The organism is Psychrobacter fulvigenes (genome assembly GCF_904846155.1).
Taxonomy (GTDB): domain Bacteria; phylum Pseudomonadota; class Gammaproteobacteria; order Pseudomonadales; family Moraxellaceae; genus Psychrobacter; species Psychrobacter fulvigenes.
Window position 1 is genome coordinate 3,113,493 of sequence record NZ_CAJGZP010000001.1, and the last position, 115,343, is coordinate 3,228,835.

At 42.6% G+C, this 115,343-nt stretch carries 108 protein-coding genes, 1 tRNA gene and 4 pseudogenes (1 of these 113 only partly in view); 47 read left to right on the forward strand and 66 right to left on the reverse strand.

Going from position 1 to position 115,343, the window contains the following annotated elements:
• Nucleotides 1-133 precede the first annotated feature (133 nt).
• The 3 genes from trxA to JMX03_RS13155 all read left to right on the forward strand — a co-directional run bounded on the left by trxA (nt 134) and on the right by JMX03_RS13155 (nt 3,049).
• Nucleotides 134-460, forward strand: coding sequence for a thioredoxin (trxA, locus tag JMX03_RS13145; protein ID WP_201573294.1), 327 nt, complete (start codon nt 134-136; stop codon nt 458-460).
• Nucleotides 461-976: 516 nt separating this feature from the next.
• On the forward strand, nt 977-2,245 hold the full coding sequence (gene rho / locus JMX03_RS13150) for a transcription termination factor Rho (protein WP_201573292.1): 1,269 nt from the start codon (nt 977-979) through the stop codon (nt 2,243-2,245).
• A 552-nt stretch (nt 2,246-2,797) separates the two neighbouring features.
• Complete coding sequence (locus JMX03_RS13155; RefSeq protein ID WP_201573290.1) at nt 2,798-3,049, forward strand: hypothetical protein; 252 nt, start codon at nt 2,798-2,800, stop codon at nt 3,047-3,049.
• Nucleotides 3,050-3,180: 131 nt separating this feature from the next.
• On the opposite strand, the gene ypfJ is transcribed toward JMX03_RS13155, so the two are convergent.
• Complete coding sequence (ypfJ, locus tag JMX03_RS13160; RefSeq protein WP_201597305.1) at nt 3,181-4,068, reverse strand: KPN_02809 family neutral zinc metallopeptidase; 888 nt, start codon at nt 4,066-4,068, stop codon at nt 3,181-3,183.
• A gap of 605 nt (nt 4,069-4,673) precedes the next feature.
• On the opposite strand from ypfJ, the gene JMX03_RS13165 reads away from it, so the two are divergent.
• Entirely contained in the window at nt 4,674-5,033 is a 360-nt protein-coding gene (locus tag JMX03_RS13165) for a hypothetical protein (RefSeq protein WP_201597307.1), read from the forward strand.
• Nucleotides 5,034-5,215: 182 nt separating this feature from the next.
• On the opposite strand, the gene JMX03_RS13170 is transcribed toward JMX03_RS13165, so the two are convergent.
• From JMX03_RS13170 to rpmI, 10 genes are all read right to left on the reverse strand, one after another.
• Complete coding sequence (locus tag JMX03_RS13170) at nt 5,216-5,353, reverse strand: hypothetical protein (RefSeq protein WP_201597309.1); 138 nt, start codon at nt 5,351-5,353, stop codon at nt 5,216-5,218.
• Nucleotides 5,354-5,437: 84 nt separating this feature from the next.
• Nucleotides 5,438-5,653, reverse strand: a complete 216-nt coding sequence (locus tag JMX03_RS13175) for a BLUF domain-containing protein (RefSeq protein ID WP_201597313.1) — start codon at nt 5,651-5,653, stop codon at nt 5,438-5,440.
• Nucleotides 5,654-5,687: 34 nt separating this feature from the next.
• Nucleotides 5,688-6,215 carry a BLUF domain-containing protein gene (locus JMX03_RS13180; RefSeq protein ID WP_201597314.1) on the reverse strand — a complete coding sequence of 176 codons (528 nt, stop codon included), beginning with the start codon at nt 6,213-6,215 and terminating at the stop codon, nt 5,688-5,690.
• A 71-nt stretch (nt 6,216-6,286) separates the two neighbouring features.
• Nucleotides 6,287-6,901, reverse strand: coding sequence for a hypothetical protein (locus JMX03_RS13185; protein ID WP_201573280.1), 615 nt, complete (start codon nt 6,899-6,901; stop codon nt 6,287-6,289).
• Between the two features lie 386 nt (nt 6,902-7,287).
• Nucleotides 7,288-7,596, reverse strand: a complete 309-nt coding sequence (locus tag JMX03_RS13190; protein ID WP_201573278.1) for a hypothetical protein — start codon at nt 7,594-7,596, stop codon at nt 7,288-7,290.
• Between the two features lie 511 nt (nt 7,597-8,107).
• A complete protein-coding gene (locus JMX03_RS13195; protein WP_201573275.1) occupies nt 8,108-8,407 on the reverse strand; it encodes an integration host factor subunit alpha in 300 nt (99 codons plus the stop codon).
• 299 nt (nt 8,408-8,706) lie between these two features.
• Nucleotides 8,707-11,112 carry a phenylalanine--tRNA ligase subunit beta gene (gene pheT, locus JMX03_RS13200; protein WP_201597316.1) on the reverse strand — a complete coding sequence of 802 codons (2,406 nt, stop codon included), beginning with the start codon at nt 11,110-11,112 and terminating at the stop codon, nt 8,707-8,709.
• Nucleotides 11,113-11,216: 104 nt separating this feature from the next.
• Nucleotides 11,217-12,272 carry a phenylalanine--tRNA ligase subunit alpha gene (pheS, locus tag JMX03_RS13205; RefSeq protein ID WP_201573271.1) on the reverse strand — a complete coding sequence of 352 codons (1,056 nt, stop codon included), beginning with the start codon at nt 12,270-12,272 and terminating at the stop codon, nt 11,217-11,219.
• 413 nt (nt 12,273-12,685) lie between these two features.
• Nucleotides 12,686-13,042: a 50S ribosomal protein L20 gene (gene rplT / locus JMX03_RS13210; protein WP_201573269.1), complete on the reverse strand. Its 357-nt coding sequence runs from the start codon at nt 13,040-13,042 to the stop codon at nt 12,686-12,688.
• 139 nt (nt 13,043-13,181) lie between these two features.
• Entirely contained in the window at nt 13,182-13,379 is a 198-nt protein-coding gene (rpmI, locus tag JMX03_RS13215) for a 50S ribosomal protein L35 (RefSeq protein WP_201573267.1), read from the reverse strand.
• 407 nt (nt 13,380-13,786) lie between these two features.
• Here rpmI and JMX03_RS13220 point away from each other — a divergent pair, with 407 nt between their 5' ends.
• From JMX03_RS13220 to JMX03_RS13250, 7 genes are all read left to right on the forward strand, one after another.
• On the forward strand, nt 13,787-14,215 hold the full coding sequence (locus JMX03_RS13220; RefSeq protein ID WP_201573265.1) for an acyl-CoA thioesterase: 429 nt from the start codon (nt 13,787-13,789) through the stop codon (nt 14,213-14,215).
• Nucleotides 14,216-14,389: 174 nt separating this feature from the next.
• Nucleotides 14,390-15,244 (forward strand): bifunctional phosphoribosyl-AMP cyclohydrolase/phosphoribosyl-ATP diphosphatase HisIE, encoded by an 855-nt coding sequence (gene hisIE, locus JMX03_RS13225; RefSeq protein ID WP_201597318.1) that lies wholly within the window; start codon nt 14,390-14,392, stop codon nt 15,242-15,244.
• A 286-nt stretch (nt 15,245-15,530) separates the two neighbouring features.
• Entirely contained in the window at nt 15,531-15,785 is a 255-nt protein-coding gene (gene tatA / locus JMX03_RS13230) for a Sec-independent protein translocase subunit TatA (RefSeq protein WP_201573254.1), read from the forward strand.
• Nucleotides 15,786-15,829: 44 nt separating this feature from the next.
• Nucleotides 15,830-16,594, forward strand: coding sequence for a Sec-independent protein translocase protein TatB (tatB, locus tag JMX03_RS13235; protein ID WP_227695794.1), 765 nt, complete (start codon nt 15,830-15,832; stop codon nt 16,592-16,594).
• Nucleotides 16,591-17,418 carry a twin-arginine translocase subunit TatC gene (gene tatC / locus JMX03_RS13240; protein ID WP_201597320.1) on the forward strand — a complete coding sequence of 276 codons (828 nt, stop codon included), beginning with the start codon at nt 16,591-16,593 and terminating at the stop codon, nt 17,416-17,418. The genes tatB and tatC overlap by 4 nt, the downstream gene beginning before the upstream one ends.
• 185 nt (nt 17,419-17,603) lie before the next feature.
• A complete protein-coding gene (locus tag JMX03_RS13245; RefSeq protein ID WP_201597322.1) occupies nt 17,604-19,100 on the forward strand; it encodes a UvrD-helicase domain-containing protein in 1,497 nt (498 codons plus the stop codon).
• Nucleotides 19,101-19,172: 72 nt separating this feature from the next.
• Nucleotides 19,173-20,210 carry a tRNA dihydrouridine synthase gene (locus JMX03_RS13250; RefSeq protein WP_201597323.1) on the forward strand — a complete coding sequence of 346 codons (1,038 nt, stop codon included), beginning with the start codon at nt 19,173-19,175 and terminating at the stop codon, nt 20,208-20,210.
• 52 nt (nt 20,211-20,262) lie between these two features.
• Here the strand turns inward: JMX03_RS13250 and JMX03_RS13255 are convergent, their stop codons facing one another.
• Both JMX03_RS13255 and JMX03_RS13260 read right to left on the reverse strand, forming a co-directional pair.
• Entirely contained in the window at nt 20,263-20,688 is a 426-nt protein-coding gene (locus tag JMX03_RS13255; RefSeq protein ID WP_201573242.1) for an MAPEG family protein, read from the reverse strand.
• Between the two features lie 14 nt (nt 20,689-20,702).
• On the reverse strand, nt 20,703-21,116 hold the full coding sequence (locus tag JMX03_RS13260) for an OsmC family protein (RefSeq protein ID WP_201573240.1): 414 nt from the start codon (nt 21,114-21,116) through the stop codon (nt 20,703-20,705).
• 441 nt (nt 21,117-21,557) lie between these two features.
• On the opposite strand from JMX03_RS13260, the gene JMX03_RS13265 reads away from it, so the two are divergent.
• Nucleotides 21,558-22,079, forward strand: a complete 522-nt coding sequence (locus JMX03_RS13265; RefSeq protein ID WP_201573238.1) for an RNA pyrophosphohydrolase — start codon at nt 21,558-21,560, stop codon at nt 22,077-22,079.
• Nucleotides 22,080-22,168: 89 nt separating this feature from the next.
• Here the strand turns inward: JMX03_RS13265 and JMX03_RS13270 are convergent, their stop codons facing one another.
• The gene (locus tag JMX03_RS13270) at nt 22,169-22,993 is read right to left on the reverse strand and encodes an NRDE family protein (protein ID WP_201597324.1); all 825 of its coding nucleotides are present in this window, start codon (nt 22,991-22,993) and stop codon (nt 22,169-22,171) included.
• A 15-nt stretch (nt 22,994-23,008) separates the two neighbouring features.
• Nucleotides 23,009-24,673, reverse strand: a complete 1,665-nt coding sequence (locus JMX03_RS13275; protein ID WP_201597326.1) for a DUF4139 domain-containing protein — start codon at nt 24,671-24,673, stop codon at nt 23,009-23,011.
• A gap of 229 nt (nt 24,674-24,902) precedes the next feature.
• Between JMX03_RS13275 and lgt the strand changes: the two genes are divergently transcribed.
• From lgt to JMX03_RS13290, 3 genes are read left to right on the forward strand one after another with little or no spacing between them, the layout of a single operon-like run.
• Nucleotides 24,903-25,787: a prolipoprotein diacylglyceryl transferase gene (gene lgt, locus JMX03_RS13280; RefSeq protein WP_201597328.1), complete on the forward strand. Its 885-nt coding sequence runs from the start codon at nt 24,903-24,905 to the stop codon at nt 25,785-25,787.
• Between the two features lie 39 nt (nt 25,788-25,826).
• Nucleotides 25,827-26,687: a thymidylate synthase gene (locus tag JMX03_RS13285; protein WP_201597329.1), complete on the forward strand. Its 861-nt coding sequence runs from the start codon at nt 25,827-25,829 to the stop codon at nt 26,685-26,687.
• Nucleotides 26,688-26,734: 47 nt separating this feature from the next.
• The gene (locus JMX03_RS13290) at nt 26,735-27,319 is read left to right on the forward strand and encodes a dihydrofolate reductase (protein WP_201597330.1); all 585 of its coding nucleotides are present in this window, start codon (nt 26,735-26,737) and stop codon (nt 27,317-27,319) included.
• Nucleotides 27,320-27,454: 135 nt separating this feature from the next.
• On the opposite strand, the gene uvrC is transcribed toward JMX03_RS13290, so the two are convergent.
• Together uvrC and JMX03_RS13300 are read right to left on the reverse strand one after the other, a co-directional pair.
• Entirely contained in the window at nt 27,455-29,299 is a 1,845-nt protein-coding gene (gene uvrC / locus JMX03_RS13295) for an excinuclease ABC subunit UvrC (RefSeq protein WP_201597331.1), read from the reverse strand.
• 169 nt (nt 29,300-29,468) lie between these two features.
• Entirely contained in the window at nt 29,469-30,995 is a 1,527-nt protein-coding gene (locus tag JMX03_RS13300) for a DUF3360 family protein (protein ID WP_201597333.1), read from the reverse strand.
• 643 nt (nt 30,996-31,638) lie between these two features.
• On the opposite strand from JMX03_RS13300, the gene JMX03_RS13305 reads away from it, so the two are divergent.
• Nucleotides 31,639-32,196 carry a DUF4442 domain-containing protein gene (locus JMX03_RS13305; protein ID WP_201573214.1) on the forward strand — a complete coding sequence of 186 codons (558 nt, stop codon included), beginning with the start codon at nt 31,639-31,641 and terminating at the stop codon, nt 32,194-32,196.
• 198 nt (nt 32,197-32,394) lie between these two features.
• On the opposite strand, the gene rplS is transcribed toward JMX03_RS13305, so the two are convergent.
• The 4 genes from rplS to rpsP all read right to left on the reverse strand — a co-directional run bounded on the left by rplS (nt 32,395) and on the right by rpsP (nt 34,868).
• Nucleotides 32,395-32,817, reverse strand: a complete 423-nt coding sequence (gene rplS / locus JMX03_RS13310; RefSeq protein WP_201573212.1) for a 50S ribosomal protein L19 — start codon at nt 32,815-32,817, stop codon at nt 32,395-32,397.
• A gap of 181 nt (nt 32,818-32,998) precedes the next feature.
• On the reverse strand, nt 32,999-33,790 hold the full coding sequence (trmD, locus tag JMX03_RS13315) for a tRNA (guanosine(37)-N1)-methyltransferase TrmD (protein ID WP_201597334.1): 792 nt from the start codon (nt 33,788-33,790) through the stop codon (nt 32,999-33,001).
• 78 nt (nt 33,791-33,868) lie between these two features.
• Nucleotides 33,869-34,402 carry a ribosome maturation factor RimM gene (gene rimM, locus JMX03_RS13320; RefSeq protein ID WP_201597336.1) on the reverse strand — a complete coding sequence of 178 codons (534 nt, stop codon included), beginning with the start codon at nt 34,400-34,402 and terminating at the stop codon, nt 33,869-33,871.
• A gap of 196 nt (nt 34,403-34,598) precedes the next feature.
• Nucleotides 34,599-34,868 carry a 30S ribosomal protein S16 gene (gene rpsP, locus JMX03_RS13325; protein ID WP_201597345.1) on the reverse strand — a complete coding sequence of 90 codons (270 nt, stop codon included), beginning with the start codon at nt 34,866-34,868 and terminating at the stop codon, nt 34,599-34,601.
• Between the two features lie 345 nt (nt 34,869-35,213).
• On the opposite strand from rpsP, the gene JMX03_RS13330 reads away from it, so the two are divergent.
• Complete coding sequence (locus JMX03_RS13330) at nt 35,214-36,680, forward strand: ATP-binding protein (protein WP_201597347.1); 1,467 nt, start codon at nt 35,214-35,216, stop codon at nt 36,678-36,680.
• Between the two features lie 6 nt (nt 36,681-36,686).
• Here JMX03_RS13330 and JMX03_RS13335 read toward each other — a convergent pair whose 3' ends face one another.
• The 13 genes from JMX03_RS13335 to JMX03_RS13395 form a co-directional block, all read right to left on the reverse strand.
• Nucleotides 36,687-36,866, reverse strand: a complete 180-nt coding sequence (locus JMX03_RS13335) for a hypothetical protein (protein WP_201573176.1) — start codon at nt 36,864-36,866, stop codon at nt 36,687-36,689.
• Between the two features lie 138 nt (nt 36,867-37,004).
• The gene (locus tag JMX03_RS13340; protein ID WP_201597351.1) at nt 37,005-38,690 is read right to left on the reverse strand and encodes an ATP-binding protein; all 1,686 of its coding nucleotides are present in this window, start codon (nt 38,688-38,690) and stop codon (nt 37,005-37,007) included.
• A gap of 302 nt (nt 38,691-38,992) precedes the next feature.
• Nucleotides 38,993-39,703 carry a response regulator gene (locus tag JMX03_RS13345; protein ID WP_201597352.1) on the reverse strand — a complete coding sequence of 237 codons (711 nt, stop codon included), beginning with the start codon at nt 39,701-39,703 and terminating at the stop codon, nt 38,993-38,995.
• 401 nt (nt 39,704-40,104) lie between these two features.
• Nucleotides 40,105-40,521, reverse strand: a complete 417-nt coding sequence (locus tag JMX03_RS13350; RefSeq protein ID WP_201573167.1) for a F0F1 ATP synthase subunit epsilon — start codon at nt 40,519-40,521, stop codon at nt 40,105-40,107.
• 89 nt (nt 40,522-40,610) lie between these two features.
• A complete protein-coding gene (gene atpD, locus JMX03_RS13355; RefSeq protein WP_201597355.1) occupies nt 40,611-42,044 on the reverse strand; it encodes a F0F1 ATP synthase subunit beta in 1,434 nt (477 codons plus the stop codon).
• 38 nt (nt 42,045-42,082) lie between these two features.
• Entirely contained in the window at nt 42,083-42,964 is an 882-nt protein-coding gene (atpG, locus tag JMX03_RS13360) for a F0F1 ATP synthase subunit gamma (RefSeq protein ID WP_201573161.1), read from the reverse strand.
• Between the two features lie 196 nt (nt 42,965-43,160).
• Entirely contained in the window at nt 43,161-44,705 is a 1,545-nt protein-coding gene (atpA, locus tag JMX03_RS13365) for a F0F1 ATP synthase subunit alpha (protein ID WP_201597357.1), read from the reverse strand.
• A 97-nt stretch (nt 44,706-44,802) separates the two neighbouring features.
• Nucleotides 44,803-45,423, reverse strand: a complete 621-nt coding sequence (locus JMX03_RS13370; protein WP_201573155.1) for a F0F1 ATP synthase subunit delta — start codon at nt 45,421-45,423, stop codon at nt 44,803-44,805.
• Nucleotides 45,424-45,436: 13 nt separating this feature from the next.
• The gene (locus tag JMX03_RS13375) at nt 45,437-45,907 is read right to left on the reverse strand and encodes a F0F1 ATP synthase subunit B (protein WP_201573152.1); all 471 of its coding nucleotides are present in this window, start codon (nt 45,905-45,907) and stop codon (nt 45,437-45,439) included.
• Between the two features lie 94 nt (nt 45,908-46,001).
• Nucleotides 46,002-46,250, reverse strand: a complete 249-nt coding sequence (gene atpE / locus JMX03_RS13380) for a F0F1 ATP synthase subunit C (protein WP_201573150.1) — start codon at nt 46,248-46,250, stop codon at nt 46,002-46,004.
• A gap of 40 nt (nt 46,251-46,290) precedes the next feature.
• Nucleotides 46,291-47,166 carry a F0F1 ATP synthase subunit A gene (atpB, locus tag JMX03_RS13385; protein ID WP_201573148.1) on the reverse strand — a complete coding sequence of 292 codons (876 nt, stop codon included), beginning with the start codon at nt 47,164-47,166 and terminating at the stop codon, nt 46,291-46,293.
• Nucleotides 47,167-47,856: 690 nt separating this feature from the next.
• On the reverse strand, nt 47,857-48,255 hold the full coding sequence (locus JMX03_RS13390) for an ATP synthase subunit I (RefSeq protein ID WP_201573146.1): 399 nt from the start codon (nt 48,253-48,255) through the stop codon (nt 47,857-47,859).
• Between the two features lie 269 nt (nt 48,256-48,524).
• A complete protein-coding gene (locus JMX03_RS13395) occupies nt 48,525-49,319 on the reverse strand; it encodes a metal ABC transporter solute-binding protein, Zn/Mn family (protein ID WP_227695796.1) in 795 nt (264 codons plus the stop codon).
• Between the two features lie 277 nt (nt 49,320-49,596).
• Between JMX03_RS13395 and JMX03_RS13400 the strand changes: the two genes are divergently transcribed.
• The 6 genes from JMX03_RS13400 (at nt 49,597) to gluQRS (ending at nt 54,920) form a co-directional block, all read left to right on the forward strand.
• A complete protein-coding gene (locus JMX03_RS13400; RefSeq protein WP_201598152.1) occupies nt 49,597-50,118 on the forward strand; it encodes a Fur family transcriptional regulator in 522 nt (173 codons plus the stop codon).
• 50 nt (nt 50,119-50,168) lie between these two features.
• Entirely contained in the window at nt 50,169-50,954 is a 786-nt protein-coding gene (locus JMX03_RS13405; RefSeq protein ID WP_201597364.1) for a metal ABC transporter ATP-binding protein, read from the forward strand.
• A gap of 43 nt (nt 50,955-50,997) precedes the next feature.
• On the forward strand, nt 50,998-51,801 hold the full coding sequence (locus JMX03_RS13410) for a metal ABC transporter permease (RefSeq protein ID WP_201597365.1): 804 nt from the start codon (nt 50,998-51,000) through the stop codon (nt 51,799-51,801).
• Between the two features lie 260 nt (nt 51,802-52,061).
• Nucleotides 52,062-52,898, forward strand: coding sequence for a metallophosphoesterase (locus tag JMX03_RS13415; RefSeq protein WP_201597366.1), 837 nt, complete (start codon nt 52,062-52,064; stop codon nt 52,896-52,898).
• A gap of 422 nt (nt 52,899-53,320) precedes the next feature.
• Entirely contained in the window at nt 53,321-53,761 is a 441-nt protein-coding gene (dksA, locus tag JMX03_RS13420; protein ID WP_201573105.1) for an RNA polymerase-binding protein DksA, read from the forward strand.
• Between the two features lie 187 nt (nt 53,762-53,948).
• Nucleotides 53,949-54,920 carry a tRNA glutamyl-Q(34) synthetase GluQRS gene (gene gluQRS / locus JMX03_RS13425; protein ID WP_227695798.1) on the forward strand — a complete coding sequence of 324 codons (972 nt, stop codon included), beginning with the start codon at nt 53,949-53,951 and terminating at the stop codon, nt 54,918-54,920.
• A gap of 90 nt (nt 54,921-55,010) precedes the next feature.
• Here gluQRS and ftsW read toward each other — a convergent pair whose 3' ends face one another.
• Both ftsW and murD read right to left on the reverse strand, forming a co-directional pair.
• Nucleotides 55,011-56,207 (reverse strand): putative lipid II flippase FtsW, encoded by a 1,197-nt coding sequence (gene ftsW, locus JMX03_RS13430; RefSeq protein WP_201597367.1) that lies wholly within the window; start codon nt 56,205-56,207, stop codon nt 55,011-55,013.
• Nucleotides 56,208-56,375: 168 nt separating this feature from the next.
• Entirely contained in the window at nt 56,376-57,788 is a 1,413-nt protein-coding gene (gene murD, locus JMX03_RS13435; RefSeq protein ID WP_201597368.1) for a UDP-N-acetylmuramoyl-L-alanine--D-glutamate ligase, read from the reverse strand.
• 681 nt (nt 57,789-58,469) lie between these two features.
• Between murD and JMX03_RS13440 the strand changes: the two are divergent.
• The 4 genes and pseudogenes from JMX03_RS13440 (at nt 58,470) to JMX03_RS13455 (ending at nt 63,123) form a co-directional block, all read left to right on the forward strand.
• Nucleotides 58,470-59,968, forward strand: a pseudogene (locus JMX03_RS13440) (SulP family inorganic anion transporter).
• 56 nt (nt 59,969-60,024) lie between these two features.
• Entirely contained in the window at nt 60,025-60,879 is an 855-nt protein-coding gene (locus tag JMX03_RS13445) for a universal stress protein (protein WP_201597369.1), read from the forward strand.
• Between the two features lie 504 nt (nt 60,880-61,383).
• Nucleotides 61,384-61,722, forward strand: a complete 339-nt coding sequence (locus JMX03_RS13450; RefSeq protein ID WP_201573059.1) for a P-II family nitrogen regulator — start codon at nt 61,384-61,386, stop codon at nt 61,720-61,722.
• A gap of 138 nt (nt 61,723-61,860) precedes the next feature.
• A complete protein-coding gene (locus JMX03_RS13455) occupies nt 61,861-63,123 on the forward strand; it encodes an ammonium transporter (RefSeq protein ID WP_201597371.1) in 1,263 nt (420 codons plus the stop codon).
• 163 nt (nt 63,124-63,286) lie between these two features.
• On the opposite strand, the gene JMX03_RS13460 is transcribed toward JMX03_RS13455, so the two are convergent.
• From JMX03_RS13460 to JMX03_RS13470, 3 genes are all read right to left on the reverse strand, one after another.
• On the reverse strand, nt 63,287-63,670 hold the full coding sequence (locus tag JMX03_RS13460) for a DUF2147 domain-containing protein (RefSeq protein WP_201573053.1): 384 nt from the start codon (nt 63,668-63,670) through the stop codon (nt 63,287-63,289).
• A gap of 206 nt (nt 63,671-63,876) precedes the next feature.
• A complete protein-coding gene (locus JMX03_RS13465) occupies nt 63,877-64,140 on the reverse strand; it encodes a hypothetical protein (protein WP_201573050.1) in 264 nt (87 codons plus the stop codon).
• Nucleotides 64,141-64,165: 25 nt separating this feature from the next.
• Nucleotides 64,166-65,029 carry a DNA/RNA non-specific endonuclease gene (locus JMX03_RS13470; protein ID WP_265090484.1) on the reverse strand — a complete coding sequence of 288 codons (864 nt, stop codon included), beginning with the start codon at nt 65,027-65,029 and terminating at the stop codon, nt 64,166-64,168.
• Between the two features lie 177 nt (nt 65,030-65,206).
• On the opposite strand from JMX03_RS13470, the gene JMX03_RS13475 reads away from it, so the two are divergent.
• Nucleotides 65,207-65,297, forward strand: a tRNA-Ser gene (locus JMX03_RS13475).
• 282 nt (nt 65,298-65,579) lie between these two features.
• Nucleotides 65,580-66,941, forward strand: coding sequence for a tyrosine-type recombinase/integrase (locus tag JMX03_RS13480; RefSeq protein ID WP_201597376.1), 1,362 nt, complete (start codon nt 65,580-65,582; stop codon nt 66,939-66,941).
• Nucleotides 66,942-67,016: 75 nt separating this feature from the next.
• Here the strand turns inward: JMX03_RS13480 and JMX03_RS13485 are convergent.
• The 4 genes and pseudogenes from JMX03_RS13485 to JMX03_RS13500 form a co-directional block, all read right to left on the reverse strand.
• A pseudogene (locus JMX03_RS13485) lies at nt 67,017-67,241 on the reverse strand (transposase); the annotation flags it as partial.
• Between the two features lie 27 nt (nt 67,242-67,268).
• The gene (locus tag JMX03_RS13490) at nt 67,269-67,925 is read right to left on the reverse strand and encodes a hypothetical protein (RefSeq protein ID WP_201597378.1); all 657 of its coding nucleotides are present in this window, start codon (nt 67,923-67,925) and stop codon (nt 67,269-67,271) included.
• Nucleotides 67,926-67,994: 69 nt separating this feature from the next.
• Nucleotides 67,995-68,717, reverse strand: coding sequence for a hypothetical protein (locus JMX03_RS13495; protein WP_201597380.1), 723 nt, complete (start codon nt 68,715-68,717; stop codon nt 67,995-67,997).
• Between the two features lie 122 nt (nt 68,718-68,839).
• Nucleotides 68,840-69,588: pseudogene (locus JMX03_RS13500) on the reverse strand (IS5 family transposase).
• 676 nt (nt 69,589-70,264) lie between these two features.
• Here JMX03_RS13500 and JMX03_RS13505 point away from each other — a divergent pair.
• The 6 genes from JMX03_RS13505 (at nt 70,265) to JMX03_RS13530 (ending at nt 75,318) form a co-directional block, all read left to right on the forward strand.
• Nucleotides 70,265-71,179, forward strand: coding sequence for a YagK/YfjJ domain-containing protein (locus JMX03_RS13505; RefSeq protein WP_201597384.1), 915 nt, complete (start codon nt 70,265-70,267; stop codon nt 71,177-71,179).
• A gap of 128 nt (nt 71,180-71,307) precedes the next feature.
• A complete protein-coding gene (locus tag JMX03_RS13510) occupies nt 71,308-71,613 on the forward strand; it encodes a hypothetical protein (protein WP_201597385.1) in 306 nt (101 codons plus the stop codon).
• Between the two features lie 23 nt (nt 71,614-71,636).
• A complete protein-coding gene (locus JMX03_RS13515) occupies nt 71,637-72,632 on the forward strand; it encodes a DUF932 domain-containing protein (RefSeq protein ID WP_201597386.1) in 996 nt (331 codons plus the stop codon).
• Between the two features lie 117 nt (nt 72,633-72,749).
• Entirely contained in the window at nt 72,750-73,862 is a 1,113-nt protein-coding gene (locus JMX03_RS13520) for a YqaJ viral recombinase family nuclease (RefSeq protein ID WP_201597388.1), read from the forward strand.
• Between the two features lie 115 nt (nt 73,863-73,977).
• Nucleotides 73,978-74,889: a recombination directionality factor gene (locus JMX03_RS13525; RefSeq protein WP_201597390.1), complete on the forward strand. Its 912-nt coding sequence runs from the start codon at nt 73,978-73,980 to the stop codon at nt 74,887-74,889.
• Nucleotides 74,890-75,057: 168 nt separating this feature from the next.
• Complete coding sequence (locus JMX03_RS13530) at nt 75,058-75,318, forward strand: helix-turn-helix transcriptional regulator (protein ID WP_227695806.1); 261 nt, start codon at nt 75,058-75,060, stop codon at nt 75,316-75,318.
• Nucleotides 75,319-75,452: 134 nt separating this feature from the next.
• On the opposite strand, the gene JMX03_RS13535 is transcribed toward JMX03_RS13530, so the two are convergent.
• Together JMX03_RS13535 and JMX03_RS13540 are read right to left on the reverse strand one after the other, a co-directional pair.
• Nucleotides 75,453-77,099, reverse strand: coding sequence for an RNA-binding domain-containing protein (locus JMX03_RS13535; RefSeq protein WP_201597394.1), 1,647 nt, complete (start codon nt 77,097-77,099; stop codon nt 75,453-75,455).
• 187 nt (nt 77,100-77,286) lie between these two features.
• Nucleotides 77,287-78,339, reverse strand: coding sequence for a TRAP transporter substrate-binding protein (locus tag JMX03_RS13540; protein ID WP_201597396.1), 1,053 nt, complete (start codon nt 78,337-78,339; stop codon nt 77,287-77,289).
• Nucleotides 78,340-78,881: 542 nt separating this feature from the next.
• Between JMX03_RS13540 and JMX03_RS13545 the strand changes: the two genes are divergently transcribed.
• Both JMX03_RS13545 and JMX03_RS13550 read left to right on the forward strand, forming a co-directional pair.
• The gene (locus tag JMX03_RS13545; protein WP_201597398.1) at nt 78,882-80,045 is read left to right on the forward strand and encodes an iron-containing alcohol dehydrogenase; all 1,164 of its coding nucleotides are present in this window, start codon (nt 78,882-78,884) and stop codon (nt 80,043-80,045) included.
• Nucleotides 80,046-80,121: 76 nt separating this feature from the next.
• On the forward strand, nt 80,122-81,021 hold the full coding sequence (locus tag JMX03_RS13550) for an SMP-30/gluconolactonase/LRE family protein (protein WP_201597400.1): 900 nt from the start codon (nt 80,122-80,124) through the stop codon (nt 81,019-81,021).
• Between the two features lie 162 nt (nt 81,022-81,183).
• Here the strand turns inward: JMX03_RS13550 and JMX03_RS13555 are convergent, their stop codons facing one another.
• Together JMX03_RS13555 and JMX03_RS13560 are read right to left on the reverse strand one after the other, a co-directional pair.
• Nucleotides 81,184-84,876 (reverse strand): hypothetical protein, encoded by a 3,693-nt coding sequence (locus JMX03_RS13555; RefSeq protein ID WP_201597401.1) that lies wholly within the window; start codon nt 84,874-84,876, stop codon nt 81,184-81,186.
• 447 nt (nt 84,877-85,323) lie between these two features.
• The gene (locus JMX03_RS13560; RefSeq protein ID WP_201597403.1) at nt 85,324-86,076 is read right to left on the reverse strand and encodes a helix-turn-helix domain-containing protein; all 753 of its coding nucleotides are present in this window, start codon (nt 86,074-86,076) and stop codon (nt 85,324-85,326) included.
• Between the two features lie 167 nt (nt 86,077-86,243).
• Between JMX03_RS13560 and JMX03_RS13565 the strand changes: the two genes are divergently transcribed.
• Nucleotides 86,244-87,353 carry a class II histone deacetylase gene (locus tag JMX03_RS13565; RefSeq protein ID WP_201597405.1) on the forward strand — a complete coding sequence of 370 codons (1,110 nt, stop codon included), beginning with the start codon at nt 86,244-86,246 and terminating at the stop codon, nt 87,351-87,353.
• Nucleotides 87,354-87,481: 128 nt separating this feature from the next.
• Here the strand turns inward: JMX03_RS13565 and JMX03_RS13570 are convergent, their stop codons facing one another.
• The 7 genes from JMX03_RS13570 to JMX03_RS13595 all read right to left on the reverse strand — a co-directional run bounded on the left by JMX03_RS13570 (nt 87,482) and on the right by JMX03_RS13595 (nt 97,418).
• Nucleotides 87,482-88,312: a M48 family metallopeptidase gene (locus tag JMX03_RS13570; RefSeq protein WP_201597407.1), complete on the reverse strand. Its 831-nt coding sequence runs from the start codon at nt 88,310-88,312 to the stop codon at nt 87,482-87,484.
• Nucleotides 88,313-88,318: 6 nt separating this feature from the next.
• Nucleotides 88,319-91,645 (reverse strand): type I restriction endonuclease subunit R, encoded by a 3,327-nt coding sequence (locus JMX03_RS13575; protein ID WP_201597409.1) that lies wholly within the window; start codon nt 91,643-91,645, stop codon nt 88,319-88,321.
• A 541-nt stretch (nt 91,646-92,186) separates the two neighbouring features.
• Nucleotides 92,187-93,005 (reverse strand): IS4 family transposase, encoded by an 819-nt coding sequence (locus tag JMX03_RS15050; protein ID WP_227695808.1) that lies wholly within the window; start codon nt 93,003-93,005, stop codon nt 92,187-92,189.
• On the reverse strand, nt 92,987-93,502 hold the full coding sequence (locus JMX03_RS15055; RefSeq protein WP_227695810.1) for a transposase domain-containing protein: 516 nt from the start codon (nt 93,500-93,502) through the stop codon (nt 92,987-92,989). Before JMX03_RS15055 ends, JMX03_RS15050 begins: the two co-directional genes overlap by 19 nt.
• 103 nt (nt 93,503-93,605) lie before the next feature.
• Nucleotides 93,606-94,682 carry a hypothetical protein gene (locus tag JMX03_RS13585; RefSeq protein ID WP_201597411.1) on the reverse strand — a complete coding sequence of 359 codons (1,077 nt, stop codon included), beginning with the start codon at nt 94,680-94,682 and terminating at the stop codon, nt 93,606-93,608.
• Between the two features lie 74 nt (nt 94,683-94,756).
• Nucleotides 94,757-95,911, reverse strand: coding sequence for a restriction endonuclease subunit S (locus JMX03_RS13590; RefSeq protein WP_201597412.1), 1,155 nt, complete (start codon nt 95,909-95,911; stop codon nt 94,757-94,759).
• Complete coding sequence (locus JMX03_RS13595; protein WP_201597413.1) at nt 95,901-97,418, reverse strand: type I restriction-modification system subunit M; 1,518 nt, start codon at nt 97,416-97,418, stop codon at nt 95,901-95,903. Before JMX03_RS13595 ends, JMX03_RS13590 begins: the two co-directional genes overlap by 11 nt.
• Nucleotides 97,419-97,727: 309 nt before the next feature.
• Between JMX03_RS13595 and JMX03_RS13600 the strand changes: the two genes are divergently transcribed.
• On the forward strand, nt 97,728-98,942 hold the full coding sequence (locus tag JMX03_RS13600; protein ID WP_201597414.1) for an IS256 family transposase: 1,215 nt from the start codon (nt 97,728-97,730) through the stop codon (nt 98,940-98,942).
• Between the two features lie 136 nt (nt 98,943-99,078).
• Here the strand turns inward: JMX03_RS13600 and JMX03_RS13605 are convergent, their stop codons facing one another.
• The 10 genes from JMX03_RS13605 to madL all read right to left on the reverse strand — a co-directional run bounded on the left by JMX03_RS13605 (nt 99,079) and on the right by madL (nt 107,325).
• Nucleotides 99,079-99,882, reverse strand: a complete 804-nt coding sequence (locus JMX03_RS13605; RefSeq protein WP_201597418.1) for a sulfite exporter TauE/SafE family protein — start codon at nt 99,880-99,882, stop codon at nt 99,079-99,081.
• Between the two features lie 132 nt (nt 99,883-100,014).
• Nucleotides 100,015-100,920 (reverse strand): malonate decarboxylase subunit epsilon, encoded by a 906-nt coding sequence (gene mdcH / locus JMX03_RS13610; protein WP_201597419.1) that lies wholly within the window; start codon nt 100,918-100,920, stop codon nt 100,015-100,017.
• Nucleotides 100,898-101,785, reverse strand: a complete 888-nt coding sequence (mdcB, locus tag JMX03_RS13615; protein WP_201597420.1) for a triphosphoribosyl-dephospho-CoA synthase MdcB — start codon at nt 101,783-101,785, stop codon at nt 100,898-100,900. Before mdcB ends, mdcH begins: the two co-directional genes overlap by 23 nt.
• Nucleotides 101,751-102,437, reverse strand: coding sequence for a malonate decarboxylase holo-[acyl-carrier-protein] synthase (gene mdcG / locus JMX03_RS13620; protein ID WP_201597421.1), 687 nt, complete (start codon nt 102,435-102,437; stop codon nt 101,751-101,753). The genes mdcB and mdcG overlap by 35 nt, the downstream gene beginning before the upstream one ends.
• A 31-nt stretch (nt 102,438-102,468) precedes the next feature.
• A complete protein-coding gene (mdcE, locus tag JMX03_RS13625; protein WP_201597422.1) occupies nt 102,469-103,185 on the reverse strand; it encodes a biotin-independent malonate decarboxylase subunit gamma in 717 nt (238 codons plus the stop codon).
• Between the two features lie 4 nt (nt 103,186-103,189).
• Nucleotides 103,190-104,077 (reverse strand): biotin-independent malonate decarboxylase subunit beta, encoded by an 888-nt coding sequence (locus JMX03_RS13630; protein WP_201597423.1) that lies wholly within the window; start codon nt 104,075-104,077, stop codon nt 103,190-103,192.
• Complete coding sequence (mdcC, locus tag JMX03_RS13635) at nt 104,070-104,387, reverse strand: malonate decarboxylase acyl carrier protein (RefSeq protein ID WP_201597425.1); 318 nt, start codon at nt 104,385-104,387, stop codon at nt 104,070-104,072. Before mdcC ends, JMX03_RS13630 begins: the two co-directional genes overlap by 8 nt.
• 22 nt (nt 104,388-104,409) lie before the next feature.
• Nucleotides 104,410-106,065 carry a malonate decarboxylase subunit alpha gene (gene mdcA / locus JMX03_RS13640; RefSeq protein WP_201597427.1) on the reverse strand — a complete coding sequence of 552 codons (1,656 nt, stop codon included), beginning with the start codon at nt 106,063-106,065 and terminating at the stop codon, nt 104,410-104,412.
• Between the two features lie 21 nt (nt 106,066-106,086).
• Nucleotides 106,087-106,845, reverse strand: coding sequence for a malonate transporter subunit MadM (gene madM / locus JMX03_RS13645; RefSeq protein WP_201597429.1), 759 nt, complete (start codon nt 106,843-106,845; stop codon nt 106,087-106,089).
• Nucleotides 106,846-106,923: 78 nt separating this feature from the next.
• Complete coding sequence (madL, locus tag JMX03_RS13650) at nt 106,924-107,325, reverse strand: malonate transporter subunit MadL (RefSeq protein ID WP_201597437.1); 402 nt, start codon at nt 107,323-107,325, stop codon at nt 106,924-106,926.
• Between the two features lie 286 nt (nt 107,326-107,611).
• On the opposite strand from madL, the gene JMX03_RS13655 reads away from it, so the two are divergent.
• Complete coding sequence (locus JMX03_RS13655; RefSeq protein WP_201597439.1) at nt 107,612-108,280, forward strand: GntR family transcriptional regulator; 669 nt, start codon at nt 107,612-107,614, stop codon at nt 108,278-108,280.
• Nucleotides 108,281-108,904: 624 nt separating this feature from the next.
• On the opposite strand, the gene JMX03_RS13660 is transcribed toward JMX03_RS13655, so the two are convergent.
• Complete coding sequence (locus JMX03_RS13660; RefSeq protein ID WP_201597441.1) at nt 108,905-109,582, reverse strand: sterol desaturase family protein; 678 nt, start codon at nt 109,580-109,582, stop codon at nt 108,905-108,907.
• A gap of 58 nt (nt 109,583-109,640) precedes the next feature.
• Between JMX03_RS13660 and JMX03_RS13665 the strand changes: the two genes are divergently transcribed.
• The 3 genes from JMX03_RS13665 to JMX03_RS13675 all read left to right on the forward strand — a co-directional run bounded on the left by JMX03_RS13665 (nt 109,641) and on the right by JMX03_RS13675 (nt 111,122).
• Nucleotides 109,641-110,135 carry a winged helix-turn-helix domain-containing protein gene (locus tag JMX03_RS13665; protein ID WP_201597443.1) on the forward strand — a complete coding sequence of 165 codons (495 nt, stop codon included), beginning with the start codon at nt 109,641-109,643 and terminating at the stop codon, nt 110,133-110,135.
• 34 nt (nt 110,136-110,169) lie between these two features.
• Nucleotides 110,170-110,439 carry a transposase gene (locus JMX03_RS13670; RefSeq protein WP_201597445.1) on the forward strand — a complete coding sequence of 90 codons (270 nt, stop codon included), beginning with the start codon at nt 110,170-110,172 and terminating at the stop codon, nt 110,437-110,439.
• A 161-nt stretch (nt 110,440-110,600) separates the two neighbouring features.
• A complete protein-coding gene (locus JMX03_RS13675) occupies nt 110,601-111,122 on the forward strand; it encodes an IS630 family transposase (RefSeq protein ID WP_265090485.1) in 522 nt (173 codons plus the stop codon).
• Here JMX03_RS13675 and JMX03_RS13680 read toward each other — a convergent pair.
• On the reverse strand, nt 111,119-111,295 hold the full coding sequence (locus tag JMX03_RS13680; protein WP_201597448.1) for a hypothetical protein: 177 nt from the start codon (nt 111,293-111,295) through the stop codon (nt 111,119-111,121). The two genes, JMX03_RS13675 and JMX03_RS13680, sit on opposite strands and share 4 nt — an antisense overlap.
• 238 nt (nt 111,296-111,533) lie before the next feature.
• On the opposite strand from JMX03_RS13680, the gene JMX03_RS13685 reads away from it, so the two are divergent.
• From JMX03_RS13685 to cls, 4 genes and pseudogenes are all read left to right on the forward strand, one after another.
• Nucleotides 111,534-112,217, forward strand: coding sequence for a DUF421 domain-containing protein (locus tag JMX03_RS13685; RefSeq protein WP_201597449.1), 684 nt, complete (start codon nt 111,534-111,536; stop codon nt 112,215-112,217).
• A gap of 380 nt (nt 112,218-112,597) precedes the next feature.
• Nucleotides 112,598-113,343 (forward strand): annotated as a pseudogene (locus tag JMX03_RS13690) (IS5 family transposase).
• Nucleotides 113,344-113,539: 196 nt separating this feature from the next.
• Complete coding sequence (locus JMX03_RS13695) at nt 113,540-114,013, forward strand: hypothetical protein (protein ID WP_201597450.1); 474 nt, start codon at nt 113,540-113,542, stop codon at nt 114,011-114,013.
• Between the two features lie 260 nt (nt 114,014-114,273).
• Nucleotides 114,274-115,343 carry the 5' portion of a cardiolipin synthase gene (gene cls, locus JMX03_RS13700; RefSeq protein WP_201597452.1) on the forward strand. 463 nt of this gene lie beyond the right edge of the window, so the window shows 1,070 of its 1,533 coding nt (coding positions 1-1,070); it begins with the start codon at nt 114,274-114,276; the stop codon falls past the right edge of the window.

Genomic DNA, 115,343 nt, shown 5'->3' on the forward strand with positions numbered 1-115,343 from the left:
TATTTTCATTCATACTTAACCTTTCTTTAGCTGCCAATGTGTGCGCAATTAGCAGAATAAGTGTTTGAACTTATTCCATTAATGCGTTTATCATCGACTGGTAGCTGAGATAATACAACAAGAGAGAAAAACTATGTCAGACCTTATTGTTAATACTACCGATGCCAATTTTGACCAAGACGTGTTGCAGTCAGATGTACCTGTCTTGGTAGACTTTTGGGCTGCTTGGTGTGGTCCTTGTAAAGCCATTGCGCCTATTTTAGAAGATTTGGCCACCGACTACCAAGGCAAAGTTAAAATTGTCAAAGTGGACGTAGATAATAACCCACAAGCTGCTAGCCGTTTTGGCATTCGCAACATTCCAACCCTGTTTGTTTTCAAAGGCGGTGAAAAAGTGGATTCAGTCATGGGCTTACAGCCAAAAGCTGAGCTGGCTAAAGTGCTTGATAAGCACCTATAAGTCATTGGCTATGAGTGCTAAATAAAAAGTACTCAAAAACGCTTATGAAAACCAAATTGGCCATTATCTGTACAAGATGATGGCTTTTTTGTGGTTATATCAATAAAAAAATGAATAATACCACTTTTTTCGTAATAATTATTGACAAGTCTGGCGTGAAAACCGTATAGTCTGCTGACAAGAGAAACATAACAGTTTTCCTGAGCGTCTTGTCGCTATTCTCCTAGTGTTTATCAACACAAAACACAATTGTTATTTTTGAAAAAACTACTAAACACTATTACTGATACTGAGTTCTTATCGTAGACTCTTATGTAGCCTTCTTTATCATCTTCACTTTTTGTCATCCTGCCAACATATTGGGCAGCCAATGATAATCTGATGCATAAAAATCTATGCTAGATATAACTCAATTCTGTGCACACATCCTATCGATATACTATCGTTGTTTCATCCATGTCGTGGGTTGTGCTGCTAACGGCATCTCTCGCCTGATAAATTGCTAATGACCTATCTATGAATTTAACTGAATTAAAGAAAAAATCCATCGCCGAGCTATTGGCTATCGCCAAAGAAATGGGTCTTGATAATATGGCGCGTAGCCGTAAACAAGACATCATCTTTGCTATCCTAAAAACCCATGCCCGTAACGGCGAAGCCATCTATGGCGACGGTGTCCTTGAAGTGCTACCGGACGGTTTTGGTTTTTTACGCTCATCTGAAGGCTCATATTTGGCAGGTCCTGACGATATCTACGTCAGTCCCAGTCAGATTCGACGCTTTAGTCTCAAAACAGGCGACAGTATCGCTGGTACCATTCGGCCACCAAAAGATTCCGAGCGTTATTTTGCGCTACTAAAAGTAGGCGAAATCAACTTTGATACTCCAGATCGCTCGCGTCACAAGCTTATTTTTGAGAACTTAACGCCACTCTTCCCAACTGAGCAGCTTAAGCTTGAGATAGGTAACGGTACCACTGAGGATTTGACAGGTCGTATTATCGATCTGATTGCCCCTATTGGTAAAGGCCAGCGTTCTATTATTGTGGCACCGCCAAAAGCTGGTAAAACCGTCCTGTTGCAAAGTATCGCGCAATCGATTACCCGTAACAATCCTGAATGCTACTTAATTGTGTTACTCATTGACGAGCGTCCAGAAGAAGTTACCGAGATGGTACGTACCGTACGCGGTGAAGTGGTCGCCTCTACCTTTGATGAGCCGCCGCAGCGCCATGTACAAGTCGCTGAAATGGTCATTGAAAAAGCCAAACGTTTGGTCGAGCACAAGCAAGATGTGGTTATCTTACTTGACTCCATCACTCGTCTAGCTCGCGCTTACAACACTGTGATCCCGTCATCGGGTAAAGTGCTGACGGGTGGTCTCGATGCCAACGCCCTTGAGCGCCCAAAACGTTTCTTCGGTGCTGCACGTAACGTTGAAGAAGGCGGTAGCTTGACCATTATTGCCAGTGCTCTGATTGATACTGGTAGTAAAATGGACAGCGTTATCTTTGAAGAGTTCAAAGGTACGGGTAACCAAGAGATTACCCTTGAGCGTGATTTGGCTGAAAAACGTGTTTTCCCTGCGATTAACATCAAAAAATCTGGCACACGCCGTGAAGAACGCCTGCTAGATGAAGATAAGCTACGCAAGGTCTGGATTCTGCGCAAGCTACTTCAGCCTATGGACGGCTCGCAAGCCACTGAATTCTTACTCGATCGTCTCAAAGAAGCAAAGACCAATGATGAGTTCTTTGAGCAAATGAAACGTAAGTCACAGAATTAATAAGCCTGAAGTAGCAGAACTCTTTCTTAGACTGTCAGCTGCTTTTTGAATAAACGTGTAACTTTATCTGAGTATGAAGACTGTGCTATTTAAACGTTTATGAAGGTTCTATTAAATTTTAAAAAGACTGCATGATTGCGGTCTTTTTTATTGCTTAAATAATTCCTCAATAGTGTTAGCTTACTATTGATAGAAACACAAGAATACTAATGATTAATAAACGAATTGATTGGTAATGATATAGTAGAGAAACATCGATTACACGGTATTGCAAAGATTAGCGTTTTTACTACGACTTGCAAGGTTTAATAGGTTATTCTTGAGCTTAGTAACTTGAGCTTAGTACAAACATACTTTAGTAACTAACATCATTTATAGGATATCAGCATTTTGGCTTGGCTTAATTTACTTACTCATAATTGAATGAGAGAGTCTATCTATGCTATGTTGAACTCATGGCCAATGCTTTTAGTTTAGCATTTAATGCTTTTCTTAAAATCAGTGGCAATGAAATATCTTATTATAAAATTTTATGACTTAATAGGTGATAATATGAAATTCGCTAAAACTATCGCAATGACTGCTATTGCAAGCTCGGCTCTAATCATGACTGGTTGTAACTCAACTGGTGGATACGGGTATAATACTGGCTTGAGCAATACGGCTAAAGGTACTGCTGCAGGCGCTGCTGCTGGTGCACTTATCAGAAGTGGTGGCGACAGTAAAGACATCGCACGTGGCGCGCTCGCTGGTGCTGCTGTTGGTGGTGCAGGTGCTTATATTCTTGACAACAGCAACAAATAATTAAGCGGCTGTTATCGAACGTGCTTAAATTTAGGAACTTATAATGCTTAAATTCGAGCACAAAAAAGGCCTACAATTCAATTGTAGGCTTTTTTTATGATTAGCGTTTATTATAAGACCAAAAGATTTCTTTATATTGCTCCACTAAAGGTATCACAAGATTGAACACTGCCACTCTCAAGGCCTCTAGTGAACCAGCTGACACGCTGCTGACTGCTACCATGAGTAAAACTATCTGGTGTCACCATCCGACCACTGGCCTGAGCAAGACGATCATCACCGATTTGACTGGCAGCATTTATTGCTTCATCGATATCACCAGGCTCCAAAAACTGTACACGTTGCTGATTACGATTCGCCCAAACGCCTGCAAAGCAATCTGCTTGTAGCTCCTGAAGTACTGACAGCTTATTTGCCTGTACTTTAGTGACTTGACGACTGGCCTGATTGACTTGCTGAGTAATCCCTAGCAACGTCTGCACATGATGACCAACCTCATGAGAGATGACATATGCTTGAGCGAAGTCACCAGCTCTGCCTTGGTTCTCTTGATCGCCTGATCCTTGTTGATCACCTGCGATACCAAGATTTTGACGCATCTCTACAAAAAAAGAAGTATCAAGATAAACGGTCTGGTCACCTGGGCAATAAAAAGGACCGGTTGCAGACGTCGCGCTGCCACAAGCTGAAGTCACTTGACCATTAAAGAGGATTAATGATGGCTCTTGATAAGTTTGTCCACCCTCATTAAATATTTGATGCCACACTTCTTCAGTATCAGCGAGTACAACCTTCACAAACTGAGTATCACGGTCATCGCCTGTCGCAGGCTCAGTTGAAGTACTGCTACCCCCACCAGCCACTACTTGACCCGTTTGTAAGGCGGTCATTGGGTTCACGCCAAATACCAACCATAAAATACCAGCAATGATAATACCCCCGATACCGCCACCGATCATTTTGCCACCGCCGCTACTGGTACGTACGTTGGAGCTCCCTCTTCTACCGCGCCATTTCATAATGTATTCCTTAAATATATGGTTTGTATTTTTAATTATCGTTGTTGGTTTAACAGCTCATCATAGTCACAATATATCAGGCTCAATCTTCAAAAATACTAAAATGATATTAATTCTCATTAATTTTTAATCTCCTAGATAAAGCCTTATACTTTAATCGTTCATGTAAGTCTTTTGTCAGTGGTTGTTAGACTTTCTTGATTTGTTGACTACCTATATGGCTGAATAGCCTTTTATATTTGCCTTTATTATCATGATGATATAAAGTCTCACAAATGACAGCGACAATAGAGATTGTATCTCTAACTTTTATTGGCTGACGAATAAAGAGTTGCTTGATACGATACCACTTCTCAGCGTTTTAGTTGATTATACGCAAAACATCTTCATAAGATGTATAAAATCCTATACCAAAGTAGTATTAGTAAAGTTTATTTACTATCTTATTGTTACTTAATTGTACAACCCCTTTTCTTTTGAAAAAAAAACGTATAGAATGCCTGCAAGCTGAGTAGCTGTAACTGAGACCAGTTGATTTTCGAAATATTTCGAATACTCAACCCTCAGGAGCTGCTACTGCTCATTTCATTTCCTGGAGAATATATATGAAACTTAAATTACTTGCTCTTGCTGGTATCATGACTGCTTCTATGGGCTTAGTTGCCTGTGATAGCAACACCGAAAACGCTGCTGAAGATTTATCTGACGCACAAGAAGAAGTGCAAGACGCACAAGAAGAGCTAAACGAAGCTGCTGCTGACGGCGAAGTTGTTACTGCTGACGCTGTAGAAGCCGTAGAAGCTGCTGAAGCTGATATTGCTGATGCACAAGCTGCTACTGCTACTGACGAAATGGATGCTGAAGTTCCTGTCGACGGCGAAGCTACTACTAGCATGGACGTAGCTAGCGAAACTGACGTAGCTGTAGCTGAAGCTGATACAGTTGTTGAAGAGCCAGCACAGTAATTTTTGTTGCTTATGCAATAAAGACATACTGAGTCAAAAAAAAAGAGAGCCTAACGGCTCTCTTTTTTATTGTTTTTTTATTCTCTTACAACGATAAAACGATGTCACTTTACTCAAGTACCTAGTTTTTTGACTGCATCAAAAGTAGCGTTATCTTGGATATATAATCACTCATTTTTTAGCTATGCTTTTTGAGCACTAAGCTCGCGCATTAGATTGCTAGCCGCTTCGGCATTCAATAAGTACGGATTGAAATCGATAGTCGTAGAGTACTTAAGATAGATAGCTGCATTCGCTTCTGTGGGTGAGGCATAGTTCATCGACCACTTGGCCCACTCTCTGTGTTTTAACTCGTGAGTTTCAATGAGCTGTAAATCGTGATGTCGCTGATCTGCAATCAAACCTTATAATAGACGATTTATCTGCGCTCTAGGGCCTTCAATAGTTTGTAAAAAATAATTTTTATTAAAAACCAGCATACCAGTAATACCATTAGCAGCATTGTTCTTTTGTGCTTGTTGTAAGATTTCATTGAAATCTTTAGCAGATACATCTGGATTTGCGCGGCTTGCATATGTCATGCTTACTAGAATGTGTGCATCTGAGTTCGATTGGGCCATATCTTATCTCTTATATAAGTTCTATTGAGTATAACTAGCTGATTGAAAACCAAGACTTTTTCTTTTTAGAAGCGATATTTGCTTCTGTTTCTTCTTGCTCTTGAATGGTTGATAATGTGTCAATTAACATCATAATTTGCTTGGTACTCATCAGGTAAGGGTTGAATTGGGACCCCGTTGAGTACTTAAGCGCAAGCTCTTTATTATCCTCACTTGGAATCAAGTATTTCATTGACCATTTATTCCAACGTCGCTGCTCAACCTCACAGCATTCAATAACTTGCAACGAAAAATGCCTATCATCTTTGATCAGTTTTCGTAGCAGCTCATTAATCATCGGCCTAGCTCCTTCGATACTTTGAAGAAAATAGTTATGATTGAATACCAGCGCTCCTGTAATACCGTTGCGGGCATTGTTCTGTTGTGCTTGAGCAAGAATGCACGTAACCTCGCCATTCTCATTGTGGTTGTTATAACGGCTAATATAAGTCAACCGCAAAATAATATGCTCGCCATGCAACATGTTGGCATTATTTGCTTCTGAGAGCTCAGCTAGTCCCATTAAGGTACTCCGATTAGTTAGCTAGATTTTTATTGAATGCGACAGTCAAATAAATAACTGCCAAGAAAGCATCACAGTTGACGCTTAATAGTTTTTAAGAAGCCACTCATACCACGTGAGAGGCTGCCACTGTTAGCGCTTTGAATTTCTTCAGCCAGAGCCAATAACTGTGAGCTATCATCGCACTGCTCTAAGCTCAGCAAATAGCTCCAAGCTTCTTGAGCTGCTGCATTTTTTTCGATATAAGTCGCTAACTCCGACTTTAGCACTTCGTAAGTGTTATCAGGCTTTCCAGAGGTGAAAGCGTTGTTCGGCGTAGAGTTTTTATCTGACTGCTGAACACTAAATGCCTTATCAAACTCAGCCTCAATATTTTTTGAAGAAAGCTGCGTCGCTTGAGACTGAGATACTGGCTTAGGTGTTGGTATAACTTGAGAAGAAGCGTTGTCCTGACCGACTAACTCTATACATTGAAACTCTACGAGCAACTCAAAAAGTGGTTCTACCCCACCAAATTCTATAAACATTTTGCTCTGATTCAGTGTCTCAAGATAGTGCTGGTAAGTCTTTTTTCCATCAATCATGATGAGTAAGGTTCTTGCCTCACGCGGTAACACGCCCAGAGTTTGATTTTTGATCTCTTCTCGGCCTAAATCACTTTTTCGAAATACATCATTGTTGTTCATTTTATACGCCCATCACCGATACCTAAGCAGTCACTACAATGCGTGCTGTCTAAGTAAGTTTTTATGCTATAAGCCGTCATACAGCCTCCTCCTAACGTTATAAGCGCTATTAAAAAATGCCTATGATAACGTCAGAAGTTCATAGCAACTTAATTGATATACAGTCAGTTAATTTTTAAAAGGATACTTTGATGCTCTGTAAGAGTTTTGCATCGAGTAGATTACACTTTCCTAAAAGTCAGGATAGTGAAAACAATAATTTGAACTCCACCTTTAGTAGGGAATACAGTTTTATGCTTAGTCAGTTTATATCTCCAAACTTGACATAGTTTGATATAAGATAAATATTGGTGTGCGTATGCGAATTTGACTGTACCGCACTGATTTTATATAGACTCTATCAAGGACAAACGCTTCACTGGCAAACAAGCACGTATCTTTTCAAAGGTGCTTGTTTCTTGCTCTACAAGCTCGATGTATCCAAGCTCTAAAAACATCTCGAACAACGGTTTTATACCACCAAAATCAGAAAATATATTGCACTTATCAAGTGAGTCGATATATTTTTGATAAGGAGTTTTACCATTGATCATGATAAGTAGAGTTCTAGCTTCTTGCGACAATACGCCCAAGCTTTTATTTTTGCTTTCGTGCCGACCCAGATCACTTTTTTGAAATATATCTGTACTATTCATAATATAGCCCCTAGTGGACAATTAGATAGACGCCACCTTCACTATGTATTGTCTTTTTAGGCATACCTTCTAAGAGCGTATCTTCATAGCTCTTGCAGTAGATAAAATGATAACTATAGGTTCGGTGTGCAATATAACCAATCATATTGATTCAATACGACTGGTTACTTATATATTGTTTGATGCAAGAGGCATGCCAGAACTAATATGCTGTCTGATAGTCACTTGATAAAATAATGACTTATGTGTACAAGTGAAAGTAATTTTGGTTCAGAAGAGACTAGAAGAATAAGCAGAATAGAGCTGAGATAGTAGGGACAATTAACACACCAATACTATCGATAGTATTAATACTAGGAAACCGAGTGCAAGTTATACTGGAGCATGCTAAGTGAAAGTGACGCCGTAGCTATACTAAAGTAAAAAGCCCGCATGACCAGTTTACGTTCAAATCTGGTCATGCGGGCTCAAAGAAATCAATGAATATCAGCTAATCTACAGGCTGACTGGATTAATCATTAAATAAGCGCTCATCAACTTTTTGACGAAACTTTTGGCCTGTTTTAAAGGTAACGACGCGACGGGCAGAAACAGCAACAGGCTCCCCTGTCTTAGGGTTACGGCCTGGACGGCTGTTTTTATCTTTAAGTTCAAAATTACCAAATCCTGAAAGCTTGACCTCTTTACCTTCAATTAAACTCTCTGATAACTCATCAAAAAAATTCTCAACCAAACAGCGGCTATCTTGACGCGTTAAGTTAAGCCGACTCATCAAGTGCTCAATCATGTCAGACTTGGTTAAGGTGCTCACAGTACGACTCCTATGCTATGTCGTGATGTTGGGTATGTATATAGCTTAGTGGTATAGCAACTAAACTGCTGTAATAACACCAATGCCGTCCCACTCTGCAAGTATTAGCCTGTAGATAGTAGGATGGTATTACGTTGGTGCTAATATTAATGATGGCATTGCTGCCAAGTGGAATAAGCTTAGCTATTATAAAGGATTTTTATCCTACTTTTAAGAGAACTGAAGATAAAATCCTTTATTAATAAGTGCTTAGCTATTTTTTATCTAATTTGTCTTTATATTGACTGGTATATTACCAGCTAGCTGTCACGCAGCTGCGCTGAATGCTGATCTGCCAATGCCAATACAACTTTGTCCGTTGCAGCCTTCACCGCGTCGTCTGATAAGGTTTGCGTACTGTCTTGCCATATTAGCGCAAAGGCCAATGAACGCTGGCCGGTGGGCACCTTGTCGCCTTGATAAACATCAAATAACCATAGATCAGTCAGCATCTCACCTGCCGCAGCGCGTATCGTCGACTCTAATGTCTGTAAGCTTATTTCACTATCCACTAAGATGGCAATATCACGGCGTACTTGTGGGAATTTACTTGGTGTAATGATCTCGTGTTGCTCACGTACTAGAGTCAGCAGTGGCGCAAGTGACAACTGAGCGACCCAAGTAGCTGGCAAATCTAACTGTTTGGCAGTATTAGGATGCAATTGACCCAACCAACCGACATACTCATCATCGATATATATTTTGGCACTCTGACCAGGATGCAAGAAATTAAGATCACTGCGCTCATAGCGAATACGGGCGCCATCTATTTGCGTAGGTAATAACTGCTCCATGTCATGCTTAAGATCATAAAAGTCTAAAGCACGGTTTTGATAGGCTTGCTCGTCCCAGACATCACCAACTGCCACCAAAGCAATACTTGGCGTTTGTACCAAATCACTAATGCTATGACCGACGAAGCTAAGACCCGTCTCAAAGAAGCGGATACGTGGCTGCTGACGGTTCAGGTTGTATTGCACACAGGGTAATAAGCTTGACAGCAAAGTACGGCGCATTACGGCTAAGTCACTGGAGATAGGATTGGCCAATGCCAACACCTCTCCCAATGCTTCATCGTCGAGCAATGCTTCTAATTTTGCATCACTGAAGCTAAAGCTAATGGCTTCCATATAGCCATTGTTGACCAGTACCAGCTTCATCTCATGAGTCAAATCCGATGTATCGTCATAGTCCATGCTGACTTGCAAGTGCGGCAAGACGCTCGGAATATTGTCATAGCCATAAATACGGGCAATCTCTTCGATTAAGTCTTCCTTGATGCTCATATCAAAGCGATAAGATGGCGGCGTACAAATAAGGCTATCTGCCTGCTGCGCGACTGTAAACCCTAACTGCTCTAAAATACGTACCATCACTGCTGGTTCAACCTCAATGCCGATGACATCGCGAACCTTAGCGGCTGGCAAAGTAATTGGTGCACGTGCTGGTAAGTGCTCAGTACTTTCCGCTTTGACTTTTTGACCTGCTTGACCGCCTGTAACGCTAGTGATCAAATCGCAAGCACGTGCCAGCGCAAGCTCTGGTAACTCAAAGTCTACCCCACGCTCAAAGCGTTGTGAGGCATCTGTATGTAGACCGAAACGGCGGGCACGCGCAGCGATAGCCATCGGACTAAAAAAGGCGCTCTCTAATACAATATTAGTCGTGCTATCGGTCACACTACTACGCTGACCACCCATGATACCGGCAAGTGCCAGTGCGCCTTTATCATCAGCAATCACTAACTCATCGCCAGTTAAAGTAATGGTTTGCTCATTGAGTAAAGTAATGGTCTCTTGCGGCTGCGCCAAACGCACAACGATATCACCCACAATGGTATCAGCATCAAACGCATGTAGCGGTTGCCCTAGCTCCATCAACACATAGTTGGTCACATCAACCAAGAAATTATGCGAGCGTAGTCCTGACTGCACCAAGGCGTCTTGCATCCATTTTGGTGTCTCAATGCTACGATCTATATTGCTAATCGATTGTAATAAATAGCGTGGGCAAGCGGTGATCGCGCTTACGGTAACCGCTGGCGTAGCATCATTTTCAGCAACTTCTGCGTTGGCAGGAATCTCAGGCATTTGCATCGGCAAATCGTTGATGACCGATATCTCACGCGCAATACCGCGGACACTAAAGCAGTCACCACGGTTTGGCGTGATAGAGATATCGAATATTTGATTGTCTAAGCCCAAATACTCACGGATATCTGTACCGACGGGTGCATCTTCTGGCAACTCAAGCAGACCGTCAATATCGTCAACCAAATCAATCTCTGAAGCACCGCAAAGCATTCCGTTTGAGGCCACACCGCGTAGCTTGCTTTTCTTAATATTAAAGCCTGCATCGTCATTGGAAGGCAACACTGCCCCAACAGTCGCAACGGGCGCTTTCATACCGACATAGACGTTAGGCGCACCGCAAACGATTTGTAGCGGCTCAGCGGCACCAATATTAACCTGCGTGACGCGCAATTTATCGGCATCTGGATGCTGCTCGACGCTAATGACTTCACCAACAACTACACCACTAAAGGCACGGGCAACCGCAAAGCGATCATCAATCTCAAGCCCTGCCATGGTTAATTGTTCGGCCAATTGCTCGCTGCTATTGTTGGGATTCACCCATTGACGTAGCCACTGTTCGCTAATTTTCATAAATATCTCGGGTCAGAATTTTATAATAAAGATTTTGGATTAAAGGTTGGCGAATCAACTTGTTGTATTAACAAGGAGCACTGTTTATATAAACAGAGAGCACTCTAGCCAAACTGCTTTAAGAAACGTACGTCGTTTTGGAAAAACAAACGCAAATCATCGATACCGTAATACAGCATCGCAAAGCGCTCAATCCCCATGCCAAAAGCAAAGCCAGTATATTTATCGCTATCAATACCGCAGTTGGTCAGTACTTGTGGATGCACCATGCCGCAGCCCATAACCTCAAGCCATTTACCATTATCATCGAGGATATCTACTTCAGCAGAAGGCTCAGTAAATGGGAAAAATGACGGGCGGAAACGCACGGTCAGCTCTTTGGCAAAGAACGCTTCTAAGAACTCGCTAATCAAGCCTTTTAGCTCAGCAAAAGTGCTCGACTCAGTCACCATTAGACCTTCTAACTGATGAAACATCGGTGAATGAGTTTGATCCGAGTCATTACGATAAACGCGGCCCGGACAGATGATACGAATCGGTGGTTCGTTTTTTTCCATTGTACGAATCTGCACTGGACTGGTATGCGTACGTAATAGATAGTGCGCATCAAAATAAAAGGTGTCGTGCATCGCGCGTGCTGGATGATGCGACGGAATATTTAGGGCTTCAAAGTTATAATAGTCGCTCTCAACTTCAGGGCCAGTGGCAACGTTGAAACCCGCTTGTATGAAGTATTGCTGCATGCGCTGGGTAATCATGGTCACTGGATGCAGATGGCCTTTTTGACCACCGCGTGCAGGCAAGGTGATATCGATACGCTCGCTTTCAAGCTTGGCATTCAATGCGATAACTTCTAACTGCTGCTGCTGATCGGTCAATGCCTCTTGGATGCGGCTACGTACCCCATGCAACCAGCCACCATAGACTTTTTTATCGTCAGCATCGAGCTTGCCCATCTGCTTGGACCAACCCGTTAACGGGCTCTTTTTACCCGTCAACTGGACACGTAAGTCTTGTAAGGTGCGTGCATCGGTTACTTGTAGGATTAGAGCTTCAGCAGCGCTGGCAAACTCATTGAGCAGAGCTTCATTGAGCTCATTAAGCTCTGAGGACAAGGTCGGTAGCGCCGACAAGTCGTTGGTGGTAGCAGGGGTAGTCATAAGACGCATTATTCCTGATTTAAACGGGCTATTAATAATAGTGACTAGTAATTGTAGGGATTTGACCAAATATTGCAAACCATTTGCCCAATCATTTTAATATACAGACTGGTTGTATGAATGGCTTGAATATTTAGACAGTTAGAGCTGTAACAACACATCATGATAATAATACCATTTCCAAAAAGTGCGATTAACTTTGTCGAACTTGCTAAGCTTACTAGGAGTAGTACTAGCACAAGTTTTCCGCGCTACTCTAATTTTTGGAAATGGTGCTAATAGTAGAATACTTTAATATAAAAAAAGCCACCGACCAGCGGTAGCTTTTATTAATATCACACTATTAATCAATATTGTTCCTATCCATTTAAACAATCACTTAAAAAGCTGAATACCTAAAGGACAGTTAATATTTAGGCCAATTCCGCTTTTGCTTTTTCGACCAATGCGGTGAAAGCAGCTGCATCATGCATAGCGATGTCTGCTAGTACGCGACGATCGATTGCGATGTTTGCTTTTTTCATGCCATTGATAAAGCGGCTATAGCTTAAGCCGTTTAAACGTGCACCAGCATTGATACGTGCGATCCAAAGACGACGGAAAGTACGTTTTTTGTTGCGACGGTCACGATATGCATATTGACCAGCTTTGGTTACTGCCTGTACCGCTACGCGGTAAACACGTGAACGGGCACCGTAGTAGCCTTTTGCGCGCTTTAAGATTTTTTTGTGACGGCGATTTGCCTGTACACCACGTTTTACACGGGCCATAAATTACTCCAAGATATTTTTAATCACTGTTAAACGAATCACGATGTCATTCAATAGTAGACATCATTATCAGATTGCAAAGTCAAATATTTCTAATCCAGTAATACCAAATCAAACATAAATGACGATATGTCGGCTACTAGAGGTAAGGACACATACGACGAACTGCTGCTTCGTCAGACTTGTCTACCATCTTAAGACCGCGCAACTGGCGAATACGCTTAGGTGATTTCTTGGTCAAGATATGGCTTTTGAACGCTTGCTTACGCTTAAAACCGTTCGCTGTCTTTTTGAAGCGTTTAGCTGCACCGCTTCTGGTTTTCATCTTAACTTTCATGATGATTTGCCTCTTTGTCTTTGATAGAACCTGGTCGTCAAGTATAAAATTCAAACTAATGAACTACTTGCCTCGAGGTGGGAGGCGCTATTTTAGCAGAACTGCGACGATATTGCCAAGCAAAGTTTTGACACCGCTAGCAAAGCCTATATTTTGAGTCCAGTCGTTCTGATTTATGTATTTATTTTCTTGCTCAAACACCCTGCTCTGTACCTTTTACTTTCTAGCTGTAAAAAAGCTCATTCATGGCCACTATCGAGTTAATAATGGATAATTATGACCTTATAAAACAGCTGGTTAGCTTATACGACCGCTCATACCCAAATAGATTGAATGTCCTTCTCAGCTATGTTTTATTGATATTAACGAGAATAAAGACGACCAAATCATTGGTGGGGGAGAAAGCATTGAAAGATCAAGAGCTGGAATTCGACGACGGGTTATTTACCTTTGAAACAGTTATGCGTATACGCAATACAGAGATTGATATCGGTCAGCATTTGAGGTTAGAGTCTCTTACAGAGCTGCTGACAGAAGCGCAAATGAGATTTTTATACTCTAAAGGTATTAAAGAAATCACTGCCGACCGTCAGGGTTTGACTGTTACCAACTTACAGTTGGCTATCATCAGCCGTGCACGTGCCCGCGAAGATATTTTATTTGAGGTTGGCTTAGAGCAAATCACTGATAATGATGCTGATATAGCAATTAAAGTCACGCGTATGTATGATGGCACATTGGTAGCAAAAGCTCGTATGCACCTGAGTCTGTATGATTATCGCCTAAACAAAACCATAGCGCTTAATAAAAATATCAAGGACGCTTTAAACCAATAGCTGCTCAAGCTCTAAGAAGCCTCTTAATATTTACATAATACTCATGATTTAATTCTAACGACTCTACGAAATTGCACGCCGCTGCCAGCTCTTTATTGTATATTAGCAAAGCATTTATTGCTAAAATCTCAACCACCCTATCTCTTTATTCTAACTTATACAAGATGACTGACTATGACTGTACCCGCTTGGCTAGCTACTGTGAATTTCAATACTGATGGTCTGATACCTGCGATTGCACAAGACCATCAATCTGGGCGAATCCTGATGATGGCATGGATGAACGCCGAGGCATTACAGTTAACAGCACAAACGCAGACTGCGGTTTATTTTTCACGCTCACGTAATAAATTATGGCACAAAGGCGAGTCTTCAGGCCATACGCAACAGGTGCATGACATCCGCATAGATTGCGATACTGATGTCATCGTACTTAGCGTGACTCAAGTGGGTGGTATTGCCTGTCATACTGGCCGCGAATCTTGTTTCTATCAACGTCTAGACTTGACAGGCGCAGAGCCAGTTTGGCAAACAGTCGATGCCGTACTAAAAGACCCTGCTGATATTTATAATTCTAATAACAGCACTAGCAACTCTGATTCTGATGAGCCTTCCACCACCTCTTCCACTACCAAAGACAAGTTAGATAACCATAAGAGTAACTCTAACTCTCACAATACAACTATCCTATCCCAGCTTGATCGTGTGCTAGCAGAGCGCAAACAAGCCGATGCCGATAGCTCTTATGTGGCAAGCTTATACGCCAAGGGTTTAAATAAGATATTAGAAAAAGTCGGCGAAGAAAGCACAGAAAGCATCATCGCTGCCAAAGACTTTGCCAGTTGCGATGAAAATACCGATAAAATACACTATGATGAAGCGCGTCATGAGCTGATCTATGAGGTGGCCGATGTCTGGTTTCATACCTTGATTGGCCTTGCTTGGTTCGACATAGAGTCAGGTGCCGTCTTAAACGAGCTAGGTCGGCGCTTTGGCTTATCAGGTATCGATGAAAAAGCAGCGCGATAAATAGGGCATGGCCTCAATTCAATCGAAGGATACCTAAATGGGCTAAAAATGAGGTCACGCCCTAATGACATTGTAAAAACAACGTGCGAAATCTTAAAGTAAGCATTTACTCTGTTTGATTATGATTGCTTTCACCTTTTTGCCACAAGGGCAGGTTATAATGTAGGTCTTTTTTAACTTTGCATCTTACGTCTATATTTTTTATTTTTTTGTTTAATAGATCAATACCCTATAAAATAAAAGCATTCATGTAGATGTATTAAAACTAAGACATAAGGATACCGTTATGGGCAGTTTTTCCATTACTCACTGGCTAATTTTATTGGTTGTGGTGGTTATCGTATTTGGTACTTCCAAGCTCAAAAATGCTGGCAAGGACTTAGGCGGTGCAGTTAAAGGCTTTAAAGAAGCCGTCAAAGACGAAGAGACTGAGCATGCACGCAAGCACCGCGTTCTTGATCACGAAGCAGATACCCCTACTCCTGACCCACAAGCAGACACGCGTACTAGCAAAGAGGTTGATGATAAGCATCAGGTATAAATTGTGCCGCGTGATGAGAGCCCCTAGAATACCAATAAATATATTTGACAATTCTGTTTGATATCGGCTTTTCCGAGCTACTCTTGTTTGGCGTCATCGCTTTGATTGTACTGGGTCCAGAAAAAATGCCTCAGGCTGCACGCACGGCTGGACAATGGTATGGCAAAATGCGCCGTATGGTTTCCACTCTGCAATCTGAAATAGAAGCTGAGCTTGATTTGGCTGAAACTCGTAAGCTGATGCAAGATGAGATTGCCAAAATTCGTAAAACTGAAGCGGAAATGAAGCGTGAAATGGCTGAGATGCGCGGCAGCATGCAAGAGTTTGAGCAGTCACAAAACAAAAGCCTCAATACCATCCATCAGTCCGATACCGATGCTCTTGAAAGCAATACCGCGCAAAAATCTTCAGAGGTAAAAGCTGATCTGACAAAACAAGCACCAGCAGAGTTTGCTTATGATTATCAAGATCATGAAGGCTATCAAGACCACCAAAAGCAAGAAGGCTATTCGAAGAATGAAAAGCCTAAAACGCCTGCTAGTCTTAGCGAAGACAAGAGTCTCAATGAAGACTTAAATGATGGCTCACCGACTGTAGCAGCTCAGCCGATCATCACCAAACCATGGGAAAACATGTGGTTTCGACTGGGTAGCTACGACAAAGCCCGCCGTCTACCTCCAGCGCCACGCCTGCCTAACTATCAAGCCGATATCTTATTATATACACAGCCAGATACTCTAGGTAACACAGCATCTACTCCTTCATCGACAGAGTCTGCACCCTTAGATAAAAAGGAGGTGGATGAATGAATTTATTTAAAGGGCGAAAAAGCCGACAAGAAAAAATAGACAGCGCAAAAGACGGTGACTCTGACGACGGATCCCACTCTCTTGCTGATATGCCCATCACGGAGCACTTAATCGAACTGCGCTCACGTCTCATCAAAATTTGTGTGGCAGTGCTGCTGATATTCTTGCTATTGGCAGGGTTTTCACGTGATCTGTACGACTTTTTATCAGACCCTTTGGTTGCACAGCTGCCCGCCAATTCAACCATGATTGCCACAGACATTACCTCGAACTTCATGGCGCCGATACGCTTGACGATATTTGTCGCTGCATTTTTGGCAATGCCTTATATTTTGTATCAAATATGGTCGTTTGTCGCTCCAGGCTTATATAAAAAAGAAAAAAAGGTCGCGATTCCTGTCTTACTGTCGTCGATTGTGCTGTTTTATACAGGTGTCGCTTTTGCCTACTTTGTGGTACTCAAAGGGGTGTTGAAGTTCTTCATCATGTTTGCACCCCAAAACGTGCTGCCGATGACCGATATTGATAGTTATTTGAGTTTTTCCTTAAAGCTATTTATGGTGTTTGGACTGACCTTTGAGATACCTGTCGTCACCTTGCTATTGATATTGGCGCGAATTGTCTCCATTGAAAGCTTAGAAGATAAGCGGCGCTATATTATTGTGGGCTGTTTTGCTATCGCTGCGGTAGCCACGCCACCTGATGGTGTCTCTATGCTGATGTTAGCGTTCCCGATGTGGTTATTATTTGAGTTAGGGTTATTCTTGGCAAAAATTCTGATCAAAGAAGAGAAAGAACCTGAGTTATTAGCAGATAATGGTTAATGCTGCATCTTATAAGTACTAAAACGCAAGTGTGACTCTATACTTATATTTTGACAGCCCGCTTACCCTTCACCATAGCGTTTATTAATACCACTCAGTTGTTATTATAACTTTCGCAAAAACTAGCCATTGTGTCAGCAATGGCTTTTTTACCCCCGCCATTTTTAGTTTTAGGTAGCTTTTTTATGTCTGCATCTATGCCCGCTTATATGAGCGACCCAACCGATGAGCAGTTAAATGCGCTCAATATGGCGATGGATCACAAATCGTTCAAAGTTGTGGCCTATGCGGGTGCCGGTAAAACCACTACCCTAAAGCTCATTGGTGAGCGCTTGCGTGGGCGCGGATTGTATTTGGCGTTTAACAAAGGGATTGCCAATGATGCACGCGCAAAATTCCCTGGTCACGTCGATTGTCGCACCTTCCATTCACTGGCTTATCGACATGTCGCCCGTGATATTACGGCTAAGTTATCTTTGCCACGCTTTTCTCCAAAGCGTCTGGGCGATGATTTGGGATTACAACCAGTGCAAGTGCGTCGGCAAATGGATGGCGTTAACAAATACATTACTTTGACGCCCGCAAGGCTCTCGCGTTTTGTCAGTGATGCGGTCAGTAATTTTTGTAGCACCCATGCCAGCTATCCTGCACCAAGGCATTTGTTATTTCCCAGCTGGCTTGCTGAGTCAGATAGCGAGCAGCTACGTGAAATGCTCTACCCTGCCGTTGAGCAGCGCTGGTTACAATCTATTGATGCGCGTCATCCCGCTGGTATCGGTCACGATATTTATCTTAAATTGTGGGCGCTATCTAAGCCAAGCATTCCTGCTGACTTCATCTTATTTGATGAAGCACAGGATGCTGATCCCTTAATGATGGGGATTTTGACTCAGCAGCCACGGCAAGTGATCTATGTTGGCGATGCCCATCAGCAGATTTATGAATGGCGCGGCGCGGTGAATGCGATGAAAAAACTGCCATTGCCGCAAACCTTACTTACCCAATCTTTTCGCTTTGGCGAACCAATTGCCGAAGTTGCGAATACACTGCTAAAAGCATTACAAGAAGACGTGCCGCTCAAAGGCAATCCCAATAAGCAGTCCTCAACGGAAAAAGGCATGGTACATAGCAAAAAAGACGCCATCCTTTGCCGTACGAATGCCGCAGCAATGGCACAGTTACTGACAGGGCTTAAGCTTGGCCATCGGGTGGCTTTACAGGCCGATACCGATCGTATGCTGAAGTTCTGTCAGGCAGCAGAGAACCTTAAAAACGGTAAGTCGGCTTATGGCGTCCCTGAGCTGGCGTATTTTTATAATTGGAGTGATGTACAAGAGTATTCAGAGACCAATGAGGGGAGCGACCTTAAAACTCTGGTCAAGCTCGTCGATGATCACGGCACTAAGGTTTTGAGTCAAGCAGTCAATAGCTTGACCAGTATCGCCAACGCTGACTATGTCATCTCAACAGCACATAAAGCCAAAGGGCTTGAGTGGTCTCGCGTACAGCTAGATGATGACTTTTATTATGATGTCACGACTAATGGCATTAAAATCAATCCTGAAGAATTACGCTTGCTGTATGTCGCCTGTACCCGTGCCAAGACCAATTTAGACATTCATAATATTAAGGACTTGATATCGGGATTACAGACGGGCAAAAAGGTGATTTTTGGAACTTAACAGCCCTTCCATCTACCCATCTACTGTCAAACCCTTTAAGCCACGCCACTTTATAATGATGACTAGCCGCTAATGAAGAATGATACTCAGCAAGCTCAGCTTTTAGGGCAACACTCTCATATACAGCAGCTATTTGCACATCCTGTACGCCTCCTCGCACCAATGGAAGGCTTGACCGATCCTTTGATGCGGCAAATCTTAACGCAAATAGCAGCGGATTTAGGCCGACCTTATGATTGGTCCGTCAGTGAGTTCATTCGTGTCACCCAGAATGTCCTGCCAGCGCACGTATTTTATAAATATGTGCCCGAGCTGCATCATGATGCCAAGACCGCTTCTGGTACGCCCATTCATTTGCAACTATTAGGCAGTGAAGCACAGCTAATGGCAGAAAACGCTGCTTACGCGTGTGAGCTTGGTGCACCCGCTATTGATATCAATTTTGGTTGTCCTGCCAAGACCGTCAATAATCATCGTGGTGGCTCAGTTCTGCTTGATGAGCCTACTGTCATGTATGAGATCATCAGCGCGGTACGGCGCGCGGTGCCTGCCCATATTCCAGTATCGGCAAAGATTCGTTTGGGTTATACAGACACCAGTAGAATGGATGATATTCGCGGGGCAATTGCTGACAGTGGTGCTGATTGGCTGACCATTCATGCACGTACCAAAACCCAAGGTTATAAGCCGCCCGCTTATTGGGATAAGATTCAGAGCTTTAATTCGCTAGATATTCCAGTCATTGCCAACGGTGAGATATGGGATGCAGAGCAAGCACAAAACTGTATGGCACAGTCAGGCTCGCAGCATCTTATGCTTGGCCGCGGTGCAGTCACCCGTCCAGATTTGATTGCGCAGGTTGATGGCTTCAAAAAGAACCTAGAAAGTTTAGATACCTATACAGAACTCTCATGGCAAGATTTGATAGCGCATCAGATTAAGTTTTTAGAAGGACAAGCCAAAAATGATATCGTGTTGGTAGGACGTTATAAGCAATGGCTAGGGATGCTCACTAAAGGCTATCGTGAGGCGCAAATATTATGGGAGAGCATTAAACGCGAAAAAAACAAAGCAACGATCATTAGTGCCCTGCAAAGCAGCGTGCAGTAACGCCGCCTTGATGGGCTTCTACGGTAATGAGTTATAAATAACACCTAAACAACTAGGTACTCATGCGAATCGCTAGATAAAACAACATAAAGCAGCAAGCCATTGACAGCGCCCATAATATCGAACGAAATATCGATAAATTAATAATATAGGCTACGCCATAACCAATCCGAATAAAGACATACAACCAGGCCAAGTTGTTAATTATTGACTGTGGCACAAAAAACAGCATCGCTACCAATACCGCTACTAAAAACACGGGCAAAGTCTCAAAGCTGTTTTGTTGGGCGGCGTTCGCTCTGGCCGCCTTCCCTGTAAGCTTTGCTAATGCTTCTCTAGGGTGTGCATTGTCTGCCAGTTGAAAATTTCCAAACATTTTTGCCAGCATCGCAAACACAAACGGTAATATACTGGCGATTACCATGGCCCAAATTGCGGCGGCAGCAGTATCAGGAATAAACCCAAAGAGTGTACTCATTAGTGTATTAACCCCTACCCTGCAATGACTTCAAAATCATGGGTAACATTCACCCCACCTTGTACTAGCATGCGACTGGCTGAGCAGTACTTATCGCTTGACAGCCTGATGGCACGCTCAACTTGCTTGTCTGAAATATCCTGACCTGTTACCACAAAATGCATATGAATATCGGTATACACCGCTGGGACAGTCTCTGCACGCTGAGCCGTCAGCTCACAACGCACATCCTGTACCTCTTGACGCGACTTTTGCAAAATCGCCACCACATCATAACTGGCACAACCACCAAGCCCAAGCAGGATTAGCTCCATCGGGCTTGCGCCTTTTTCTTTATCCGCATCAATCTGTACATTATGACCAGATGGCGCCACGCCCATAAACGCTTTATTTTCTTGCCACGTCACGCTTGCTTTTAACTCTGCCATTTCGCTGTCCCTTTTCTTAATTGCTCTTTGATTGTGCCAAGTCGGCTAGATGTTTTTGTATTGAATGATCTTTATTGGATCTTCTTTATTGAATGACCTTCATCGAGTGATACAACCGCACATGGCTAGTGTAACATAAGCCAAAACAGGATTTTATAGCGTAACTGTCATTCGTTATAACATGCTAGCAAAAATCCAGTCACATAACCCCTATAAGCGCCGGTAAAACCCTTAAGCTAAACCTTTGATTTATAAGGTTTATATTTGTGAAACATTTTATAGCAAAATAGGGTTACACATTTCGACCAATTCTTGGTTTAATAACGGTAATGAATCTTATTTTGAAATGGTATTGATGACAATCGACTTATAATAATTATGATTGTGGTCACTGTATCAGTTCGAGATAAGCTATTTTTAAATAAATTAAAAGGGTTAGTCATGATAGATGCAGACGGCTTTCGCGCCAATGTCGGCATCATCTTGGCAAATACACAAGGGCAAGTTCTGTGGGCGAAACGTATTGGTCACAACGCTTGGCAGTTTCCTCAAGGCGGTATCGACCGTGGGGAGACGCCGATGGATGCGATGTATCGCGAGCTCTGGGAAGAGGTCGGCTTGCATCCGCGTCACGTAGACTTATTGGCAGTGACGCAAGATTGGCTGCGTTATCGTCTGCCAAAACGTTACGTGCGTCAAGGACAGTATCCTTTGTGTATTGGGCAAAAACAAAAATGGTTTTTGCTACGCTTAGATGAGCCGAATACTCAACACATCCGCTTCGATGAGGGCAAACCAGAATTTGACCATTGGCAATGGGTCAGCTACTGGTATCCACTCGGACAAGTGATTCACTTCAAACGCGGGGTATATCGCAGAGCTTTGCAAGAGCTCGCACGTGAGTTACCTCTTAGACAAGAGCTTATTATTCCTGAGCAAGACAATCATTTGTTGATGGAATAAACAGCTGACTTGATATACTTCACACAATAAAAACGCCCACTCTGATATCTAGAAACCCTAGAGGCCAGAGTGGGCGTTTTTATTGTGTTTTAACTCAGATTTATTTCACGGCTCATAAGTTTATTAACTTTTGAACCTTTATCACTGTCTAAGCTATTATCAACACCCTGACGCAACGTTAAAATGCTTTGAGTACGCGTCCCATAAGTGGGTACATTCTGTTCCGTATTTCCAAAAGCTATGGGCTCGATATAGATAGATGATAGTGCTTGCTCAATCTCAGTAGCCATACCAGTATCCGGTAGCCTGTCTGCTGGTGCTGGAGTCGTATCTGACAATACATTAAAGGCTGCATCTTGCCAGTATTCAAGAGAGCTATCTTCTGCAATCAGAGGCAGTACCTCTTGACGTAGCCGACCGCGTAGTCTCTCAGTCTTAAACCAACTGTCCTCAGGTTGACCATTAGAGACTACATGTAGCCCTGCATATAATGGCGTGGGTGCATGACCGCGATTATTGACCATGACCGCTTGCTGGCTATCACCAATAATCAAGTTAAACCCAGCATAGTCTTGCAAGCCAATCTGCCGTGCAAATGCCATCGGACTTAACTCACTGGTCAAAAAACCCGTGACCAACTCGCCGCGTGAGCGCTCATCAGGTCTTGCCAGCACACCATCGCGAAAGTTCAATACTGCCGCCCAGCGTCCGTTTTGCTGATGAAAATCCGAATGCAGCTCTTGATGTATACCCAACCAGGTGCCGCCACTTTGGCTATCACGTCCAGCATAAATGGGCATGTCCGCCCACTGGTGCAAAGGCTCGGTTGGACGCTGCAAAAACTCATCACGGTTTGATAACAACACCAGTGGCAGCTCATCAAATAGTTGCCAAGCGATGGCGACGATACACATAAGACTCCTTTTTGTCTAATTAATTGCCAGTTTTTTACTAGCAGGATAGCTCACCTGAGAGGTGGACTGTATGACTTTCGATTGTTTGCTTGGCAAATCAAACTCCCATGCCACCATGCCTTTATTGTCATTCCAGTCGCGCTCAGTCACTGGCGGCGTATGGGTAATGGTCACTTTAAGGTTGTCATCACGGCTGACAGGCTCGCTACCCAATACTTGCAAGCGTATATTACGATTGTGTTGATTGGTGAATTGATAAGCTTGGGTTTTGGTCAAGGTTTGCGTGCGATTAAACGCGCCTTTATCACCTTGCTTATCTTCATCAGTGATTTGCTTCACAATGGTATTGGGATCAATACCGAAGCCAATACCCTGCTCTTTTAGGGTCTGATAACTGTATCGTGATTGGCCAATATAATTGTCATCACGGTATAGCTGTAGCGAACCATCGACCCAGGCTGGAGTCAAGAATGGCGCAGATGCGTACCAATAACCAGCGGTTTCCACACTGGGCGTACTACGAATCCAAAGCTTGCTGCTGCCAGACTGCTCATCAATGACCGTACGTACATGTCTGCCATCGCTCGGAATACTGACCCGCTGCGGTAGCTTGTACTCAGTGATGCCGTTTTTATTTTGGCTACTAACCGTAAAGCTTGGCAGCGGTGCTATATTTGGTGCAGATGCAGCGCCACCATAACTATCCATTGCAGAGACAACTACTGGAGCAGGTTCCATCATTGGCTGTGCAAACTTGGCAAGCCTTTGTTGGTCTTCTTCATATAATGAGAGACGCTCTACATTGGGCAGACGGCCGGTAGTATTTTGATTGGGATTAACCGAGCTGAGGGTTAAGGGTATATTTAGCCAATTCTCCCCTGTTTGTTGGGCAATGATGGCCGATGCGGTAATGTTCAACTGCTCAGTCGTCGTATTTAGACGCGCCTGATAAGTCGGTTGCCAACCAGCACCGCGCACTTGGTAATGTAGTTTTACTGAGCTTGGCGTGCGGCTAGCGGTACGCACACTCACCTGCGTTACACTATTATGGGTCGAAGTGGCACTGCCCGCCATTAGCTGATTAAGGGCATCTTGAGCACGCGCTTGGCGCTGCTGAATATCTAAAATTCTTTTATTAATGCTTGCCGCTTGAGCTTCTATATCGCGCGCATTATTGGCCAATGTACCGTCTGTGCTGATTTGCGTGACCTTGGTCAGATTTTGCAGATAAGCTTTTGCCAGACGTGCGGCTTCTAGCTCAGCGCTGATATCAGCTAAGGTCGCCTGCTGCTTCTGCACGTTGGCATCGCCTTGATATTGACATTGGGCTGCTTGCTCACCGCTTAGCGTCTCGATACTGACTTCACCCACATTGACAGCATTGGCCGCTTGTACGCTCAAGCTGTCTTTATCAATATAAGGAGACAAGCAAGAAAACACCAGCGTCTGCTCACCACTGCCATTGATTGGCAGCGCACGGGTAACACTGGCCAAGCCTTGATAGATAGTCACTTGCTCGATACTACTATTTGCTGCATAAGTCGGAGTCACGCTGAAAGCAGCTAGGCTAAATAAACTCAGCGGTGCAAGCATTTTTTTTGATACTCGCTTACTAGACTGAAGTTGCACTGAACGCTGCTGATCCGTCAAAGCGGCTGCTTTTAACCATTGAGACTGCATAATTATTCCTTAAAATTATTATTAATCCATTACGGCGTGTTCGATAGTCACTATGCTAAGTATGTCTTGAAGCCTTCTGTATCTTAGCCGTTTTTTTGCCAATATTCTAGATAATCGCAATGCTGTTAGATAAGTAATGACGAGTGCTCATTCAAGTAATCTAGTATGCCTAAGTGGCTATTTTTGCTATCATAGTCAGCACTTTATTATCAATATTTATGATGCCCTTATGATGATTCACCCTCAGTATGATCCCGTGGCGCTGTCCTTGGGCCCAGTAGAAGTACACTGGTACGGCTTAATGTACTTATTGGCCTTTGCCGCCGCTTACGGTCTAGCATGGTATCGCAGCAGCAAGCGTGATAGTTGGTCAACCGATATGGTCTCCGACTTAGTGTTTTATGGTGCGCTTGGCGTCATTTTAGGTGGCCGTGTTGGTTATGTATTGTTTTATCAATTCGGCGAGCTGTTACAAAACCCAGCCTATCTTCTCAAGGTTTGGGAAGGTGGCATGTCATTCCATGGTGGTTTTTTGGGTGTGATGCTCGGCATGTGGTTCTTTGCCCGCAAATACAAAAAGAGCGCGTTTGAAGTATTTGACTTTGTGGTGCCTTGTGTCCCAACTGGCTTGCTATTTGGCCGTATCGGTAACTATATCAACGGTGAGCTGTGGGGTCGAGTGTCTGACGGCGGTTATAATTGGTTGAATTACTTTCCGCAAGCTGCCGCCTTTGATATGCAACAGCTGCAAGACAACCCAGCACTGCAAGAACTGATGATTGAAGTGAATGGTCAGTATTTATTACCGCGTCACCCATCACAGTTATACGAAGCCTTTGCCGAAGGCTTATTGTTATTTATCTTCCTTTGGTGGTACTCATCTAAGCCGCGCCCACGTATGGCAGCGACCGCTGTGTTCCTACTAGGCTATGGCATCAGCCGCTTTATCATTGAGTTTTTCCGTCAGCCAGATGCCGACCAAGGGTTTGTGTTATTAGGTTGGATGACTAAAGGACAAATACTCAGCGCTCCGATGATTATCGTTGGCTTTATCTTGCTGGTTTATGCTTATAAACGCGGCATCTATGACTGGGGTAAGCAAGCGGCTTATTGATTCGTCAAATGAAATTAGTTTTTATTTAAGTTGAATATCATGATTACCACAAAGAATGAACAGGCTTATCTAGATTTGCTACGTCACGTTATGAGTGAAGGAACCGAAAAAAGCGATCGTACGGGTACTGGTACGCTAAGCCACTTCGGTGCGCAGCTGCGTTTTGACTTAGCGTCAGGATTTCCGCTGTTAACCACCAAAAAAGTCCATTTTAAGTCTATCACCTATGAGCTATTATGGTTTTTGAGTGGCAGCACGCACGTCGACTACTTACAAGAGCATAATGTGCGGATATGGAACGAATGGGCAACCGCTGAACAGACAGCACGCTTCAATCGTCCTGCGGGTGATTTAGGGCCTATTTATGGTCATCAGTGGCGTAATTATGGCGCTACTAAAAGCGATGACGGTAGCTATAATAATGATGGCTTCGATCAAATCACCCAAGTTATTGAGCAAATCAAAACCAACCCCAATTCACGACGTCTAATCGTCTCTGGCTGGAATCCAGGTGAAGCGGAGCAGGTTGCCCTACCACCTTGTCACACGCTATTTCAGTTTTTTGTCGCAGATAATAAACTGTCCTGCCAGCTGTATCAGCGTTCAGCAGATCTATTCCTAGGTGTGCCGTTTAATATCGCCAGCTATGCATTGTTGACCCATATGGTCGCGCAAGTTTGCGGACTAGAAGTTGGCGAATTTATCTGGACGGGTGGCGACTGCCATATTTATCAAAACCATCGTGAGCAAGTTGAGCTACAGCTGACGCGCGAGCTTTATGACTTGCCAACATTGACGCTCAACCCTGATGTCGATGATATTTTTGCTTTTAAATTTGAAGATATTAGCGTCGATGGTTATGAATCCCATCCTGCTATCAAAGCCAAAGTCGCAGTATAAGCAGCCGTTTCTACTTCATTGTTTGATGAGAATAAAAAGGATACGTTATGAGTTATGCCCATACTGAAGTCGCCCAAATCGCTGCTATCAGCAGCAATCGCTGTATCGGTAAGGACAATGAGTTGCCGTGGCATATCTCAGCAGATTTGCAGCACTTTAAAAAGATGACGACCAAACAAAATGACGGTACTAGCGATAGTGCCATTCAAGGTATCGTCATTATGGGTCGCAAGACGTTTGAGTCGATGGGCAGCAAGCCTTTGCCAAAGCGCGTCAGCTTTATCATCAGCAGTCAGTTAGATTATGCTGAACAAAAAGGTTTGGTAAACAAAGACAATGCCTACGTCGTACATAATTTAGATGATGCCTTGACGCAAGCTGCCAGCCTTGCACATGGAGCGCACCTTGATACGATTTGGGTGATTGGTGGCGAGCGCGTATTTAGTGATGCTTTGATGTATACGGATCGCATTGAGCTGACTCATGTAGACATCGAAATCGCTGGTGGCGATGCCTTTTATCCTGAGCTACCAAGCGCATTTGCCGTATCAACAGAATCTGAGCAGATGCATGATGAAAAAAGTGCATTAGATTTTAGATCTGTGACTTATAAAAGAAAAGCGGCTGAATAATAGTCGCTTGATTAATAAGTTCAAAAAATCTAATAAGTTCAAAAAACTGGGGCTGCCTTAGATGATTCTAAAGCAGCCCCAGTTTTTTATTTTGAACCGGCTATATAAGAAATCCTCATAAAAATAAAGCCTCGACTACTCATGTAGCACCTTATAAATGGTCTTTGCTAACACTGGACCAATCCCCTGCACACCTCCCAACTCTTGTTGAGAAGCACCGAGCAGCTGTTGCATGCCGCCAAAGTGATTCAGTAGGTCACGACGGCGCTTCTCACCCAGTCCGGGTATGACTTCCAGCACTGACGACGAACGGCGCTTATCACGCTTCTTACGGTGCGCTGTGATGGCAAAACGATGTGCCTCATCGCGGATATGCATCAATAAATGTAGTGCCTTGCTATCCATTGGTAAATCAAGCGGCTCATGATCGATGAAGTGCAATACTTCGAGTCCCGCTTTGCGCCCCTCGCCTTTTGCAACCCCTACCAATAAGGTGTCGCCAAGAATACCCAGCTCTGTCAATACTTCTTTGGCGATTCCAAGCTGACCTTTTCCGCCATCAATGAGCAGTAAATCGGGTAGCGGCTGTTTTTTATAGCGGCGTGTCAGCGCTTGCTTCATCGCGGCATAGTCATCTCCGCCTTGAATATCGTGGATGGCATACTGACGATAGTCCCGCCTGCGCGCACCTCCTTGATCAAAGACCACGCAGCTGCCGATGGTCGCCTCACCCATCGTATGAGAGATATCGAAACATTCAATCCGATCGATAGCACGATCTGTCACTTCAGCCAATACATCTTTGAGGGCGCCGAAGCGCGCATGCAGCTCTAAGTAATCACCGAGCTTGGTTTTGAGCGCATTATTGGCATTGAGCTTTGCCAAGTCCAACCACTCTGAGCGATGTTCTCGCACACTGGTTTTTATAACGACTTTGCTGTCAAAATGCGTGGCCAGCGCTTCACTGACAGCAACCTGATCTGGCAATTCATGACTCAATATAATCTCTGCAGGCAAATCATCGGTCACCTGAAAATAAAATGAGCTGATAAAAGCAGACAAATTATCCGCTAGCGATTCATTACTATCGACATCAGGAAAGTAGTTTTTGCCGCCAAGTACCCGACCACCGCGTACCGTTAAGACGTTCACACACGTCATGCCTGCCTGACTGGCAATAGAGATTACATCCGCCTCACCCTGTACGGTATAGACAGCTTGTCTTGCTTGTACTTCGCGTAGCATAGAAAGCTGGTCGCGATAAAACACCGCTTTTTCAAAGTCTAGTACTTCAGCGGCACTCTCCATCTTTTCAATCAAAGCATTGTGAATATCACTAGAATCGCCCTTTAAAAAGCGAATGGTGTTGTTGACATCTTCCGCATACTCTTCTGGTGATACCAAGCCGACACAAGGCGCACGGCAGCGCTTAATCTGATACTCCAAACATGGACGCTTACGCTGTTTAAAAAAAGTATTGGTACATTGACGCATTTGAAACATTTTTTGCATCAAGACCAGCGTTTCTTTTGCAGCATGAGCAGACGGAAATGGCCCAAAGAAACGACCTTTTTGATGATTGCCTTTGCCGCGACCATAAGCCAATCTTGGATAAGGCTTGTCCGCAGATATAAACACATAAAGGTAGGATTTATCATCACGCAGCAGCACATTATAAGGCGGACGATATTCTTTAATCAGGTTCTGCTCAAGTAGTAACGCCTCAGTCTCACTACGGGTAATGATGGTTTCGATATTATGAATCCGCGCTACCAATGCCCGCGTCTTTGGGTGGTCAATTGTCTTAGCAAAATAGCTGTTTACACGACTTTTGAGTGATTTCGCTTTACCAACGTATAAAATATCACCGTTTTTACCCAGCATTTTATATACCCCTGGCAAGTTTGGCAGGCGTTTTATTAAATGATTAAGACGAACCTTCTTGTCATCGACAGGCGTTGTTTCTGAGACGTTTGTCATAGGGTTTTATTGCTCTTAAGCTATTGATATATAGTTATTTATGGGGCGATAGAGTGTGCTTTGCAAGCACCATTATAAGCTTATCTATATACATAAAAAAAGCCAGCACCATGGCTGACTTTTTATAATTACTGACAACTATCTAAGCTTATTAATGATCTAGGTTTTATTAATGACGGAAACTCGGTAGTAATGCTGGAATACCAGGCAACATACCAACGATCGCCATCACTCCTGTCAATACAATAAAAGTGACGACTGGAATAATCCAGCGGCTCATCTTGGACAAGTTTGCACTACGCTCTTTTGAGCCAATCAGCCCCAGGTTATCAAGCACCAACGTAATCGACCAACCAAACGCAGGATTCACCAGTGCTGAAGCAAACACCACAATGGCAGCAGACTGGGTGGTTTTACCTTCGCGTGTCATCTCCATACCCGCCTCAAGCAGCGGAATAAAGACACCCACGATGAGCGCCACACACATGACTGGCTCCCAAATCGCGAGATCCATTGGATAGCCCCATACACCTGCGATGATACAGAAGATACCAGTTAAGACAGCACCTGCTGGAATTGGACGCTTAGCAATCGCCGCTGGTACAATATAAGTACCCCATGACGATGCAAAGTTGGTACCACCAAGTACCGAGCCTGCTACCTGACGAATGGAGGCGCTGGTCATTGTATCATCGATATCCATCTGTACACGCTCAGTACGCTCAGGATAGCTGATTTTTTGGAATACCTGATGACCTAAGAAGTCTGGTGACCACATAGCTACCGCCAGCACTGCAAACGGCAGTACCACAATGAAACTCTCCACGGTTGGCAGACCTAGCATCCAACCGGTATTGTCACCCCACCAGTACATTGGATTCATGTTTGGCAAGCCTGGTGCTGTTTCAAATGCAAACGGTGCACCCATAGCAAAGGCGACCCCGCCACCTAATAAACAACTGAGTGGTACTGCAAGCCAGCGCTTATTGTAGTTTTCTAACACGGCATAAAGCACAATCGTCAATAGAATCACTGTAAAAGCAACGTGCCCCATATTGATGGCTTCTGCCCACGCAAATAGATTTTTGACTTGCGAGATGGTACCAATAAAGCCTAGGTATAGCAGTAAACCACCACACACGCCTTTACTGGTCAAGTTTGCCAGCAAACTCCCCCCTTTACTGATTGCCAGCAACAGACCAAAGGCACCAATAAGCAGACCAAAGGCCATTGGATGGCCGCCAGCAGCGACGACAATAGGGATTAAAGGAATTAGTGGACCATGGGTACCTGCCAGGTTGGCAGTAGGTAATAAAAACCCTGAAAATAAAATAACAAAGAACGCAACGATTAATAGCTCGTAACGCACGTTTTCTAATACAAAGGCATCACTTAAACCCAATGGCCCTGCAAAGGTTGCAGCAATGGCGCCCACCATCACTACTTTACCGATTGTCGCCGCCATCGCTGGAATGGTATCTTCGTATTCAAAACGATAGTCACGAAATGGCAGGTTAGCACGCCAACGTTTAGGCTGCATGATTTGCAGTTCATGATTTAGATAAGCATCACGGCTCTCAAAGCTTGAGTTTGGCTTGTGCAACTCAGCATAGCTACCTTGTAATTCTCTATCGTAATTAGATGGATTTGGTTGCTGGGGATTAGACCCTGAAGCGGGAATCTCATTACTACTCATCACATCTCCTTATGTCGACTAAGATTTTGACTATAAGTGACCATTTATATCATTTCCAAAAATTAGAGTAGCGCGAAAAACTTGTGCAAGTACTACTCCTAGTAGGGTTAGCAAGTTTGACAAAGTTAATCGCACTTTTTGGGTTTGGTATTACTTACCAAGACTTGTTGATAAATAAGTCACCGAACATAAATTGGCAGCCATTGTATGCTATCAAATAGTATAATGCGAGGTTTACTAGCTAAATACCGAACATTTATTAGTGCTTAACTGGTTTTTTTATCTCATCTACTCATTTTTTAGTATGGTTAATGTGCTTTTATATCTTGCTATACGCGAATACGTACTCAATACTATCAATATTGATATCGTAGTGATTCTTACGCTAAAACCTATAAAAACACCGTGAGTTTGACTGTAAAGAAGTGACTTTGCTTAGCAGTCGTTACGCTTTAAGACTGGTGACCATGGTTATTTTTAATTATGATGGTTATCTTTTGCTCAGCCAGTATCCAGTTGTCAGGCAAAAATTATAAATACTCTATAATCACACGACGCTATTTATGGATTATGGAACCATTACTTATACTGCCAGCATAACGGGCACTTCTGGCATGATCATCAAAAGACAAAAGGATAAAACATGAACTTGCTACCTAAAAACTTAGAAAACTTAAGACGCAAAACCAAAAAAAACGTGATGCCGTTACTGACACCACATTTGCTTAAGCTACGCATTAATACCTACGCGCCTTATGTCGGCGCTGGTATCAAGGTAGAGCATGTAGATTTAGATCAAGGCCTGTGTGTGGTCAGTATGGGGCTCAATGCTTGGAATAAAAACATTGTCGGTACTCAATTCGGTGGTAGTTTGTATTCTATGGTCGACCCTTTCTATATGCTCATGCTCATGCACCAATTAGGCAGCACTTATGTGGTATGGGACAAAAGCTCACATATTGAATTCATTGCACCTGGTACTAGCAAAGTAACAACGCGGATGAAGATACCCAGTACAGAGATTGGAGTTATCCAAGAGTTAGCCAAAGATGGAGAGGCTGTATTCCGTGAATATAAAGCCGATATCGTCGACAGTCAGCAAAAGGTAATTGCGACTGTGACTAAAAATATCTATATCCGCTTACGCAAGCACAGCAAATCTAAAGACCAAAGTAGCCGTATTGATATTCTTGATACTTAGATAACATAATCTGTGCAAGCCACACATACAAAAACCCCAATCTGGCATCTGCACAGATTGGGGTTTTGTCTTTTTTGGCATGCCTACTTATTTATAAATAAACCTATGAATAAGGGCTTGTATCTACTTTTGCTTCATTACCAAGCTGCCTAATAAGCAGCTTAGCAACTTCGGCAAGCTTAAGCGCATAGCTTAAACTTAAATACCAGGAGCAGTTTCAACCGCATCAGGTACACCAGCGTCAGTTTTTTTCTGAGCAGCTGGACGGCCGCCAAGCTTTTCGCGAATACGTGCTGATTTACCAGAACGCTCACGTAAGTAGTACAGTTTCGCACGGCGAACAGCACCACGGCGTTTCACTTCAATGCTATCAATGATTGGTGAATGCAATTGAAATGCACGCTCAACGCCTACACCGCTTGAGATTTTACGCACAGTGAATGCTGAATTTAGACCACGGTTACGCTTAGCGATAACCACGCCTTCAAAAGCCTGTAGACGCTCACGCTCACCTTCACGTACTTTTACTTGAACCACGACGGTATCGCCTGGTGCAAAGTCTGGACGTTCAAGCAGCTGCGAGTTTTCAATACTTTGAACCAATGGATGCTTGTTGCTCATGAGAGTTATCTCCTCACATTAGATGATTAGAGGCTTAACGCGTATCACCTGTTTGTAATAATTGATCGTATCTTAATGGATACGACATAAAGGGGGTTGGCAAACGGCCATTATGGTATGACCTGTTTTATTATTGCGCAAAATTATAAAATACTAACTGTGTATAAATGCTAGTAATTTTTTACTTAACTGTTTTTGACTCATTAATTAGTGAGCTATTTTGTTTTGCCAATGCCTTGAGCCATTTCGCTTGCTGCTCTGTCGGGGTAAACGCTTGCCATAATTCAGGACGCCGCGACTTGGTGCGCGAAACCTGTTGACAAAAACGCCACTGAGCGATGTTTGCATGATGTCCAGATAAAAGCACCTCAGGTACTGTTATACCGGCAAACTCATGCGGCTTGGTATAGTGTGGACAATCAAGCAAGCCATCGACGAACGAGTCTTGCTCTGCTGACTTGTCATCACCCATAATATCAGGCAAACGACGTATCACACTATCCATCAGTACCATCGCTGGCAGCTCGCCACCAGTCAGAACATAGTCCCCAATCGATACTTCCATATCAACATATTGCGATAATAGGCGCTCATCAATACCTTCGTAACGACCACATAACAGAATCATGCCGTCATACTCAGTCATACTGACCACACTACTTTCGCTGAGCGTCTGCCCTTGCGGTGACATATAAATCACAGGACAATGCTCACTATCAATACGGCAACCATGCTGGCTTGCTCGCAAACGCGCATCGTCAATGGCTTGTGCGAGTGGCTCAGCCATCATGACCATACCAGGGCCACCGCCATAAGGACGTTCATCAATACGGCGATAATTATCAGTGGTATAATCACGTGGATTAATGCACTCAATCGTGACTTGCTCCTGAGTTACTGCTCGTCCCGTGATACCAAACTCACGGATCGTCGCAAACATCTCAGGAAAAATACTAATCACGGCAAAATACATCTGACCTCTGTCTAAATAACGATTGTTTGCTAACAAGGCTCTGAATAACGACCATCACTCAACCAGACTGACGTCAAATTAATAGTCGCTTGGCCACGCCACAAGGACTGTTTTGCCAGTCATATCAACTTGCACTACAGTTTGCTTATGCCAAGGTATCAGGCGCTCTTCATTATCCAAACTGTCTGAGTTGGTAGCCACACGCATAATATCGTGGGCACCATTATCAAACATTTCAGTAATATTACCAAGATACTCATCTTGCTCGTTCACAACTCGCATGCCCAGCAGATCTGACCAATAAAACTCGTCTTCTGCCAGTTCTGGCAATACGTCTTGTGCGACCCAGATAGCAACACCGTTCATGGTTTCAGCAATATTACGATCAGGAACTTGCTCAAACTGAGCAACAAGCCCTGTTCCTTGCTGACGCCACTTACTGACAGTCAATGGCTTAATACCGGTAGCGGTTTTAATCCACCACGGCTGCATATCAAAGATAGCCGAGCGATCATCTGTGTCACTAAACACCCATAACCAGCCCTTAATGCCGTAAGGCTTTTTGAGCTGACCAATTTTCATGAGGGTGCTGGCGTCTGGTGCAGATGACATAACGGCTAACCTAAACGTAATTAAACCAATGACAGTTAGAACAGCGATTGCCAAAACAACAATCAAACTAACAATAAAATGGAGCAGCAAAAACAGTTAATGGCGTACACTGGTAATACCAGCTACGCTATGTCTTCTAAAGTCTACTCACTAAGGCAGCGCAGATTTCACGCCATCTATAGTCAATAACCAAAACTTAAGCAGTTTCTTCAGTTGTAGTTGCAGACTTATTGTAAGCTTTTGCCAATGAAGCAACGCGATCTGAAGGCTGTGCACCTTTAGCGACCCACGCATTGTACGCTTCCATATCTAAGCGTACTGCTTCTTCTGACTCTTTAGCTAGCGGATTAAAAAAGCCGATGTTTTCGATGTAGCGGCCATCACGCGCGCGGCGTTGATCAGCAACAACTACTTGATAAAATGGGCGTTTCTTGGCACCGCCCCGTGCTAAACGAATAACAACCATGTGAATTCTCTCTTTCGCAGGTATACCAAAAAGGGCATAATTATACCATAGTCTTGTTTTATTGAAAACATAAACTGTATTTATTTTATTATTTGATAACAATAACTTAAATAGCATCTGAACTGAAATAAAAATGCTGATAATTACGACTCAGCTTACATCAGCTACTATTCAAAATAGCCTCCTTGTTATCTTATAGACCACCTGGCACACAAGCCTTTTTTTGGCTCCAGACATCGTAGCGATAAGAATATTAGGCATTTATGCGATGCTTAAGCAATCTGGGCCTAAGCAGTCTGGCTATTTACTCAGCTCCTCTTATCTAACCCTTAATATTGGATTCTCATGACTACGCCAAAACCAAAGCGCTCTACCTCCTGGCTACCACGTTCATACTCTAATAGTTGGCTCACGACTTTAATGGTCGCTTTCATCGTGTTCATCAGTGTTGGTCTATCCATCTGGCTTTTTTGGCGCAGTCTGTATCTGCCAGAGTTAAAGAACCATGCACGCTATTTAACCACTGAGTTACAGCTCATGAATAGCGCCAAACAAGACTGGAAAGATAGCCCACAGGTAAAGCAGTGGATCTATCAGCACTCACATGTCGTGGTGGTAGAGAATCCAAGCGATTTTCCACAGGTTGAAGATAAGGCCTTTGTAGGTGTCTTTACAGATGTATTACAGCACGAAATTGGTGCGCAATTAGGGCGTCCTGTTGAAGTTTATTTTAAATTCAAACCAACACCGCAGCTATGGGTACAAGACAGCCGTGATGACAGCTTTTGGATTCGTGAGCCTGTTGTTTATTATTCGCAATACAGCCCGACTTTATTACTATTATTTTTATTAGGGCTGCCCATTCTGTCGCTACTAACGATTGTTTTGTTGGTACGACAGCTCAATCGCCCACTACGCCACCTACAACGCGCGGCAACCAACTATATTAGCCTAGGACATGCCACTACCTTGCCCACACGAGCAGGTCCTACCGAGATCCGTCAAGTTAACATGGCATTCAACCAGCTTTTTACCACACTTAATCAAGCGCAAAAAGAGCGCACAATCATGCTTGCTGGCATCTCCCACGATCTACGAACCCCGCTTACGCGCATGCGTTTGACCGCTGAGATGCTGCCAGATGACTTTTTTCGTGAAGGTCTTATTTATGATATAGAAGACATGGATGCCATCTTGGAGCAGTTTATTTCATTTATGAAGGATGGCTCAGATGAACCTGTGCATCTGACAAACTTAGACGTCATATTTAATGAAATCATGGTGCAGTTTGCACCCATGAAATTTATTTATCAGTCAGAACTTAATAAGGCCGTACCCGTCAGACCGTTATCCATTAAGCGACTGGTGATCAACCTTGTCAATAATGCTAATCGTTATGGTAAGCCGCCGATTTACTTGACTGCAACCGTAGAGCCATTTTTTTCAGAAGCAGCAGCCACGGAAGATACTGACGTAATAAGCGAAAGTGAGGTCAACAAAGAAGCGCAAGAGCAACTGATCATCTGTGTGCGGGATTGTGGTTCAGGAGTAGCAGAAGATCAGCTAGAGCGCATTATGCAACCTTTTGAGCGTGGTGAGACTGCTCGTACCACTCAGGGTAGCGGTTTAGGACTTGCTATTGTTAGCCGTATTGCGCGACTACATCATGGTACAGTGGAAGCGGTTAATCATCCAGATGGCGGTTTACAAGTTTGTATCCGTATTCCTCTCATCTCTAAAGTCGCTGGTGAAGAAGCTATTGCAGCCGATGTGCCGACACCTAGCAATGTCATCAATGGCGATTATTATTAATATCTATTAATCTTTAGTACCAATAAGTGGTGGCGCATGGGCAGCACTATTGATAAAGGTTATCTCATGCGTCAGCTCAGCTTGCGCTGACTGCACACTCTCTGTCGTGCTTGGCTGCTGTAAAAACAGATAGTAGCCAAGTAACAGTGCGTTTAGTACTACCAGTCCGCCAAATATATAAGGCATTCGCGACCTCTCTTAAGTTTTAAATGCATGGCTTTCAACCAATCCATTAATTTAAATACATCATGTTAAGCTTTCAAAAGTAGACGCTGTTGATGACTAAAACTGAAGACTGGATCAACTTCAGACTCTTAAAGCTACCTACTCATCACTGAGACTACGCTCGCTTTTTTCTTGAGTCAGCTGATCCGCTGCAATCGTTTGCGTGAGTGGTTTGACAGGCCAAGTCATGACAAATCTTGCGCCACCAAGCTCTGGGCTTTCATCAACTTTCATACTGCCGCTAAACCAAAAAGCAATACGCGACACAATGGATAAACCCAGCCCATAACCGCCCGATGCACGGGTGCGACTATCATCTAAGCGTGAAAATGGCACAAATACTTTTTCACGATCTTCTTCTGCAATACCCTGTCCATCGTCTTCCACGCTCACAAATGCATTGCCCTTTTTGACCCCAGCACTAATAACGATGGTGGTTTCAGCATAACGCAGTGCGTTACCAGCAAGGTTTTGAATCACGCGATGTAGATAACGTCGATCCGCTATTGCAGTGACTTTAGCGTTGGGCGGCTGACCAATGACTTCAATAGACTTACCTAAAGCCTTGGTTTCACGTACGACTTGCTCGACCAACTCCTTTAAGTTGACTGGCTCAAGGTCAAGCTTTGGAGACCCCTCTTCAAGCTTAGCGTAAGTCAAAATCTCATCAATCAATCCATTAAGCGCTTCAATATCTTCATCAATGAAGTCACGTTGCATATATCGTGAGTCTTCATCATCAGTGTCAGCCAGCATGTCTACTGCAAAGCGAATACGAGCCACTGGGGTGCGCAGCTCATGGGAAACAGCGCGGGTCAGCTCACGCTGTGACTCAATCAAGCGCTTAATATGTTCGGTCATCGCATTAAAGGTCGCTGACAGCCGAGCTATCTCATCTTGACCGATGACTTGTACTTGAATATCAAGGTTGCCTTGACTGACTTCATTGACCCCTACTTGGATTAGTTGCAATTTTCGTTCCAATGGAAAGATAAGAGCGTAAACGCCTAAACTGATCAAAAACATACTAATCAAAATCATACTGACGATTAGATTCAGTGGAAACCAGTTAAATAGCGGCACAGGCCCCATTAGAATTGCCATGTCATTGATTTCAGAAGGCACGACGACACTGATAGCAGATTGACTTTGGCTGCTACTGTCTTGCAACAAGATAACGACTTCATCACGGCGCAGCCGCATCATTTGATCATTATCGAGGTTGAGGGTGTTTGAGGCTTTTAGCTCAAGTGGATAGGAGAATCTTTCTTCTAATACTGCCAACCGTTCACGTTTAGCCGATAAGGTCGTATAGTAGGACAAATCATCTAACAAGAACACTGCCATTGCCCGTACTTGTTGCTCAGTAACTTGCGATATCCGAACCGTTAATACCTTATCAGCATCTGGTAATCGATGATATATATCAGCATAGTTATCTTGTCCGATATAGCGTACCACCGTCTCACCATTATCAAAACGCCGTAGTTCACTGGCGCTGAAGTCCACCTCATCAATGGGTATTATCCTAAAAGTCGAACCAAACAAACTACTGGCGTCCGTTAACCAATATTCGCGCTGCGTTGCATCCTCTTGACGGCTCACACCTTCACTGACCAGATAAAAAGCACCCGTTGCCATATTTTCACGATAGGATTGCACGCGCTCTTTGTTGATGGTATCCATCAATAACTGGGCAAATAAAGCCACACACAAACAGACGATTAATAGCCCTGCGTAAATTCGAACAAAGATACTGTGTTTTAAAGAAGAAACTAATGACATATGCGTCGTGACCAAACTGTTAAATAATGACTGCTGACCCTATCCAGCGCTTTGTATAGGGTCAAACTTGGTTAAATACAAAGAATTGACAGCTGCTATAGTCGAGCCACTACAAAATAAATACTGACTAGAAAATATGCTAAACCTCTTACATACAGAGCATTCACAGCTATGGCTTAATTAAACCACATAACCTCTCTATTAAGTTTAAAAATTAAAACCTAGCCACAAAAAAACCAGCTTCACGCTGGTTTTTAGTATAAAACTGACAATAAAGCACGACCATATCGGAGCAAGTAGAATTAATTGCCTTCTTTGACGAACAAATAGCCTTTACTACGGACGGTTTTAATACGTTTTGGATTCTCTGGATCATCACCGATTTTCGGGCGGATGCGTGAAATACGCACGTCGATAGAGCGATCTTGTCCGTCATACTCAATACCGCGCAGACGCTCAAAGATATCTTCACGTGACAAGATACGACCCGCATTAGAAGCAAGCAGCCATAGCAAGTCATATTCAGCACTGGTAAAGTCAACCAACTCATCACTAAGCGTGACTGAACGACCACCATTGTCAATAACCAACTCGCCAAACTCTAAGCGCTGAGGGACGTCTTCTGATGGCGCGTTTTCTGAACGACGTAATAACGCACGAATACGTGCAAGCAATACACGTGGCTGAGCGGGTTTGGCGACATAATCATCAGCACCCATCTCAAGTCCTAGCACCTGATCCATATCTTCTGTACGTGCAGTCAGCATCAAGATTGGGTTTTGGTAATGTGGACGTACCTCACGGCAGACAGTGAGACCATCACTACCAGGAAGCATGACATCAAGCACCACTAAATCTGGCTGTTCATTAACGATACGACGAATTGCACGATTACCGTCAGTTTCAATCGCCACTTCCAAACCATTTTTGACCAAATAATCTTGCGTCAACATGGCCAGACGCTCATCATCTTCAATAATTAAAATTCGCGGGGTGTTGTCTTCTTCTGTCATTGTTATATCCTCTAATGTAAAAATTAATAGCAGGGAAGTTCATAGCACAATAAAATGGAACAATGGATGTTCATATGGATGGTGCAAAGTTGGTAACACAGTATACTATCAAACATACGGCTACCTATACTATAGCTTATTGTCGTTAACAAAACCTATAAACAACTTCAAATAATCCTTTAATGTATACCCAATAATCATGTGCACTTTCCCATTAGTGCCTTTAATATAACCAAATCTATCAATTACTGCTAATGGTTTTCATCTAAATCTATTATCCAACTTTAAGCGCTGCCAATTTATAAATTTTTAGCAAAAAAAAACAGTCCAAGATGGACTGTTTTTTTTGATCTATAGACTACCAATACTCAAATCTTAACGTTAAATATTACTGATTAAAATTAAGCACGGTTTTTATATTTACGAATGGTTTGTAGCTGTGCTACTGACTCGGCCAATGATGCTAATGCCGCATTGGTATGAACCGTATCAGACTGGTTCACGAGCATTTGCTCAGCTTTTTTGCGTGCCTGAATGATTTTGCTTTCATCAAGATTGCTCGCACGTACTGCAGTATCTGCCAGTACGGTCACCATCTTTGGCTGTATCTCAAGCACACCACCTGATACGTAGATAACTTCTTCTTCGCCATCTGGTGTTTGCACACGCATCGCGCCAGGTTTGAGCAAAGTAATGAGCGGTGTATGACCTGCTAGTACACCGACTTCGCCTTCAGTACCCGTAGCGATCAACATGCTAATTTCCCCTGAATACAGCTCTTCACGGGCACTTACGACGCGACATTGAAACGTTGCCATCCCTAACTCCTTACAATCGAAACTGCGATGCGAACTAGCAAATGGCTTATATACTCAACCACTTGCTAATTAACGATTACTTTTCTCGCTTACGCTGAAGCAGCTTTCATTTTTTCTGCTTTAGCCACTACTTCGTCGATACCACCAGCCATATAGAATGCTTGCTCTGGTAAGTCATCATATTCACCTGCGATGATGGCTTTAAAGCTAGCAATGGTGTCACGCAAAGAGACATATTTACCAGGTGCACCAGTAAAGACTTCGGCTACGTGGAATGGCTGTGATAAGAAACGCTGAATCTTACGCGCACGATAAACAACCAGTTTATCTTCTTCTGACAGCTCATCCATACCCAGAATAGCGATAATATCTTTAAGCTCTTTATAGCGCTGCAATACTTCTTGCACACCACGAGCAACGTTGTAAAGCTCTTCGCCAATCACTAATGGATCAAGCTGACGTGAGGTTGAATCTAGTGGATCAACCGCAGGATAGATACCCTGTGAAGCGATATCACGGCTCAGTACCACTGTCGCATCCAAGTGAGCAAACGTCGTTGCAGGTGATGGATCCGTCAAGTCATCCGCAGGTACGTATACGGCTTGTACTGAAGTGATTGACCCTGACTGAGTTGAAGTAATACGCTCTTGTAGTAGACCCATCTCTTCTGCTAGTGTTGGCTGATAACCAACCGCTGATGGCATACGTCCTAGCAATGCTGATACTTCAGTACCGGCAAGCGTGTAACGATAAATGTTATCAACGAACAATAACACGTCACGACCTTTACCCGTTTCAGGATCTTTGGTATCACGGAAGTATTCAGCCATGGTTAGACCAGACAGTGCAACACGTAAACGGTTACCTGGTGGCTCATTCATCTGACCATATACCATCGCAACTTTAGATTTGCTAAAGTCTTCAGTATTTACAACGCCAGCTTCTTGCATTTCGTGATAGAAGTCATTACCTTCACGCGTACGCTCACCAACACCAGCAAATACTGACAAACCTTCATGCTTAAGAGCGATGTTGTTGATCAATTCCATCATATTGACGGTTTTACCAACACCAGCACCACCAAACAAACCAACTTTACCACCTTTAGCGAACGGGCAAAGTAGATCGATAACTTTAATACCAGTCTCTAACAGTTCAGTACTGTTTGACTGCTCCGCATAGCTTGGCGCTTCACGGTGGATAGACCATCTTTCTTCAGTAGGTACTGGACCTTCTTCATCGATAGGACGACCAAGAACATCCATAATACGACCAAGCGTACCAACGCCTACAGGCACTGAGATAGGAGCGCCAGTATTGGTAACTGGAAGGTTACGTTTCAGGCCTTCTGTTGAGCCCATTGCGATAGTACGTACGATACCGTCACCTAGCTGTTGCTGTACTTCTAGGGTGGTTTCGGTACCATCTACTTGCAGGGCATCATAAATCTGAGGTACTTCGTCACGGTTGAATTCAACGTCAATAACCGCGCCAATGATCTGTACAATACGACCGCTATTCATTGCGTTCTCCTTGAACTTCTATATATAGGTGTAGTCAATTATGAAACAGCAGCAGCACCGCCAACGATTTCCGAGATTTCTCGAGTAATCGCCGCTTGACGCAGCTTGTTATAAACCAACTGTAAATCGTTAATTAGGTCACCAGCATTATCTGTTGCTGCTTTCATAGCGACCATACGCGATGACTGTTCAGAGGCAATGTTTTCCATTACCGCTTGATAGACAATCGACTCAATGTAGCGCCCTAGCAAGCCATCAACCAAAGTTTTGATGTCAGGCTCATAGATATAATCCCAGCTAAGATCAGTGCGCATACCACTGTCTTCACCAGTAAGCGTTCCCTCAGGCAAAGGTACTAACTGACTAACTGTCGGCTGTTGGGTCATGGCATTAACAAACTTGTTATATACCACATAGATACGGTCAATTTTACCGTTATCATAGTCCTCTAGCATCGCTTGTACAGATGAGTTCAACTGTTCAAACGTGGGGTTATCGCCATAGTCAGTGATTGCTGAGGTGACTTTACCGCCAAAGTTTTTGAAGAAGCTGACGCCTTTAGCACCGATAACAGAAAACTCAGCCTTTACAGACTGGTTTTGATAGTCATCAATACTATTAGTTAGCGCTTTGAATAAGTTGATGTTCAAACCACCCGCAAGTCCACGGTCTGAGGTGATAACGATATAGCCCACTGTATTAATTGGACGCGTTACCATATACGGATGTTTGTAATCTGATGAAGCATGCACCAAATGTGAAATAACCCGGCGCATACTATCAGCATACGGGCGACCCACGTCCATGCGCTCTTGAGCACGGCGCATCTTACTCGCCGCTACCATTTGCATGGCACGAGTAATTTTCTGGGTGCTTTTAATACTGGTGACTTTGGCACGTATTTCTTTTAAGCTTGCCATAATGATTCCAATATAAGAGGGTTAAAAAAGCATTGGCGAATGCAACAATAACTTGTGGCACTACGCGGTCACATGCCGTTGATTGTGGATGGAGCGGCGCGACTGTCATGAGACATCGCGCCACTGTATTCGCTACAAAGTAGCCTCTCTACAATCAACCAAACCGGCTTAACCCGTTAACTTAGTCTTTATTAACTTAGTAACTGTGGTTTTGTTTAAAAGTCTCAACTGCTGACTTTAAACGACCTGCAATATCATCATTATAATTTGCAGTGTCATCAATCTCACGCATCAGCTCGCTTTGTTCGTCACGCATATAACGTAAGAACGACTCTTCAAAAGAACCAATCTTTTCAACTGGTACGTCTGCTAAGAAACCTTCGTTTGATGCATAAATAACCGCTGCTTGTTCAGCGACAGACATTGGCTGGTACTGTTTCTGCTTCATTAGCTCAGTAACACGCTCACCATGGTCTAGCTGTTCACGAGTGGCATCATCCAAATCTGAGGCAAACTGCGCGAATGCTGCGAGTTCTCGGTACTGTGCAAGTGCGGTACGAATACCACCTGACAGCTTCTTGATAATCTTAGTCTGAGCAGCACCACCAACACGTGATACAGAGATACCAGCGTTAACTGCAGGACGAATACCTGAGTTAAATAGGCTTGATTCTAAGAAAATCTGACCATCGGTAATAGAAATTACGTTGGTTGGTACGAATGCAGAGACGTCACCCGCTTGGGTTTCAATGATAGGTAGTGCGGTTAAAGAACCCGTCTTGCCTTTCACTTCACCATTAGTGAAGTTTTCTACATAGTCAGCGTTGACGCGTGAGGCACGCTCAAGTAGACGTGAGTGTAAATAGAATACGTCACCTGGATATGCTTCACGGCCTGGCGGACGACGTAGTAGTAGTGAGATCTGACGATACGCTACCGCTTGTTTTGATAAGTCATCAAATACGATTAGTGCATCTTCACCGCGGTCACGGAAGTATTCACCCATCGTACAGCCTGAATACGGTGCAATGTACTGTAGTGCTGCTGGCTCTGACGCAGAAGCAACCACAACCGTGGTATATTCTAAAGCGCCTGTCTCTTCAAGCTTACGCACGACGTTAGCAATTGTAGAACGTTTTTGACCAACCGCTACGTACACACACTTAATACCAGAAGTTTTCTGTGCGATGATGGTATCGATAGCCAGTGCCGTTTTACCGGTCTGACGGTCACCAATGATAAGCTCACGCTGACCACGACCGATTGGAATCATGGTATCGACCGCTTTATAACCGGTCATTACTGGCTCATCAACCGATTGACGGTCAATAACGCCTGGAGCGATTTTTTCGACTTTATCAGTCATCTTGGCATTGATAGGACCTTTGCCATCAATAGGATTACCCAAAGCATCAACAACGCGGCCGAGCAACTCAGGACCCACTGGCACTTCAAGAATACGACCAGTACAATAGGCTTTTTGGCCTTCTTGTAGTTTTAGATAATCGCCTAGTATCACCGCACCGACGGAGTCACGCTCTAAGTTTAGAGCCATGCCGTAGATTTCGCCTTCAAACTCAATCATTTCGCCGTACATGGCATCTTCAAGACCATGAATCTGCACGATACCGTCAGATACTTTGACAATCGTGCCTTCATTCTTTGCAGTTGCACCCGCATCAAGGTCTTGAATACGCTGCTTAATCAGGTTACTGATTTCCGCTGGATTCAATTGTTGCATTGCCTTGTTTCCTTTAATTTATGATAACCCGCCCACTGACTTAAATGCTCTTATTTCACACAGCCTTCAGTTAGCAAGGCTGAGTTAATGAATGGCATTAGGCAGTTAGCTGTGTTTTTAACTGTTGTAACTTGCCGCGCATTGAATCATCAATGACCTTGTCACCGACTTTGATTGTAGCGCCTGCCAAAAGACTAGGATCAACCGACTCATGAATCACCACACTAGCATTCAGTGAGGCTGCGAGACGTGTTTGAAGCATCTCACGCTGTGCGTCAGTCAATGGATAGGCCGTGGTCACATAAGCGTCAAGCTGTTTTAAGCTTAGCGCTTTGTGACGACGATAATGCTCATAAACTTCAGGAAGCAGCGCCAGACGCTCTTGTTCTGATAGCTGATTAACGAAGTTGCTAAGCGCTGCTGATACTTTTGGGTAGCTGGCGTCGGTATTCTGATGCCCTTTAGCGTCATTTAATAACCGCTTAAAAGCAGAATCACTAGCGCTTGCTACTTGTGTATCATAAAGATCGACCAAAGCGGCTGACTTATGCTCAGCAGAAACGGCTGGATTGTCTAGCAATGTGTGGAACGATTTGTCATTGACAATCGCACTGGCAATAAATAAGAAGTTTTCCCATTCATTAACCACCCCGTGTTCATTGGCATAGTCAAACGCGGCTTTAGCGTAGGGTCGTGCTAAGGTTGATAAGTCAGCCATTATATCCTCACAGTTACAGCTTAGCCGCCAGTTGGTCTAACATGCTGGCATGTTTTTGCACATCGACTTTATCTTGCAAAATCTTTTCAGCACCAAGCACAGACAGTTCAGCGACCTGAGCACGTAATGATTCGCGTGCTTGATTGATTTCTTGGTCGATAGACGCTTGTGCTTGTTGACGAATGCGCTCGCCTTCTATTTGTGCTTGCGATTTAGCGTCTTCAACCAATTGGTTGGCACTCTTGTTCGCTTGCTCAATTAGTGCAGCAGCTTTCGCCTTAGCAGCATTAAGCTCCTGCTCTGCATCTTGCTCAGCGGTAGCCAAGTCTGCTTTTGCTTTTTCAGCGGCATTTAAGCCGTCAGCAATCTTACGCTGACGTTCATTGATGGCGCCAATAAGTGGTGGCCACACGAATTTCATGCAAAAAACCACAAATATTGCAAAAGCAATGGCTTGACCGATGATGGTAAAATTGATATTCACGTGATCACCTCTTTGTTAATGAAAAATCAGTTTCATTGATCATGTTTGGCTCTCAGAAATATGACAACCAAACACTTACAACTGAGCTTTCTGATTAACCTGCTAGAGGGTTAGCGAATAATAGTAACATCGCGATACCAACACCAATCATTGGAATAGCATCCAATAGACCTGCTACGATAAACATACGTGTTTGCAACTGTGAACCAAGCTCTGGCTGACGTGCAACACTTTCTAGGAACTTGCCACCTAAAAGAGCAAAGCCAATACCTGTTGCAATAGCGCCTGCGCCGATAAGCATTGCAACTGCGATAACTGTAGAACTACCTAATACTGGATCCATTGATGTATCCTCTTTACCTATTTATTGATGAAGTGTCTAATTAATGTTCAGTTGACGAAGCTAATGATAAGTAAATTATCGTCAGCATCATAAAAATGAACGCTTGAAGGGTAATAATTAAAATATGGAAGATAGCCCATGGTACTGATAGTGCCCACTGAATCCAGAATGGCATCAAGGCAATCAAAATAAATACCAACTCACCAGCATACATGTTACCGAACAGACGTAAGCCAAGTGAAATTGGTTTTGCAATCAAAGTCACGACTTCTAGGATGAAGTTGACAGGGATTAAGATAATTTTCAATATAATATTATTCGAGCTAAATGGATGTAGCGTCAGTTCAGCGAGAAATCCACCGATACCTTTTTCTTTAATGCTATAACCGATAATCAGTGCGAAAACTGAAAAAGCCATACCTAGGGTAATGTTAGGATCAGTTGTAGGTACAATTTTGAAAAAGACGTGATGTGGATCACCTCCACCCGCTCCCATCGCAGCACCGATCTGGCCAGCCAAACCTGGGATGAAGTCGATAGGCATTAAATCCATCAAGTTCATTAACCAAATCCAGACGAAGATGGTTAACGCTAGAGGTGCTATTAGCTTTGAAGTACCGCTATAAGACTCGCGCACGCTATTATCGACGAACTCGACAATCATCTCAACCGCTGCTTGAGTCTTGCTTGGCACATCTGAGGTCACTTTTTTCGCCACCTTCCAGAAGAACCAGCAGAATAAGATACCTAGACCGATTGACCATAGCATAGAGTCAAGATGGATAGCATTAAAGCCCATCTGTCCCGCTTCTTCTGCGGTATAGGCAACCTTCCAGCCTTCGCCAGGCAGATAGCCATAGGTCCAATTGGTTAAATGGTGAGAGATATAATCTGTTGATGATTGTTCGGCTGCCATAATGTAAGCTTCTTATTAATCAAATATTTAATCAATTACCAAAAATATGGTTGTCATCTGATGAGTGAATTAGCGATATCAATGACACAAGGTCAATCAAACTTTTAAAAAACGCAGCAAGCGCATTACTAGCTTGACCTATTGTGTGCGAATTATGATGCTAAGGCACTCATGTAAGCAACAACATCCAGCCCATTGTTTTTTTGCGGTACTAGCTTCACTCATTTTAATAAATTCTAGCTATCAAAAAAGGGCTTATGAGTATTCATTACTAGCCCTTGGTACCTGCATATAACGTGATATCTGAGTATTTGCTTATGATTTTGTCAAATCGGCGCTCAATACAGCGGCTATAAGCGAAATTATTAGCTGAGTATCTTAAAGCAGCGTTGCATTTATGTAAAGTCTATTGTGTGTTTTTTATTAGCTTTATGAGTAAGTTAGTCACGTTCATCGTTTGTCAGTATGGTTTTACACCAGTAATTTAATTGTAAAAAATTGTTTCTCTAACAATCAACTTATATCCGTTTTCTGTCTATCATACTAACAGCGTGACTTTTAATGAGCTCATTTTAGCTATGGATAACATTTTTAATATACTTAGCACCTTCGTATAACGGTGCTTTTATTATTTTGAATGAACTAAGGAGGTTTTAAATGGGGATTAACAATCAAACAGTAATGTTGTGGCTAACGTACGTACATCAACATCCAACTGTGGCTAATCTGCATTACTATAAAACCGATGAACAGCGCAGGCGCAGACAGAGGTCGTATGGTAATAAAAATTAGTGCAAAGCCAAACACCGTCAGTAGCCATTTGACCATCTGACCACGATATAGCTGGCTGACAATATGTCGGCGCGCGCGATAGCCAGTATACCAAAAGACAAATGCTGCAAATATTGCTTGAGAAGTAAAGCTTAACAAAGCACCAAGAGCGGTGCTTTTTGCTACAATCAGCTCACTATGCAGCCAAACAATATCTAGCATCGAAACGCTAACAATCAGGATAAACAGTATCCACGCTTGGCGTTTGATGTAGAGGCCTATTTTATCTTTTTGCGTGCGTTTGGCAGGCTTGGTCATCAGCTATCCTATGATATAGCGGTGGAATAAAAGCAGTGCATCACAAGCCTGCTTATCCGTGAACGGCTCACTATACAAGTCTAACCTTTTAACCAAAATAAAACGCCACTTATTATAAGGAGCAAGTCATCATTAAGCAAGCAAAATGTGACCTTTGTTTGTTATTTTGAGCGCTTCTTGCTTCCTATACAATGAAGACAAGATAGTAAATGCTGCAAACCTCACTGTTTCGATAAAAAACTAGGGAAAGTTGCAGCGTCTATTACAGTTCAAGATATACAACTGCGTATCTGCTGTGCCATATTATACCATCCGTCAACGAAGGTTTTACTACCACTCATATCTTCAGCTTGCACTGTGGTGTTGACAGGTTGCAGTTTGGCAAGTAACCCCTTCGCAGGATCACTTTGAGCCACCAAACACATTTGTTTAGCAGGGCGTTGCTCGTTTAACCAGCGCAGCTGACTGGCTTTGGGAGAAAGATGGTGATCAGCACTTAAGCTTCCAATCATCTGCAGCCCTAAACTTGCTTCAATATATTGATAAGCGTCATGATAGGCCCAGTAAGGGTATGTTTTTTGACTGCCTTGTTGCATGGTCTGTACCGTCCTATCCATGCGCTGAGCGAATTTTTTTGCATTGGCCTGATATAGGCTTTTATATTGTGGATTGGCATGACTATGAATAACCGCCAGTGCACGGGTAATGGCTTTGGCGTTTTCAGGGTCTAACCAAATATGTGGGTCTAGCGTATTCGCAATAGGCTTGCCTTTGACATCACGCAACGGATGGCGATTGAAAGCATTAAATGCAAATAAGGAGATGGCATTGGGCGCATTATTCAAACTCGATGCGAGGTTATTCTCTAGCGACTCACCAAACCATACGACAAAGGTGCTTTCTTGAATGGCTTTGATGTCACCAGGACTGATACTACCATGATGTCCCACCTCCCCTGCTTGTAACAATTGATTGGCAGAAGGTGCGCCTTCCGTCACTGCTTGACTCAATAAAAACAACGGATAATTACTCACACTGACAGTGGCTGCATGCGCACTCATCATTATTGAGCTAAACAGTATCAGGGTCGCGGCCATCCAACGTTTAGACCATCTAAATACCCTTGATACAGAACCAGACGATGTCTTATGACTTTTTTTATTGTGTGTTTTGCTAAGTGCACTGATACAGCGACGATAATTTACATACATGCGATAAGTGTCCTATCCGTTTTATTTTAGACCTGTTTTTTTAGAAAAGCCTAGCAAGTTATGAATAGTAGTATGTTATACTATAACAATTAAAAACGCACTATTAATTTTGGGAGTTGGTGTTGTGTCAATGATCTCATCTACTTGTGAACACTTACATGATGTTCAGCACTTTACGCCGCAGGATGTGGCTAAGCGTTTAGAGGCAGCAAAAGAGCAGTCTCGATTGCGTGGGGTGCGCTTTACTCCGCTACGTCAGCAGATATATACACTGGTGCTGCAAGCCAATAAACCAGTGGGTGCGTATGACTTAATCACACAGCTTCAGCAAATACGCTTAGAATCAACAGATGAGAGCGCAAACAAGCAAACGCAAAAAAACGTCGCACCACCAACGGTCTATCGCAGTTTGGAGTTTTTATTGAGCGAGGGCTTGATTCATCAGCTCACTTCACTCAATGCCTATGTTCCCTGTTGCCATCCCCGCGCACAGCATACAGCTGCATTTTTGATCTGTCAGCACTGTCAACGTGTACAGGAATGTAGTAGTTTGCCAGTACAGGAAATGATGAGCTTTGCAGAACAGGATATAGGATTTGTCGTCGATCACAGTGTCATTGAACTGAGTGGACGCTGCCAAAACTGTCAGTAGCATTTATGACTTATCATTTTTATAACCTTTAACCTAGTGATTGTGAGCGCATGAGCCTTTTATTATCAGCCCTAGAACAACCACCAGCATTAAGCGTAAGCAGCAGTACACCTCTGCTCAGCTTAAATGACGTGAGTTATTATATTGGTAAGCAGCGCTTGGTCGCCAATATCAATATTGATATTGCCGTCAATGAGACTGTCAGTCTAATAGGACCAAATGGTGCAGGAAAATCGACACTGGTTAAACTCATTTTAGATTTAATCCAGCCCACGCAAGGTCATATCACTGCGCATCAGCCGCTACAGCTTGGCTATGTACCGCAGCGCTTCACTGTGCCGCCAATCTTGCCGTTAAGGGTCAAAGACCTATTAGAGCAAGCGGACAAACGGCGGTTGAGCGCTGAGCAACGGCAGTTTATTTTTGATAACTTATCCCTCAATCATCTACTGCCACGGCAAATGGGGCACTTATCAGGTGGTGAGACCCAGCGCGTGCTGCTGGCACGAGCGCTATTGGATAAGCCCAATCTGCTGATATTGGACGAGCCTATGCAAGGGCTTGATCCTGATACTGAAGTCTGGCTCTATCAATTCATCGATGAATTGCCAGATTTTTTACGCTGTGCAATGTTGGTCGTATCGCATGATTTACATTGGGTGATGAAGGGCAGCCGCCGAGTGATTTGTTTGAATAAGCATATTTGCTGCGAGGGACAACCCAGCGAGCTTGCGATCACAGCAGAGTTTCAAAAACTGTTTGGTCATCATTATGAGCAGCCCTATGTGCATAGACATCATGCCTGTGAGCATCAAGCCCCAAGTGACTTGCTGTAAAACAATAATCTATAAAATAATAATTTAACGGACAACACCTGTTATGACTGCTTGGTTAGCCATCATTGCCCCTGCCTGGATTGCCGGCAGTATTTTAGGTCTATTATCAGCGCCGCTTGGCTGCTTGGTATTATGGCGACGCATGGCGTTTTTTGCTGATGCTTTAGCACATGGCACTCTACTTGGAGTCGGGCTTGCCGTCTGGTGGCAGCTACCAATGGGCATGGGTATTGTGCTCGTCAGTGTCATGGTAGTCGCAGGACTGGTTTTGATAGACGATGAGCGCCTGCCCATTGATGCCGTACTGGCAGTGCTGGCCGTTTCATTATTATGTTTGGGTCTCCTCACCTTAACCCAGTTGACTGACCAACAAGCAAATGTATTAGGCTTCTTATTTGGAAACTTACTTGAGCTTGATTGGGCTGACTTGCCACTCCTTGCTGCTAGCATACTGCTAGGCTTAGGGTTCTTAATTTATATCTGGCCTGCACAGTTAAAACTAGCAACCCATGAAGCCCTAGCCCGAATCCAAGGTATCAACCCCACCAAACAACGACTATTCTTTATGGGCGTACTAGCAGGGTTTTGCGCGATTGCCTTGCAAGCAGTTGGTAGCTTACTGATCAGTGGCTTACTGGTACTACCCGCACTCACTGCCCGTTTATGGTCAACCGCCCCCAGACAGATGGTCATCTTTGCACTCATCATCGCACAAGTAGGCGTAACCTTAGGCGTTTGGGGTAGCATTTGGCTAGATATACAGACTGGACTTGCCATTGTATTGGTGCTGGCTATCTTGTTTTTTGCCGCGCTTATCCTCTCTAAGCTCGGGACGCAGCAACATTAGAGCCGCTATCTCTGTCTTTAGGGCTTTGTCCTTAGAAAAGTAGTTTAGGAAAAGTAAACTTTATTTGATAATTATCACTAGAGATTTTATAAAATATATGCTATAAACTCGCTTATATAGCGCCGTATATCAGCAGTAGCCGCTCATACAGCTATGACTGATAAAACTCACGATGATAGTTTTACGGTTTATCTCCATTTTTGAGGGCGTCTTAGCTGTTTGAGCCTGTGATATTTTCTAGCTCATAAAGGATAAAGTCTATGCCACAGTACCCTGCTCGCACTATCTTATCACCTGACGAGCAAGTGAATGTACTGCAGATCACGGACATGCATTTGGCGAGCATTGACGATATAACAGATGAAGATGTAGCATCTAAACGTCACTGTCGACAGAGCTTTGAAGCTGTTATTGAACAAGCGTTAAGTGAAGATATTCGTTGTGATTTGATTTTAGTCACTGGTGACTTAGTAAATGAAGTTAAGACCTCTATTTACGATTATATTTTCGAGGTACTCAGCGCCACAAACATCCCCTTTGCTTGCATTGCGGGTAATCATGACGTGACTGATGAAATTGATAGTCATCTTCCATTTTCTCAGCGTAAGCTCGTCGCAAAAACAGCAGATAAACGTCTTTTAAGCCAGCATGTCATTGATACTGAATACTGGCAATTGCTATTAATTAATTCCGCAGTCGCTGGCAAGATAGCAGGTGAGATTACTGACCTTGATATTGATTGGCTGTGTACGCAATTGAACACCTGTGATAAGCCAGCTCTGATAGTACTGCATCATCATGTGTTGCCGATGCAGTCAGAATGGATAGATGCCCATATCGCAGAAAACACCGCCGAGTTTTGGCGAAGGATGTCCGCATTTAAACAGTTAAAGGTCATTGTGAGTGGTCATACGCATCAAGAGCAAACGCGCGACTATAATGGCGTGACTGCCTATACTACGCCGTCAACCTGCTACCAGTTCCAGCCTTATGAAGATGACTTTGCTTATGATAAGGATGCCCAGCCTGGCTACCGTTGGTTGCAATTAGCCAACACTGGACGGGTTGCAAGTTGGATTAAGAGATTAGATACTTGATGCCCAGTCTTATGGGATGGGGTCAATTTACCACTGTGCTAAAATGCTAGTAAGCTCTTGAAAATTAACATAGAATGACCCGTTAAAAATAGTACTAGGCAAGCAGAGTAAAATAACCGATACTGCAAATATACTCACGTTATACAAACAACTAAGAAAACAGGAAGGTCTAACGTCAAATGTTAGGCAACAAAATAATGGCTAGGATAGCTACGACAACCACCAGCCAAGATTTCGCAATCGGCAATCACGATAAGTGATACACCGATATAAACATATCATGAGATCCTCTGTGTTACTTGCGTTACCACGTGGTGAAACGTTCTGTAAGAGACAGACTATAGTATTCATTGAAAATGCTGAGTTCTTGTCTTTTGTAAATGTCGTTTTGTTGAATTAATTTGAAAAACTAGGATACCCATATGAGCACTGTAACTACAAATCCAAGTGATGTTAAATTCACCCCTTATGTGCCTGCCAAAGACGAAGAATATATGTCTGATGCGCAGTTAGAGCACTTTAGAACTATTTTATTGGATTGGAAAAGCCAGCTTATTGGCGAGGCTGACCGCACTAAAACTTATATTCAAGACGAATCCAGTGCGATGCCAGATATCAATGATCGCGCCACTCAAGAAGAAGAGTTCGCCCTCGCGCTACGCACACGTGACCGTGAGCGTAAATTGATTCGTAAAATCGATAAGTCTATCGCTGAAATCGAAGGTGACGACTATGGTTTTTGTGAGACCTGCGGCGTAGAGATTGGCTTACGCCGTTTGGAAGCGCGTCCAACAGCGACTCAATGTATTGACTGCAAAACTCTGTCCGAAATGAAAGAGCGTCAAAACCAAGGTCATACCTAGAAGTACGCTGTATTTGTAAATGCTTCATATAAATATGACGAAAGCGACCATCATGGTCGCTTTTTTGCATTCATATATATGCGGTTATTTATAGAATCGACTAACAAAACAGATAAGTTTAATAAATAGCTTTTCATAACTGTTTTATTTATCCTGTTGTCATACTTTTTTTTGATAGCTACTCACTTTGAATTCATTAAATATCAATACAAATCACTCACTCCAGTCTATACGTCCTGTAGGCCGCTTCGCTCCTTCGCCGACGGGCGAGCTGCACCTTGGCTCACTGACCACAGCGCTGGCAAGCTTTTGTCATATCAAATCCTTGGGTGGTAAGTGGCTATTGCGTATCGAAGATACCGATACTGAACGCTGTGACCGACAGTTCAGTGAACAAATTCTAATGGATTTAAAAGCGATCAGTTTACACTGGGATGATGATGTCATTTACCAGTCTGAGCGTATCGATATCTATAATGACTATCTATCATCACAGCTTGCACCATTAACCTACGGCTGCCAGTGCTCGCGTAAAAGCTTGGCACAATACTGGAAACGGCATGCTATATTAGAAAATGCTAACTCGCATAGTAGCAGCAAAAATCCTGCTGATACGCAGCGTTATCCTCGCTGCTGTATAGATGCCAACCTTGATAAAAATAAGCATAAGCAGCGTATCCAACTGCCTGATTACGCCATAGGTTTTATGGATGGTATCCAAGGCATGCAATGGCATAATCCACAGCAGAGCTTGGGTGACATGGTGGTACGCCGCCAAGATGGGATGATCAACTATATTTTGGCAGCAAGTATCGATGATGGGCTACAACAGGTCAGCCATATCATGCGTGGGTTAGACATCTTACCGATGACCACTGCTCAAATCAGCATCATGCATGCAGCTAATCTGCCTGCAATAGACTACTGGTACCATTTGCCACTGATACGCAACCCTGATGGGCAAAAGCTCTCTAAACAAAACCTAGCTCAGCCCATCGATACAAGTAGGCCCAGCGAGCTTATTGCCACCGCTTTGCAATTACTGCAGCAACCCACCGTTGAGATGGATACGCCAGCACGTATGCTAGAGCAAGCTATTGAACAGTGGGATAATACCCCTTTACAAAATAAGCTGTCTTTAACTATAGCCAGCTCCTAAATAGAAAAACGCCGCTGATAGCGACGCTTTTTTATAACCAAATTTTTTAAAATCTGCCTATTCAAACCATTCTCTTTAAAAAACAGTTTTTTAAAAGTAGCGACACTGGCTCTTTTCTATTTGCGGGCTTTCTTTATTGATCTTGAGCAGCAATGCCACCATCACCAGACTGATGAGCATCGAGGAGCCACCATAACTAAAGAATGGCATAGTCAGACCTTTGGTTGGCATCGCACCCATGTTCATTGCCGCGTTAATAATCGTTTGCGCAATAAAAATAATCCCAATACCAAAAGCAGTATAGCTCATACGCATTTGCCGGCGTTTTAGCGCATTATAACTGATGCGCATGGCGCTACCGATGATAAGTGCTTCTAATATGAGAACCATCGACACACCGACGAATCCTAACTCTTCACCCGTGATGGCTAATAAAAAGTCTGTATGTGCCTCAGGTAAATGCGCGAGCTTCTGTACACTTTCGCCATAGCCCACCCCTGTAAACTCCCCGCGTCCAAAGGCAATTAAACTGCGTGCTAGCTGATAGTCAGTGTCTTGAATATCATCAAAGGGATCTAAAAAAGATAATGCCCGTGTCAGGCGATACTGCACCATCGTGACTGCCAGCACACCCAATACACCAACGACGGCTGCAAGTGCGACAAACTGTTTATACGGAGCACCAGCAATATAAAATATCGCGAATACTGTGCCCACAATCACAACTAAAGAACCAAAATCAGGCTGTAATAATAGTAAAAAGGTGAGTAAGCCGATGACTAAAGAGATCCGCAAAAAGCCATCCCAGCCGTTACGTACTTCAAAAGAGCGTCGCACCACAAAGTCGGCCACAAATACCACAACGACCAGCTTCGCTAACTCTGCAACCTGAAAGTTAATCACTCCTAAGTCTAACCAGCGTTTTGAGCCATTAATCGGCGTACCAAAGAGTGTTGCCACCAGCAGCGCACCCGTCACTGCCAATAATATAAACTGTGTCTCGGTTTGATACAGTGTTTTTAATGGTACAAAGTAATAGGGTATCGCTGCAGCAAGCAAGCCAATACCCATATATAGCAGTTGGTTCTCAAAGAAATGCAACTCTGTCATTCCGCGACTGAGCGCGAAAGGAATGGAAGCAGAAGCAACCATTAACAAGCTGAGTACCATCATACAACCGACACTAGACAATAATATAGCGCGGGCTGAAGGCCAAGACAGAATACCATCTGAGTCAGAAATTGAGCGAGAATTTTGCGAAAAACGAGAAAGAAAAGAGAGCGCCATAATATTTTAAGTACACTAACAAACAAAAAACACGGCGTTTATAAAACGCCACCGTTGAGACTTTAAAAGTCAGCTATTCCGTTGTTGACAGTAGCAGTAATTCATAACCAAAACAATCATTTATACTGCCATTATTAATATTCAATAGCAGTATCAGCAGGATTGTTATTAGCAACCAACCACTCGCTCGACCAGTTGAATAAAGTGTTCGCCACGTGCAGCGTAGCTGGCATACTGATCAAAGCTGGCACAGGCTGGTGATAGCAGCACTGCTTTTACTTGCGACAAGCTACTAGCCGTAAGCTGTTCAATGGTTGCAAACGCACTCTCTAGCGTTTGACACTGATGTAGCACCACCTCATCGCTTAACTCTGCAGCGCGTAGATGCTGCTCAATTTGCTTGCCGTCTTCACCGATGCATAATACTTGGCTGACATAGTGGTTAATCAGAGGCGTCAACTCACCAAACTGCTGTCCTTTGCCTTGACCACCTAATATCAATAGCAGCTTACCATCTTTGGGAGCATAGACTGCCCCTAGCCCTTCGATGGCGGCCATGGTCGAACCAATATTGGTGCCCTTTGAGTCATTGAAGTAATCAATACCTGCAGCGCTCGCCACGTACTGACAACGATGTTCAAGACCTGTAAAGCGCTGTAAAGTACTAAGCATACTATCAAGAGGCAGTCCAGCAAGCTCGCCCAATGCAAGAGCCGCTTGCGCATTTAACAGATTATGGCGGCCTTTGACTAGCAGCTTGTCAGCGGATAATAAACGCTCTGTGCCACGCGCCAAATAAATCTGACCGTCAGGATCCGTAATCAAGCCATATTGACCTTTGTCAGGAGCATGGATACCTGTGCTTATTCGCGGCAAATTGTCAGCGACCAAAGGCCGCGTCAAGGCGTCTTCACGGTTAATCACTACCGACTTGGCACCTTGAAAGATGCGATGTTTGGCTTGATGATAACCCAGCATATCGCCATGGCGATCCAGATGATCAGGCGACATATTGAGAACAGTCGCCACCTGTGCACCCAAATTGGTCACAGTCTCTAACTGAAAACTGGATAGTTCAAGCACAGCCAAAGTCATATCACTATTAGACAGCAGACTCAATGCTGGCACGCCAATATTTCCGCCAACACCAACATTGATGCCGGCATCAGCAGCCATCTCTCCTACCAAAGTCGTCACGGTGCTTTTGGCATTGGAGCCTGTAATAGCTACTATGGGTACCTCACAGGCTTCACAAAACAGCTGAATATCGCTTACTACAGGAATATTAGCTTGCCGTGCGGCAGCAACAGCGTCCGTTTCTAAAGAGATACCAGGGCTGATAATAATACGTGCCGCTTGTTGCAGCAGCTCTGCATCAATCGCACCGAACAGCCGAATCTCAACCGCTGCAGGTAGCTCTTTCGCCAATGCAGGTGCGGATTGCTTATCGGTGACCGCTACTCGGTAGCCTTTTTCGCTCAGATAACGCGCAGCTGACAACCCTGACTGCCCTAATCCGACCACCACTTGTAGACCATCGCCTTTATGGATGAGTGTTTCTGGTGTTGCGAGGGTTGTCATATACTTTCCTTTTATAGTGCTTTTTAGCTATAGTGCCTTATAACGCCATGTCATCCGCTATCGAAAATCAGCGATTGTCTAAATCTGTATGCAACCATTATAAAACAGGTGTGGTAAACACAGAATTATTAAATTGACAGTGAGCATCATAACGGTATCGTTCATTTTTCGGTACTGCTTTTTTGCCACTTTGTGCTATTATGCGCATAATTTTATATTAAGTTACTGAAGTTTGAACTGGACATTTCATTTTGTGTGCCAGTTTAGCATGATGTGACCTTTATCATGTGATGGTCTCGCCATATTCAGCAACTGCTCACTACGTCATGACATTGCGGCAAACGCATGTTTATGTTTGTTTTGCCTACCTTATCTGACACTCTATCTACCACGATCATTCATCGTGGTCATTTATGCACTACCTTAAGTTTTTTATCAAATTTTACTATCGGCAATACGGTAAATGCTTCAGTAGCCATTTTAGTTACGAAGCTTTGATAAGCTTTATATAACCTCTGAGGATAATGCAAGTGCAAGACCGCTTAACAGTATTGATTTGTTAAGCGACGTGGTAATGAAAGTCTGAGTGGTCGGTATTGTCCATAGACTATTATTGTCTATGAGTGATACGCCTACCAGATAACGATTACTTTTTTGCCCTTAACTATATGTAGTTTAATTATGACGTCTCTTTTTGATAATTTGCATGACGAATGGTTCTCCAATATACGCGGCGATACTCTGTCGGGAATAGTGGTCGCACTGGCATTGATTCCAGAAGCCATTGCTTTTTCTATTATCGCTGGTGTCGATCCAAAAGTTGGGCTGTATGCCTCGTTTTGTATCGCGGTGGTGATTAGCTTCGTCGGTGGTCGTCCTGGGATGATTTCAGCAGCGACAGGGGCTATGGCACTGGTCATGGTAGATTTGGTTGCTGACCATGGTCTACAATACTTGCTTGCCGCTACGTTATTGTGCGGTGGTATTCAAATTGTAATGGGTATCTTAAAACTTGGTAACCTGATGCGCTTTGTCTCTCGTTCAGTGGTGATTGGCTTCGTCAACGCTTTAGCGATTTTGATATTTGCCGCGCAGCTACCAGAGCTGAACCCAGCGACTGAACGGGTTGGCATGACAGTATATATGATGACGGCAGCAGGCTTGGCTATTATCTATCTGTTTCACTGATTCCCAAAATTGGACGCGTCGTTCCCTCGCCGCTCATCTGTATCGTGGGTCTAACCGCAGTGGCTCTATACATGGGACTAGATATCCGTAATGTCGGCGATATGGGCGACTTACCAGATACCCTGCCTGTATTTTTGTTTCCAGATATTCCGCTCAACCTCAACACACTATTAATCATTGCACCCTACTCTATTGCACTGGCTGTTATCGGTTTGCTTGAGTCTATGATGACCGCTACTATCGTCGATGAGCTAACAGACACGCCAAGTGATAAAAACCGTGAGTGCCGTGGTCAAGGTATTGCCAACGTCGTCTCAGGCTTCTTTGGCGGTATGGCTGGTTGTGCGATGATTGGCCAATCGATGATCAACGTAAAGTCTGGCGGGCGTACCCGTCTGTCGACCTTGATAGCAGGTGTGGTGTTACTGATCATGGTGGTATTCTTGAGCGACTGGGTCAGTCAAATACCAATGGCCGCGTTAGTCGCAGTCATGATCATGGTCTCTATTGGTACCTTCAACTGGCAGTCTATCCGTGAATTCAAAACGCATCCGATGTCATTTAATATCGTGATGTTAGCAACCGTTTTGACCACCGTATTTACTCATAACCTTGCTTACGGTGTCGGCGTCGGCGTGTTACTGTCTGCCTTGTCATTTGCCAATAAGATTGGGCAGTTCTTGACCATATTTAGTGAGTATGATGACAGCAATAATACTCGATACTACTATGTACAAGGTCAAGTATTCTTTGCCTCCACCACCCAGTTTCTTGATAGCTTTGATACCAAAGAGGCGCTCGATAACGTTCAAATTGATGTGAGTAAAGCACACTTTTGGGATGTGACTGCCGTGGATACTTTGGACAAGCTGGTCATGCGCTTGCAACGCGAGGGAATAGATGTCAAGGTGGTTGGCTTGAATAGTGCCAGTCGCACCCTCATTGATCGCTTCTCTGTCCATGATCGCCGTGATATCGGCCTATTAGACTAGAGCGTAATCTGCGGAATTTGACCGTGTTTTTATTATTGAGATAATGTGGTTGCCTTATGAGTAACTTAAAACCAGACAGTGTGATTGCTTGTTTAGATTGTCCTGATCATGTGCAAGCGGTATTGGATGCTAGCATGTGGGCGTCTACGCGCCTGCAAGCACCCATTGGGCTACTTCATGCCGTACCAAGCTTGCAACAAAAGGCCGCTATAAATTATTCAGGTTGTTTGAATATCGATGATGAAAGTGCGCTGCTGGATAACTTTACCAGTCATGAGCATCAAGGCAACTCTGAGCTCAAGGCGCAAGGTCGACTGCTCTTACATCAAGCAGCAGCCTATTGTGAGCAACATTTGCACAAGCGCAAGGTCTACAGCCTGCATCGACATGAAACCCTGAGCGAGAGCATTGATTATGTCGATGAAATGTCACAGCTCATTGTCATTGGCCATCATGTCACCTGCAGATCTACGTTGGGTCAACTCATACGCCCAAGTCTGTGCCCTATTTTGGTGACTCACACAACATTTGCGCCCCCAAAGAGTGCACTATTTGCTTTTGATAACCGTGCTACCTCCCACAAAATGTTGAATTGGTTATGTAAGACGCCACTTGTACGCGCGTTAACCATTCATATCGTCATGGTTGGTAAAGAAAACTCTGAAAACTGCGACGCGCTGCGTGAAGCTTATGCCCGCCTCAAGCAAGCAGGTATCAATTGCAAAAAATCCTTACTAGACTGCCGCGATGTTAGCGCTGCCTTAAACTACTATCAAAGCGAGCACGACATCGACCTTCTGATGTCAGGTGCCTTTGGTCAATCACGGCTACGTGAGCTGCTGCGAGGCAGCGACACTGAAAAGCTATTGGGTAGCACCAAAACCTCTTATCTACTGTTTCCTAAAACTTAATACTTTGGTTTCTCATCCCTTATAACCTCTAGCCTTCAGGCTTTGTTATCATAACTGCGGCAATCCCATTTTTAATATTCTTGTACATTCTGCTCTAGGTTTTTGCCATTAGAGCAGCGTACACTTTTCGCGTATCTTGTACTATCACCACAAACCTCTCTATAAGCTGCTCTATACTTGCTATTTTTTAGCAATTCATCACAGGATAGCCTCCCCGCAACACGAAAAAGTTGGTTATAATAAAGCCCTCGTTGAATCTAACGTCGCAGGCGACTCCACTGCACTTGTTCTATATTGGCTGTATTTTTATTGGGGTCTTCATCCGTCATTCTTGCATTATGTACCCATAACAGTAGTCATTTAAGAAGCAATTAAGCCCAAGCGATTCTCCCCCTTGAGGATCTTTGGCACATTTCTTGAATAACTTACTGTAAGCATGGTAAAGGCATGATGCTCTAAAAGTCTGCAATAACCTGCGACATCATTTAAATAAGGAAGTTTCTTATGAAGCTAATCACTGCGATTCTAAAACCATTTAAGCTCGATGACGTACGTGAAGCGTTATCTGACATTGGCGTTAAAGGCGTTACCGTCACTGAAGTTAAAGGGTTTGGTCGTCAAAAAGGACATACCGAGCTGTATCGCGGTGCTGAATACGTGGTGGACTTTTTGCCTAAAGTGAAAGTCGAAGTCGCCGTCATTGATGAGATGGTTGAGCCTGCAATTGAAGCCATCACTCGCATCGCCAGCACCGGTAAAATCGGCGATGGCAAGATTTTTGTCACGCCACTTGAGCAAGTCATTCGTATACGTACGGGTGAAACAGGTCCTGATGCTATCTGATAGCTTTCAACGCTATTAGACAGATAAACAGCCTTGCCCACTATTGGTGCAAGTATGATTTAAAGATCGCAACTGCTCAATGAAGGACGTTTAAAAGCACGCCTAACTATCGCATTGTCAATTCAAGGGGGAATTAAGATGCAAAGTCAGATTTTTGAGCTACAATACGCACTCGACACGTTTTATTTTTTGGTATGTGGAGCACTGGTCATGTGGATGGCCGCTGGCTTTACAATGTTAGAAGCTGGCTTGGTTCGATCAAAAAATACAGTTGAGATTCTCACTAAGAATATCTCACTATTCGCCACCGCTTGTACCATGTACATGATATGCGGTTATGCCATTATGTATGATGGCAACCTCTTTCTAAGCGGTATAGCAGGTGGTGAGACCTTGGTAAATGATGCCTTGATAGCGTCAGCTAGTAACGGCTTTGATGGGGATTCGGTCTACTCTGCAGCGTCTGACTTCTTCTTCCAAGTGGTCTTCGTCGCTACCTGTATGTCAATTGTCTCAGGGGCTGTTGCTGAGCGCATGAAACTCTGGGCTTTTTTGCTATTTGCCGTTGTAATGACCGGCTTTATCTATCCTTTAGAAGGCAGCTGGACTTGGGGTGAAAAGGACGTCTTGGGCTTGTTTAGCTTAAGCGAAATGGGGTTTTCTGATTTTGCTGGATCTGGTATCGTCCATATGGCAGGGGCTGCTGCTGCACTATCAGGTGTATTGCTTTTAGGCGCACGTAAAGGCAAGTATGGTCTTAACGGTGAGATTCGTGCGATTCCAGGAGCGAATCTACCACTAGCCGCACTTGGTACGCTTATTTTATGGATGGGCTGGTTCGGCTTTAATGGTGGTTCGGTTCTTAAACTGGGGGATATTGCCAGCGCCAACTCAGTCGCTATGGTATTCGTAAACACCAATGCTGCTGCAGCAGGTGGCGCCATTGGTGCTTTACTGCTAGCACGTGCTATCTTCGGCAAAGCAGACTTAACCATGCTCTTAAATGGTGCATTGGCAGGTCTGGTCGCGATTACCGCAGAGCCTTCGACCCCGTCAGTGTTGCAAGCGACACTTTTCGGAATATGCGCTGGCGCCATCGTCGTTGTATCCATCTTGGCTTTAGATAGAATCAAAATCGACGATCCAGTTGGTGCTATTTCGGTACACGGAGTTGCCGGTCTCTTTGGTCTGTTAATTGTACCTATTACTAATTCCTCAGCCAGCTTCATCGGTCAAGTCGTAGGTGCAGTCACTATCTTTGCTTGGGTATTTATTACCAGCGCCATTGTGTGGGCGATTATTAAAGCAGTGATTGGTTTGCGTATATCTGAAGAGCATGAATACGAAGGTGCTGATATAGCAGAGTGCGGAATGGAGGCTTATCCTGAATTCACCCATTAACTACTTGAATAGATAAAGCGACAGGCTTTATCTACTAAAAAACCCGCATAACCGATTGGTCATGCGGGTTTTACTATTCTTAACTGACTGCTTTTATCTGACTGGGTTTTTTATGGTATTTTTTAATACAATATATCAATCAAGCAGAGTAGACATCAAAGGCTTACTTCTTTTTCCACGTTTGGCTACGTGAGAATGGGCCTAGGTAACCTTTTAGATTGAGGGTATTACCTTCCAAACTTGCGGTCATACGATAGGTTTTGTTTTTCTCAGGATCAGTGATATTACCACCGCTATACTTACCGCCACCGTCAGCTTTTAGACCAGAAATAACTGTCATGCCAACGTGCTTTTTGCCTTTCTCTGAGACAGTGCTGATGAGCTTACCGGTCAATACACCATTCGATTCAGTGATTTTGACCACACCCTTAGGCTTGCCGTCATCAAAGGTCTGCCAAGTAGTATTGGCTAACGGATCAGCAGCGAATGCCATAGTGGCCATGCTGATACCAGCAACTGCTAACATAGATTTTGTAAATAGTTTCATAGATCGACTCCTTTCTTACAATGATTATTCAAAACATGATAGTTTTGCGTTTTCCTATGCTATCGCTTGCCGATTACTAATAGTTATTAGTCATTTGAATCACACAGGCGATATCATTGATTTATCCATTATAGACAAAATTTTTACTTTGCCTAGTAATTTCTTTATAGCTTAACACCTCTATAATTTATCACTATATCAAATAGTTACAAGAAGGGATTGTCAATACTTTCATCTGATTGGTCATTTTTTTCTTTTGACGAAAGCGATTTTTTCATATTTTCATCTGATTTTTCAAAAGCTTGCAGTATTTTACTGGTGAGCTCATGCAGCTGTTTGGCTTGCTCATACCCTGACGCATCAAGATATAAATCTATGTCACCATAGATAATAATTTTATCTTCTTGGTTCTCTATGACCAGCTCACCAATCTGCATACTTTGATGGTTGTTCGCAAATGGATCAATCATGGTACTCTCCTCTATATTGACGAAACTATGCGTTTCTAGCTTGCAGTTGCTCCATTAGCCATTCAAGTATGGCCCAGACAAACAATAGCCATATAGGCTCCTCACCTGAAGAGTCTGACTCGTCTATATCCTCACCTGCTTTTAAGGGTAGATCTAAAGCTTCTGCCTTGGTTTGCTGATCCAGCACAGGCAAAACGTCAATACCAGTCTCGGCGGCTAACGCGTCGATGCTAATAACTTCTATGCGCTCAGACTCATCATTTGGCGCGTAATACACACCTGCTTGATTAATCGCTGGTATATAAACTGCCTTAAAAAAATGACTGGGTACCAGTACACGTCCTGCTAGCTGCTTGGTTTTTTTATTGGTAAAGGCAACCCCTGTTACCGTATACACTTCACCATATTGCTGAGTAAGGTAGCGCGTTGCAGACTCAATATTACGCCAAATATAGCGATTGTTACGCGGAGACTGCGGCGCAATATTGGCCAAACTAAAACTGTCATACTGCTGGCTACGATTGGCCATGTCACCATTCGGCGCTAAGTGCCCGCGATCATAGCCAGAGCCTGAATAATCTGATAGTTTGGCGCGTGCTGAGGTTGGTAGGCGGCTCTCTTCATGAAAGCTGTCCTCACGGTCGATAGTCTTAGCTTGCTGTAAACGCTTGCGGGTCAAGTGCTCTGCTGACCAGAGCGGTGTACGTGAGACACCAGAGTACATGACAGCAAAACCATCAAAACACAGCGGATGAGTATTGGTATTGAGCTTATTATTGACGAATTCAGGATATATCCCAGCATAAAAAGACTGGTTGCACTGAGTAAAGTCATCAGCATACACCGATGACATGCTTAATATACCCAACATGACCGTTACTATTGTCATTATTATGCGACTTTTCAGGCTATCTATGAGCCCATTCAAACTTACCATGCGGTTTCTTACCATTTATACTTGCCAATACGAAGACGCTATCCTAGCAGGCGTTTACCAATAAAGAAAGATAAGGCGCAAACCGTGACATTTCAAATCTTATCCGCTATACTTAGCCATTCAAAAATCGGTGAAGTGGGTGAGTGGCTGAAACCGCACGCCTGGAAAGTGTGTATACGTTCATAGCGTATCGAGGGTTCGAATCCCTCCTTCACCGCCAATCTTATAAAATCTTAGTTTTCCTAGCTTGTCCTAAACTATCCTATATACATCTTAAACCCTTTAAATATAACGCGTCTAGCGTTTTTTTTATGTCTGTCGTTTTCCCAGTCTATCCGAACATAACCCATCTATCCCGTGACTTGTGTTGGTCTATCTGTTGGTCTATGATTTCATTAGACCTCAAAAAGACCAACATTTAGGCTTTATAATTCAGCTTTAGACCAACGTTTTAGTTGTAACGCTTGAATCATATGGCTTGTAGCCACAGGAATAGACCAACATGCTAAGCGATAGTAAGATCCGCAAGCTTAAACCAAGTGAAAAATGCACGCCTTCGCGTCCTGACAAATACAGCGATCAGTATGGCCTACAGCTTTTGGTACGCAGTACGGGCACAAAAACATGGATAAGCGCTTATCGCTTTGATAACAAGCAGACGCGTATGACGCTTGGCACCTACCCCATTATGTCATTGTCTGAAGCAAGACAGGCCAACACTGAGATAAAGGCTCTGCTAGCTGACGGTATCGATCCAAAAAATAAAAAGCGTCAAGACAAACTTGCTAATATCCACGCGCAGAAATTTAATGACTACGCCTTAGAATGGCTCGCTGAGCGCCAGCGTAACGTCAAGCCTCGTACTTATCAGCAAGACTATAACCGTATGCATAAAGACGTGTTGCCACACTTTGAAGGCATCGTACTAAAAGATGTGAGCTTTGAAGATTGCCGATCAATGGCAGATGAGATCGAAAAGCGTGTGAACAAAGACGGTGAGCCGCCACGTGAGGTGACCAGACGCACTATCGATCTGGTGGCTAATGTTTTAAGACGTGCCAAACGCGAACGCATCATTGACCAAAACCCAATCGATGATCTAAAAGCACTCTACCCTAAAGCCAAAAGTCAGCACATGAAGCATGTGGATATCCATGAGCTGCCTGCCCTACTCCAAGCTATCGAGGGCTATCATGGTCATGATCAAACCCGCTTAGGTATGAAATTTTTAGCCTATTCATTTTGTCGTACTATTGAGCTACGTATGATGAAATGGGCACATATCGATTTCGCTAACCGCTTATGGCGTGTTGACATCGATAATCTTAAGATCGCGCGTAAACACGTCGTACCGCTGTCAGATCAGATGCTCGCAGTACTAGAAGAGATGAAAGGTATCACAGGGCAGTATGAATATGTGTTTTACCATACAGGTATGCATCAGCCCTATAGTGAGGAATTCATTAATAATGCACTAGATATACTAGGATATGCTGGTAAACAAACTGGACATGGCTTCCGTCATATCGCATCTACCAACCTCAATGAGCTTGGCTATATGGGTGACGCCATTGAGAAGCAAATGGCGCATGATAAAAAAAGCAGCATACGTGCGGTTTATAACCACGCGCAGCATTTAGAGGAGCGCCGTAAGATCATGCAGGTCTGGGCAGACTTTTTAGACCTACTCAGAGACACAGGCGAGGTTGTAGACTTTCAGACAGCGCGGCAGCAGATTGAGAAATCACTTAACGAGCGGACTCAATCATCACTATCAGATATGGATAGCGATGCTTTAATAAAAGCGCTAATAGACAAGGGCCTAAGCGCTGAAGATATACAGCAATTAACTAGTCCAAAGTAGTCTAAACCGATCTTGCCGGATTCATCGCAACAATCTGTATCATAGAGCCCATCCCGAATTCTGTGTAACTGCCATTTAGATTAAATGCTTACTGATACGATCATCAAACATAATCATAAAGCGATTCAAAGCAGACGTCCAGTTACGAATCGGCATCGACCACTTTTTAGAGGCCTGCTGGGTGGCTAAGTACACCACTTTGAATGCTGCCTGATCAGATGGGAACACCTTACGCTTATTCACCGCCGTCCGAATCACACTGTTTAGCGACTCTATCGCATTGGTGGTATAAATCACTTTTCATTCGCTTAGCTTTCTGAACTGACTCTAGTGTCTCTTGTATTTATGTTTGTTCGCAGTAAGCTGACGACTCTTAGAATTCCAGTCCATTTGATTATTATTGTTCTTCTTGAGCGTTTTCTGCATTTGCTGCAATGGATTATGACTATCCTCTTCATTTATAATTTTTTCCTCTAGTTCTTCAAGTTTATCTAGTTGCTCTAGTTTAGCTGTTTCTTCAGGTTCAATAGCTTCGATAGTCTTTTCTGGTGCAACAGCTTCAATAGTCTTTTCTGGTGCAACAGCTTCGATAGTCTCTCCTGGTTTGGTAAGCTCTTTTTTAGAAGATCTTCTTCCACTAATATGCTTGCTGATTTTCAATAACTCATGCCTATCTTCCAAATTAGCACTTTTGATAAGTGCTTCAACAGCCTTCTTAGGTGTAGCTTTTAGTTGCTCAGATAATTTTATTAGAATAGCATTCGACTCTTTATTTAATTTGAAAGTGCTACTGTTCTTAGAGTTAGATTCTTTTTTTCTATATTCGCGTGAACCATGAGCTTTCTTTAATAAATCAATAATTTCGTCAGAAGAAAGAACTGCAAACTTCTTCCTTTTCTTGGTATTACGTTTGATACCTGCGTTTGCAGCTTCAGGTGATTCGGTTGCGAAGCCAGAAGAATAAGTCGTATATGGTTGTGACAATTCGTTATTCTTGTGATATCTATAACTAAACCCTTGTATATCTAAAGACGCTTTTATTACTTCGATTTTCTAAAATGGTAGGTGATGATCTTTCCTAGTTATTGGAACAAATATACCATAAAGTGATAATATTTTTTCTTCAATAAACCTTTCAAGAATAAGATCGATTTCGTCTTCAGGTAACTTATCTAGCCAGTTTAATTTGTAATCATCAATACGGTTTGAAACATAGTGGCCTCTATAGTTGTTGATAGCAACTGAATGAGTAGGGTCTAAGTACTGAATATTTTGATCAAAACCTTCTCTGATAATTAGAGTTTTATTACCCTTACGACTGCATCCACGAATATCTATAACTTTAATCAAACGGTCTGTAAATTCAATTGCAGATGTAGATCGTAGAAGATCCAAAAGTAATCGATTATCTCCATTCTCCATCTCAGTAATAAAATAGCTAAGCCACAACGCAGCTCGTAGCTCATTCCTGATCCATAACAAATCGTTATCATTGATAAGTATTGTATGTGCATTATCGCCGATTATTCGAGCAGCCTCACTTGGATTATTTTCCTTCTTTAAAGCATCCATTAAGCATTTATGTACTGCAGTTTTATCTGGTAAGTCAAATATACCTAGGGCTATAGCTATGTTGTTTTTCTCAAAATGCATAAGAGAATAGTAAAAAACATAGGCTTGTCTCACCGTAAGTTTCTTGACTACATTCTCCCAAAGCGGATTGCCTTTATACCTACTTCCGTACAACTCTTCGACGATATCAATATGATCACTCATTACAATAGACTCGGTAAACAAGGTTTAATTAGCATAAAAAAAACGTGAAATAAAAGCATAAAAACGTCCTATAACCGTAATAAAAACGTAGAAAAAATAGCCGTTAATACTAGGGCGTGTCATCAATTAAGCCAAACGACACAAGAAACTAAGTGAATGGCACTAAGGAAATGACTGGCTAACTTATCATAGCGAGTGGCAATCGCACGATACTGCTTAATCTTGGCAAAGAAGTTCTCTATTAGGTGCCTCGCTTTATAAAGCTCTTTATCGAAGTCTCTTGGCTGCAGCCGATGACACTTAGATGGTATAACTGCATTACCTTGCACTGCTTTAATCGGTTCAATAACGCGGGCATCAGCATCGTAAGCTTTATCGGCAAGCCACGTTTGGCTAATACTGACATCAAGCAATTCATCTGAGCCACACAGATCATGAGCTGCCCCACCTGTTAGATAAAAGCCAGTAGGATTGCCTAGCGCATCTGTTCGAGTATGTATTTTAGTCGTCAGTCCACCTTTGCTGCGTCCAATGGCTTGATCCCTTTTTTTCCAGCACTGTGCTGGTGGGCTTTAACAATCGTGGCATCTAGCATGGCATATTCGTCATCGGATTGTTCAGAGAGTTGATTAAAAACCTGCTCCCATACGCCTTTTTTTGACCAGCGACTAAAACGAGTATGAATCACTCTGAAGTCGCCAAAGCGTTCAGGTAGGTCACGCCAAGGTATGCCGGTCTTGTAACGGTACAGAACCGCTTCTACGAACAAGCGGTTATCCTTTGCAGTAACACCAACGTCACTTGGTTTACCAGGTAGAATGTCTTTAATTCTCTCCCATTGGTCATCACGTAGGGCATGTCGTCTTGTCATAGTCATTGAGCTCAAATTCCTAAATACGATCTAAGTTAGCTTATTCTGAAATATCTATGCTAATTGATGACACGCCCTAGATAGTATACGAGTTTATATGCCAAATATAGCTATTTAAATATAATAGTGCATTATAGTGTTCTAAATTATTTTTTTATAATTAATCCCGACTTATTATTAGGCTTCCTTACACAAGAGTTAAAAAACTTAGAGAGCATTATGGAATTGTTTGTGTTGTCAATTTTGACGATACTAGGAATTCGATAAATCGAAATTTATTTTCGGAAACACTCAACGGAAATGATCAATGGTTATCAACTTATAGCACTAGTCTAACCTTACCGATAATGAGTGGGTACAAACAAAATTCCTTTACTAAAAATGGAGGTGTACTGGGCCAAATTTCTTTACCAGGTTAACGCTACCTATAACTATTTGTTTCCAATTAACTGTAATTCATTTTAAGCTAACTCCATTCTTAACGCATTTTCATAATCTCTCGTCTCACTCGCATCCAAACATTACAACCCAAAAAAGCAACTTGCACTGGTACGCAACCTGCTTAGTGGGTTATTTATATTATTAACTAATACTCAATACCTACCAGTAAAAAATAACACACTTCATTGATGGTTATGAACAGCAACCTCAACCTTAAAATCAATGGAGCACACTCATGTCACATTCACTCATTAATCAATCACAACTTATTGCTAATATTGATAGGCTCGTTAGAGACGTCGTATTTCAATCTGTCAATTTTGACGATATTAGAAATCGTTTGAACGCTTTATATTCCCCCTTCATGGAAACTCTAAATCCTGATTTATTTTATTCACAAACCATCGACTCATTTGTGTATAGTACCGATGCTATTGTCGGTGATTTATACCCGTCTGATGTTATTTGGGATCACAGTAAAACACAGCAATTCGTTAATAACATAGCTTGTTATAAACAGGACATTGAGACCGAGGATAACGCTTGGCGCTATCAAGAGAGTCAGAATAGAAAGAAGCTCGAAAGCTACGTTAGAAACCTGCTGAATCACTACTCAAGGCTGTTGTTCATTCGAGTGGACTTGATGTATCTGAAAGAAACGAGTCATATGGTGACTATAGAAGACTTCAATGATCACATGACTAAGCTCAGAGATTTCATAGGAAATAAGAAGACATGCTTTGAGCATTTGCAAGGTAACGCTTGGGCTTTAGAGCAAGGGTATGAGAATGGCGGTCTGCATTGTCACTTACTGCTCATCTATGATGGTTCAGAAAGGAATAGTGATTATTACTTAGCGAAAGAAGTCGGTGAGAAATGGAAGAGCATCACTGAAGGTACTGGTACTTACTATAACTACCATGACGCTGAGGCTAAGCAGCGCTACGAGCGATATGGCAAATCAGGTATTGGTATGATCCACCGAGATAATCCGCAGCAAGTCGAGAATGCAGTGCGTACGGCATTATACTTAACCAAACCTGATAAGGTGGGTCAGCATTTAAAAGTATGGCTACCAAACATGCGTACCTTTGGTCATGGTATTTACCGTACAAATAAGCGTCGTGGATTACCGCCCATAACAAACTAATTTCAAATACATACTACATTCATGAGATACCACCGCTCACGCTTTGTGAGTGGTTGATCTAAATACTCCCTTTCCCAAGGTCTGCCTCGTGCAGGCCTTTTTTTATGCCCTAAATTTAAGGAGCACTTATGAAACCAGTATGTCCACGTTGTCAGTCCACTGCGGTCTATGAGGTGACAGATGCTACCAGTCACCCACTGGTGAGTGAAACAGTCTTACCTGCAGTACTCGTCCCTCTCAGTATTGGCTTATGTAAGTCACTCAATATCCACCCTGTCATCGGTGTTGTGCTTGGCAGTGTCTTAGCCACTGCTATTGAGCAGGCAGTACCTCATCACACACGACCGATCACTCACAAGCAGTATCGCTGTGATCAGTGTTCTCACGTTTATCACGCCGTGAATGAATCACTCTTTTACATCCCCTCAATTTAATAAACAACACAAGGAATATTCTTATGGCACATTTAATCGAAACTATGGCATACATTGGTGACACCCCTTGGCATGGACTAGGGCAAGAGCTATCGCCTAAGCAGCCTATCGAGATCTGGGCACGTGAGGCGGGTATGGATTGGCGTATTGAGTCGTCGGACGTCAGCTACATGGCAACCAATGACAAAGGCCAAAACCTCATTATGCCTTTTGACAACAATAAGGTATTGTACCGCTCAGACACACTTGAGCCATTATCAGTGGTCAGTCAGCGCTACCAAGAAGTACAACCGAATGAGATCTTAGAGTTTTATCGCGATCTGACTGAACAAGCAGATTTTGAATTAGAAACCGCAGGCGTTTTAAAAGGCGGCTGTAAGTTCTGGGCATTGGCTCGTACCGGTCAATCCGCAACATTACGTGGCGGTGATGTCAGTCATGGCTATCTGTTACTAGCAACGGCATGTGATGGAACCCTTGCCACCACAGCGCAGTTCACCAATATTCGGGTAGTGTGTAATAACACCCTAGCAATCAGTCTTGCTGATGGCAGCGGCGGTGTGGTGAAAGTACCGCACAGCACCACCTTTGATGCACAGAAGGTCAAGCAGCAATTGGGCGTGTCCGTCAGCCAGTGGGATGACTTTAACTATGAGATGAAGCAATTAACCAATCGACGAGTGACCCAAGCAGAAGCGGCCAATTACTTAAACCGTGTGTTTAACGATGTTAAAGACGATGGCCTGATTCTGTTTAATACCGCTAAGAAGGAGAAAGAAGCGGTGCCCAATGCCCGCGCCATGAATCAGGTAATGACGATGTTTAACGGTCAAGGTCGCGGTGCTGATTTGGCCTCTGCTAAAGACACCGCTTATGGGCTACTGTCTGCGATGACAGAATTTGTGGATCATGAACGCCGTGCCATGTCGCGAGACCATCGCCTAGATTCTGCGTGGTTTGGGGCTGGGGCGAAGCTAAAGGATAAAAGCTTAGAGCAAGCGCTATTGATGATCGCCTAAATCAGCGTATGAAACTTAATGATTAAACCACGCTCAAGGGCGTGGTTTTTTTATGCCGTCTATTCAAGACATTACAGCCATTACTCACCAATAATAAAATTGTCCAAGGAGTTCACTATGAACACGATCGCTTTACACAACACCAATCGCACTCAGCTAAGCGCTAAACGCTCAACGGTTAAGGTTAAGGTTAAGCCAACAGCAACACCGCTAAAGCAAGATAGGACTGTTGATAAAACCAATCAATCTAATACCTCAACCACGGCCAAACGTCTGATCAATACCAAAGACTTAAGTCGTGAAGAGTGGTTAGCCGTTCGCAAGCAAGGCATTGGCAGTAGTGATGCCGCTGCTGCTTGCGGTATTCATCCGTATCTCTCTATGCTTGAGCTATGGATGATTAAGACAGGACGCATGAGCTCAGACATCGATGAGAGCATTGAAGGGTACTCGCCTTTGTATTGGGGCAATACCTTAGAGCCGATGGTCGCTAAGTACTATCAAGAACACACAGGCAATAAGGTACGGCGCGTCAACGCCATCTTGCAGCATCCTGATGCTGATAAAGCTTTTATGCTCGCCAATTTAGACTATGCCGTAACAGGTAGTGACGAAGTACAGATACTTGAATGTAAAACCACAGGTGAGCATGGCGCTAAGCTGTGGAAGCATGGCGTGCCGTTATACGTGACTTGCCAAGTACAGCATCAGTTAGCAGTGACAGGTAAAAGCGCTGCGCATATCTGTGTGCTGCTGTGTGGACACGAGGCTAAGATTTATAAGGTCGAGCGTGACGAGCGTTTGATTGAATCCATCGTGGAGCATGAGCGTCTGTTCTGGCAGTATGTGGAAACCGACACCCCGCCCACCCCTGATCATTCTGAATCTGCAGCCAAAGCACTAAAACTGCTATATCCAAGCCCTAAGCCGTCAAGCAAGATTGATCTGACGGATGACGACGGTGCCAATAAGTTATTTGAGCAATTACTGAGTTATCGTGACTACATGCAAGAGTTAGAGCAGCGTCATGATCAGGTGAAGCACCAGCTGCAAACGCTGATTGCTGATAATGAAGTGGCAGTGTTTGAAAAAGGGGCTATTTCATGGAAGCGCTCGAAAGACAGTATTGGCTTGGATAACAAGGCAGTACTTAAAGCCCACCCTGAGCTGATGGATCAGTTTAGTAAAACCCGCCGTGGCAGTCGCCGCTTTGTGGTGTTAAATGATTAAGCACAAATCGAAGCCATCAATACATTAACCAAAATCAAATGCATAAACGCTCACCCTTCAAGGTGGGCTTTTTTTATGGCTTAAACAATTTATTAAATACACAAGGAATACCACTATGATTAAAGGTCTAACCATAACCCCACCCGTCTTAGGTCGAATCAGCATTGGCCGTGTCATCGTCAAAGATGGCAAGCGTCTGCCTGCGAAAGACGATCAATTCACCATTACCAGCCAAGTGCAGAATAAGGATGGCTGGGTCAATCATCCACTAGATGCAAAGCTGCGTAAGGGTACAACCGATAAGCTCAGACAAATACCAGTACGGATGCTCTTTAACGATCCTGAACTGAATCTACGTGCTGAATACACTTTGTTTGATCGGCAAACAGGCAGACCGTTATGCGTCGGCGATGGTGAGCAATGTCAGCGCCGCACAAGTAACGGCGTTGAGCAGTTGCCTTGCCCATCCCCTGATCGTTGCCCACTAGCACAAGGCGGAGCCTGTAAACCTTATGGTCGTCTGTATGTGAATCTATCAGAAGACGATGAGCTGGGTACCTTTATCTTTCGCACTACTGGCTTTAATAGTATTAGAACGCTTGCCGCACGCTTAAGCTACTTTGCGGCGGTATCAGGCAACAAACTGTCGTGTCTACCGCTGCAATTGACCCTAAGAGGTAAAAGCACCACCCAAAGCTATCGTACGCCAATCTACTTTGTGGACTTAACCCTGCGTGAGGGCGTCACGCTTAAGGATGCAGTACAACACGCTGGAGCGATTGATCGTGAGCTGAGCGAACACGGCTTTGATCAAGCGGCACTGGAGGAAGTCGCCAAACAAGGGTATGTGAACTCAGCCTTTGAGATCGATAGTGATGAGGCACTTGCCGCTATTGAAGAATTTTACCCAGCCGAGAGTAGTGACACTAATCAACAGCAGCAAGAACACAGGCAAAATGGGCTAGCCACTCATGAGGTGAGTAGCATTGAGCAGGGACTACGGCAAAGTGTGACAGCGGTGAGTTAAAGCGGTTAAGACAGATAAGCGGCATAAAAAGGAGCTGAGTAATCAGCTCTGTTTTTTTGTATGTGAGATAAACGGAGACGACCGGACGGTATGGGATGCGGTAAAAAATTATAGGTCTCCCTAACTGTATGAGAGGAAATGCTCTCATTAACTTATAAGGAGCAAGTCATGGAACAGTTAAACACAAGCACTCAGCAAAATGTAACAGTACCAAGCATGCCGCAAATACCGCGTATGCTACCGCTCAAGCAAGTCGTGCACTATACAGGGCTTAGCAGTACAACGATTTACGATATGCTCGATAAAAGATCAAATCGTTATGACCCTAACTTCCCTGTTCAGGTAAAATTATCAAAGGGACGTGTGGCTTGGGTTGAAAGTGAAGTTGCTCAGTGGATTGAAAGTAAGATAGCTGCTCGAGTTCATTAGATAGTAATATAAAGATAAGCCGCTTAGTGCGGCTTGTTATTTTTTTGTCTAAGTTCGTCTAAGTTCGTCTAAGTTCGTCTAAGTTCGTCTAAGTTCGTCTAAGTTCGTCTAAGTTCGTCTAAGTTCGTCTAAGTTTAGACTAACTTCCAAACCTTATCTTCAAAATAGATGAGCTTTTTTCTCTTCATTTTTTGGAGTAAATTTTTTATCTTATGAAATTTCTGCTCATCAGTTAGAACATCAGGAAGCTTATTAGATAAAAACTTATTGAAATCCGAACGTTGAGCTTGCCCAAATTGTTTCAGAAATTCTAGAATAGCAGCTTCATAATACTCATCGTTTAAACCACGCATTTGCATATACTCTGCCTGCTGTTCAGTATGCTTGGCAACATCAGCAGCGATAATATAGCTATTTTTACGCCCTTCAATTAGTGACTTTTTACGTAGCGCTTCGGCTTCGTTTTCAGTAATGATCTGACCTTTTTGTACTTTATCAAGCGCTATGATGTCGTGTAGCGTGAGGTTATCGACTGTCGCTAGCTGCTTGGCGTACTCTTGATCAAGCACTTTGCCTGTGAACTTTACGAGTACTCTTTCACGGGTCAAGTCATAATCTGGCAATGGAAAAAAGCGTTTGGACTGAATCTGATACATTTTTTTGATGCCGCTACCGATGGTATCCATCATATTTAGACTGACCATGGCATTGACCAAAAACGGATTACGGTAACTCGCTTCAGGCGCGCCTTGTAGCAAGACATTTTCAATAGTCTTAGGAATAAACGCTCCGCTATTTTGAAAAATCAGCGTTGAGTCCTCTTTTTCAACCACTGTGATACGTCCGCCTAGTCGGTAGTCTTGATGACCAATGGCGTTGCTTAACGCTTCACGAATGATATAAGGGTCATACTGCTGCACCTCTTCAGGAAACAGCGTGCCTGACGCCATGTAGCGATAATTGAGGTTACGGATCTTGTTATACACTTCGTCCAAGGCTAACAAAAATGGTGGCGAAAAATGCTCATAGTCTTTTTCGATGCCATCAACTCCCTTTAGAATCCATGTAATATGCGCTTGCGCTGGGCTCAAAAAGCTTGTGGATTCATACCGCCCTAATAAAATAATCGCTGTGTTGGTGATCTGACCGCGAATGGTGATTTTGGCTTTATTCAAAAAAGTAATGTCATCCCACTCTTTGATATCTTCAGCCAAACGCTTATTTTTATCAGCAAAGACTTGCCTAGCAACAGCAATGGCCTTAGGATCAAGGTCTTCAAGCGTTGCTTCATAGCAAATCTCAGCACTCCAATCATCCGCTTGATTTTGCCATAGCTTACGGCTTTGATCGGGATAGTGCTTAAGTGGTTTAGTTAGACTACCAATACGAATATAAGGCTCATGCAAAAAGCTAATGGGCGTATCTGTGGCTGCTGGAATCTCAAATAGTACCACCGCTTTACCATCAATCTGTAGCTCATGAATGGTAAAATGAATCTTAGGGCTTAAACGGCTTACCAGCCAATGCTCCAAGTCTTCGTTACCCTTGGCTTTTTTTGTCTTGGGGCTAAAGCCTGTACCAACTATGTTATGCGTGCCGTCCTCTACGCCAAACACTAAGTAGGCAAACTTCTTACCAGCCAAGCAAGCGCCGTTGGCAAGTGCAGATATCCGCTGCCCGATCTCTTCTGGACTATGGAAGTTGCGCTTGAACTCAAGCCACTCTTGTTCAGCGGGCTGCTGAGTTAGGCTCAGGATGAGGTTTTGGTAGTAGTTGGACATGGTCGTCTTTTAATTAGCTGATCAAAAGTTAGTATAGCGGAAAAGCTTGATTGAACAAAAGATGCATAAGAAATAAAAGAGTAGAGTCTGTTTAAGCCTCCGATGAAAAAATCCCCAGTGCATAACTGGGGGTTTTATTATCTGATAGGAGTCATTAGCTTTGAGTCTGTCACCTTAAATAAATAAGTTAGACTTTACATGCTGCACTGGCTTCTTTAGCTTTTTCATAAACACCATAAGCATCTAGTCCTAAGGCACTAACATCATCAAGATATTTTTTTGTACCTTTTTCAAGCGGGCCTTTCCAATCTGGATCATTAAGTGGATCTAGAATATCGATAACTTCGTCACCTTTATCAATCGCTGCTTGTAACTGTATCGAATAAGTCTTGTCCCACATTGCAACTACTTTTTTACTAAGCGCCATGCCTGAGTTATCATCAATAACTTGTTTCAAATCTTCTGGCAAGCCTTCATATTTATCTTTATTCATAGTTTCCATTAAAGCGGAACTATAAAATGGCATATTGGTATGGTACTTCGTTAACTCGTCAAGTTTGAAAGTGGCCATAGCTTCCCATGGAAAGCTTAGTCCATTAACCACACCACGTTGTAAAGAGGTATATATATCATTAGCAGGTAAGCCAACAGGAGAGCCACCCATGCTTTCAATTATGTCACCCGCAACTGCTGAAGGCCTACGAATGCGCATACCTTTCATATCTTCAGGTGTTTTTATCAATTTATTAGTGCTATGTAGAGTTCCAGGCCCAGTAGAGAACATAAAGAGTAAGTGTGAATCTTCGTATTCACTAGAAATAGTGCCATTTTCATAAAGAGTTTGCAGCATACAGCCTGTCTGTGTTGATGAATTAGACAAGCCAGGAAGCTCTGCAATCTGAGACAGTGGGAATCGACCACTGGTATAACCCTGCACTTGAGAGCCGATGTCAATCGTTCCTTTTACTGCCGACTCATAGGCTGTATCTGCCTTACTAAGTGTCGCTGAAGGATATACCTCAACTTTTAGTCGTCCGCCAGAGTCGGCTTCAATTTTTTTGGCCCATGGCTCAAAGATTTGTTCATTGATATCAGAAGTTGCTGGGTAAAAATGTGAAAAACGCAGGACAGTAGTTTCTTGAGATGGGACCGCCTCACTACCGCTATCAGACTGGTTAGAGCAACCAAGTAGATTTACAGCTGCCAATGCACCTATTAAAAAAAGAGGGGTTAACTTCATTATCAATTCCTTTTGATAGTTATTAGAAAATAAGAGGTCATTCTACTAGCTAGTTAGCTACGAGCTTCTTGATTTCATCTCTATTAGTATCACTAGCGTAGAATAAGAAAAATGAAAAACCTTCTAAAACTAGCAGCTGAAATAATATCTGTCAAATCATTTTATAAAGTTACTTAACACTCGTACATATCTAATCTAGCATCAACCTCTCTTAAGCTTCATCCCTGACTGTGTCACAAGACTTATTAAAGTGGGTTCCTACATCTTAATAGTGACTTTTTTGTAGGTACTTAATTTGTGCATGCTCGATGCACTTTAGTTTGTTACTATAAATCAGCTAATACCTGCTTCATCAGAATTCTTGCTTTTGTAAATGACATACCAAGAAATATAGACTAAAGTCTGATGAGGTTAATAATTAAGCACTATAAACACTTAATATAAACAAGATATGAATATCTCTATAAAGAGCTCATGGATATATAGAAGCAACACTCTTATATTGAGTTCATGGAGATTTGAAATAAACAAGGAAGAGTAACATGACAGGGATTGAATTCTATACTAATGGACATATCGTCAGCGAAGCTAACAGTATGCGCGAAAAGTTAGGTGCTTTAGCAAAGCAATACTTTGCGACATCAGCTATTATTATTACTGATGCAGGCATCTCTCAACTGGGTTATACCGATATTGCAAAACAGTCTTTAGAGGAAGCTGGTATTAATGTGGTTGTATTCGATTCAGTCGTAGCTGATCCACCTATCGAGGTAGTTGAAGGCGCTATTGCACTAGCAAGAACCAATCAATGTGACTTGGTTATCGGCCTAGGTGGCGGCAGCTCCATTGATACAGCAAAAATCGTTGCGTTATATCCAAACGACTTTCAATCCGTCAATGATATTTTGGATATCGATTTGAGTAGCTTTAAAAAGTTACCATTATTTGCGATACCAACTACTGCTGGCACTGGGGCAGAAGCCACTTTTGTATCAGTCATAACCGCAGAGGATGGTAGCAAAAAAGCCATCTATACGCCCAAGATCCTACCTGATGTTGCACTGTTAGATGCGACGCTAACCCTCAAACTCCCACGCCATATCACTGCGGCAACCGCTTTAGATGCCATGGTTCACTGTGTTGAAGCATATACAAGTCGTACTAAAAAGAATCCTATCTCAGATGCACTGGCGGTTAAAGGATTACAGATGCTCTGGGACAACTTTGAACGAGTAATGAACCAAGGAGATGACGTCGAGGCTCGGGCTGATATGTTATTAGGCTCTACTCTGGCTGGTATCGCTTTTGTGAACGCTTCTGTAGCGGCTGTCCATGGGCTCTCCTATCCACTTAGTATTAACTTCCATGTACCGCATGGACATGCGAATGCATTAGTCATGTGCGGCGTATTTACCTTCAATTTACCGACCGCAGCACCCCTTTATGCTGAACTGGCTCGTGCCGTAATGCCTAGCCAAACCGCTGACATGACTGACTTAGAGGCGGCTAGTCAATTTATAAATCAGCTAAAGTATTTCTTAACCTCAAGCGGTCTTCAATATCGCTTAAGTGAACTAGATATCACAGAACAGGACATTCCCGCTCTCGCTGATATCGTCATCAATACTTATTCTCGTCTCATTGCGACTAATCCAAAGGATATGTCATTAGAAGAGGTAACAGACATATATAAGGAGATACTCTAATAAGAAGAGCCGTTATTATCTAGAACAGTTGTATTTATTTATCAAGGAAGATAACCACTACTCAAGGGAAATAATCATGTCAGAATACAAGTTAGACGTTGTCGTTGATGGCTTTCATTATCTAGAAGGACCGCGCTGGTATAAAGATGCTTTATGGTTTGTTGATTTTTATACACAAGGAGTCTATCGCGTTAATGAACAAGGTGTGGCAGAAAAGATCATCCATATCGAACAGCAACCCTCTGGTTTAGGTTGGCTGCCTGATGGGCGTATGCTGGTTGTATCGATGAAAGATCGTAAAGTCTTACGCTTAGAAGACGATGGCGAGTTAGTCGTTCATGCTGATATCTGGGAGCACTGTGATGGGCATGCCAACGATATGGTGGTTGCTCCCAATGGCAACGCTTACGTTGGTAACTTTGGTTTTGACTTGATGGGCGGTGCTGACCATAGACATGCAGGTCTAGTGTTGGTCAAACCAGATGGAAGCTCGCAAGTTGTCGCAGAAGGTCTGTCCTTCCCTAATGGCATGGTGATATCGGCCGACGGAAAAACATTAATCGTCAACGAGTTGTTTGGTAATAGAATCTCACAGTTCGATATTAAAGAAGATGGAACGCTTGGTGAAAGGAGTGACTTTGCAAGCTTTGGCGAGTTAGGGAATGAGCCAAACCTTGGTTTGCGCATAGAAAGCGCAAGCATTTTACCAGATGGCCTTGCCTTAGACGCCGAAGGTGCCGTTTGGATCGCGGACACACTAAATCAACGTGCCGTCCGTATTGCAGAAGGTGGCGAAATTCTAGAAACTGTCGATACTGCACCTGATGGTGTTTTTGCTGTTGCCCTAGGTGGACAAGAGGGCAAAACACTCTTTATGTGTGCTGCACCTGACTGGGATGAAGCGTCTCGCAAAGCTGAAACCAAAGGTCGCATGCTATCTACACAAGTTAAAGTAGGGCATGCTGGTACGCCATAATATTTTATAAAGCTAAGAGCCCAAAAAGGATAATTGGCGTAGATAGAAGTGAAGACGTAGTATGGCTAGTATTCAAAATAGCTACGAGAGCTCATTAAGCAATGAGACTAAAAAAAGCCACTCCGAGTGGCTTTTTTAATCTCCTTTCATTCCTAAGTTGACTTAATTGTTGTTACGAACATTTTTAACACTAATGGTTAACTTACCATAGGTTTCAGGTTCATCTTCATCAGTATTTTTGACAAGGGCAACTTGTCCCCCGACCGCTTCACCTTTGGGTACTGTAAATTTAATGGATGCTTCACCATCTAAATCATCGCTAGACTCACTCGTACCTTCATATAACAAAGCTTTAACATTTACTAAGATACTAAAGTCTTGCAACAATGCAAAATGAATATCGTACTTAACTCTTACTTCACCGCCCCACTTGTATGTAAAGGACTTATGGTTTGTCAAACGATCAGGGCCAAGTTCAAATTCATAATATTCAGGAGCAGGGTCAGTAGTATCATTACTACCAAAAGTCTCATGATCACTACCATAGAAGTCAATATTTAGCTCTGCCAAACGATAAATATCAGCTGGAGGATCTAGGTCGACTATTAAGTTAAGACTTTCATCATGAAGCGAAACATTCAGTTTTTTAGAGTGATATACACCATCTATCACTTTAGACGCATCTAAGTAATAACTGCCGAAGTGCACATCATCTAAGGTAAAATTGCCATTATTATCAGTGATATCAGACATGCCATCATACAATGCGATATTAGCACCTGATATTGGCCGTCCATCTGACCTTACTACTCCTGAGATAGTTCCACGCGTTAGCACCTTTTTCCAACGACTTTTCGTGTACTCTTCTGCTCTTGGTTCGCGATAGATAAGCGGTTCAGCATAACCATAGATTCCCCCATTCAATGGACTATCCCAGAATAAGATGTTGTCTGGACTAACAGCATTAGCATCTTTGACGTCCTTCCAGTCATCGTTATCTTTACCCCATGCATTATCGATCGCAAAAGTATTCACTATCTGATTGCTTACTTGGTCTGCAGCATCTGTAATCAAATCTCCAAATACAGTTGCCTCATCATAAGCTTGATAATGAACTTCGTTAAATAGCCAAGTTGCCGCTGTAAGGCGTTCCTTAGCCGAATATCTATAAAGGCCATCACGTGTATCAGGTGATACTTCAGCACCCTTCTCTATATCTACCTGCTCTAGATCGGTAGGAGTTACCCAGTCGCTACTACCTTCCATACGAATGCCATTTTTTTTCATAGATCGCCAAATAAAGGAGGAACAAACCGAGGGGTAAGTATTTTTAGCCCATTCAACAGTAGGTCGGTACATAAGCCCTTCTGGATAAAGACTTGATGGAGGAACCGTAAGTGGTTCAATATCGGCAGTTTCTATGGTTGGGTCTGTATAGCAAAATAATCGATAATGACTTTTATATGGCCGTATAAGCTCCCCACTTTCATTAATTTCAGCTCCGTCATTACGGGATGATGTTGCTACTGCGTGCAACTTTTCTCTAATCTGGGTAGTTTCGAGTGCGGGATCAGGCTTGACAATCACTGGTGGCACTATCTCAAATCTATCATTATGCGTAGCGCCTATAGAATGTGGAGAAAACGACGATACAGAGTATTTTTTGCCACTTTCTGGGTCTGACCAATCCTCCCCATTCACTGCTGCCTCAACCCTTTGAGTAACTACGCCAGGCCACATCCACTGTAAAATATTAGCGCGGATACCGTCGGTTCCTTCGGCGAGCAAACCTACCTTGTAGTCATTTATGCGACTTTCACTAGCTGTGGAATGAGTCAGTTCGTCGTAATTACGAGTCATAATACCTGAATGAGAGTAGCGTTGCGGTGGATCCAGATTACGTAACAAAGAGCCTATCAAACCCGAACCACCAGGTGAAAGCACTACATCGCCACGATGAGCATTCATAAAACGGCCTGGCATGGTCACTGTATCTTTCTCTTCAGTCAATTGACAAACTAAATCGCCAGATTTCGCTAATGCCTTATCTTCATCAGAGATATTATCTGGATTACAAACACCTCCTTCTACCACAGGATCTATCTCGAGTAGATGACTACTCATGGTGGTATACATCATAGGTGCAATACTTGGACCTAGACCTGATTTAACTACAGGCTGATTTAAGTTCGTATTCGCAAGATTTCTTCTTGCTGTATCTAATTGCTCCTTATCAATTTTAGTATCCCATTTTATTTTTAGTCCACCAGCCCACTTAGTTATCTGTGCGGTCTCACCCGTCTTTGCCTTAAATAAAGAGCGTTTTTTTTCTTTCATTGCTAGGTTCTTTGTAGAAGCAGCAGTGAACTGAGGTAACAGTCCTGTACGTGCGATACTTCGAACTGTATTCAACAACTGTGTATTTTTACCTTTAAGTAACTGTCGATCTCCACTGACTGCAATGACACCCAGATTCTTTTCAATACCAATATCTAACGACAGAAAAGGAGTGCCTTTATTAGTTAGAACCTTTTCGATGGGATCGCCAAGATTATCTCTCCAATGTTCATAGATCCAGATTTTATCATCCTTAGGGTTTGGGAACAGTAACTTAGGATCTACCCACTTTATTTTTTGTTCATCCAACGGAATTTCGAAAACATGAGTAAAGCGAGCTGGCTTACCTGTAGCACTCTTACCAGAGAAATAAACTGTAAATCCAGTCGCATCAGGAGGCACGTCTCCTTTGGATTGGTTTGGTGGACGGTAACTTGGATACACTCCAATGACTGTTTTGGAGTTTGCAGGCATCAAGATCGGAGTTTCCAATAGGCGAAAATTAGGAGTTTCTGAGGTATAAGGACTATCCGTTAGAGGTACAATAGCCTGTTTGGTAAGAGTGATTACCTCTTCTTCTAGGTTAGTCACCTCCATCTCACCGTAAAATGAATCAAGATATTGCTTGTGAGCATAGATGCCAGCTTTGACCAAAGGGACGATTGTGCCTTGCTCTTTGCAAAGCACATAAACCGAGTGCAAGGCTATACTACGTTTTACCTCAATGTTATCGAACACTACCCGACACTTCACTTCAAAATTTAATATTGCGTCATTTGCAGTAAGCGCTTCACTATAGTCATGACTAACAAAAGGCGCTCTGGTGATTGTTGTGGTTCCATCTCCAAAGTCCCATTCAAAATAAGTTTGATTAGCATTGGTAACCTGATTAGGGTTAGATGTTTGCTCACTATCAATACTAAAAACCGATGTAGTTACCTCGACTTCGTTGAATAACCTAGGGCGGAGCCTAATCTTTGAGTTTCTGACCTTGATACTTCGAACACCATCATTATTTATAATGTTTTTTATCAAGCTTCTTGGTATATCCTCTCTCGATCTGTATATTTTTTCTCGTACAGACTTAATTGGTTTCATGCCAGTTGATACCGAAGCTTGCTCTGAAGTTTGCTGGGATGAGGAATCGAATAGCGGTAATCCCAATGTGAAGTTTACAGTGTAAGGATGGTTCATTTCTTGCTTGACAGACAATATGGCAAGCTCACGAACTCCTCTACTATTACGGCGGAATGTCATAGGGTCGCCAGTAATATTAACTTGAGTAGTTAATAGTTCCGATTGACCACCTACCTTCACCTGAATTAAAAGAGGTCTCGCACCAATATTTTTTGCTTGAAGATACCGCCGAGCGCCTAGTAGACCATCTATATATACTTTCGCACCGTTAATGCTGCTATAGCTAGTACCATTAAGATCAAGAACCTCGACCAAGAACGACTCCGCAGGACGGGGGTTTGTGGGAGTGATTCGTACATTTCCAATCAGTTTACTATTCATTGTAGCCACCTTTATTTTAGGGCGATTCCAATGAGCAAGCCTAATTCATGATTCACTAAGTTAGCTGATTCGTCACGTATGAATCTAATCTTGACTCATCATTGTCACCATACTCCTACTGAGACAACGTTAATCTAATTCGTGATCTACTACTCAAGTGTAGTAATGACAACTAAATCCAATTATAGGGAACTCTTAGGGGTTTATTGCATATAAAAAATAGTACCCTATAGATAAAATATCTTATTCTGCCTCACATAGCAAACATATATTTGTATGTTTTTATTGAATAAAAAAACGATAAACATAATCAAACATTAAAAATCAATAATAAAAAACCAACTATTGTTATCCATTTAAAAAATAAAAAGCCACTCGAAGTGGCTTTTTTGCTAGTGATAGATAGTATGCAGTCTTATTAATTGCGCTGCCGAATCATCAGCATAGTCAGATGACCAAACCATCTAATTTATAAATTAGGCTCGTACGATTATTGACCTCATTTTTCTCGTACATATTTCTTAAATGCTTTTTTACAGTATTAACAGTAATGTACAATTGGTTGGCAATTTCCATATTAGAGTATCCTTTTATGACAAGCCGATAGACTTCCAATTCTCTAACTGAGAGAGCCGCTTGAGAGCCCCTATCGGTATTCACCAACACATTAACTTTTGTATCTTCTTTTATCTGCATTGAGTTCTTAACTAAATGCTGCAGATGCGTGGACAGTGTTTGCAAGATTTTTTTGTCCTTTCGAGTAAAGAGTTTCTCTCCTTTAAATCTTACAAACCCAACACCTGCATAAATGGTAGTAGCCGTAGAAAGGTACATAACCATTTGGTCTATGATCTTATGGCGCTCTATAAACTGATGGTAAGAGGATTTTGACAACTCCCTTGGGGTTGTCACCTCTCCGATTCTATACACCGAATCTCTGCTATTCCCTAAGTTGCGTAAGTGTTTTTTTGGGTGCATCACGTCATTTGCTCTATGAACTTCTTTATAGTCAAACATCATTTGGTCGCTAAAATTATAGAAATTTAAGCTATGCATATTGCCTTCTTCATCTGCATGCCAAAGTAATGAGCGATCAAATTGAAAGAGCTCAGAAAACAACGATTGAATATTTTTGCAATCAGATAGTGAGCCATTAATGAAGCTTAAAATATTTTGATAGTCCGTTTTCGTTAAACTCATAAGTCCTTTTCCTTCTTGTTCTAATCCTACAAAACCTCTTCCTTGTCAAAGACAACTTCTATCAGTCTAAACTAAAAAATTATCCTTTTGGGTAATATACAATAGTTTAATTATTTGGAATGATGAGACTAACAATCACGTTACAAACCACGAGACAAGGAAGTCAAATGAAGACCACAGGTTTTATTTATGATGGAAGCTATTTCTGGCACGATAACGGCTCAGGTGCACTACACTTAGCCTCTGGCGGCTACGTGCAAAGCCATACATACGGAGAAGATCCTGAGACGAAGAGACGTTTTAAGAACTTAATGGATATCTGCGGCCTAACTCCTCAGTTGAAATCTATCGTGCCACGCCGTGCTACGAGAGAAGATATTGAGCTATTTCACTTGCCACATTACATTGATAAGGTACAGGAACTCAGCGCAGCGAATGGTGGCGATGCAGGACAACTCGCTATTGTGGGCAGAGGATCATATGAAATTGCTCTGTTATCTGCAGGTGGAGCAATGACCGCTGTAGACTCCGTTATGGATGGTGAAGTCAGAAACGTTTACGCATTGACAAGACCTCCTGGTCATCACGCAGAAGAACAAGAAGGGATAGGTTTCTGTTTATTCAATAACGTAGCCATTGCCGCAAAGCATGCTAAGCGCAAGTATAACTTAGAGCGTATTCTGGTACTCGACTGGGACGTTCATCATGGAAATGGTACAGAACAAGCGTTTTATGAAGACGACAGCACTTTATTTATCTCTCTACATCAAGATCGCTTATTCCCTGCTGGTCGAGGATATGTTGAGCATACAGGAGAAGGTAAAGGCGAAGGCTATAACGTCAATATTCCGTTGCCAGCTGGCACTGGTAACGCTGGATACATGCACGCATTTGAAAAGATTGTCGGTCCAATAGTTGATCAATTCAAACCCGAACTAATCATTGTATCTGCTGGACAAGATCCTAACTTCTTCGATCCGTTAGCACGAATGATGGTTACATCAGATGGGTTTAGACGCTTTGCAGACTTTATGAAAGGTCTAGCTGAAAAGCATTGTGACGGCCGTCTGGTCCTATGTCACGAAGGTGGCTATAGTGCAGCATATGTTCCTTTCTGCTCATTAGCCATCGTTGAGGCTATTAGTGGTATTAAAACCGATGTAGAAGACCCATTTATGGAAGGTTTTGGTGTTCCAGTTGAAACCCTATTCCCTCATGAAGAGCAAGCTGTTCAGGCAGTTATAGAGCAGCAGTCAAAATATTGGAATTTTGCATAACTTAACTCTTAACGCCTTTTAGTCACAATGATTAGAAGGCGTTTTCTTTTTGAGTTGGGTATCAATCACTCACAATTCAAACGTAGTTTATCTTTGGAATATTGCATAACTAGTCAAATACCCTACCCTCACTCATTCAAATACAGCTCCGCCATACCATCAAGCCTAGCCTTCACCTCTTTCCAATTCGGCATGACTTGCGTCAATAAGCGCCAAAAGCGCTCGCTATGATTGTGCTCAGCTATATGACACAGCTCATGCAATATCACATAATCAATGCATTCCTTTGGGGCTTTTACTAAATGCGGATTGAGTATTAAATTGCCTTTAGTAGAGCAACTGCCCCATTGTTTTTTCATTGCCATTAGTCTAAATGACGGCATGCTTGTGACCCATGAAGCTTTGGACAATACTGCGTGTAAACGTTCAGCAAAAATAATTTCGGCTCTATCTTGATACCATTTATCCAATAGCGCTTTTACTTTAACTGAACGTTCACTAGCAAACTGATTTGCTTGATTGCCGCTTTTTTGATTACTGCTTACTTGATTAACGGTAACGTTTAATTTACCACGTAATAACTTAACTCGAGCCGTTTGCTCTGCATCCGTTATTACTTTTAACACGTAACGACGACCCAGATAAAACTGAGTCTCACCACTGACATAACGCTTGGGCAACACATGATCTTTTTGCTTGGCAAAGTCTTGTAGGCTTTGCCATATCCAGCGCGCACGCTTTATCATGGCGTCATGTATCATCTCATCCGTAGCATCACTAGGCGCGGTGGCGACCACACGCTGATCAGGATGTACCTTAATGACCACTTTTCGGGGTTTACTCGGCTTGGTCTCTTCGATAATAAGCTTATCGTTTTTAGACTTATTTTTTACTTCTTTACGCACTACTTCATAATGGATTTTATCTTCACCATAATAAAAATCGCCATTCTCAGTCATTGCCTACTACCCTCTTGCTGCTCGTGGGCTACTTGTCTCTCTCGACAGCCCAAGTCGGGTAATCTTTAGCACTTCTTCAATGAGCTGTTGCGCTTTATCTATACCCAAGTCAGCAAACAACATTGGCAATAAGCGTCTATTAATCGCATTTTCAATCTCACTGGCATTGATGGAATATTCCGCCACATTCGTTTTGACTACTTCATCAATCTCAAAGGCGTAAGCAACTAGCTTGTCGTTATCTAGCTCTTTATCCGCCAAGAAATCAGCGTCAAATAAATGCTTAAACAAACCAAAATAAGCCTGAGCATGTTTATTTAATTTACCATTATCATCGATAAACGCGTTCGGCACATCAGCGACATCACGGTCTTTTACGGCCTGCTCAAAGTCAGCAAACATCATGTACTGCTTCACGGGCGCATCGAACATCGCTTTGGCTTCTTCAATGGCCTTTTTTAGGAGCTTAGAGAAGTACTCTCGCGCATACGGATCATCAGCCAAATCCTGCTCAATCATCTTAGTGACACGACCTGTAATTTTATCGGTTTGGTTGCGTGCTTCATCGTCACTCATGGCTTCAGGCTTAATATTTTTTCCTAGGTTATCGACTAGGTAAACGCCTTTTGCTTCTTTAACCTCAAGCCCCGCAATATGCTTGTCGAGTAAGCTGCGAATATCCGCTTCATACTCATCGTAATCAATGGTCTCATCAGCGTCTTCACGCACTTGCTTACGTAGATTAATAAAGGCTTTGAGATCCTGCTTATAGCGATCACGTTTGTTATCGAATGATTTGTCTTCAAAAAAAGATGCTGATTGCAACGCAATTTTCATGGCGTTAGAAAATGCGGTCAAGGCAGCATAAAAGTCGTCACGCGCTCTTAGCTGAGTATCGACTACTCTGCCATCTACTTCCTGCATCTTAGGTGCTAGCACTTGTCTTAGCGCTTGTCCGTCTTGCTTGTTTTTAACCGATGAAAATATAGCCCACAGCTCATTATGCAGCCTTGGTAGCTGCTTGTACTCGGTATCCATGGCGTTATACAGACCCTTAAGGTCTTCAATATCAAAGCCACCTTGCGTGCGCTCGGCTAAGTCTTGGTACTTCTCAATGGTGATATCCAGCTCTTTTAAGATGCCACGATAATCAATCAGATAACCAAAGCGTTTTTTCTCATGCAAGCGGTTCACCCGTGCAATCGCCTGAATCAGGTTATGCTGCTTTAGTGGCTTATCGATATATAGGACAGTGTTCTTGGGTTCATCAAAGCCTGTTAAGAGCTTATCAACGACAATCATAATGTCAGGACCATCATCCTGACTAAAGGCTTCAATAATGGCCTTGGTATAGGCTTTTTCATCACCGCCGTACTCATTAGCGACATTATCTTGCCACCAGTTTTGTACGATGTCTTTTGACTCACCATCAACGGTGTCATGCCCCTCACGAGTATCAGGTGGTGACATGGCGACTACTGAGGTCACTTTGCCAATCTTATCTAATGCCATTTTATAGCGGATAGCTGAGGCTTTAGAGTCACAAGCCAGTTGACCTTTTAGATGCTGCTGTTTAAAGTTTTGGAAGTGATCAGAGATGTCATGAGCGATCAGCTCAATGCGACCTTCAACCTGATAGATTTGACCTTTTTGGGAGAATTTACGCTTGAGATCATTCTTTTGATCCTCGGTAAGCTTTTGGGTGATACGGTCAAACCAAGCATCGATAGCGGCGTCATTGGTATTGAGCTCAGGAACGCGCTCTTCATATAACAATGGCGTAACGGTTTTATCTTTGACCGCTTGCTGCATGGTGTAGGAATGGATGATGCTGCCGAATTTGTTTTCAGTCTTATCATCTTTGAGCAGTGGCGTACCCGTAAAGGCAATAAAGGCAGCGTTTGGTAGCGCTTGTGCCATACGGATATTATTCTCACCGTTTTGACTACGGTGACCTTCATCGACCATAACAATGATGTTTGGGCTGTCGTTATAGCACTCATCGTATTTAACGGCTGAGCCAAACTTATTAATAATGGAGAAAATAACGCGCTCATTACCGTGACCGATTTGCTGCGCTAGACGGCGACCAGAAGTTGCCATGGCGTCACGACTATCGCGTTTACTGGTGATGACACCACCAGACTTAAAGGTATTGCTCAGCTGGGTTTCCAGATCGACACGATCCGTGACGACAATAATTCGACACTTCGCAAGCTCCTCTAACCAAATCAAAGCTTTAGAGAAAAACACCATCGTAAAAGATTTACCACTACCTGTGGTATGCCAAATCACACCACCTTCACGACTGCCCTGCTCATCAAAAGTACTGATACGTTCAATCAGAGCTTTGATACCAAAGACTTGCTGATAACGGGCAACGATTTTTCCTGCCTTTTTATCAAACAAGGTAAACAGGCGCATCATCTCAAGCAAACGCTCAGGCTGTAATAAGCTGACAATTAAGCGGTCTTGATCGGTAACGACCAGATCACCAGCATTAATCAACGACAGATATTCTTTTTTAGCAGAGGTAGGACGATGGTTAAACAAACTCTCAATCTGCTCATTATTAAGCTGTTGGTTTTTTAGACGGGCAAACTCAGGCTCAGAGATCTCTTCCTCAACCCATTTTGCCCAAAACTTTTCAGGTGTACCGCAGGTAGCATACAGTCCATCATGACCATTGACCGCTAGCAATAACTGGCTATAAGCGAATAGATGCGGGATTTGCTTTTGACCTTGGTTACGGATGTGCTGAGAGACGGCTTGCGCGTTGGTTGACTGCCACTCTCTACTGGAATCAGGGCGTTTGGCTTCAATCACTGCCAGCGGTAAACCATTCACAAAGCAGACGATATCAGGAATGACGTTGCCTGTACCCTCGGCATTTTGTACGACAAACTCTTCGGTGCAGTGAAAAGCGTTGTTATCTATATTGTCCCAATCAATCAGACCGATGGTTTGTGAGGTTTTTTTACCGTCGATAAACTCGGTCACGGTCACGCCATAAAGCATGGCGTTATAGAGCTTTTCATTGGCGAGCTGCAAGCCTAAGTTCATAGCAGGATTGAGCTCGTGCATAATTTTATCAGTGGCGCTGTCTGATAAATGATGCGGTGTGCCTTCAAACGTAAAGGTTTGCTTGGCTAAAAACGCACGCATGATGGGTAGCAAAACCACTTGGTTAGTGGCTTTATGTGACACTGATTTTGAGCGCATGGCATTGCATTGGCTGGGCGGAATAAACCGATAGCCCAGCGTGCTAAGCAAGGTTAAGGCAGGGATTTTTGAGCTGAATTCTTCTGCAAAGTTGATGCTGGGGTTGGTCATATCTGCCCACTTTAGACATAGCGTTTGTTTGGTTATTATGATTGTAGCCGATACCACTATAAAAAAGGCAAAGAAAAACCGCCAAGGTTGCGCGTTACCCAAAGGGCACTAAGCGTGGCGGTTATGTTGGATACAGACTAATCGATGATGGTTACCATGTCAATATTTATTAACTCTTGACTACGGTTAGGTCGAATGAATATAATTGCCATATGCTAATGCTTTTGTATGACTTATTAGCAAATAACTATCACTGTATTTGGGATTACACTCTGTGCTCTCTTACTGATTCCTACGACCCTACCATTTGAGACGCAAGTCAAAATATGGTTGTTTGTACTTAAGACCTACAGACTTATCTTAAGGAGAAATAGCGATGAGGATAAATAAGATGAAAAATTACGTAAGTTGGAGCGCGGTATTCTGGGAGTGCGACCTTAAGTAGGCATAGAGTGCCAGATAACATATAGAGCAATACCGTAAGGCTTCGGCCTTAGCTCCCACCAAATTTAAAACCGCCCTAAAGGGTAATGCCAGTCAGTTAAGGCTGACTGGTATTTTTTTTGGGATATTTTTGTGGTTTACCCTTAACCACCCTCGGGCAAGATCGCTTTCTGCGTTCAGGAATGACAAACAATTTTCCTTCCTCTAAAACTGCATCTAACAACTTAGGGAAGAGTCCTGCAGCCTGTAAAGGCGCAAACCGTAAAAGATCAACAATCGTAATAGACACCATATGAAAGCTAATTCGTAGAGGGCTAACCTTAGCTCTAACTGCCATATATCGCATCAAACGTCTTATCAGATTATAAGCAATCATAAGCCCCCAGAACTCTTGTAACACAAGCTGTGGCAGCTTACTTCTTAACAACAGCCCCTGCTGTAGATCAGACTTAATTTCCCTAAAAGCCATCTCGATCTCCCAGCGCTGCAAGTACAGCTGTGCCACTTTATCCTTAGTAAAGCGTTTATCATCTATTAAAGAGGTGATGTATCGTCTTATCTTACCCTCATAACGACACTCAATTAATCGAGCTTGCCAAGTATCGGGTAGGTTTGGATTTTTCTTTTGAGCTTGGGGAGAAACCGGCATTTGTATCAAGTAGTCCCCTTCACTAAAGGTTTCAATCACAGTGTAACGCAGATTATCTTTAGCCCGCATGAGCCAGTGACTGTTTGGATGGGTTTGTTGCCAACTAATCAGTAGGTCTGCTGAGAAATAGGCTCTATCAAAGAGCGTAATGCTGTTGTCTTGAATATTTAGCTGACGGGCTAATGTGATCTCTCCTTGACCCATATCTCCAAGGGTTGTGTCAATGATCTCATGCGTGTCAGTATTGATCAGGCATACCGAACGCATTGGGGATAGGGCGCCTCTTTAGTTCTGCCTTTGCTTGAACTAAAGTACTGAAGGTTCTCATCAGTATAGGGTAGTGAGTATACGACACCGTCTACAGCTTGGACGCTAAGTCCCATAAAGTCTTGCTGCTGGGCTCGTGATTCTGTTTGGTAGTGAGCACTTAGTTGATGAAATAGCTGCTTTAGAGGCTCATGCCCGAGGCGTTGTCTTGCTTGTACGACTGCACTGGGTACACAGGCCTGTGAGTCTATATTAAGCCGCATCTGCTCTGTGATATACCAAATTGAACGGTTTCGATATAAAGCTGTGCCGATGACTATCCAAACAACGTGTTCGGCAGGTAGCTTACGCCTTCTAATGCTCGCCTTGCCGGTATACTCTAAAGCTTGCTGTATCCACTCAGGGTCTATTAATTCACTAAATTGTTCTAGGGTGTCTGGAATCCTTTTATGCGTCTCATTAATAGCGTCTTGTAGTCTCATAGTAAAATAGCCCATCTACTTATTAGATGGGCTATTTTATTACTTTTATTGAGTTTTTGCCTTAACTGACTAGCATTAGCCCTAAAGGGCGGTTTTTCTATTTAAGCTACCAATTAAACTAGTTTTCATCATCAAATAATATGGATAATTGGGCTTTCGCATCTTTTTTATTCGCTTTATATTTCTTGCCCTGACTGGTTTCCGTATAACCTGTTCCATGGGAATATTCTAAAACAGTCTCTACAGAATAAGTTCTTGAAGTTTCATCACCTGAAATATCAAGCTTTATCTTAATGTTTAGTAAGGCTTTAATCGTTGAGCCATTCTTGAAAATTATAGTACCATTCTCAACATACTCTTTGAACTCTTTATCATTCATACTAAAATCGATAATTTTATCTTCTTTTTCATAAAGCCCTCGCCATTTATACCGACCAGATACTAAGTTGGGAGAGAAAATATAGATTTTCGCATTTTCGTCAATTTCTTCATATTCATCTAAATCAATTACAAAGTCTGAAAAGTTATTTCTCTCAACTTTTCTTTCTAGAATTATAGGATTAAAATTCCTGTCGTAAGGTATGTATCCTATAGCTTTTACTTTTTCATAATCAATCAGATTTTTATAAAACGACGACAAGTTCTTTCTAATTTGAAAATTTTCGATCAGTAAATTATAGATATCTTCCTTCAAACCACATACTTCATCTTTTACGTTTTCTGCCTTTTTATCTTTTTCCTTAATTTCACTTAGCTTTGCTTTTAATAGCGCTTTTTCATACTTTCTATTATCAAGGTCGCTTTTCTTTATTTCATTATCTAGCTGTTTACCTGCGTTATCGAGTCTCTGTCCTTCGATAGCTAGTTTTTTACCCTCAATATCTAATTCAGACTCTCGTGGTTTAGGAGGTATTCTCGATGAAACTAAAGCAAGAAACGCAATGGTTGTATTGAATAGGTCATGCCCTTCAGGAGTAGCTAAAAACTTTAGAATTTCAACTAAACCACCTTCGGATAAAGGTAGAACTTCGACCTTTAAGTTTTTAAACCAGCCTAACTCTTTGTTTACTTCGTATACTAAGTTCAATAAAGCCTTATCACATTTATTCTTAACCAATGCATCCATAGAATGACTGTTATCATAGAAATAATAGTGAGTCTCTAAAAAACCATAATTTTCATTATCTTTACTCATCAAGCAACCTCCCCATCAACCACCACCCGCTTCTTACCCGTCAACAAAACCTGCATCAACGCCTTTTTCTCTTGCTACAAATCAGCCAATTGCTGCTCAAGTAATTCAATTTCTTTATCGGCATTGGCTAATACGGTGGCGATTTTTTGTTGTTCTTTGAGAGGTGGCATTCTAAATCTCATACTTTCGAATGAAGTTTTTGAAAGCTCTAAGAAGGTTGAGCCACTCGCTTTGCTTATCATTCTGTGTTTGTTATACGTTAGGAGGTAATACACAAACACAATATTGGTTTTGCTATTAGGAACGATATTTTTAAAGCCTTGGTTCGTACACATCTCATTAGAAGTAATTGCCATTGCACCAATTGTTGCCCGTGTACAGATAAGTAATGAACCTGCTGGCACTAGCTTAGCTGAGCTATTTTCTAGCCCTTCTAGCGTTATTTTTCTTAGACTAGAGTTTATATAACGACTATCTTGTTTGGTAATATCAGTGGGTGTAATCCAGTTTATATCGCCATCCCAATATTCAGTATTGGATGTACTAGGCGTACCTCCTGAATAAATCTTGCCCAAGCTTGAAACTGCTCTTTCTGCCCACTCACTCTCAAACCTTTTCCCCTCATCATCAAGCAACCGTTTTTTACCCGTCAGCAATTGCTGCATCAAGGCTTTTTTCTGCTGGGTGCTATTGTCAATCAAACGCTCGGTGGTGTTAATCGCTTTATCCCAAGTGGATAGGATTTTGGCAATTTTTTGTTGTTCTGGGAGTGGCGGAGAAGCTACTTTAAGCTTTTTAATATCAGCAATATTAATCCTAGAAACTGTGGAACCAATTGAAAGACGATAAATATCATTTTTCGTTCTTTCAGTGTTCAGAATCATAGATAAAAAAACAGGATCAACCTCGGACTTATGAGGTCTTAGCATAACCATCCTTTGACCCATACAAACCTTTGTATCGCTAGGAACTAAACAGCTTTCTCCTGCTGGGGCTTCACGAGTAAAAAGTACGTCGCCATGTTCTGGAACAGCTCTAGACGTCCACTCGTTATAACCTTCAAGAGTAGTATATTTCATACTCTCCATAACTAGCTGACCATCACGAACGTTACTCGTTCTAACTACTAAATATTCTGACTCATCAACATATGGAGCTGTTTTATGTTCACAATCAACAACTTTGCATAGCTCCTCAATTGGCTTAGCTTCAAGTAAGCTATAAGGCATAACCCAACTCCTTTAAAAACCCTGCCATCTCAGTCTCTAAACTCTCCAATTCAGCTTTTACCTCAAGACGCTCAGAGCGCACCGCAACCAGATCAATCTCCGCCTCTTCTTCAAAGGTATCGACATAGCGTGGAATGTTTAGGTTAAAGTCGTTTTCCTTAATTTCATCAAAGCTCGCTAGATACGCATATTTATCGACGCTTTCCCGCGCCTTATAAGTCTCAATGACCCTAGCAATATTGCTATCGGTGAGCTGGTTTTGGTTTTTACCTGATTTAAACTCATTACTGGCATCGATGAATAACACCGTGTCATCGGTTTTATTCTTTTTAAAGATGAGAATAGCCGCTGGAATACCCGTTCCAAAAAACAGCTTTTCAGGCAGACCAATCACCGTATCGAGCAAGTTTTCTTCAATGAGTTGCTGACGGATTTTGCCTTCGCTAGACGCACGGAACAGCACGCCATGCGGTACGACCACACCCATTCTGCCAGTGCTTGGTTTCAGCGTTTCGATCATATGACTGATAAAGGCATAGTCGCCCTTAGTCTTGGGCGGTACACCGCGATGGAAGCGACCATAGGGATCGCTACTGGCATCTTCATGACCCCATTTATCCAGTGAAAACGGTGGATTGGCGGTCACCACATCGAACTGTAATAAATGCTTGCCGTCTTTATCGAGTAGCAGCGGATTACGGATGGTATCGCCCCACTCGATACGGTGATTGTCCTCACCGTGTAGGAACATATTCATCTTGGCCAGTGCCCATGTCGAACCAATGGCTTCTTGACCGTATAGCGCATACTTCTTAGAATTTGAGTTTTTGCGTACCATCGCCCCGCACTTAATGAGTAGAGACCCTGAACCACACGCTGGATCGCATATTTCATCACCTTCGACAGGCTCAAGGATAGTCGCTAGTAAGTTCGATACCTCTGGTGGCGTATAGAACTCACCAGCCGTCGCGCCACTACTGGCGGCAAAATGCTTGATTAAATATTCGTAAGCATTACCAATCACATCTAGGCTACCGACCCGCTCGGCACTTAGATTGAGGATGTCTTTGCCAAAGTCTTCTAGTAGGTGGCGTAGTAGCTCGTTCTTCTGCTTTTCTTGACCCAGTTTATCCGTATTAAAGCTGATGTCTTGGAAGACGTTTTTAAGCTTAGTGCCGTTGGCTTCTTCAATGGCATGGAGCGCTTCGTCAATACGTTGACCGTTACCCGGCTGATGACGCTGCTCGTATAAATCCCAAAAGCTGGCGCCCTCAGGTAATACAAAACGCTGCTTCGACATCATCGCGTGGATCAGCTCAGGGTTATCGCCGAACTGCTCAACCAGCTTGATGTATTCATCTTTATAGACATCAGACAGGTACTTAAGGAACAGCATGGTTAAGATAAAGTCTTTATAAGTATCGGCGCTGATGACCCCACGGAAAGTGTCGCAGGCGTTCCAGACGGCTTTGTTGATATCGTCTTGATTGATTTGAGTGGTGGGCATTTGTTATTCCTGAATACTGTGGGAAATTACGAATAGTTATAGTGAGGTAATGATAGCAGGAATGGCAGGAGTCGTTGTCTTGAAATCCAATTATAGTAGTTATATAGAGAAACTAGAAAGTCAGATAGCCAACAGAGAGTTGGCTGTATTAAGATAGTGATCAGTACTTAAAAGAAACAAGAATAGCTTTATGCCTATATAAAACTAAATTATTCAGCCTGACTCAATTGAATTAATGCCTTTCTGTGATGGTGGGAGTTTCCTAAAAAGTGTGTAACTGCTTATAATCCCCTAACAGGAGAATAAGCAATGACTAACCAATCCGATATCAAGAAACTGGCCGAGCAAATGGCTGGTAGTATGAACAGCTTCGATGACATCAAAGACTTTCAGAAGCAGCTCATGCAGTCGTTTATCGACACCGCTCTTGAAGCCGAGATGGAAGACCATCTTGGCTATCCCAAACATGAGAAGGCGGATAAACCTAATAAGCGCAACGGGCACACTAAAAAGACCGTCCGCAGTGACACAGGCGATCTTGAGATATCCACCCCAAGAGACCGTGATGGCGCTTTTGAACCTGCCTTAGTGCGTAAGCATCAAACCCGTATTAGTGGCCTTGATGACAAGATCATATTCCTTTACGCCAAAGGTCAAACCACCACCGAGATTGTAGAGAGTATCAAAGAGCTCTACGATGTCGACATTTCAAGCAGCTTGGTTTCAAGAGTCACGGACAACATATTAGAGGACATCACCGCTTGGCAGAACCGGCCGCTGAGTAGTGTTTATCCTATCGTCTATTTGGACTGCATCGTTGTGAAGATACGTCAAGACAAGCAGATCATCAACAAGGCGATCTATTTGGCGCTGGGTGTGGGACTTGATGGTAAAAAAGAGCTGCTTGGCATGTGGCTCTCAGAGAATGAAGGCGCTAAGTTCTGGCTAGGCGTTCTCACTGAGCTACAAAACCGTGGGGTACAAGACATCTTAATCGCTTGTGTTGACGGTCTAAAGGGCTTTCCTGATGCCATCAACACCGTTTACCCCAAAGCCAAGGTTCAGCTGTGTATCGTGCATATGGTGCGCTATTCAATGAAGTTCGTACCGTGGACGGATAAAAGGGCGGTAGCCGCTGATTTAAAAGCCATCTACGATGCTAATACTATAGAGCTTGCAAAAGCTAACCTTGAGAGGTTCGATGAGACTTGGGGTACACAATACCCGCACGTAGTTAAGTCGTGGCGCAATAACTGGGAGGGCTTAACGGTGTTCTTTGAGTACCCTAAAGACATCAGAAAAGTCATTTACACCACCAATGCGATAGAGTCGCTAAATAGTGTCATTCGAACAGCGGTGAATAAGCGTAAGGTGTTTCCCTCCGATCAGGCAGCATTCAAGGTGGTGTACTTAGCAACTCAGCAGGCATCCAAAAAGTGGTCGATGCCAATCCGTAACTGGACGTCTGCTTTGAATCGCTTTATGATTATGTTTGATGACCGTATTAGTAAGCATTTAATCTAAAGGGCAGTTACACAGAATCTGGGATGGGCTCGATGGTAGTCGGATCTGTAGCATTAATTGTTTGAAGTCTTAAAAGACAGATAAAAAAACAGCCTATAAGAGCAATCTCTTATAGGCTGTTCACCACTAACAGGTATTACAATGCCCCAATCCCACTTAATAATAACTGCCCACCAGCAAACAATAGCAATATACCAAAAGCACGCTTAAGCATTAGTGCAGGCAGTACATGTGCAAGCTTGGCACCGACTTTTGCCATAGCAAAACTAGCAGCTGAAATACATAGAAACCCAGTGATATGCACAAAGCCTATCGTACCTTCAGGGAGATTAACTACATCTTGACCAAACCAGGCAAACCCTGCAGCTCCAGCCAGAGCAATCGGCAAACCGCAAGCTGCTGAGGTTCCAACCGATTGTTTCATGGGCAGCCCTGCCCAGTTCAAAAACGGAACCGTCAAACTACCACCACCAATACCAAAAATAGATGATGCCATACCAATGCCCGTACCTGCACCAAACTGTACACTAGCAGGTGGTAACGCCTTACCCAACTGTTCTTTATTAGATAAGAACAACATCTTTAAAGCCATCAACAAAGCGCCTACACCAATAATAACCTGTAATGCATTACCATCAATCATATCAGCGATACCCGCACCTACTAGGCCACCAACAACTAAACCTAAAGCCATACTGCGCCAAACCTCCCAACGTACACCGCCACGCTTGTTATGTGCCGTTAGCGAACTAATAGAAGTCACAACAATGGTCGCAAGAGAGGTGCCAATCGCTAGGTGAGTGACTACCTCAGGAGGAAAGTTATATGCAGTAAAAATCCAAACTAGTACTGGCACAATAATCATGCCGCCACCCACACCAAACAAACCGGCACTGGCGCCTGCAAACGCACCTGCAATGACAAACCAGACATACAACATTAAAGCCTACCTTTTATTTATATTAAAGCGCAAATTACTAGGGTGATTTTTATATAGTAGACTCTTTAAACTTACTCTAACAAACTACTTATCAGCTTCTAGATCGTTAAAACCCATACACTAGAGCCTTAGCTATCTTCTTTCTATCCACTCTTTTAAACCATCTAAATTACGAAAATCATCCCAACTTCTGCATGGTACATGGGGTAGTAGATTATTGACAATCCTAGATAGCGCATTTCCTGGGCCTATCTCTATAATCATACTAGGCTGATATTCTTCAACATTCTCCATACAGAAATACCAGTCTAGTGCATGATCGATTTGGTGTGAAAGAATATGAAAGCCTTGATCTGCCTTACTATACTTTATTCCGTCAGTCGCACTGATAATAGGCGTTTTCATAGAAGGGAGAGCTATTGAGTCAGTATATTTACGGAATTTTTCTGCAGCACCTTGCATCATTTTAGTGTGTGAAGGCACTGATACGTTCAATAACTGAACATTCTGTGCGCCTACTGTCTGGGCAATTTTTGCTGCGTGCTCGAGATTGTCTTTATTACCACCTATAATAAATTGGTCTCTATTAATCTTAATAGACAAATAGGTTCCACTCTTTTCAAGCAGCTCCTCAAGTTTGCTATCAGGAACACCTTTCACTGCTAGCAGACCGCTAGACTCTGTCACTTCCTGCTCCATCAACCTAGCTCTTTTATTAACTAGATCTAAACCATCCTCAAATGTTAACTGGCTACTACAACAAAAAGCACTTACTTCTCCCAACGAGTATCCAGCAAATGCCATTGGTGCTGAAACCAATTGACGTAAAGAGTGCCATCGATAATATTGCAGCGTATAAATGAACGGTTGCGCCACTCTATTATTAAACAACTGTCTCGTATCAGAGTTTTCATCAAACAACTCTGGCACAATGTTTTTTAATATTGATTGTTCATGATCTGAAGTATAGTTCAGTATTTCATGTACATGCTTTTGGCTTTGTAAACCTTGCCAACTAAATAGGATAATTAAATTCATTTTCCACCTTATATAAGAAGATTGTGACTGCCAATAGATCAGCACTACCACCTGGGCTGAGGTTATTACGAATAAAATACTGATTAATATTGTTTACTTTTTGGCGCCAATCCAGTTGATGAACGCCTCCTTCTTGTAAAAACTGTTTCGCCAATACTTGTGCATTTTCTAAATCTTTTATCCCGCCTCTCCAGACAATATTAGTATCTGACAAAACAGATATTAAAGTCATCAATGCTTGCATGCTGGCTTTTTCAAAGTCTTGAGTCCTATAAACAGTGTTATAGAAACATGGTAGTACTTTACTTTGAATGACTTCAAAGCCCTTAGAAACCATTTCAATTGCACCTGTTATGCCATATTTCCTAAACATTTGCTGTCCATGGCTATTAGGTTCCCGTTCAAGACGATTAGTTAGATCAAACTGCCATCTTTCAACTAACTGCTCACAGATATTTTGAGCTGTTAAGGGTATTTCTGCTTGTATACACCTACCAATAGCAGCACACACAAAGCCCAGATTAAATATTGCACCTTTGTGGGTATTAATGTTATTTGTAGCCTCTCTCATTTTTTCTTCTTGGTAAATTCCCATATTCTTCAAGTCATCGAATGGTCTATTTTCATACCCAAACTGACTCAATGTAGAAAAATAACCTCTTAAAGAATTTATGCTACTTATAAAGGTGTGATAGTTCATATCCTTGTGACTACCATTGCCTGAAGGACAGACAAGTCCTGGCTTATTTTCAAGACTTAACTCGTCGTATAGTGCTTCAAGTGCTAATTCATCAATCTGCTGCCAAATTGCCTGTTTGGAAGATACAAATTCATTTGTTTGATCTAATAAAGTGTTCGAATTCATCAGTATTCCATCCTAGTAATACGTCTATATTTTGAAGCTCAATATCATGAAGGGTTTTAACTAAAACTGTTGGGATATCAAACATAATGGCGTAAATGAGTTCATTAAAAGATATATCATTACATCCGTGTAATCTTACCTCCCCATCAACTTTCAAACTTATGGTAGAGTTAGTAGAGCGTTTGAAGGACTCAACTGCTAATAATACTTGTGAAATATTATTTCTCTGTGTAACTATTAAGATATCTAAATCTGAAGTAGGTCTTACAAAAGGCAAGCCTGTAAAGTATTGATTAGCAAATGATCCATAAACATGTACTGCACAACCTAAAGTGGAGCAGTGATCTATAAATTGTTGAGTTTGTTTTTGTATTTGCTTAGGTAGCTGAGGTATCAAAGTCTCAAGCTCTAAAGGTGGGGTTATTACTTTAGGAGCTTTAGAAAGCTTTAATGCCAACCTATATTTACGATTGTTTTCTATATAGCTAGTAGCAACTTTTATTGTGTTTTTAATATCTTGTCTACAAACGGTAAATGGCTGTTGAGATTCAATCATCTTACCAACAGCCATTGTCACAGATAAAGGTAAGGATGTACTCATGAAATCGTATGATTCATGCGGTTGTAAGTAGACCAAATCATGACGCTGCATACAACTTACCCCTATCAAAAACTATTCAAAATTAAGCCGTTAGAACCGACTGAACGATGTCGTTACACAACAAACGTCCTTTTCTTTCTTCTGCCAACTGACGACGGCTATCTGTTAGAAAATCATCCATATGCGTCAATTGGGCTTCAAGAGCATTAGCTACAAGATGTTCATCAAGTTTTTCCCAGATATCATCCACTGCACCCATTGCATAATAATTCTCTACACCTGGGGCAAAAATTGCTGATGTCTGTGATAATGACTTTAGCTTATCTAGAGGTATTTTAGTCACTCTGGACATGGCGTTTAGATCCATTACTTTAACTTGGCTTGATTGCATAGCAAATACTTGATTTGCCATGAGACCATAGGATAAAAATCCACCACTGACTGCCTCACCCAAAATAATGGCTATATTGGGGTGTCCGCTACGTTTGAGTAAATCAACACAAGATGCTAAATGAGCAAATGTTCTATTTAAACATAAAAGTTCGTCAGCTCTAGATGAGTCTTGCCCCATCGTATCTACTATAAATACGATAGGCGTTTTTTGACCTTTTTCTATGACACTTAATATTTCATTTGAAAGCGTCACTCCAATCAACTGATTCATAGCGGCGGAGTCGACAGTACCAATAATTTCAACCTTACCAATTTTAGTTTCTGCACTACCTCGTATCATCGAATTATCAATATGATACTCAAGCTCATTAGGAAAAAGCTTTTCTAATATTGTTTTCGTTTGCATGATATTATCCTTTTTTAATAGCTCTAACCTGTTGAGCGCTAAGCATGGAAATAGACTCAGGATTGTCTATGTTCATCGACTCCCAAATCTGTATGCTATCTTTCTCTCCAAACCACTTATCATATTGGTTCTTCAACGAGGCTTGCTGTTGCTTTAAATAATCTAAATCTAAATCTATAGTAGGTTGCTGAAGTGCCTCAACAATTCCTTTAGTAATATCACTTATATCATCTTCCACCAAAAACTTGACATGATCGAGCAGATAACGGGTTTTACCACCAGTAACTCGCCATACCAAAGCTCTGTCTTTAGAGTCAAACTCCTCTACACCCTTAATAGTTTCGATAACCTCAGGGCCTGAGAGAGATAAACGTCCTTCTTCTGTCATGATAACGTGCGTACTTAGGCATGCACATATACCCATGCCACCAAAGGCACCATTGGTACCACCAATTACTGTAATAATAGGGATTCCTGAATTACGAACCTTTAACATTGCTCGCATAATTTCAGAAATAGTGATCAAACCAGCGTTTGCCTCATGAAGGCGAACACCGCCTGAGTCAACTAAAAATACGACAGCTTTAGGTCTCTCTTCAATAGCTTTAAGTAAGAGGCCGACAATTTTTGCCCCGTGTATTTCACCTACAGCCCCACCCATGAAGTTGCCTTCTTGAGCAATGATAAATATTGGATCATTTTGAATTTTTGCTTTGCCGATAATAACACCATCATCAAAACTGCCAACAATGTCTAATGAAGCAAGGTTCGGACTAACAGGTATACTGCCTGGCTTAAGAATTTCTTGAAAACTGCTCTTATCAACTATACTGGCTATTCGATTACGCGCAGTTTTCTCATAAAAGCTTTCTTGAATGTATGAGTTATCCATGTGATTTATCCTCCAAAATGTTAATGGCTTGGCTTAAGCGTAAACTCACTACTGCAGGAGTTGCACCCATATCATTAACTTTGAACTCCAAACCACCCACTGCATAGCGATCAGAGAAATCCTTTAACACAGCTTCCCAGATATGATCGAAGCCTGTGACTGAAGTATCAACAATAAACTTGCTACTTTCACTATTCTCTAAAGGTGATACTAATACCTCTAAATTTCCTGAGCCAACAACACCACAAATAACCTCTTTATTGATATCTGCAACTGGCTGTGAAGTAAAGTCGAAATTAAGTACATTCATAGTTCTATCCTTAGTATTATTTTTACCAGTTTCTAAAACGACTTGGTGGAGAGTAAGTTCCATTGGACCATTTCACTAAGTCTTTAATAGATTTTGCCGCCAATAGATCCCTACTAGCTTTTGAAACGTCTATGCCCAGATCTTCTGGTCTTTGGATAATCCTACGCTCTCTCAGCTCTTTGACTTTTTCATGGTCTCGTTGCATGCCAATAGGTGTGTATCCCGCTACGCCACGAATTGCTTGCTCCCTTTCTTCCGGTGTACGGCACAATAGTAAATTCGCAATACCTTCTTCGGTAACAATATGTGTAACGTCATCGCCATAGATCATTATAGGTGGGAAGTCACTGCCCATTTTTTCTTGTAATTGCCATGCATCAAGCTCTTCAACAAATACAGAATCCATATGCTCACGATAAGTCTCTACCATCTGGACAACTAATTTACGACCTTTGACCACTCTTCCATCTGTCGCTTCTTTACCTGCTTTAAGATATGCGTAGCTAGAATGTCTACGTCCATGTGGATCTGAACCCATATTTGGTGCACCACCAAAACCTGCAATGCGATCGACTGTGGCTGTTGAACTATTACCTTGTAAGTCTATCTGCAAAGTTGAGCCAATAAATAGATCACAAGCGTACAAACCCGCCGTCTGACTAAAAGCACGATTAGACCTCATACTTCCATCTTTACCTGTAAAAAACACATCAGATCGGCTCTGAATATATTCATCCATTCCTACCTCTGAGCCAAAGCTATGAATACTATCAACAAATCCACTTTCGATAGCTGGGATCATAGTAGGATGAGGGTTTAGCGCCCAGTTAGTACAAACTTTGCCTTTAAGGTTTAACTCAGCCCCATAGGTAGGCAAAAGCAACTCGATTGCTGCAGTATTGAAACCAATACCATGATTTAAACGTTTAATTTGATATGGAGCGTAGATGCCTTTTAAAACCATCATTGCCATCAATATTTGTACTTCAGTGATCTGTGCTGGATCGCGTGTAAACAAAGGTTCTATATAGTTAGGCTTAGGTGCAACGATAAAAAAGTCCACCCAATCCGAAGGAATATCAACTCGTGGAACGTTATCCACTAATTCATTAACCTGCGCAATTACAATGCCACTTTTAAATGCAGTCGCTTCTACTATGGCTGGAGTATCTTCAGTATTTGGGCCTGTATATAGGTTACCTTCTGCATCCGCAGAATGCGCTGTGATCAAACACACGTTAGGTGTTAGGTCGATAAAGTATCTGCCATATAGCTCTAGGTAGGTATGAATGGACCCAATTTTTATTTTTTGTTGCTGAACTAGTTTCGCTAGTCTTAAAGCTTGGGGACCAGAAAAAGAAAAGTCGACTTTACTTGCAATGCCTTTTTCAAATATATCGATATGGCTAGGTAGTGCTAACACTGACTGCAGTATGTGTAAATCGTTTAGCACCTCGTTATTACACTGTGATAAACATTCAGATAGAAAGTCAGCTTGTTTCTGATTATTGCCTTCAATGCAAACTTTATCTTCAGGTGCAAGTACCGTTTCTAATAACTCAATTGCTCTACCACTCTGAACTAGTTTTTCAAACCCTTTATCTTTGGCAAGCTGAAGCTTAGCCGTGCGTCTGTTTTTTTGTAAATTCCATGTTTTTTCTTCATTATTCGCTTTCATAAGATTCCCTTTATGTGATTATTAAAAAAAGGCGTTTACGGTCAAGAAAAATACAGATGGGCCTAATAAAGCACCTAGTCCTGTATAGAAAGTAGCAACTAAAGCTCCATATGGAACTAACCGTACGTCAGTACCTGCCAATCCAGCCGCTACACCACTAGTAGTACCAACTAAACCACCAAAAATCATGGCCGATCGTGGACTTCTAAGTTGCATAAACTTAGCTAATAAAGGCGTTGAAATCATAAAAAATACAGCCTTAATCAAACCAATCGCAATAGATAAAGCAATCACATCAGAGCTTGCGCCAACTGCAGTTCCTGTAATTGGACCTACAATATAAGTCATTGCACCTGCACCAATGGTAGTCATAGAGGCAGCATCTTTATAGCCTAATGTCCATGCAACTCCAGCTCCTACAGCGAACGGAATAACACTACCTAATAGCAAGGCAACAACACCGATTTTTCCTGCACGTTTTAGTTCTTTAACATCTACTTCAAATGCCGTCGATGATATTGCAAGATCGCGAAGCATGGCTCCACCCAAAAGGGCGAATCCAGAGAAAATTTCTATATCTGAGATCCCTTTAGATCCAGTTGTATATAGACCTGCGAAATAGGCAGCAATTAGACCAAGTGTAATTGCAATAGCGGATGATTGTAGCTTACCTTTAGTAAGATATTTAGATAGTATTTGAGAGAAAAGCATCACAAGGCCGGTTACTGCGAGAGCAGTGACAAAGGCATTTTTAGTGAGCGTCTGTATAATTAATTCCATTTAATTACTCCGTTTCGCGCTTAAGTTAGAGGCGTAGGCTTTTGTATATTATTAATAGTCTTGGTTAAAGGAAAGATATCAATCGATAAGAACTTCACTATCTTCATCCCATTCGTATGTATCATAATCATTGGCCATTTTATTAAGCCAACGTACAACGAAGACAGTTGCAGTAAGAGCAATAACAGAAACAATTGCTGCTACCATGCCACCAGATAATGCAGCAACTACGTTTTGCCCTGCTGCCATAGCGACAACAATAGGGATATACATTCCTGCCCAATACAAAACACCAAACTGAGTAGCTTTCGGGAGAAGTCCTCTTTTAGCAAGCATCTCCTTGCCGACGATTAACAGCACCATTGCGATAGCTACACCACCAATATTAGCGTCGACACCTAATATTTGCCCCAACAGCCCTCCAATATAAACTCCGAGCAGATAACTAACTGCTAATAGAGCAGTACCATATATGATCATAACTACCTTCCTTGGATATAGTTAAAAATATTTATATAAATCTAAATCATTGATAGCTAGATATATTCTTAAGAATCAATATTAATAGCTTTGAAACAATATTAAGACTCTTAAAACCCTCTTACCTATCATTCTTTGCAAGCGTTACGAGGCTGTATAGAACTAAAAGTCTTCGTATAACTCATAACTTATTTGCGACTTGTTTGATATAATCTAATACAGATGGTTTTAAAGTGCAACCATATTGTATTTATTAAATTAGTTATTGTATACAAATGGAGATGTTATGAGTTTAATTGATGATTTACCGTTGTCCGTGCAGATAAGCAAAAAAATACAAGATGAGATTGTGTATGGTCATTTGACACCAGGTACTAAACTTGATGAAGTAAAGCTTTGTGAACAGTATGGGGTTTCAAGAACACCTATCCGTGATGCATTGAAACTTCTAGCATCTGAAGGGTTAGTAGAGATCCGACCTCGTAGAGGCGCAGTAATACCTACCTTAAACATCGTAACGCTGTTTGAGATGTTTGAGGTTATGGCATACCTTGAGGGAATGTGCGGTAGATTAGCTGCTAGAAGAATAAATGAGGAAGAAAAAATTGAACTACTAGCTTTACATAATCAATGCAAAGAATACTTAACCGAAGATAATACAGAAAGCTATTATGAAGCTAATAGAAGATTTCATTTTTTCCTGTATCAACTTAGCCACAATAGTTTTTTGATAGAACAAGCAAGTAATCTACATAATCGGCTACATCCATATAGACGACTGCAACTGCGAGTAAATAATCGGATGCAGCATTCTTTTGATGAGCATCAAAAAATTGTAGATGCGATTACTAACTCTGATGAAGATTTAGCTGAAAGTTTACTCAAAGAACACGTATCAGTTCAGGGAGAAAAATTTACTGACTTGATGGCAACTATGAGTCCCAATGATGTTTAAGAAGGAGCTTTGTAAGTTATTCTATAATATCAAATAATCCTACTAAAAAATTCCTGAGAAACTTTAAGTCTGAATTGTGAAAGTTATGTTTGCGAGAGCATATTATCCGCTTTACAGGAACTAGATAAGATGTATGAATAAAATATGCGTGAGGCTAAAGCAGGCCGCTTGCCTCTGGGAACCTACCAATATAAATGATCGCTTGAGCTATTTGGGGGTGGTGGCGAGTAGTATTAGGCGATTTAAGCGGTGAGGTAGAAAAAGAAACCTAACCTACTAGAAATGGTTTTTTAGTGATAATATGTATTTGAATCAAACTTATGCACTGAAATCTTTACTTACAATTCACTATGAGATAAATCCCATTATTTGTCTTGCATCCAACACTTGAAAGGTGCTGGTCTAATAGTTGGTCTATAACAATACATTTAAATAATAAATCTATATCTATCAGCTACTTACGAACAGTATTTGACTTCCTCCTTCACCGCCAATCTTAGCTATTCATAAAAGCGCCTTAATTTTCCTAGCTTGTCCTATCTCTTTCTATACACATCTTAAGCCCTTTAACAGTAAGACTTTCAGTCTCTACTCATTAGCTACTGCTGTCCTAAACATTCCTTTTTAACCCTGCGCCTGACGCTTTAGTAACTTGGCCTGCCGTTTCGCCTCTAGTGCACCCTCTTCAATCTCTACTGGCGTCAAACCCTTCTTCTTTTCTTTAAGATAATTTAGATAAGCGGGTATGTGCGTTTTGCCCATATATTTGTCTAGATAAGGCAAAAATCCAGCGTAATTACCCTTGAATTTGGCATGGTGAAAGTCATGATACACTGGCCCTTCATAGACAGGTAATAGATGCACTGGGTTCCACGGAATATCATAACCAATGTGACCATCAGCGCCTTCGATCTGACGCAGAATAACCCATAGCCAGACGACGTAGATATGAGCGCCTATCAGGATTGGCCCGACCAATGTCAGCGTCGCTGTTAGCGAATACTCGACCCAATGCATGTAGTTACCATTGATGGCGCAAGTATTATGAATGCGATGATGTACGCTGTGGATGTGTTTTAGCAACCACTTATTCTCATGCATGTAGCGATGCATCCAGTAGTAAAGAAAATCATCGAGCAGCACAAAGAAAATCAGTTGAGCAATGACGATATACCAGACGGGCAACTCACCACTATGCACGCCTGTCAGTTTGAGTAGGGGCCATGCGATGACCAATAACGACGCCAAGATAATATTGTTAATCACGATACGGCCAATGGATGGCAGCAAGAACTTTTTCATCTCAAACGGTTTTTGTTGAATCTTATACCAAACCCAAAATATATAGTATAATCCACTTATGACTATACCAATACATAACCTAGAAGACCATGACTTTGGCAAACACTCAAAGACTGAGCGCAATCCCAGAGCCCGACTACGCCTGCTCATCTTATACCAATATAGTATAGGCAAAGCCACCAACGATATTGCCAAAGACCTCTGCATACATCCTGAAACTGCCAGATGGACATTGAAGCGATATTATGAACGAGGACTTGAAAGTCTCTACGATCGTCATCGTCGAGGTCGTCGCAGCAAATTGGCAGAAGCAGACACAGCCGCTTTTAAAGCCATGATAGTCTCTGAACAAGAAAAGCGCGCTGGCGGTCGTCTAACCGGCAAAGACATTCAGCAATTGGCTAAAGAACACTACAACGCTCACTACACCGTTAACGGTATCTACGAGCTACTCAAGCGTATTGATATGAGTTGGATAAGTGCTCGTAGTCAGCATCCAAAAGCCGACCCACAAGCTCAAGACGCTTTTAAAAAACTTTATAGCACAGGTTAAGGCGTCACTGCCTACTGATGTGAGCCTAGATCAAGTGGACATCTGGTTTCAAGATGAAACTCGAATAGGACAACAAGGCTCATTGACCAGAGTTTGGCATTACCGCGGTGGGCGACCTCGACTGATCAAGCAGCAACAGTTTCATTCCGCTTATCTGTTTGGTGCCTTTTGTCCAGCGACAAAGAAGGCTGTCGGCTTAGTACTGCCTTTCGTTAATAAACACACCATGTTATTGCATATGCAAGAGATTAGTAAAGCCGTTCCAAAAGGACGTCATGCGGTGGTGGTGATGGACGGCCGTTAATCAGGCTAATGTCACTATGCTTAAACTACTTATTCACCTGAGCTAATCCCTCTGAGAGGGTATGGCAGTACCTTAAGCAAAATGAGCTATCTAATCGTTGTTATGACAGTTATGAGGCAAAAAACTTTATAGCACAGGTTAAGGCGTCACTGCCTACTGATGTGAGCCTAGATCAAGTGGACATCTGGTTTCAAGATGAAACTCGAATAGGACAACAAGGCTCATTGACCAGAGTTTGGCATTACCGCGGTGGGCGACCTCGACTGATCAAGCAGCAACAGTTTCATTCCGCTTATCTGTTTGGTGCCTTTTGTCCAGCGACAAAGAAGGCTGTCGGCTTAGTACTGCCTTTCGTTAATAAACACACCATGTTATTGCATATGCAAGAGATTAGTAAAGCCGTTCCAAAAGGACGTCATGCGGTGGTGGTGATGGACGGCGCATTATGGCATCAACCAAGCTTGAATCAGGCTAATGTCACTATGCTTAAACTACCGCCTTATTCACCTGAGCTTAATCCCTCTGAGAGGGTATGGCAGTACCTTAAGCAAAATGAGCTATCTAATCGTTGTTATGACAGTTATGAGGCTATTGTCGATGCCGCATGCTTGGCTTGGAATAATCTACTTAAACAGCCACAAAGGATTCGGTCTTTAACTGCTCGTACCTGGGCGCAACTTTAATTGTTGGGTTTGGTATTATATTTGCGTAGCGAGACAGGATCTTGCCAAGCCACGATCGTCCATGGAATCGCCACCGTCAAAAACGCCGCCATGCTAATGGCTAGTGTCGCCATTGGAAACTGCCAAAACCAAGGATCGTTATAGAAGCCTTGCCAATATGAGAACACATCCATATGTCACCTATTGTTTGATCGCAAATATAACAGAGTAATAGAACTTTGACCGATTAGCCAGTCATTCACTATCCAGTCACTACCAAACTAGTTAGACCTATCAGTCATTACGTTCAAGTAAACATAGCAAGTTAAGGAATATGGCAGATGCGATTGATTCAAAGTTCAATTATAGTGGCTATTAATTAATAAAAATTAACCAATATAGATATTTAAACTTTTAAAAAGGAAGTCAGGCATGGATTGGGCAGGTATTTTTATTCACGACACCACTTGGACATTTGCCGTTGAGGTCGCTCTACGCGCAGCGGTTATGTTTGGCCTTATTATTATGTTTTTGCGCTTTACGGGTAAGCGCGGCGTGCGTCAGCTGTCTATCTTTGAGCTGACCATTATTTTATCGCTAGGCTCTATCGCTGGTGACCCCATGTTCACCGAGGACTTACCGATTATCCAAGCCGTGATTATCATGAGTGTAGTGATTGCCATGTACCGCTTGTCTACTTGGTTTATGATGAAGTACCAGCCTTTTGAATATCTATTGGAAGGCAAGCCAATCTATATCGTCGAAAACGGTCTGTTGGTACTAGAAAAAATTAAGCAAGGCAAGATGTCGCATGATGAGTTTTTCTCTGAGATGCGCAGGCAAGGAGTTGAGCATTTGGGTCAAGTTCGCATTGGTCTACTTGAGACCGATGGTAACTTTAGCTTGGTATTATACCCTCTAGATGACACTCTTTATGGCCTGCCGCTGTTCCCCAAACCCTACAAAGCCGTCACGCAAGTAGAGCCGAGCTTTCACTACGCCTGTATGTATTGCGGCAACGTCGACCGTCTCACGCGCGCTGATGAGCTATGTATGCGCTGTAAAAATAAAAGCAGACGTTGGGCGAAAGCCATTAATAATGAAATCGTGACTTAATTTAAATGAATTTCCAGCATTCCTATAGTGAGTCCTAAATAAAAAGAGTACAGCTTTTACAGCGTGCTACTGGTATAAATTTTCTTTGCTTGCTGTGCGACTTCGTCACTCCAGAGGCTGCAAAAATTCATCCCAGTAGCACTCTATTTATTTCATAGTGGATCGACTATATTATCGAAGCTTATCAAATCCTTACTGTTAACAAGGCTTTACTAAAAAGGCTCACTATATACAATTGAGTGCTGGCAGTTACCCTTCTTCATAACTCTCAAACACTCGTAACCTATATATAGCCTATACTAGGGCGTGTCATCAATTAGCATAGATATTTCAGAATAAGCTATACTTAGATCGTATTTAGGAATTTGAGCTCAATGACTATGACAAGACGACATGCCCTACGTGATGACCAATGGGAGAGAATTAAAGACATTCTACCTGGTAAACCAAGTGACGTTGGTGTTACTGCAAAGGATAACCGCTTGTTCGTAGAAGCGGTTCTGTACCGTTACAAGACCGGCATACCTTGGCGTGACCTACCTGAACGCTTTGGCGACTTCAGAGTGATTCATACTCGTTTTAGTCGCTGGTCAAAAAAGGCGTATGGGAGCAGGTTTTTAATCAACTCTCTGAACAATCCGATGACGAATATGCCATGCTAGATGCCACGATTGTTAAAGCCCACCAGCACAGTGCTGGAAAAAAGGGATCAAGCCATTGGACGCAGCAAAGGTGGACTGACGACTAAAATACATACTCGAACAGATGCGCTAGGCAATCCTACGGCTTTTATCTAACAGGTGGGGCAGCTCATGATCTGTGTGGCTCAGATGAATTGCTTGATGTCAGTATTAGCCAAACGTGGCTTGCCGATAAAGCTTACGATGCTGATGCCCGCGTTATTGAACCGATTAAAGCAGTGCAAGGTAATGCAGTTATACCATCTAAGTGTCATCGGCTGCAGCCAAGAGACTTCGATAAAGAGCTTTATAAAGCGAGGCACCTAATAGAGAACTTCTTTGCCAAGATTAAGCAGTATCGTGCGATTGCCACTCGCTATGATAAGTTAGCCAGTCATTTCCTTAGTGCCATTCACTTAGTTTCTTGTGTCGTTTGGCTTAATTGATGACACGCCCTAGAGGTAGTGAAGTTATTTGGATCAATCGTAGTCAATCATAAATAAAAACCCTAAGAAAAAAGCATCACCACTATAACGTATCGATTTTATTTAGGATTGACGATACCCATCCACTCACCCTTCATCATTAAATATATATTTAAAATAATAACTAAAAAATAATGCAAGATATAAGGAAAAAATCATGAAAAAATTATTAATGACATCAGTAATCGCTGTCTCCAGTTTATTTACTATCGCTGCTTGCTCTCAGGGTGGAGGAATGACAAATCCTGCTCCACACCATAATATGAATATGCAACATTACAGCCAAGCACAAATGCCACAAAACATGATATCTAACATGGCAACTGAGCTTAACTTAACTGCCAGTCAGCAAGCTCAGATACAGGCTATTAGGCAGAATAACCGTGGTACTGGTATACAGAACCACAATGCGATGATGCAAGTACTGACTCCTGAGCAGCGTCAAAAACTTAGCCAAATACAATCGCAGCGTATGAACCAAGATGGCCGTATGTTGAATCAGGATCATGGTAATCGTATGCATCAAGGCGGTCATATGATGAATCAAAACAATCGCATGCATAAAGGTGGACAGATGAATATGAATCAAAAGCAAAATATTCAGAACCAAAATAGAAATATGAACCAATAACGTCTAAAAACGAAAAACTGTCTAACCTGAATAATAAAAGCGCATCCGTTGACTCTGATGCGCTTTTTCCTATTAAGCTGTGTTGAACATATCTAGTCTACAGACCTAAACCTTCTTTAGGTGATATAAGCCTCTTTTCTTCTCTCTGAATATGACAACTTCCCAAATGGCGATGCCAACCGTACCCAGACAGCATTGAATTATAATTGATGTATAGTAAGGTTTGTTTATACCTCAAATAATAACAACGGATTGCCCTTATGCTGTTAGACATCCTGCTAACCATTCACTTTATATTAATAATACTAATCTCCCTACGCGTGCTTGCCCGCCAAGACTTTACGTCTCCTGCACGCTTAGCATGGCTGGTGGTATTATTTATCTTGCCTTATCTTGGCGTGCTGGTTTATTGGATGTTTGGCGAGCTGCGTCTGGGTCGCGGCTTCACAGAGCAATCGCAGCAAATTATTGAGGACCTGCATAAGCACAATCCTGAAGTACTCGGTAATGATAGCGCCCTGATAAAGTCCGTCAAACCTGAGTATCGGGCTGCTTTTGCTTATGCGGCTAATATCACAGGCTTTCATACCACAGTGGGCAATCATGCTGAGTTGATGGCAGATGCCGATGAGACTCGCAGACGTATGATTGCCGACTTCGATGCGGCGACTGAACAGATTCATGTGCTGTATTACATTTGGCTCGTCGATGGAATGGGTATTGATACAGCTCAAGCTTTGATGCGAGCGGCACGGCGCGGAGTCACTTGTCGGGCGATGGTCGATGGGATGGGTTCACGTAAGCTAGTGCGCTCCAAGCTATGGCAAGAGATGCAGGACGCGGGCGTAGAGGTCAGTGTGGCGCTACCGATTCGCAACCTCATAAAGGTATTCTTGTTTAGCCGTATTGATTTGCGTAATCACCGCAAAATCACGGTAATCGATGGCAAGATTGGCTATTCTGGCAGCCGCAATTGCGCCGACCCCGAGTTTCGCGTAAAGCCAAAGTACGCGCCATGGGTAGATATCATGCTACGTATGCAAGGCCCTGTGGTGGCGCAAAACCAGATGTTATTTGCCAGCGATTGGCTGATCAAAAACCCTGATACGCCGCTAGACAGCTTTATTTATCATACTGATTCTGATACTGAGCTTTATACAGTGTCTGATAAAAAGACACAAGAAGCTGGGCAGTTGAAGAATAAACAACCAGAGGATAAACAGATAGAGGATAGAGAGATAAAAGGCTTTGCCGCGCAAGTCTTCGCTGATGGCCCAACCAAGCGTCATGGGACAACGCCGCAGTTTTTGGGCGCATTGATTAGCCAAGC

Excerpts from the sequence above, each read along its gene's own strand:
- trxA (WP_201573294.1), top strand. The coding sequence starts at position 134 with ATGTCAGACCTTATTGTTAATACTACCGATGCCAATTTTGACCAAGAC.
- rho (WP_201573292.1), top strand. The coding sequence starts at position 977 with ATGAATTTAACTGAATTAAAGAAAAAATCCATCGCCGAGCTATTGGCT.
- JMX03_RS13155 (WP_201573290.1), top strand. The coding sequence starts at position 2,798 with ATGAAATTCGCTAAAACTATCGCAATGACTGCTATTGCAAGCTCGGCT.
- ypfJ (WP_201597305.1), bottom strand. The coding sequence starts at position 4,068 with ATGAAATGGCGCGGTAGAAGAGGGAGCTCCAACGTACGTACCAGTAGC.
- JMX03_RS13165 (WP_201597307.1), top strand. The coding sequence starts at position 4,674 with ATGAAACTTAAATTACTTGCTCTTGCTGGTATCATGACTGCTTCTATG.
- JMX03_RS13170 (WP_201597309.1), bottom strand. The coding sequence starts at position 5,353 with ATGAACTATGCCTCACCCACAGAAGCGAATGCAGCTATCTATCTTAAG.
- JMX03_RS13175 (WP_201597313.1), bottom strand. The coding sequence starts at position 5,653 with ATGGCCCAATCGAACTCAGATGCACACATTCTAGTAAGCATGACATAT.
- JMX03_RS13180 (WP_201597314.1), bottom strand. The coding sequence starts at position 6,215 with ATGGGACTAGCTGAGCTCTCAGAAGCAAATAATGCCAACATGTTGCAT.
- JMX03_RS13185 (WP_201573280.1), bottom strand. The coding sequence starts at position 6,901 with ATGAACAACAATGATGTATTTCGAAAAAGTGATTTAGGCCGAGAAGAG.
- JMX03_RS13190 (WP_201573278.1), bottom strand. The coding sequence starts at position 7,596 with ATGAATAGTACAGATATATTTCAAAAAAGTGATCTGGGTCGGCACGAA.
- pheT (WP_201597316.1), bottom strand. The coding sequence starts at position 11,112 with ATGAAAATTAGCGAACAGTGGCTACGTCAATGGGTGAATCCCAACAAT.
- pheS (WP_201573271.1), bottom strand. The coding sequence starts at position 12,272 with ATGACTACCCCTGCTACCACCAACGACTTGTCGGCGCTACCGACCTTG.
- rplT (WP_201573269.1), bottom strand. The coding sequence starts at position 13,042 with ATGGCCCGTGTAAAACGTGGTGTACAGGCAAATCGCCGTCACAAAAAA.
- rpmI (WP_201573267.1), bottom strand. The coding sequence starts at position 13,379 with ATGAAAGTTAAGATGAAAACCAGAAGCGGTGCAGCTAAACGCTTCAAA.
- hisIE (WP_201597318.1), top strand. The coding sequence starts at position 14,390 with ATGACTGTACCCGCTTGGCTAGCTACTGTGAATTTCAATACTGATGGT.
- tatA (WP_201573254.1), top strand. The coding sequence starts at position 15,531 with ATGGGCAGTTTTTCCATTACTCACTGGCTAATTTTATTGGTTGTGGTG.
- tatC (WP_201597320.1), top strand. The coding sequence starts at position 16,591 with ATGAATTTATTTAAAGGGCGAAAAAGCCGACAAGAAAAAATAGACAGC.
- JMX03_RS13245 (WP_201597322.1), top strand. The coding sequence starts at position 17,604 with ATGTCTGCATCTATGCCCGCTTATATGAGCGACCCAACCGATGAGCAG.
- JMX03_RS13250 (WP_201597323.1), top strand. The coding sequence starts at position 19,173 with ATGAAGAATGATACTCAGCAAGCTCAGCTTTTAGGGCAACACTCTCAT.
- JMX03_RS13255 (WP_201573242.1), bottom strand. The coding sequence starts at position 20,688 with ATGAGTACACTCTTTGGGTTTATTCCTGATACTGCTGCCGCCGCAATT.
- JMX03_RS13260 (WP_201573240.1), bottom strand. The coding sequence starts at position 21,116 with ATGGCAGAGTTAAAAGCAAGCGTGACGTGGCAAGAAAATAAAGCGTTT.
- JMX03_RS13265 (WP_201573238.1), top strand. The coding sequence starts at position 21,558 with ATGATAGATGCAGACGGCTTTCGCGCCAATGTCGGCATCATCTTGGCA.
- JMX03_RS13270 (WP_201597324.1), bottom strand. The coding sequence starts at position 22,993 with ATGTGTATCGTCGCCATCGCTTGGCAACTATTTGATGAGCTGCCACTG.
- JMX03_RS13275 (WP_201597326.1), bottom strand. The coding sequence starts at position 24,673 with ATGCAGTCTCAATGGTTAAAAGCAGCCGCTTTGACGGATCAGCAGCGT.
- lgt (WP_201597328.1), top strand. The coding sequence starts at position 24,903 with ATGATGATTCACCCTCAGTATGATCCCGTGGCGCTGTCCTTGGGCCCA.
- JMX03_RS13285 (WP_201597329.1), top strand. The coding sequence starts at position 25,827 with ATGATTACCACAAAGAATGAACAGGCTTATCTAGATTTGCTACGTCAC.
- JMX03_RS13290 (WP_201597330.1), top strand. The coding sequence starts at position 26,735 with ATGAGTTATGCCCATACTGAAGTCGCCCAAATCGCTGCTATCAGCAGC.
- uvrC (WP_201597331.1), bottom strand. The coding sequence starts at position 29,299 with ATGACAAACGTCTCAGAAACAACGCCTGTCGATGACAAGAAGGTTCGT.
- JMX03_RS13300 (WP_201597333.1), bottom strand. The coding sequence starts at position 30,995 with ATGAGTAGTAATGAGATTCCCGCTTCAGGGTCTAATCCCCAGCAACCA.
- JMX03_RS13305 (WP_201573214.1), top strand. The coding sequence starts at position 31,639 with ATGAACTTGCTACCTAAAAACTTAGAAAACTTAAGACGCAAAACCAAA.
- rplS (WP_201573212.1), bottom strand. The coding sequence starts at position 32,817 with ATGAGCAACAAGCATCCATTGGTTCAAAGTATTGAAAACTCGCAGCTG.
- trmD (WP_201597334.1), bottom strand. The coding sequence starts at position 33,790 with ATGTATTTTGCCGTGATTAGTATTTTTCCTGAGATGTTTGCGACGATC.
- rimM (WP_201597336.1), bottom strand. The coding sequence starts at position 34,402 with ATGTCATCTGCACCAGACGCCAGCACCCTCATGAAAATTGGTCAGCTC.
- rpsP (WP_201597345.1), bottom strand. The coding sequence starts at position 34,868 with ATGGTTGTTATTCGTTTAGCACGGGGCGGTGCCAAGAAACGCCCATTT.
- JMX03_RS13330 (WP_201597347.1), top strand. The coding sequence starts at position 35,214 with ATGACTACGCCAAAACCAAAGCGCTCTACCTCCTGGCTACCACGTTCA.
- JMX03_RS13335 (WP_201573176.1), bottom strand. The coding sequence starts at position 36,866 with ATGCCTTATATATTTGGCGGACTGGTAGTACTAAACGCACTGTTACTT.
- JMX03_RS13340 (WP_201597351.1), bottom strand. The coding sequence starts at position 38,690 with ATGTCATTAGTTTCTTCTTTAAAACACAGTATCTTTGTTCGAATTTAC.
- JMX03_RS13345 (WP_201597352.1), bottom strand. The coding sequence starts at position 39,703 with ATGACAGAAGAAGACAACACCCCGCGAATTTTAATTATTGAAGATGAT.
- JMX03_RS13350 (WP_201573167.1), bottom strand. The coding sequence starts at position 40,521 with ATGGCAACGTTTCAATGTCGCGTCGTAAGTGCCCGTGAAGAGCTGTAT.
- atpD (WP_201597355.1), bottom strand. The coding sequence starts at position 42,044 with ATGAATAGCGGTCGTATTGTACAGATCATTGGCGCGGTTATTGACGTT.
- atpG (WP_201573161.1), bottom strand. The coding sequence starts at position 42,964 with ATGGCAAGCTTAAAAGAAATACGTGCCAAAGTCACCAGTATTAAAAGC.
- atpA (WP_201597357.1), bottom strand. The coding sequence starts at position 44,705 with ATGCAACAATTGAATCCAGCGGAAATCAGTAACCTGATTAAGCAGCGT.
- JMX03_RS13370 (WP_201573155.1), bottom strand. The coding sequence starts at position 45,423 with ATGGCTGACTTATCAACCTTAGCACGACCCTACGCTAAAGCCGCGTTT.
- atpE (WP_201573150.1), bottom strand. The coding sequence starts at position 46,250 with ATGGATCCAGTATTAGGTAGTTCTACAGTTATCGCAGTTGCAATGCTT.
- atpB (WP_201573148.1), bottom strand. The coding sequence starts at position 47,166 with ATGGCAGCCGAACAATCATCAACAGATTATATCTCTCACCATTTAACC.
- JMX03_RS13390 (WP_201573146.1), bottom strand. The coding sequence starts at position 48,255 with ATGACCAAGCCTGCCAAACGCACGCAAAAAGATAAAATAGGCCTCTAC.
- JMX03_RS13395 (WP_227695796.1), bottom strand. The coding sequence starts at position 49,319 with ATGATGAGTGCGCATGCAGCCACTGTCAGTGTGAGTAATTATCCGTTG.
- JMX03_RS13400 (WP_201598152.1), top strand. The coding sequence starts at position 49,597 with ATGATCTCATCTACTTGTGAACACTTACATGATGTTCAGCACTTTACG.
- JMX03_RS13405 (WP_201597364.1), top strand. The coding sequence starts at position 50,169 with ATGAGCCTTTTATTATCAGCCCTAGAACAACCACCAGCATTAAGCGTA.
- JMX03_RS13410 (WP_201597365.1), top strand. The coding sequence starts at position 50,998 with ATGACTGCTTGGTTAGCCATCATTGCCCCTGCCTGGATTGCCGGCAGT.
- JMX03_RS13415 (WP_201597366.1), top strand. The coding sequence starts at position 52,062 with ATGCCACAGTACCCTGCTCGCACTATCTTATCACCTGACGAGCAAGTG.
- dksA (WP_201573105.1), top strand. The coding sequence starts at position 53,321 with ATGAGCACTGTAACTACAAATCCAAGTGATGTTAAATTCACCCCTTAT.
- ftsW (WP_201597367.1), bottom strand. The coding sequence starts at position 56,207 with ATGGCGCTCTCTTTTCTTTCTCGTTTTTCGCAAAATTCTCGCTCAATT.
- murD (WP_201597368.1), bottom strand. The coding sequence starts at position 57,788 with ATGACAACCCTCGCAACACCAGAAACACTCATCCATAAAGGCGATGGT.
- JMX03_RS13445 (WP_201597369.1), top strand. The coding sequence starts at position 60,025 with ATGAGTAACTTAAAACCAGACAGTGTGATTGCTTGTTTAGATTGTCCT.
- JMX03_RS13450 (WP_201573059.1), top strand. The coding sequence starts at position 61,384 with ATGAAGCTAATCACTGCGATTCTAAAACCATTTAAGCTCGATGACGTA.
- JMX03_RS13455 (WP_201597371.1), top strand. The coding sequence starts at position 61,861 with ATGCAAAGTCAGATTTTTGAGCTACAATACGCACTCGACACGTTTTAT.
- JMX03_RS13460 (WP_201573053.1), bottom strand. The coding sequence starts at position 63,670 with ATGAAACTATTTACAAAATCTATGTTAGCAGTTGCTGGTATCAGCATG.
- JMX03_RS13465 (WP_201573050.1), bottom strand. The coding sequence starts at position 64,140 with ATGATTGATCCATTTGCGAACAACCATCAAAGTATGCAGATTGGTGAG.
- JMX03_RS13470 (WP_265090484.1), bottom strand. The coding sequence starts at position 65,029 with ATGACAATAGTAACGGTCATGTTGGGTATATTAAGCATGTCATCGGTG.
- JMX03_RS13480 (WP_201597376.1), top strand. The coding sequence starts at position 65,580 with ATGCTAAGCGATAGTAAGATCCGCAAGCTTAAACCAAGTGAAAAATGC.
- JMX03_RS13495 (WP_201597380.1), bottom strand. The coding sequence starts at position 68,717 with ATGAGTGATCATATTGATATCGTCGAAGAGTTGTACGGAAGTAGGTAT.
- JMX03_RS13505 (WP_201597384.1), top strand. The coding sequence starts at position 70,265 with ATGTCACATTCACTCATTAATCAATCACAACTTATTGCTAATATTGAT.
- JMX03_RS13510 (WP_201597385.1), top strand. The coding sequence starts at position 71,308 with ATGAAACCAGTATGTCCACGTTGTCAGTCCACTGCGGTCTATGAGGTG.
- JMX03_RS13515 (WP_201597386.1), top strand. The coding sequence starts at position 71,637 with ATGGCACATTTAATCGAAACTATGGCATACATTGGTGACACCCCTTGG.
- JMX03_RS13520 (WP_201597388.1), top strand. The coding sequence starts at position 72,750 with ATGAACACGATCGCTTTACACAACACCAATCGCACTCAGCTAAGCGCT.
- JMX03_RS13525 (WP_201597390.1), top strand. The coding sequence starts at position 73,978 with ATGATTAAAGGTCTAACCATAACCCCACCCGTCTTAGGTCGAATCAGC.
- JMX03_RS13530 (WP_227695806.1), top strand. The coding sequence starts at position 75,058 with ATGGAACAGTTAAACACAAGCACTCAGCAAAATGTAACAGTACCAAGC.
- JMX03_RS13535 (WP_201597394.1), bottom strand. The coding sequence starts at position 77,099 with ATGTCCAACTACTACCAAAACCTCATCCTGAGCCTAACTCAGCAGCCC.
- JMX03_RS13540 (WP_201597396.1), bottom strand. The coding sequence starts at position 78,339 with ATGAAGTTAACCCCTCTTTTTTTAATAGGTGCATTGGCAGCTGTAAAT.
- JMX03_RS13545 (WP_201597398.1), top strand. The coding sequence starts at position 78,882 with ATGACAGGGATTGAATTCTATACTAATGGACATATCGTCAGCGAAGCT.
- JMX03_RS13550 (WP_201597400.1), top strand. The coding sequence starts at position 80,122 with ATGTCAGAATACAAGTTAGACGTTGTCGTTGATGGCTTTCATTATCTA.
- JMX03_RS13555 (WP_201597401.1), bottom strand. The coding sequence starts at position 84,876 with ATGAATAGTAAACTGATTGGAAATGTACGAATCACTCCCACAAACCCC.
- JMX03_RS13560 (WP_201597403.1), bottom strand. The coding sequence starts at position 86,076 with ATGAGTTTAACGAAAACGGACTATCAAAATATTTTAAGCTTCATTAAT.
- JMX03_RS13565 (WP_201597405.1), top strand. The coding sequence starts at position 86,244 with ATGAAGACCACAGGTTTTATTTATGATGGAAGCTATTTCTGGCACGAT.
- JMX03_RS13570 (WP_201597407.1), bottom strand. The coding sequence starts at position 88,312 with ATGACTGAGAATGGCGATTTTTATTATGGTGAAGATAAAATCCATTAT.
- JMX03_RS13575 (WP_201597409.1), bottom strand. The coding sequence starts at position 91,645 with ATGACCAACCCCAGCATCAACTTTGCAGAAGAATTCAGCTCAAAAATC.
- JMX03_RS15050 (WP_227695808.1), bottom strand. The coding sequence starts at position 93,005 with ATGCGTTCGGTATGCCTGATCAATACTGACACGCATGAGATCATTGAC.
- JMX03_RS15055 (WP_227695810.1), bottom strand. The coding sequence starts at position 93,502 with ATGGGCTATTTTACTATGAGACTACAAGACGCTATTAATGAGACGCAT.
- JMX03_RS13585 (WP_201597411.1), bottom strand. The coding sequence starts at position 94,682 with ATGAGTAAAGATAATGAAAATTATGGTTTTTTAGAGACTCACTATTAT.
- JMX03_RS13590 (WP_201597412.1), bottom strand. The coding sequence starts at position 95,911 with ATGCCTTATAGCTTACTTGAAGCTAAGCCAATTGAGGAGCTATGCAAA.
- JMX03_RS13595 (WP_201597413.1), bottom strand. The coding sequence starts at position 97,418 with ATGCCCACCACTCAAATCAATCAAGACGATATCAACAAAGCCGTCTGG.
- JMX03_RS13600 (WP_201597414.1), top strand. The coding sequence starts at position 97,728 with ATGACTAACCAATCCGATATCAAGAAACTGGCCGAGCAAATGGCTGGT.
- JMX03_RS13605 (WP_201597418.1), bottom strand. The coding sequence starts at position 99,882 with ATGTTGTATGTCTGGTTTGTCATTGCAGGTGCGTTTGCAGGCGCCAGT.
- mdcH (WP_201597419.1), bottom strand. The coding sequence starts at position 100,920 with ATGAATTTAATTATCCTATTTAGTTGGCAAGGTTTACAAAGCCAAAAG.
- mdcB (WP_201597420.1), bottom strand. The coding sequence starts at position 101,785 with ATGAATTCGAACACTTTATTAGATCAAACAAATGAATTTGTATCTTCC.
- mdcG (WP_201597421.1), bottom strand. The coding sequence starts at position 102,437 with ATGCAGCGTCATGATTTGGTCTACTTACAACCGCATGAATCATACGAT.
- mdcE (WP_201597422.1), bottom strand. The coding sequence starts at position 103,185 with ATGCAAACGAAAACAATATTAGAAAAGCTTTTTCCTAATGAGCTTGAG.
- JMX03_RS13630 (WP_201597423.1), bottom strand. The coding sequence starts at position 104,077 with ATGGATAACTCATACATTCAAGAAAGCTTTTATGAGAAAACTGCGCGT.
- mdcC (WP_201597425.1), bottom strand. The coding sequence starts at position 104,387 with ATGAATGTACTTAATTTCGACTTTACTTCACAGCCAGTTGCAGATATC.
- mdcA (WP_201597427.1), bottom strand. The coding sequence starts at position 106,065 with ATGAAAGCGAATAATGAAGAAAAAACATGGAATTTACAAAAAAACAGA.
- madM (WP_201597429.1), bottom strand. The coding sequence starts at position 106,845 with ATGGAATTAATTATACAGACGCTCACTAAAAATGCCTTTGTCACTGCT.
- madL (WP_201597437.1), bottom strand. The coding sequence starts at position 107,325 with ATGATCATATATGGTACTGCTCTATTAGCAGTTAGTTATCTGCTCGGA.
- JMX03_RS13655 (WP_201597439.1), top strand. The coding sequence starts at position 107,612 with ATGAGTTTAATTGATGATTTACCGTTGTCCGTGCAGATAAGCAAAAAA.
- JMX03_RS13660 (WP_201597441.1), bottom strand. The coding sequence starts at position 109,582 with ATGAAAAAGTTCTTGCTGCCATCCATTGGCCGTATCGTGATTAACAAT.
- JMX03_RS13665 (WP_201597443.1), top strand. The coding sequence starts at position 109,641 with ATGACTATACCAATACATAACCTAGAAGACCATGACTTTGGCAAACAC.
- JMX03_RS13680 (WP_201597448.1), bottom strand. The coding sequence starts at position 111,295 with ATGGATGTGTTCTCATATTGGCAAGGCTTCTATAACGATCCTTGGTTT.
- JMX03_RS13685 (WP_201597449.1), top strand. The coding sequence starts at position 111,534 with ATGGATTGGGCAGGTATTTTTATTCACGACACCACTTGGACATTTGCC.
- JMX03_RS13695 (WP_201597450.1), top strand. The coding sequence starts at position 113,540 with ATGAAAAAATTATTAATGACATCAGTAATCGCTGTCTCCAGTTTATTT.